109 protein-coding genes and 2 tRNA genes (2 of these 111 cut by a window edge) are annotated in these 115343 nt (G+C 60.9%); 46 read left to right on the top strand and 65 right to left on the bottom strand.

Annotation, left to right across the window (positions count from 1 at the left end; translation table 11 throughout):
* A protein-coding gene (locus U3654_RS00820) for a hypothetical protein (protein WP_324753476.1) crosses the window boundary here: on the top strand, window positions 1-905 show its 3' portion. 124 nt of this gene lie to the left of the window's left edge; the window shows 905 of its 1029 coding nt (coding positions 125-1029); its start codon lies beyond the left edge, outside the window; its stop codon occupies window positions 903-905.
* Window positions 906-949: 44 nt separating this feature from the next.
* Here U3654_RS00820 and U3654_RS00815 read toward each other — a convergent pair whose 3' ends face one another.
* Both U3654_RS00815 and upp read right to left on the bottom strand, forming a co-directional pair.
* Window positions 950-2218, bottom strand: coding sequence for an SPOR domain-containing protein (locus U3654_RS00815; RefSeq protein ID WP_324753475.1), 1269 nt, complete (start codon window positions 2216-2218; stop codon window positions 950-952).
* Window positions 2219-2296: 78 nt separating this feature from the next.
* On the bottom strand, window positions 2297-2929 hold the full coding sequence (gene upp, locus U3654_RS00810; protein WP_324753474.1) for a uracil phosphoribosyltransferase: 633 nt from the start codon (window positions 2927-2929) through the stop codon (window positions 2297-2299).
* Window positions 2930-3150: 221 nt separating this feature from the next.
* Here upp and U3654_RS00805 point away from each other — a divergent pair, with 221 nt between their 5' ends.
* Together U3654_RS00805 and U3654_RS00800 are read left to right on the top strand one after the other, a co-directional pair.
* The gene (locus tag U3654_RS00805) at window positions 3151-5427 is read left to right on the top strand and encodes an NADP-dependent malic enzyme (protein WP_324753473.1); all 2277 of its coding nucleotides are present in this window, start codon (window positions 3151-3153) and stop codon (window positions 5425-5427) included.
* A 143-nt stretch (window positions 5428-5570) separates the two neighbouring features.
* Window positions 5571-7460, top strand: coding sequence for a propionyl-CoA synthetase (locus U3654_RS00800; protein ID WP_324753472.1), 1890 nt, complete (start codon window positions 5571-5573; stop codon window positions 7458-7460).
* Window positions 7461-7665: 205 nt separating this feature from the next.
* On the opposite strand, the gene U3654_RS00795 is transcribed toward U3654_RS00800, so the two are convergent.
* The 3 genes from U3654_RS00795 to U3654_RS00785 all read right to left on the bottom strand — a co-directional run bounded on the left by U3654_RS00795 (window position 7666) and on the right by U3654_RS00785 (window position 10765).
* Window positions 7666-8490 (bottom strand): carbon-nitrogen hydrolase family protein, encoded by an 825-nt coding sequence (locus tag U3654_RS00795; protein ID WP_324753471.1) that lies wholly within the window; start codon window positions 8488-8490, stop codon window positions 7666-7668.
* A 74-nt stretch (window positions 8491-8564) separates the two neighbouring features.
* Window positions 8565-9761, bottom strand: coding sequence for a type III PLP-dependent enzyme (locus U3654_RS00790; protein ID WP_416384540.1), 1197 nt, complete (start codon window positions 9759-9761; stop codon window positions 8565-8567).
* Window positions 9762-9997: 236 nt separating this feature from the next.
* The gene (locus tag U3654_RS00785; protein ID WP_324753470.1) at window positions 9998-10765 is read right to left on the bottom strand and encodes a DUF1013 domain-containing protein; all 768 of its coding nucleotides are present in this window, start codon (window positions 10763-10765) and stop codon (window positions 9998-10000) included.
* Window positions 10766-10912: 147 nt separating this feature from the next.
* On the opposite strand from U3654_RS00785, the gene U3654_RS00780 reads away from it, so the two are divergent.
* Entirely contained in the window at window positions 10913-11542 is a 630-nt protein-coding gene (locus U3654_RS00780) for a ribonuclease T2 family protein (protein ID WP_324753469.1), read from the top strand.
* Window positions 11543-11612: 70 nt separating this feature from the next.
* Here the strand turns inward: U3654_RS00780 and U3654_RS00775 are convergent, their stop codons facing one another.
* Window positions 11613-12971 (bottom strand): formimidoylglutamate deiminase, encoded by a 1359-nt coding sequence (locus tag U3654_RS00775; RefSeq protein ID WP_324753468.1) that lies wholly within the window; start codon window positions 12969-12971, stop codon window positions 11613-11615.
* A gap of 87 nt (window positions 12972-13058) precedes the next feature.
* On the opposite strand from U3654_RS00775, the gene hutI reads away from it, so the two are divergent.
* The 4 genes from hutI to hutU are packed head-to-tail and all read left to right on the top strand — an operon-like array spanning window position 13059 to window position 18278.
* Window positions 13059-14270 (top strand): imidazolonepropionase, encoded by a 1212-nt coding sequence (gene hutI, locus U3654_RS00770; protein ID WP_324753467.1) that lies wholly within the window; start codon window positions 13059-13061, stop codon window positions 14268-14270.
* A complete protein-coding gene (gene hutH, locus U3654_RS00765) occupies window positions 14267-15805 on the top strand; it encodes a histidine ammonia-lyase (RefSeq protein ID WP_416384539.1) in 1539 nt (512 codons plus the stop codon). The genes hutI and hutH overlap by 4 nt, the downstream gene beginning before the upstream one ends.
* On the top strand, window positions 15802-16614 hold the full coding sequence (gene hutG / locus U3654_RS00760) for an N-formylglutamate deformylase (protein WP_324753466.1): 813 nt from the start codon (window positions 15802-15804) through the stop codon (window positions 16612-16614). Before hutH ends, hutG begins: the two co-directional genes overlap by 4 nt.
* Entirely contained in the window at window positions 16611-18278 is a 1668-nt protein-coding gene (gene hutU, locus U3654_RS00755; protein WP_324753465.1) for a urocanate hydratase, read from the top strand. Before hutG ends, hutU begins: the two co-directional genes overlap by 4 nt.
* A gap of 66 nt (window positions 18279-18344) precedes the next feature.
* Here hutU and U3654_RS00750 read toward each other — a convergent pair whose 3' ends face one another.
* Together U3654_RS00750 and U3654_RS00745 are read right to left on the bottom strand one after the other, a co-directional pair.
* Window positions 18345-19487, bottom strand: coding sequence for an alanine racemase (locus U3654_RS00750; protein WP_324753464.1), 1143 nt, complete (start codon window positions 19485-19487; stop codon window positions 18345-18347).
* Between the two features lie 41 nt (window positions 19488-19528).
* Complete coding sequence (locus tag U3654_RS00745) at window positions 19529-20218, bottom strand: UTRA domain-containing protein (RefSeq protein ID WP_324753463.1); 690 nt, start codon at window positions 20216-20218, stop codon at window positions 19529-19531.
* Between the two features lie 198 nt (window positions 20219-20416).
* On the opposite strand from U3654_RS00745, the gene U3654_RS00740 reads away from it, so the two are divergent.
* Genes U3654_RS00740 through U3654_RS00725 form a run of 4 tightly spaced genes read left to right on the top strand, consistent with a single transcriptional unit; the run spans window position 20417 to window position 24928 of the window.
* Entirely contained in the window at window positions 20417-21373 is a 957-nt protein-coding gene (locus U3654_RS00740; protein WP_324753462.1) for an ABC transporter permease, read from the top strand.
* Between the two features lie 4 nt (window positions 21374-21377).
* Window positions 21378-22235 carry an ABC transporter permease gene (locus U3654_RS00735; protein WP_324753461.1) on the top strand — a complete coding sequence of 286 codons (858 nt, stop codon included), beginning with the start codon at window positions 21378-21380 and terminating at the stop codon, window positions 22233-22235.
* Between the two features lie 3 nt (window positions 22236-22238).
* Entirely contained in the window at window positions 22239-23876 is a 1638-nt protein-coding gene (locus tag U3654_RS00730) for an ABC transporter ATP-binding protein (RefSeq protein ID WP_324753460.1), read from the top strand.
* On the top strand, window positions 23873-24928 hold the full coding sequence (locus U3654_RS00725) for a succinylglutamate desuccinylase/aspartoacylase domain-containing protein (RefSeq protein ID WP_324753459.1): 1056 nt from the start codon (window positions 23873-23875) through the stop codon (window positions 24926-24928). Before U3654_RS00730 ends, U3654_RS00725 begins: the two co-directional genes overlap by 4 nt.
* Before the next feature lie 2 nt (window positions 24929-24930).
* Here U3654_RS00725 and U3654_RS00720 read toward each other — a convergent pair whose 3' ends face one another.
* The 3 genes from U3654_RS00720 to U3654_RS00710 all read right to left on the bottom strand — a co-directional run bounded on the left by U3654_RS00720 (window position 24931) and on the right by U3654_RS00710 (window position 28207).
* Complete coding sequence (locus tag U3654_RS00720) at window positions 24931-26103, bottom strand: 2Fe-2S iron-sulfur cluster-binding protein (RefSeq protein ID WP_324753458.1); 1173 nt, start codon at window positions 26101-26103, stop codon at window positions 24931-24933.
* A 1-nt stretch (window position 26104) separates the two neighbouring features.
* The gene (locus U3654_RS00715) at window positions 26105-27145 is read right to left on the bottom strand and encodes an aromatic ring-hydroxylating dioxygenase subunit alpha (protein WP_324753457.1); all 1041 of its coding nucleotides are present in this window, start codon (window positions 27143-27145) and stop codon (window positions 26105-26107) included.
* 156 nt (window positions 27146-27301) lie between these two features.
* Window positions 27302-28207 (bottom strand): LysR family transcriptional regulator, encoded by a 906-nt coding sequence (locus U3654_RS00710; RefSeq protein ID WP_324753456.1) that lies wholly within the window; start codon window positions 28205-28207, stop codon window positions 27302-27304.
* Window positions 28208-28389: 182 nt separating this feature from the next.
* Here U3654_RS00710 and U3654_RS00705 point away from each other — a divergent pair, with 182 nt between their 5' ends.
* From U3654_RS00705 to U3654_RS00695, 3 genes are all read left to right on the top strand, one after another.
* Window positions 28390-29946, top strand: a complete 1557-nt coding sequence (locus U3654_RS00705; RefSeq protein ID WP_324753455.1) for an ABC transporter substrate-binding protein — start codon at window positions 28390-28392, stop codon at window positions 29944-29946.
* Between the two features lie 78 nt (window positions 29947-30024).
* Window positions 30025-31395: an FAD-binding oxidoreductase gene (locus tag U3654_RS00700; protein WP_324753454.1), complete on the top strand. Its 1371-nt coding sequence runs from the start codon at window positions 30025-30027 to the stop codon at window positions 31393-31395.
* 15 nt (window positions 31396-31410) lie between these two features.
* Window positions 31411-32535: an aminotransferase class I/II-fold pyridoxal phosphate-dependent enzyme gene (locus tag U3654_RS00695; RefSeq protein WP_324753453.1), complete on the top strand. Its 1125-nt coding sequence runs from the start codon at window positions 31411-31413 to the stop codon at window positions 32533-32535.
* 123 nt (window positions 32536-32658) lie between these two features.
* Here U3654_RS00695 and U3654_RS00690 read toward each other — a convergent pair whose 3' ends face one another.
* The 10 genes from U3654_RS00690 to U3654_RS00645 all read right to left on the bottom strand — a co-directional run bounded on the left by U3654_RS00690 (window position 32659) and on the right by U3654_RS00645 (window position 40005).
* Entirely contained in the window at window positions 32659-33723 is a 1065-nt protein-coding gene (locus U3654_RS00690) for a Hint domain-containing protein (protein ID WP_324753452.1), read from the bottom strand.
* A 256-nt stretch (window positions 33724-33979) separates the two neighbouring features.
* Window positions 33980-34588: a GNAT family N-acetyltransferase gene (locus U3654_RS00685; protein WP_324753451.1), complete on the bottom strand. Its 609-nt coding sequence runs from the start codon at window positions 34586-34588 to the stop codon at window positions 33980-33982.
* On the bottom strand, window positions 34588-34980 hold the full coding sequence (locus tag U3654_RS00680) for a ketosteroid isomerase-related protein (RefSeq protein ID WP_324753450.1): 393 nt from the start codon (window positions 34978-34980) through the stop codon (window positions 34588-34590). The genes U3654_RS00685 and U3654_RS00680 overlap by 1 nt, the downstream gene beginning before the upstream one ends.
* Window positions 34977-35441, bottom strand: a complete 465-nt coding sequence (locus U3654_RS00675; RefSeq protein WP_416384538.1) for a low molecular weight phosphatase family protein — start codon at window positions 35439-35441, stop codon at window positions 34977-34979. Before U3654_RS00675 ends, U3654_RS00680 begins: the two co-directional genes overlap by 4 nt.
* A 4-nt stretch (window positions 35442-35445) precedes the next feature.
* Complete coding sequence (locus U3654_RS00670; RefSeq protein ID WP_324753449.1) at window positions 35446-35925, bottom strand: UPF0262 family protein; 480 nt, start codon at window positions 35923-35925, stop codon at window positions 35446-35448.
* A gap of 67 nt (window positions 35926-35992) precedes the next feature.
* Window positions 35993-37294 carry a histidinol dehydrogenase gene (gene hisD / locus U3654_RS00665; protein WP_324753448.1) on the bottom strand — a complete coding sequence of 434 codons (1302 nt, stop codon included), beginning with the start codon at window positions 37292-37294 and terminating at the stop codon, window positions 35993-35995.
* Window positions 37295-37316: 22 nt separating this feature from the next.
* Entirely contained in the window at window positions 37317-38066 is a 750-nt protein-coding gene (locus U3654_RS00660; protein WP_324753447.1) for a hypothetical protein, read from the bottom strand.
* Window position 38067: 1 nt separating this feature from the next.
* Entirely contained in the window at window positions 38068-38556 is a 489-nt protein-coding gene (locus U3654_RS00655; protein ID WP_324753446.1) for a DUF2948 family protein, read from the bottom strand.
* Window positions 38553-39821: a UDP-N-acetylglucosamine 1-carboxyvinyltransferase gene (gene murA, locus U3654_RS00650; protein WP_324753445.1), complete on the bottom strand. Its 1269-nt coding sequence runs from the start codon at window positions 39819-39821 to the stop codon at window positions 38553-38555. The genes U3654_RS00655 and murA overlap by 4 nt, the downstream gene beginning before the upstream one ends.
* A gap of 7 nt (window positions 39822-39828) precedes the next feature.
* The gene (locus tag U3654_RS00645; RefSeq protein WP_324753444.1) at window positions 39829-40005 is read right to left on the bottom strand and encodes a hypothetical protein; all 177 of its coding nucleotides are present in this window, start codon (window positions 40003-40005) and stop codon (window positions 39829-39831) included.
* 82 nt (window positions 40006-40087) lie between these two features.
* On the opposite strand from U3654_RS00645, the gene U3654_RS00640 reads away from it, so the two are divergent.
* Window positions 40088-40162: transfer RNA gene (locus tag U3654_RS00640), tRNA-Thr, on the top strand.
* 205 nt (window positions 40163-40367) lie between these two features.
* Window positions 40368-40832 carry a GNAT family N-acetyltransferase gene (locus U3654_RS00635; protein ID WP_324753443.1) on the top strand — a complete coding sequence of 155 codons (465 nt, stop codon included), beginning with the start codon at window positions 40368-40370 and terminating at the stop codon, window positions 40830-40832.
* A 124-nt stretch (window positions 40833-40956) separates the two neighbouring features.
* Here U3654_RS00635 and U3654_RS00630 read toward each other — a convergent pair whose 3' ends face one another.
* A complete protein-coding gene (locus U3654_RS00630) occupies window positions 40957-41538 on the bottom strand; it encodes an HD domain-containing protein (RefSeq protein WP_324753442.1) in 582 nt (193 codons plus the stop codon).
* Entirely contained in the window at window positions 41535-42674 is a 1140-nt protein-coding gene (locus U3654_RS00625; RefSeq protein WP_324753441.1) for a TauD/TfdA family dioxygenase, read from the bottom strand. Before U3654_RS00625 ends, U3654_RS00630 begins: the two co-directional genes overlap by 4 nt.
* 100 nt (window positions 42675-42774) lie before the next feature.
* On the opposite strand from U3654_RS00625, the gene U3654_RS00620 reads away from it, so the two are divergent.
* On the top strand, window positions 42775-43611 hold the full coding sequence (locus tag U3654_RS00620) for a LysR family transcriptional regulator (RefSeq protein WP_324753440.1): 837 nt from the start codon (window positions 42775-42777) through the stop codon (window positions 43609-43611).
* Between the two features lie 5 nt (window positions 43612-43616).
* Here the strand turns inward: U3654_RS00620 and U3654_RS00615 are convergent, their stop codons facing one another.
* The 3 genes from U3654_RS00615 to U3654_RS00605 all read right to left on the bottom strand — a co-directional run bounded on the left by U3654_RS00615 (window position 43617) and on the right by U3654_RS00605 (window position 47632).
* A complete protein-coding gene (locus U3654_RS00615; RefSeq protein ID WP_416384611.1) occupies window positions 43617-45539 on the bottom strand; it encodes an ABC transporter permease in 1923 nt (640 codons plus the stop codon).
* A gap of 53 nt (window positions 45540-45592) precedes the next feature.
* The gene (locus U3654_RS00610; protein ID WP_324753438.1) at window positions 45593-46612 is read right to left on the bottom strand and encodes a betaine/proline/choline family ABC transporter ATP-binding protein; all 1020 of its coding nucleotides are present in this window, start codon (window positions 46610-46612) and stop codon (window positions 45593-45595) included.
* Window positions 46613-46690: 78 nt separating this feature from the next.
* Window positions 46691-47632: an ABC transporter substrate-binding protein gene (locus U3654_RS00605; protein WP_324753437.1), complete on the bottom strand. Its 942-nt coding sequence runs from the start codon at window positions 47630-47632 to the stop codon at window positions 46691-46693.
* A gap of 358 nt (window positions 47633-47990) precedes the next feature.
* Here U3654_RS00605 and U3654_RS00600 point away from each other — a divergent pair, with 358 nt between their 5' ends.
* A complete protein-coding gene (locus tag U3654_RS00600) occupies window positions 47991-48647 on the top strand; it encodes an XRE family transcriptional regulator (RefSeq protein ID WP_324753436.1) in 657 nt (218 codons plus the stop codon).
* An 81-nt stretch (window positions 48648-48728) separates the two neighbouring features.
* On the opposite strand, the gene U3654_RS00595 is transcribed toward U3654_RS00600, so the two are convergent.
* From U3654_RS00595 to U3654_RS00580, 4 genes are all read right to left on the bottom strand, one after another.
* Window positions 48729-49796, bottom strand: coding sequence for a DUF3445 domain-containing protein (locus U3654_RS00595; RefSeq protein WP_324753435.1), 1068 nt, complete (start codon window positions 49794-49796; stop codon window positions 48729-48731).
* Between the two features lie 66 nt (window positions 49797-49862).
* On the bottom strand, window positions 49863-50825 hold the full coding sequence (locus U3654_RS00590; protein WP_324753434.1) for a PDR/VanB family oxidoreductase: 963 nt from the start codon (window positions 50823-50825) through the stop codon (window positions 49863-49865).
* Complete coding sequence (locus tag U3654_RS00585; protein ID WP_324753433.1) at window positions 50822-51418, bottom strand: dimethylamine monooxygenase subunit DmmA family protein; 597 nt, start codon at window positions 51416-51418, stop codon at window positions 50822-50824. The genes U3654_RS00590 and U3654_RS00585 overlap by 4 nt, the downstream gene beginning before the upstream one ends.
* Window positions 51419-51516: 98 nt before the next feature.
* Window positions 51517-52665 (bottom strand): aminomethyltransferase family protein, encoded by a 1149-nt coding sequence (locus U3654_RS00580; protein WP_324753432.1) that lies wholly within the window; start codon window positions 52663-52665, stop codon window positions 51517-51519.
* Window positions 52666-53000: 335 nt separating this feature from the next.
* Here U3654_RS00580 and U3654_RS00575 point away from each other — a divergent pair, with 335 nt between their 5' ends.
* The 5 genes from U3654_RS00575 to glnT all read left to right on the top strand — a co-directional run bounded on the left by U3654_RS00575 (window position 53001) and on the right by glnT (window position 59262).
* Entirely contained in the window at window positions 53001-54605 is a 1605-nt protein-coding gene (locus tag U3654_RS00575; RefSeq protein ID WP_324753431.1) for an APC family permease, read from the top strand.
* Between the two features lie 250 nt (window positions 54606-54855).
* On the top strand, window positions 54856-55785 hold the full coding sequence (locus U3654_RS00570) for a glutamine amidotransferase family protein (protein ID WP_324753430.1): 930 nt from the start codon (window positions 54856-54858) through the stop codon (window positions 55783-55785).
* Complete coding sequence (locus U3654_RS00565) at window positions 55786-56463, top strand: GXGXG domain-containing protein (RefSeq protein WP_324753429.1); 678 nt, start codon at window positions 55786-55788, stop codon at window positions 56461-56463.
* A 9-nt stretch (window positions 56464-56472) separates the two neighbouring features.
* Complete coding sequence (locus U3654_RS00560) at window positions 56473-57816, top strand: FMN-binding glutamate synthase family protein (protein WP_324753428.1); 1344 nt, start codon at window positions 56473-56475, stop codon at window positions 57814-57816.
* Between the two features lie 90 nt (window positions 57817-57906).
* Window positions 57907-59262, top strand: coding sequence for a type III glutamate--ammonia ligase (gene glnT, locus U3654_RS00555; protein WP_324753427.1), 1356 nt, complete (start codon window positions 57907-57909; stop codon window positions 59260-59262).
* Between the two features lie 148 nt (window positions 59263-59410).
* Here glnT and U3654_RS00550 read toward each other — a convergent pair whose 3' ends face one another.
* A complete protein-coding gene (locus tag U3654_RS00550; RefSeq protein WP_324753426.1) occupies window positions 59411-59788 on the bottom strand; it encodes a rhodanese-like domain-containing protein in 378 nt (125 codons plus the stop codon).
* Window positions 59789-59891: 103 nt separating this feature from the next.
* Between U3654_RS00550 and U3654_RS00545 the strand changes: the two genes are divergently transcribed.
* From U3654_RS00545 to U3654_RS00535, 3 genes are all read left to right on the top strand, one after another.
* Window positions 59892-60614 carry a FadR/GntR family transcriptional regulator gene (locus tag U3654_RS00545; RefSeq protein WP_324753425.1) on the top strand — a complete coding sequence of 241 codons (723 nt, stop codon included), beginning with the start codon at window positions 59892-59894 and terminating at the stop codon, window positions 60612-60614.
* A gap of 123 nt (window positions 60615-60737) precedes the next feature.
* Window positions 60738-62072, top strand: coding sequence for an NAD(P)/FAD-dependent oxidoreductase (locus U3654_RS00540; RefSeq protein ID WP_324753424.1), 1335 nt, complete (start codon window positions 60738-60740; stop codon window positions 62070-62072).
* Window positions 62073-62366: 294 nt separating this feature from the next.
* Window positions 62367-63227, top strand: coding sequence for a sterol desaturase family protein (locus U3654_RS00535; protein ID WP_324753423.1), 861 nt, complete (start codon window positions 62367-62369; stop codon window positions 63225-63227).
* A 138-nt stretch (window positions 63228-63365) separates the two neighbouring features.
* Here U3654_RS00535 and U3654_RS00530 read toward each other — a convergent pair whose 3' ends face one another.
* Window positions 63366-63791, bottom strand: coding sequence for a cyanoglobin (locus U3654_RS00530; RefSeq protein ID WP_324753422.1), 426 nt, complete (start codon window positions 63789-63791; stop codon window positions 63366-63368).
* A complete protein-coding gene (locus U3654_RS00525) occupies window positions 63788-66157 on the bottom strand; it encodes a DUF1989 domain-containing protein (protein ID WP_324753421.1) in 2370 nt (789 codons plus the stop codon). Before U3654_RS00525 ends, U3654_RS00530 begins: the two co-directional genes overlap by 4 nt.
* Window positions 66158-66261: 104 nt before the next feature.
* Here U3654_RS00525 and U3654_RS00520 point away from each other — a divergent pair, with 104 nt between their 5' ends.
* Both U3654_RS00520 and U3654_RS00515 read left to right on the top strand, forming a co-directional pair.
* The gene (locus U3654_RS00520) at window positions 66262-66426 is read left to right on the top strand and encodes a cytochrome oxidase subunit III (RefSeq protein WP_324753420.1); all 165 of its coding nucleotides are present in this window, start codon (window positions 66262-66264) and stop codon (window positions 66424-66426) included.
* Complete coding sequence (locus U3654_RS00515) at window positions 66426-67268, top strand: EamA family transporter (RefSeq protein WP_324753419.1); 843 nt, start codon at window positions 66426-66428, stop codon at window positions 67266-67268. Before U3654_RS00520 ends, U3654_RS00515 begins: the two co-directional genes overlap by 1 nt.
* Window positions 67269-67381: 113 nt before the next feature.
* Here U3654_RS00515 and U3654_RS00510 read toward each other — a convergent pair whose 3' ends face one another.
* From U3654_RS00510 to U3654_RS00470, 9 genes are all read right to left on the bottom strand, one after another.
* On the bottom strand, window positions 67382-67789 hold the full coding sequence (locus U3654_RS00510) for a nuclear transport factor 2 family protein (RefSeq protein WP_324753418.1): 408 nt from the start codon (window positions 67787-67789) through the stop codon (window positions 67382-67384).
* 102 nt (window positions 67790-67891) lie between these two features.
* Window positions 67892-68590, bottom strand: a complete 699-nt coding sequence (locus tag U3654_RS00505; RefSeq protein WP_324753417.1) for a hypothetical protein — start codon at window positions 68588-68590, stop codon at window positions 67892-67894.
* 93 nt (window positions 68591-68683) lie between these two features.
* Window positions 68684-69544 (bottom strand): urease accessory protein UreD, encoded by an 861-nt coding sequence (locus U3654_RS00500; RefSeq protein WP_324753416.1) that lies wholly within the window; start codon window positions 69542-69544, stop codon window positions 68684-68686.
* An 11-nt stretch (window positions 69545-69555) separates the two neighbouring features.
* The gene (gene ureG / locus U3654_RS00495) at window positions 69556-70170 is read right to left on the bottom strand and encodes an urease accessory protein UreG (RefSeq protein ID WP_324753415.1); all 615 of its coding nucleotides are present in this window, start codon (window positions 70168-70170) and stop codon (window positions 69556-69558) included.
* A 19-nt stretch (window positions 70171-70189) separates the two neighbouring features.
* Window positions 70190-70924: an urease accessory protein UreF gene (locus U3654_RS00490; protein WP_324753414.1), complete on the bottom strand. Its 735-nt coding sequence runs from the start codon at window positions 70922-70924 to the stop codon at window positions 70190-70192.
* A complete protein-coding gene (locus U3654_RS00485; RefSeq protein WP_324753413.1) occupies window positions 70902-71432 on the bottom strand; it encodes an urease accessory protein UreE in 531 nt (176 codons plus the stop codon). The genes U3654_RS00490 and U3654_RS00485 overlap by 23 nt, the downstream gene beginning before the upstream one ends.
* A gap of 20 nt (window positions 71433-71452) precedes the next feature.
* Window positions 71453-73162: an urease subunit alpha gene (ureC, locus tag U3654_RS00480; protein ID WP_324753412.1), complete on the bottom strand. Its 1710-nt coding sequence runs from the start codon at window positions 73160-73162 to the stop codon at window positions 71453-71455.
* 143 nt (window positions 73163-73305) lie between these two features.
* Window positions 73306-73830: an urease subunit beta gene (ureB, locus tag U3654_RS00475; RefSeq protein WP_324753411.1), complete on the bottom strand. Its 525-nt coding sequence runs from the start codon at window positions 73828-73830 to the stop codon at window positions 73306-73308.
* A 24-nt stretch (window positions 73831-73854) separates the two neighbouring features.
* Window positions 73855-74166, bottom strand: a complete 312-nt coding sequence (locus U3654_RS00470; RefSeq protein ID WP_324753410.1) for an urease subunit gamma — start codon at window positions 74164-74166, stop codon at window positions 73855-73857.
* A gap of 374 nt (window positions 74167-74540) precedes the next feature.
* Here U3654_RS00470 and U3654_RS00465 point away from each other — a divergent pair, with 374 nt between their 5' ends.
* On the top strand, window positions 74541-75281 hold the full coding sequence (locus U3654_RS00465; protein ID WP_324753409.1) for a LuxR family transcriptional regulator: 741 nt from the start codon (window positions 74541-74543) through the stop codon (window positions 75279-75281).
* A gap of 17 nt (window positions 75282-75298) precedes the next feature.
* On the opposite strand, the gene U3654_RS00460 is transcribed toward U3654_RS00465, so the two are convergent.
* The 16 genes from U3654_RS00460 to ybgC form a co-directional block, all read right to left on the bottom strand.
* Window positions 75299-76012, bottom strand: coding sequence for an ABC transporter ATP-binding protein (locus tag U3654_RS00460; protein WP_324753408.1), 714 nt, complete (start codon window positions 76010-76012; stop codon window positions 75299-75301).
* Between the two features lie 4 nt (window positions 76013-76016).
* On the bottom strand, window positions 76017-76781 hold the full coding sequence (locus tag U3654_RS00455; RefSeq protein ID WP_324753407.1) for an ABC transporter ATP-binding protein: 765 nt from the start codon (window positions 76779-76781) through the stop codon (window positions 76017-76019).
* 2 nt (window positions 76782-76783) lie between these two features.
* Window positions 76784-77893, bottom strand: coding sequence for a branched-chain amino acid ABC transporter permease (locus U3654_RS00450; protein ID WP_324753406.1), 1110 nt, complete (start codon window positions 77891-77893; stop codon window positions 76784-76786).
* Between the two features lie 29 nt (window positions 77894-77922).
* Window positions 77923-78891 (bottom strand): ABC transporter permease subunit, encoded by a 969-nt coding sequence (locus tag U3654_RS00445; RefSeq protein WP_324753405.1) that lies wholly within the window; start codon window positions 78889-78891, stop codon window positions 77923-77925.
* A 194-nt stretch (window positions 78892-79085) separates the two neighbouring features.
* The gene (locus tag U3654_RS00440; protein ID WP_324753404.1) at window positions 79086-80369 is read right to left on the bottom strand and encodes an ABC transporter substrate-binding protein; all 1284 of its coding nucleotides are present in this window, start codon (window positions 80367-80369) and stop codon (window positions 79086-79088) included.
* A gap of 420 nt (window positions 80370-80789) precedes the next feature.
* Window positions 80790-81374, bottom strand: a complete 585-nt coding sequence (locus tag U3654_RS00435; RefSeq protein ID WP_324753403.1) for an MOSC domain-containing protein — start codon at window positions 81372-81374, stop codon at window positions 80790-80792.
* A 97-nt stretch (window positions 81375-81471) separates the two neighbouring features.
* Window positions 81472-82179 (bottom strand): methyltransferase domain-containing protein, encoded by a 708-nt coding sequence (locus U3654_RS00430; protein ID WP_324755346.1) that lies wholly within the window; start codon window positions 82177-82179, stop codon window positions 81472-81474.
* Between the two features lie 80 nt (window positions 82180-82259).
* The gene (ftsH, locus tag U3654_RS00425; protein ID WP_324753402.1) at window positions 82260-84179 is read right to left on the bottom strand and encodes an ATP-dependent zinc metalloprotease FtsH; all 1920 of its coding nucleotides are present in this window, start codon (window positions 84177-84179) and stop codon (window positions 82260-82262) included.
* A 79-nt stretch (window positions 84180-84258) separates the two neighbouring features.
* On the bottom strand, window positions 84259-85515 hold the full coding sequence (gene tilS / locus U3654_RS00420) for a tRNA lysidine(34) synthetase TilS (RefSeq protein ID WP_324753401.1): 1257 nt from the start codon (window positions 85513-85515) through the stop codon (window positions 84259-84261).
* Entirely contained in the window at window positions 85512-86357 is an 846-nt protein-coding gene (ybgF, locus tag U3654_RS00415) for a tol-pal system protein YbgF (RefSeq protein WP_324753400.1), read from the bottom strand. The genes tilS and ybgF overlap by 4 nt, the downstream gene beginning before the upstream one ends.
* Window positions 86358-86390: 33 nt before the next feature.
* On the bottom strand, window positions 86391-86909 hold the full coding sequence (gene pal / locus U3654_RS00410; RefSeq protein ID WP_324753399.1) for a peptidoglycan-associated lipoprotein Pal: 519 nt from the start codon (window positions 86907-86909) through the stop codon (window positions 86391-86393).
* Window positions 86910-87027: 118 nt separating this feature from the next.
* Window positions 87028-88350 carry a Tol-Pal system beta propeller repeat protein TolB gene (tolB, locus tag U3654_RS00405; RefSeq protein ID WP_324753398.1) on the bottom strand — a complete coding sequence of 441 codons (1323 nt, stop codon included), beginning with the start codon at window positions 88348-88350 and terminating at the stop codon, window positions 87028-87030.
* Entirely contained in the window at window positions 88347-89516 is a 1170-nt protein-coding gene (locus tag U3654_RS00400) for an energy transducer TonB (protein WP_324753397.1), read from the bottom strand. The genes tolB and U3654_RS00400 overlap by 4 nt, the downstream gene beginning before the upstream one ends.
* A 13-nt stretch (window positions 89517-89529) precedes the next feature.
* Window positions 89530-90003 (bottom strand): protein TolR, encoded by a 474-nt coding sequence (gene tolR / locus U3654_RS00395; RefSeq protein ID WP_324753396.1) that lies wholly within the window; start codon window positions 90001-90003, stop codon window positions 89530-89532.
* Window positions 90004-90057: 54 nt separating this feature from the next.
* On the bottom strand, window positions 90058-90753 hold the full coding sequence (gene tolQ / locus U3654_RS00390) for a protein TolQ (RefSeq protein ID WP_324753395.1): 696 nt from the start codon (window positions 90751-90753) through the stop codon (window positions 90058-90060).
* A gap of 114 nt (window positions 90754-90867) precedes the next feature.
* Window positions 90868-91302, bottom strand: coding sequence for a tol-pal system-associated acyl-CoA thioesterase (gene ybgC, locus U3654_RS00385; protein WP_324753394.1), 435 nt, complete (start codon window positions 91300-91302; stop codon window positions 90868-90870).
* 182 nt (window positions 91303-91484) lie between these two features.
* On the opposite strand from ybgC, the gene U3654_RS00380 reads away from it, so the two are divergent.
* Entirely contained in the window at window positions 91485-92720 is a 1236-nt protein-coding gene (locus tag U3654_RS00380; RefSeq protein ID WP_324753393.1) for an amidohydrolase family protein, read from the top strand.
* Window positions 92721-93121: 401 nt separating this feature from the next.
* Here the strand turns inward: U3654_RS00380 and U3654_RS00375 are convergent.
* A tRNA-Leu gene (locus U3654_RS00375) sits at window positions 93122-93207 on the bottom strand.
* A 136-nt stretch (window positions 93208-93343) separates the two neighbouring features.
* Here U3654_RS00375 and lipB point away from each other — a divergent pair.
* Window positions 93344-93994: a lipoyl(octanoyl) transferase LipB gene (lipB, locus tag U3654_RS00370; RefSeq protein ID WP_324753392.1), complete on the top strand. Its 651-nt coding sequence runs from the start codon at window positions 93344-93346 to the stop codon at window positions 93992-93994.
* A gap of 152 nt (window positions 93995-94146) precedes the next feature.
* Here lipB and U3654_RS00365 read toward each other — a convergent pair whose 3' ends face one another.
* A complete protein-coding gene (locus U3654_RS00365) occupies window positions 94147-94542 on the bottom strand; it encodes a hypothetical protein (protein ID WP_324753391.1) in 396 nt (131 codons plus the stop codon).
* A 395-nt stretch (window positions 94543-94937) separates the two neighbouring features.
* Between U3654_RS00365 and ctaD the strand changes: the two genes are divergently transcribed.
* Together ctaD and U3654_RS00355 are read left to right on the top strand one after the other, a co-directional pair.
* The gene (gene ctaD, locus U3654_RS00360; RefSeq protein ID WP_324753390.1) at window positions 94938-96611 is read left to right on the top strand and encodes a cytochrome c oxidase subunit I; all 1674 of its coding nucleotides are present in this window, start codon (window positions 94938-94940) and stop codon (window positions 96609-96611) included.
* A gap of 219 nt (window positions 96612-96830) precedes the next feature.
* The gene (locus U3654_RS00355; RefSeq protein ID WP_324753389.1) at window positions 96831-97934 is read left to right on the top strand and encodes a sensor histidine kinase; all 1104 of its coding nucleotides are present in this window, start codon (window positions 96831-96833) and stop codon (window positions 97932-97934) included.
* Window positions 97935-97979: 45 nt separating this feature from the next.
* On the opposite strand, the gene U3654_RS00350 is transcribed toward U3654_RS00355, so the two are convergent.
* Window positions 97980-98846 carry an urea carboxylase-associated family protein gene (locus tag U3654_RS00350; RefSeq protein ID WP_324753388.1) on the bottom strand — a complete coding sequence of 289 codons (867 nt, stop codon included), beginning with the start codon at window positions 98844-98846 and terminating at the stop codon, window positions 97980-97982.
* Between the two features lie 27 nt (window positions 98847-98873).
* Complete coding sequence (locus tag U3654_RS00345; protein WP_324753387.1) at window positions 98874-99080, bottom strand: hypothetical protein; 207 nt, start codon at window positions 99078-99080, stop codon at window positions 98874-98876.
* Window positions 99081-99291: 211 nt separating this feature from the next.
* Between U3654_RS00345 and U3654_RS00340 the strand changes: the two genes are divergently transcribed.
* From U3654_RS00340 to U3654_RS00315, 6 genes are all read left to right on the top strand, one after another.
* A complete protein-coding gene (locus U3654_RS00340) occupies window positions 99292-100338 on the top strand; it encodes a rod shape-determining protein (protein ID WP_324753386.1) in 1047 nt (348 codons plus the stop codon).
* Between the two features lie 79 nt (window positions 100339-100417).
* Complete coding sequence (mreC, locus tag U3654_RS00335; protein ID WP_324753385.1) at window positions 100418-101353, top strand: rod shape-determining protein MreC; 936 nt, start codon at window positions 100418-100420, stop codon at window positions 101351-101353.
* Window positions 101346-101882, top strand: coding sequence for a rod shape-determining protein MreD (locus U3654_RS00330; protein ID WP_324753384.1), 537 nt, complete (start codon window positions 101346-101348; stop codon window positions 101880-101882). Before mreC ends, U3654_RS00330 begins: the two co-directional genes overlap by 8 nt.
* A complete protein-coding gene (gene mrdA, locus U3654_RS00325) occupies window positions 101879-103819 on the top strand; it encodes a penicillin-binding protein 2 (RefSeq protein ID WP_324753383.1) in 1941 nt (646 codons plus the stop codon). The genes U3654_RS00330 and mrdA overlap by 4 nt, the downstream gene beginning before the upstream one ends.
* On the top strand, window positions 103816-104955 hold the full coding sequence (rodA, locus tag U3654_RS00320; protein ID WP_324753382.1) for a rod shape-determining protein RodA: 1140 nt from the start codon (window positions 103816-103818) through the stop codon (window positions 104953-104955). Before mrdA ends, rodA begins: the two co-directional genes overlap by 4 nt.
* 4 nt (window positions 104956-104959) lie before the next feature.
* Window positions 104960-105895 (top strand): glyoxylate/hydroxypyruvate reductase A, encoded by a 936-nt coding sequence (locus tag U3654_RS00315; RefSeq protein ID WP_324753381.1) that lies wholly within the window; start codon window positions 104960-104962, stop codon window positions 105893-105895.
* A 14-nt stretch (window positions 105896-105909) separates the two neighbouring features.
* Here the strand turns inward: U3654_RS00315 and U3654_RS00310 are convergent, their stop codons facing one another.
* Both U3654_RS00310 and U3654_RS00305 read right to left on the bottom strand, forming a co-directional pair.
* The gene (locus tag U3654_RS00310) at window positions 105910-106695 is read right to left on the bottom strand and encodes an SseB family protein (RefSeq protein WP_324753380.1); all 786 of its coding nucleotides are present in this window, start codon (window positions 106693-106695) and stop codon (window positions 105910-105912) included.
* Window positions 106688-107278, bottom strand: coding sequence for a uracil-DNA glycosylase family protein (locus U3654_RS00305; protein ID WP_324755345.1), 591 nt, complete (start codon window positions 107276-107278; stop codon window positions 106688-106690). Before U3654_RS00305 ends, U3654_RS00310 begins: the two co-directional genes overlap by 8 nt.
* 256 nt (window positions 107279-107534) lie before the next feature.
* On the opposite strand from U3654_RS00305, the gene U3654_RS00300 reads away from it, so the two are divergent.
* The 6 genes from U3654_RS00300 to U3654_RS00275 all read left to right on the top strand — a co-directional run bounded on the left by U3654_RS00300 (window position 107535) and on the right by U3654_RS00275 (window position 115100).
* Complete coding sequence (locus U3654_RS00300) at window positions 107535-108194, top strand: ABC transporter ATP-binding protein (RefSeq protein ID WP_324753379.1); 660 nt, start codon at window positions 107535-107537, stop codon at window positions 108192-108194.
* Window positions 108172-109836 (top strand): capsule biosynthesis protein, encoded by a 1665-nt coding sequence (locus U3654_RS00295; RefSeq protein WP_324753378.1) that lies wholly within the window; start codon window positions 108172-108174, stop codon window positions 109834-109836. Before U3654_RS00300 ends, U3654_RS00295 begins: the two co-directional genes overlap by 23 nt.
* Window positions 109837-109980: 144 nt before the next feature.
* Window positions 109981-111420, top strand: a complete 1440-nt coding sequence (locus U3654_RS00290) for a phosphomannomutase/phosphoglucomutase (protein WP_324755344.1) — start codon at window positions 109981-109983, stop codon at window positions 111418-111420.
* Between the two features lie 100 nt (window positions 111421-111520).
* Window positions 111521-113047 carry an ATP-dependent DNA helicase gene (locus tag U3654_RS00285; protein ID WP_324753377.1) on the top strand — a complete coding sequence of 509 codons (1527 nt, stop codon included), beginning with the start codon at window positions 111521-111523 and terminating at the stop codon, window positions 113045-113047.
* Window positions 113044-113757, top strand: a complete 714-nt coding sequence (locus U3654_RS00280; protein ID WP_324753376.1) for an SDR family oxidoreductase — start codon at window positions 113044-113046, stop codon at window positions 113755-113757. The genes U3654_RS00285 and U3654_RS00280 overlap by 4 nt, the downstream gene beginning before the upstream one ends.
* 344 nt (window positions 113758-114101) lie before the next feature.
* Complete coding sequence (locus U3654_RS00275) at window positions 114102-115100, top strand: PAS domain-containing protein (RefSeq protein WP_324753375.1); 999 nt, start codon at window positions 114102-114104, stop codon at window positions 115098-115100.
* A gap of 235 nt (window positions 115101-115335) precedes the next feature.
* Here U3654_RS00275 and U3654_RS00270 read toward each other — a convergent pair whose 3' ends face one another.
* Window positions 115336-115343, bottom strand: partial view of a DUF481 domain-containing protein gene (locus tag U3654_RS00270; RefSeq protein ID WP_324753374.1) — the final stretch only. 820 nt of this gene lie beyond the right edge of the window; only the last 8 of its 828 coding nucleotides appear in the window; its start codon lies beyond the right edge, outside the window — the gene reads right to left on this strand; the stop codon is at window positions 115336-115338.

Here is a 115343-nt window from a genome sequence, read left to right as displayed (position 1 = left end):
GCGACCGGGTGCTGACGCATTGGTCTATTCCCGCGGTCAACCGCGCCAATCCCGGTCAAAGGCCCGCCATCTATCACCCCGACGGAGACACCGGCGAGACACTGGAACTGGCCGAGTCAGAAGCGCAGATGATCGACGCGATCGAGAAGCTCCGCGCCGGGATCGCACGGCAACGGCCCCGGCCCGGACGTCTGCGCCTCGGCATGATGCTGGCCTCGGTGGCCGTGGTCGCAGCATTGGCGATCTTCTGGCTGCCGGGCGCGGTGCGCGATCATGCGCTGCGCGTCGTGCCGTCGGTCAAACGCATCCAGATTGGCGCGTCGCTTGAGCGCGAAATGCAGTCTGTAACCGGCTTGCCTTGTCGCGCACCCGCCGGCGTTGAGGCGCTGGCCAAGCTGGCGCAACGCCTGCCCCCGACACGCGGCACCGGCGCGCTGCGGGTGGTGCACGGTGGCGTCGCCACCACGGCCACGCTGCCCGGCGGCACAATCCTGATCGACCGCTCGCTAGTCGAGGACTATGAAGAGCCCGACGTCGTCGCAGGCTACATCGTGGCCGCGCGCCTGCGCGCTCGCGCCCACGACCCATTGGGACGCCTACTGGACCACGCGGGCCTGATCGCAGCGTTCCGCCTGCTGACCACCGGCGATCCGGGCGAGGACGCCTTGCGCGCCTATGCTGAATATCTGCTGGCCGACGCGCCCGCCGTGCCGCTGGCGAACGAGGTGCTGCTAGAGGGGTTCAAAGCATGGTCAGTACGCGCCGCGCCCTATGCCTATGCGCGCGACATCTCGGGCGAGAGCACGCTGGCGCTGATCGAGGCCGACCCCTTTGCTGACGAGGTTCCGCCGCCGATCCTCAGCGATGGCGACTGGCTGCGTCTTCAGGGCATCTGCGGCACGTAACCCTTTCAGACCCGACGCTTGCACCTTTTCGCTGCCATGCAACCTTAGCGTAGCCGCGCGTTGCCAAAGCCCGCGCCGCGCACCCGCGCCAGCGCGCCCTGCGCCGCCTGAGCATTGGCAAACGGGCCGCTCAGCAACACGCTGTAATGCTGGCCGCTGAGTGTCATGCTGCCCAGCCGCGCGGGCAGGCCCACCCCGGCAAGGCGACGCGACGCCCGCTGCGCCTGCGCGCGGCTGGTATAGACGCCCGCCTGAACGTAGTTCTGCCCGCCTGTCGATACCGCTGTCCTGCTCGCCTGCGCGGAGTGCCGCGGCGTTGTCGAGACGATCACGCGATGCGAGGGCGCCCCCATCGCTGCGCGCTGCTGTTCATAGCTGGTGTAGGGATAGATCAGGCCCGGATACTGCGCCGACATGTCGCGGCCCGTATCGGTCAGGATCAGGCGACGCGGCACGGTATTTGTCCACATCATCGCCATCTGTGCCTTGCCTGCGAAGGTCTGATGCCCGCGATGCGGATTGAGGCGGCCGTCCATCCAGACGCGTTTGTAGCCCTCGGGGATCACGACATCCTGCACGGCGCGCGCCTGCCTCAACGCAACATGACGCGGCGCGACGCGCGTGGTGTAGGGATCGACCCGCACCACCCGTCTGGCTCTCCGGGGTTGCGGCACGGCACGGGTGGCGTACGGCGCATAGGCCGGAATGGCCGTTGGGCGCGGTGCGTGGCGTGCGGCCTGCGTGCCGGGCACACGCGTCACATGCGCGGTCGCCTGCGGACCGCACCGCACGGCGTAGCCAGACGTAGTGCCGGTATAGCGTGACGACAGCGCACCGGCGCCCGCGCATCCGCGTACCGTGGTCGTGCGGCGCACGGTTCTGGAGACAGCTTTCACGGCTGGCTGCGCGACCGGTGCCAAAACGGGCGAGGCGCGCGGTGCCTGAACGACAATTTTGCGCGGCGGCGGCGCAGGCTGGGCGCGGACCACACGTTTGGGCGCAGGCTGGATCGCAGCGGCCGGTTTCGGCTGAGCCGCCGACGCTTTCTCGGGAACGCGCGCCGTAGGCAGCGTCGGCGGCTGGCCGCAGATCGTTTTGCGCGCGCGCGATACGCGCGGCACCCAAGTCACGTTGCCATCAATCCCGGCGCGCACAAACACGCAGCCCTTGCTGTCGACATATTGCCGCCCGGTGTAGGAACTGGGCGGAAACTCGGCCGGCTCGCCTGCGTCACGAAGGGCTTGCGCCTGAGCAACCCCCAGACCGCAGGACGCGGCGATGACCGCAAGCGCTATCAAGCGTGTAATTTTCATAGTGCCCCCACAAGATGTGCTATATTGTTGCCTCAATTCAGGCTCCGAGTAAACAGGCAAGCGGTCGGGGCAAGCGCGTTACTTTGTGCCGAACATGCGGTCCCCTGCATCACCAAGCCCCGGCAGGATATAGCCCTTGTGATCCAGCCCCTCGTCCAGCGCGGCAGTGACGACGGGCACGTCGGGATGTGCTTCCTTCATGCGCGCGACGCCCTCGGGCGCGGCCAGCAGGCACAGGAACCGGATGTCGGTCGCTCCGGCTTCTTTCAGCAGATTTACGGCGGCGGCGGACGAATTGCCGGTCGCCAGCATCGGGTCGACCACAATCACCAGCCGCTTGCCCAGTTGATCCGGCACCTTGAAATAATACTGCACCGGTTGCAGCGTTTCCTCGTCGCGGTAGAGGCCGACAAAGCCGACCCGCGCCGAGGGAATCAGCTCTAGCATCCCGTCAAGCAGGCCGTTTCCCGCCCGCAGGATCGAGATCAGCGCCAGTTTGCGCCCTGCCAGCACCGGTGCGTCCATCTCACGCATTGGCGTTTCGATCACGCGCGTGGTCATGGGCAACTCATCGGTAACCTCATAGGCCAGAAGCTGTGAGATTTCGCGCAATAACTGCCGGAAAACGGCGGTCGAGGTGTCTTTCTCGCGCATCAAGGTCAGCTTGTGCTGGACGAGCGGGTGTTTGACGATCGTTAGGTGCTGCCGCATGGAATCCTCCGACGATTGGCTGGGGTCCTTATTTTCAGATGCCAAGGCTGAGGGCAATGGACATGGTGTATCATAATCCGGGCGGCATGGCGCGCTGCGAACCCATGTTTCATTCCCGATTGCGCAAATATGTGCAAAGATGCACTCTCACACCGGCCCACGATGCCACCATGAGCAAACTAGTTTAATACTAAACCAATTTGGACAAGGAGCCGCAAAAAATGAGCGACCCAAGCGATACGTTACGCCAGGCGGCCCTGCACTATCACGAATTCCCCAAGCCCGGAAAACTGGAAATCCGCGCGACCAAACCGCTGGCCAATGGTCGCGATCTGGCCCGCGCCTATTCGCCCGGCGTCGCCGAGGCCTGCCTTGAAATCAAGGCTGATCCTGCCACTGCCAGCCGCTACACCAGCCGCGGTAATCTGGTGGCGGTGATCACCAATGGCACCGCCGTTCTGGGCCTTGGCAATATCGGCCCGCTGGCGTCCAAACCGGTGATGGAAGGCAAGGCGGTGCTGTTCAAGAAGTTCGCCGATATCGACTGTTTCGATCTGGAGGTGGATGAGTCGGACCCCGTAAAACTGGCCGAGATCGTCTGTGCCCTTGGCCCCACCTTCGGCGCGATCAACCTTGAGGATATCAAGGCGCCCGACTGTTTCATCGTCGAAAAGATCTGCCGCGAGCGCATGGGCATCCCCGTTTTCCACGACGACCAGCACGGCACCGCCATCGTTGTCGGCGCGGCGACGAAAAACGCGCTGCACGTCGCCGGAAAGAAATGGGAAGATATCAAGGTCGTTTCGACCGGGGGTGGCGCGGCAGGCATCGCCTGCCTCAACATGCTTGTGAAGCTAGGCGTGAGGCGTAGCAATATCTGGTTATGCGACATTAAGGGGCTGGTGTATGAGGGCCGCACCGAGGACATGAACCCGCAAAAGGCCGAATTCGCGCAAAAGACCGATCTGCGCAATCTGGCCGACGTGATCGAGGGTGCCGACCTCTTTCTTGGCCTCTCCGGGCCCGGCGTGCTGACCGCTGATCAGGTCAGGAAAATGGCCCCGCGCCCGATCATCTTTGCCCTCGCAAACCCGACGCCCGAGATCATGCCCGACCTCGCCCGCGAGGCCGCGCCGGATGCGATCATCGCAACGGGGCGCAGCGATTTTCCCAATCAGGTCAATAATGTGCTGTGCTTTCCGTTCATCTTTCGCGGGGCGCTGGATGTGGGCGCGACGCAGATCAACGACGAGATGCAGATCGCCTGCGTTGACGGCATCGCCGAGCTGGCCCGCGCTACGACGTCCGCCGAAGCGGCAGCAGCCTACCACGGTGAACCGATGACCTTCGGCGCCGAATATCTGATCCCCAAACCCTTCGATCCGCGCCTGTCGGGCATCGTGTCGACCGCCGTCGCCCGCGCCGCCATGGAGAGCGGCGTCGCCGCCCGCCCGCTGGAAAATCTGGACATCTACAAGGCCAAGCTGGACGCATCGGTATTCAAATCCGCACTGCTGATGCGCCCCGTCTTTGAGGCGTCGAAAAAGGACGCGCGTCGCATCGTATTTGCCGAGGGCGAGGACGAGCGCGTTCTGCGCGCGGCCCAAGCCGTTCTGGAGGAAACCAGCGAGCAGCCCATCCTGATCGGCCGCCCCTCGGTGATCGAGACGCGCTGCGAGCGGATGGGCCTCGACATCCGTCCGGGGCGGGATTTTCGACTGGTCAATCCCGAGGACGATCCGCGTTACCGCGACTATTGGACCAGCTATCACGACATCATGCAGCGACGCGGCGTCACACCTGATCTGGCCAAGGCCGTGATGCGCACCAACACCACCGCCATCGGTGCCGTCATGGTGCACCGCGACGAGGCCGACAGCATGATCTGCGGTACGTTCGGCGAATATCGCTGGCATCTGAAGTACGTCAATCAGGTGCTGGGCGATTCCGAGCATTACCCGCACGGAGCGCTGTCGATGATGATCCTCGAGGACGGCCCGCTGTTTATCGGCGACACACATGTGCGCGTCTTTCCCTCGCCCGAACAGCTGGCCGAGACCGCCATTGGCGCCGCGCGCCATGTGCGCCGGTTCGGCATCGAGCCGCGCATTGCCTTTTGCTCGCAATCGCAATTCGGCAATCAAGGCGAAGATTCAGGCAAGCGCCAGCGCGCCGCCATCGCCCTTCTTGACGCGAAGCCGCGCGATTTCTGTTACGAGGGCGAGATGAATGTCGATGCCGCCCTCGACGAGGAACTGCGCGAGCGCCTTCTGCCCGGCAACCGGATGAAGGGGGCGGCGAATGTGCTGATATTCTCGAACGCCGACGCGGCCTCGGGCGTGCGCAACATTCTAAAGATGAAGGGCGGCGGGCTGGAGGTTGGCCCTATCCTGATGGGCATGGGCAACCGCGCCCATATCGTATCGCCTTCAATCACGCCGCGCGGCCTGCTCAATATGGCGGCTATCGCAGGCACACCCGTGGCGCATTATGGCTGAGGCGCACGTCGCCGTCCCGTCTCAGGGGCGGCGACATTTCAATGGCGGGCCGATTATTTCTTATGCACCCTGCCCAACACGCACGGTCTTGCCGCGCGCCCCGCTCCCGCCTTACAAAGGAGATAGCAAGCAGGGAGGCCACTATGCGCTACGCCGATATCTACCAAAGCTGGCAGGACGATCCAGAGGCCTATTGGCTTAAACAGGCCGAGGCGATTGACTGGGCGACGCCGCCGACGCAGGCGCTTTTCGATCGCGGCGATCACATGTATGAATGGTTCGCCGACGCGCGGGTGAACACCTGCTACAATGCCGTCGACCGCCACGTCGCAGCCGGGCGCGGTGATCAGGTCGCGATCATCCATGACAGCCCCGTGACCGGCACGAAACAGCACATCACCTATAGCGAATTACAGACCCGCGTCGCCAGCCTCGCCGGTGCGCTATGCGCCAAGGGCGTGGAAAAGGGCGACCGCGTCATGATCTACATGCCCATGGTGCCTGAGGCGCTTGAGGCGATGCTGGCCTGCGGGCGCATCGGGGCGATCCACTCGGTCGTGTTCGGCGGCTTTTCCGCGACCGAACTGGCCGTGCGTATCGACGATTGCACCCCCAAGGCGATCATCGCCGCCTCCTGCGGGATCGAACCTTCGCGCATGGTCGCCTATAAACCCCTCGTCGATGGCGCTATAAACCAGGCGACACATCAACCCGAATTCTGCGTAATCCTTCAGCGCGAGCAGCAGACCGCCGAGCTGATCGAGGGCCGTGACGTGGACTGGCACGATTTTCAAGGTGGCGTAGAGCCTGCCGAATGCGTCCCGGTCGAGGGCAATCACCCGGCTTATATCCTCTATACCTCCGGCACCACCGGCGCGCCCAAGGGCGTGATCCGCCCGACAGCAGGTCACCTTGTCGCGCTCAACTGGACGATGAAAAATGTCTACAACGTCGATCCGGGCGACGTGTTCTGGGCCGCGTCAGATGTGGGCTGGGTCGTCGGCCACAGTTATATCTGCTACGCACCGCTGATCCACGGCAACACCACGGTGGTGTTCGAAGGCAAGCCGGTGGGCAACCCCGATGCAGGCACCTTCTGGCGCGTCATCTCCGAGCACAACGTGCGCAGTTTCTTTACCGCGCCCACGGCCATCCGCGCGGTCAAGCGCGAGGACCCGAATGGCGATCTGCTAAAGAAATACGACCTGTCCTGTCTGCGCGCCCTCTACCTCGCGGGCGAGCGGGCCGATCCCGACACGGTCCACTGGGCACGAAAGGTGCTGGACAAGCCGGTCTACGATCACTGGTGGCAGACAGAAACCGGCTGCGCCATCGCGGCCAACCCGGTAGGGATTGAGCCGCTTCCGGTCAAGGTGGGCTCGCCCACCGTCCCGATGCCCGGCTACGATATCCAGATCCTCGCGGATGATGGCACGCCCAAGCCGGTGGGTGAACTGGGCGCCGTCGCGATCAAACTGCCCCTACCCCCCGGCACCTTGCCGACGCTCTGGAATGCCGAAGGTCGGTTTCGCAAATCCTACCTCGAAACCTTCCCCGGCTATTATGAGACTGGCGATGCGGGCATGATCGACGAGGACGGATACCTCTACATCATGGCGCGCACCGACGACGTCATCAACGTGGCCGGCCACCGCCTCAGCACTGGCCTGATGGAAGAGGTTCTGGCAAGCCATCCCGACGTCGCCGAATGCGCGGTCCTTGGTGCCAAGGACGAGTTAAAGGGCCAGGTGCCTATTGGCTTCGTGTGCCTGACCAAGGGGGTGGACCGTCCAGCGGACGAAATCACCTCCGAATGCGTCGCCATCGTGCGCGACAAAATCGGCCCGGTTGCCGCCTTTAAACTGGCCGTGGTCGTCGACCGTCTGCCCAAGACCCGCTCGGGCAAGATCCTGCGCCGCACCATGGCCAGCATCGCCGATGGCGAGACGTTCAAGCCCCCCGCGACCATCGACGATCCGGCGGTTCTGGATGAAATCGCGGAGGCGCTTAAAACCATCGGCTATCCGAAATGACCTAATCGGGACCGCCTTAACAGACGGCGCCTATCCTTTCATCGTTCCCAAAGCGTTTCGTGTTCAAATTGAGATACAACTTGAGCTCGAAACGCGCGCAACGTTTATATGTCGTGGTCGTTTCGACATATTGTCATGATTCAAGAATATGTCGAAACGCTTTAAAATACTCTCGCCGAAGGCGTTGGGGCTTCCCGGAATTCTCTTAGGCACGCGCGAAATCCACGTCATTCATCAGGCTCGGAATCCGCGCCTCGGTCTGGCCGATCAGGTCCAGATCGATCTGTGCCGTGATCACGCCCGGCCCCTCGCTCGCATCCGCCAGAACCTCGCCCCAAGGGTCGACAATCAGCGAATGACCATAGGTCTCGCCACCTCCGGGGACCGGCCCCGTCATCCCGGCCGAGACGACAAAGCGTGTCGTTTCGATCGCGCGCGCGCGGTTCAGCACATGCCAATGCGCCGCGCCCGTTTTGGCGGTAAAGGCAGCGGGACAGGCCATTATCTCGGCCCCGCCCTGCGCCAGGCTGCGAAAGAGATGCGCAAAGCGCAGATCATAACAGATCGTGTGCCCCACCCGTGCCAGCGGCGTGTCATGAATCACGGCGCAGGTGCCGGGATCGACCCGATCGCTTTCGCGGTAGACCTCATCGCCGGACAGCTGAATGTCGAACAGATGGATCTTGTCATACCGTCCGGTAATTTCGCCATCCGGCGCCAGCATGAAACCACGGTTGATGATCCGCCCGTCCGGGCCATCGACGGCGATGGAGCCGAGGTTGATCCAGACGCTATTCTTCGCCGCGAATTCCCGCATCCTGCGTAAAAATGGATGGTCGTCCTCGGCGGCTGAGGGCGGCGCCACCGCAGGCCCGTCAGTGCGCAATCCGCCACAATACTCGGGCAGGAACAGTATCTGCGCGCCGCCTGCCACCGCCTTTTCGGCCAGTGGCAGCAGCTCGTCCAGCGCTGCCTCCATAGTCGGCATGGGCCTGAGTTGCAGGCAGGCAATATTGAGGGGGCGAGGCATCGGCAGGCTCCTGTACTAGCAGTCAGGGCCAGCCTAGGCCAGTGTCGCCATCTGTTGCAAGCGGGCGGGAACCGTCAGATCACCACCACATCCAGCGGCGGAAACCCATTAAAGCCAACCGACGAATAGCTGCTGGTATATGCACCGCAATGACGGATCACGACGCGATCGCCGCAGTTCAGCGCCAGTGGCAGCATGACGGGGCGCTGCTCATAAAGGATGTCGGCACTGTCGCAGGACGGCCCGGCCAGAATGCAGGCACCCGTCTCGCCACCGTCATGAGGCGTTTCAATGCGATATCGGATCGCCTCGCCCATCGTTTCGGCCAGACCCGAGAACATGCCGATATCAAGGTAGACCCAGCGGTGCATGTCATCCGCCGACTTGCGCGACACCAGCAGCACCTCGGCAACGATATGACCCGCCTCAGCGACCAAACCACGGCCCGGCTCGGCCATGATGTAGGGCACATCGCCGAACCGCTCAGCCACGGCGTCCATGACGGCGGCGGCATAGCTTTGCGCGCCCATCACATCCTCTTCGTAGGTGGCCGGAAAGCCGCCACCAAGGTTCAGCACGCGCAGGTCGTGACCAGCGGCGCGGCCGGCGATCCACAGCTCGGCGATCTGGTCCAGCACGGGGTTCCAGAATTCGGGGCGACGCGTCTGGCTGCCGACGTGGAACGACAGGCCCGCAACGTCGACACCGTGCTGCTGGGCATAGTCCATCAGGCCCGCCAGAGCAGAGCGCGCGCAGCCAAACTTGCGGCTAAGCGGCCAGTCGGCGGACGAATTCTCGACAATCACGCGCAGATAGACCTGCGCGCCGGGCGCATGGGCGCGCAGCTTGTCGATCTCGGCCTCGCTGTCGGCGGCGAACAGAGTCACGCCATGCGCGTGTGCATAGGCGATATCGGCAGGTTTCTTGATGGTGTTGCCGAATGAAATGTCAGCGCCTGATGCGCCCTGAGACAGGCACAGCTCGATCTCGCCCCGGCTGGCGGCGTCGAAACGCGCGCCTTTTTGCACCAGCAGGCGGATGATTTCGGGCGCCGGGTTCGCCTTGACGGCGTAGTGGATGCGGGCGTCGCCCAGACCGGCGACCAGCGCGTCATACTGTGCCGTCACGCGCGCACGGCTGACGACCAGCGTGGGGCGATCGAACGTGCGCGACGCGATGAAGGAGGCGGCAGGATCGGACAGGAAGTCCGCGCTGGACAGGGATACGGTGTCGGCACGCAGGGTGCCGGGGATCATAGCGGTCATGGTCATCTCCAAAAGGACAGCCCCGGTTTCATTCGGGGGGATCGGCAGTCAGAGACGTTACCGTCGCTACATAAACCGGAGGTCAACTCAGAATGGCTGACCGGCCAGAGGCGCGTGCGTTGGCGTCTTGAAATCGGCATTTATAGCGTTTCGCGATTCACGCAAGCGGTAATCGCATGGTTTGCATAAAAAAATCCGGCACGCGGGTGCGGGCCGGATTTCTGGTCACATATGGGCTCGGCTTAGCTGTCTTTGTCCTTGCTCTTGTCCTCGTCTTCACCCTCATCATCCGCGTCTTTGGGCTGCTTGAACAGGCTGTCAGCATCATATTGCTTTTCAGTGACCTCCGGCTCGGCCTCGCCCAGCGTGAAGGTTTCCAGACCCTCGATGGCGGTCGGCATCTTTTGCTCGTCGCCGCTGCTAAGGCTCTGCTCGGTGCTCAGCAGTTTGCGACGGTCATCGTCGCTCATCGACTCGCCTTCGCGGGCCTTCTTGGCCGAGGCCTTTTGCACGGCGGCGTCCAGCTCGGATTGCTTGCAAAGGCCCAGCGCGACGGGATCGATGGGCTGGAGGTTCGAGATGTTCCAATGCGTGCGCTCGCGGATCGCCTGAATGGTCGGCTTGGTCGTGCCCACCAGTTTGGAAATCTGGCTATCAGCCAGCTCGGGGTGGAACTTGACCAGCCACAGGATCGACGCGGGCCGGTCCTGACGCTTGCTGAGCGGAGTGTAACGCGGGCCACGGCGCTTTTCCTCGCCCTCGGCGGCGGCGTTATGCTTGAGCTTTAGCTTGTGAGCGGGGTTCTTTTCGGCGTCGTCGATCTCTTGCTGCGTCAGCTGATTGTTGGCAACTGGGTCGAACCCTTTGACGCCTGTCGCCACATCGCCGTCGGCAATGCCCTGCACCTCTAGCTCGTGCATCTCGGTAAAATCCGCGATCTGCTTGAAGCTGAGCGTCGTGTTGTCCACCAGCCAGACGGCGGTGGCCTTTGCCATGAGTGGTTTCGCCATATGAAATCTCCTAAACGTATCCGTTCCGCACATGCCTTCCTCGTCCCCTGTCTCCAGGAGGCTCCGAAATTGTCCGGAGCGGGTCGCCATTGTCGGGAAACTTGGCCGCTGTATAGTGCCGATTATGCGATTTGGAAAGACAGAAATATGCGCGCCCTCCTGATCCTGCTGATGAGCTGCACCATGGCAAGTGCAGATGGCGAAAAGGCGGGGGAGTTCGACTATTACGTGCTCAGCCTTAGCTGGACACCGACATGGTGTGCGTTAACGGGCGATGCGCGGGCCGCACCGGAATGTAGCAAAACCGCTGATGCGGGCTGGAGCCTGCATGGCCTATGGCCGCAATATCATCGCGGCTGGCCCACCTTTTGCCCCACCGCCCAGCGCCCACCATCGCGCAGCATGACCGAAGCGATGAGCGACATCATGGGCAGCGGCGGTCTGGCCTGGTATCAGTGGAAAAAACACGGACGTTGCACGGGGTTAAGCGCAGCCGCCTACTACGCGCTCGCCCGTGAGGCGTTTGAGCGCGTGAACCGGCCAGAGGTTTTTTCCAAGCTGACCCAGCCCGTCACCCTGCCCGCCAGCGTCGTCGAAGACGCCTTTCTAAGGGCGAACCCCGGCTGGGGCCCTGACATGCTGACGATCACCTGTCAGAACAGCCGCATCCAAGAAGCGCGCCTCTGCCTGTCACGCGCGCTCGATCCGGTGCCTTGCGGGCAGGACGTCGTGCGTGATTGTCGCCTGAAAGACGCGCTGCTTGATCCCATTCGTTGACGCGGCGGGCGAACCGAGGCGGACAGGGCGATGGCGCCGCCGTTCTGGAAATCTTCGTCCGGAATCGGGATCAGAGCGATGCCATCAGGCTTTGCATTGCCGAGCGATAACCGTCGACGATCTGGTCCCGCTGAACATGGCGGCCCCCTTTTACCGCATGGCGGCCGGCCGACCAGACATCCGTCACGATCCGGTCCTTGGCGGCAAAGACAAGCCCGTCCAGAAGCTGATGGGTCGGCAAGGCACAAAGGGCCGGGTCCGCGCTGTCGATGGCCACCAGATCGGCCAATTGACCCACGGCGATCTCTCCGCTTGCGCGCCCCAGTGCCTGCGCCCCTCCGCGTGCGGCACCGGTATATAGCACCTCACCGACGGACCCCTCACCGACGACCATCACGTTGCGGGCCACGTCGCGCAGGCGTTGGGAATATTCCAGCGTGCGCAACTCTTCCGTCAGCGAGATCAGCACGTTGGAGTCCGATCCGATGCCAAATGCGCCGCCCGCCTCTAGATAGGCCGGGCCGTTGAACGGACCATCGCCTAGGTTAGCCTCGGTAATCGGGCAAAGCCCCGCAACCGCACCTGACCTAGCCATATCGCGCGTCTCGCCTGTCGTCATGTGCGTTGCGTGGATCAGGCACCAGTCATTTGTGACGTCGACGTTGTCCAACAGCCACTCGACAGGACGCGCGCCAAGCCAAGCGGAAATATCCGCGACCTCCTTGGGTTGCTCGGCTATGTGAATATGGGTTGGGCCGGCGGGATGGGCGCGCAGAACCGCCGCCAGATCATCGGGCGACGTGGCGCGCAAGGAATGCGGCGCGATGCCGACACGGCAATCCGCTGGCAGTTTGCTGACGGCTCTCTGGGCGCACGCGACCAGCTCGTTAAAGCGATCCACCGAATTGCCAAACCGCGCCTGACCCGGCTCTAGCGCCACCTGCCCCGCACCGCCATAAGTATAAAGAACCGGCAGATGCGTCAGGCCGATGCCGGTGATCGCAGCAGCCGCAGCAATCCTCGACGACAGTTCGCCCAGATCATCGTAGGGCGTGCCGCCCGGCTGATGGTGGATATAGTGAAATTCGCCGACGCTGGCATAGCCGGCCTCTTGCATTTCAAGAAAGACAAAGGCGGCGATGGCCTCGATATGCTCGGGCGTCAGATGCGCGGTAAAGCGATACATCAGGTCACGCCATGTCCAGAAGCTGTCTTTGCCCGCCATGCGATATTCCGTCATCCCCGCCATCGCACGCTGAAAGCTGTGGCTGTGCAGATTGGCGAGCGCAGGCAGCAAGGTATCGACTATCACGTCGCCGGGCTGCGACGTCTGATCGGCGTCGACGGCAGTGATTACCCCGGAATTGACTGTCAGACGAACGTTCTGCGCCCATCCTGTCGATAGCATAGCTTGCTTTGCGAAAATCATTTGACGGCCTTTCGTATTTTTATGTATAGACATATAGAGTATTCATGCGCGCTAGAAAAGTGAAACCTAAGCCTTCGGTGACCAGATATGACTGACAACAGCAAGCTCTACGTTGATTTGACCGTCGCGACGATGACCCCCTCCGAGACTGCCTACGGCTTGATCGAGGATGCGGCGATCGTCACCAACGGCGCGCAGATCGAGTGGGTTGGACCACTGGTCGATCTGCCCGCGGAACACGCGGGCTTGACGCGCGATAGCCTTGGCGGGCGTCTGGTCACTCCGGGCCTGATCGATTGCCACACCCATGTCGTGCATGGCGGTGACCGCGCCGTGGAGTTCGAAATGCGTCTGAACGGGGCAAGCTACGAAGAGGTCGCGCGCGCTGGCGGCGGTATCGTGTCGACCGTGACGGCCACCCGCGCGGCCGACCTTGATGCGCTGATCGCCAGCGCACTGCCCCGCGTCGATGCGCTGCTGGCCGAAAGTGTCACGGTTTTAGAGGTCAAATCCGGCTACGGGCTGGACCGCGAGACTGAGTTGCGCATGCTCCGCGCCGCCCGCGCACTGGAGCAGCACCGTCCCGTGCGGGTCTTGACAACCTTCCTCGGCGCGCACGCTGTGCCGGTCGAGTATCTGGGCAGCCCGGACGCCTATATCGACGACATGTGCATCCCCACCTTGCGCGCGGCCCACAACGAAGGACTGGTCGACGCCGTCGACGGATTCTGCGAGGGGATCGCGTTTCTGCCGGACCAGATCGCGCGTGTCTTTGACGTCGCACAGGAATTGAACCTGCCGCTGAAACTGCATGCCGAGCAACTCTCGAACCTTGGTGGTGCCAAACTGGCTGCATCCTATGGCGCGATGTCGGCGGATCATATCGAATATCTGGACGAGGACGGCGTAATCGCGATGGCCAAGGCCGGGACAGTTGCCGTCGTTCTGCCGGGTGCCTTCTATACGCTGCGCGAAACGCAGGCACCGCCGATCGACGCCCTGCGCAAACATGGCGTGCCGATGGCGTTGGCCAGCGATTGCAACCCCGGTTCGTCGCCCATGACGTCGCTGCTGCTAACCATGAACATGGCCTGCACCCTATTTCGCATGACGCCCGAAGAGGCGCTGACCGGCGTCACGCGCCACGCCGCGGCGGCCCTTGGCCTGACCGATTGCGGGCAGGTCACGCCCGGACAGCGCGCTGATCTGGCAGTCTGGGACATCAAACACCCTGCTGAGTTGGCCTATCGCATCGGCTTTAACCCGCTTCACACCCGCATTTTCGGAGGCACCTCGTGACCACACTCACCCTGACGCCCGGCGCAGTCACTCTGGATCATCTGGCCGATGTCTACTGGACCGAGGCGTCGGTGCGCCTTGATCCTGCCTGCCGTCCCGATATTGAGCGGGCGCATGCCTGCATCGCCAAGGCGGTGGCCGGAACGGATGCCGTTTATGGTGTGAACACAGGCTTTGGTAAACTGGCCAGCGTTCAGATCGCGTCCAAGGATACCGCCACGCTACAGCGCAATCTGATCCTGTCACATTGCTGCGGCGTCGGTCCTGCGATCCCGCGCCGCCATGCGCGGCTTCTGATGGCGCTGAAACTGCTCAGCCTTGGGCGCGGTGCATCCGGCGTGCGTCTTGAGGTGGTCGATCTGATCGAGGCCATGCTGGACAAGGGCGTCACGCCCGTCATTCCGGCCCAAGGATCGGTCGGCGCGTCCGGCGATCTGGCCCCGCTGGCGCACATGGCCGCGGCGATGATGGGCCACGGCGAAGCCGAGTTCGACGGCAAGGTTATGAGCGGGGACAAGGCGCTTGCCGCCGCCGGACTGACGCCGGTGGAACTGGGCCCAAAAGAGGGCTTGGCCCTGATCAACGGCACTCAGTTCTCAACCGCCTTTGCCCTCGCCGGCCTTTTCGGCGCATGGCGTGCGGCGCATTCGGCGCTGGTGACGTCAGCGCTCTCGACCGATGCGATCATGGGCTCGACCGCCCCTCTCCAGCCCGAAATTCACGCGCTGCGCGGCCATCGCGGCCAGATCGAAGCGGGCGAGACCATGCGCGCCCTGCTGGCCGGGTCCGAGATCCGCGAGAGCCATGTCATCGACGATGCCCGCGTGCAGGATCCCTATTGCATCCGCTGCCAGCCGCAGGTGACGGGTGCCGCAATGGACGTTTTGCGCATGGCCGCCCGAACGCTCGAGATTGAGGCGAACGCCGCCACCGACAACCCACTGGTGCTGGTGGGTGCCGATCTGATCGTCTCGGGCGGGAACTTCCATGCCGAGCCGGTAGGTTTCGCCGCCGATATGATCGCGCTGGCGGTGGCCGAGATCGGCGCAATCGCGCAGCGCCGTGTGGCCCTGATCGTCGATCCGGTCCTCAGCTTTAACCTGCCGCCGTTCCTGACGCCCAACCCAGGCCTCAATTCCGGCTACATGATCGCCGAGGTCACGAGCGCCGCGCTGATGAGCGAGAATAAGCATCTGGCGAACCCCTGCGTCACCGACAGCACCCCCACCTCCGCCAATCAGGAGGACCATGTCAGCATGGCCGCGCATGGTGCGCGGCGTCTGGGGCCGATGCTGGAAAACCTGAACCGCATCGTTGGAATCGAATTGCTCTGCGGTGCGCAGGGCATTGATTTCCGCGCCCCTCTGGCCACCAGCGACGCCTTGCAGCGGGTTGTGAGCCGCCTGCGCCAGGATGTCAAAACGCTGGGCGACGACCGGTATCTTGCCCCTGACCTGGAGCGCGCAGCCGACCTGGTGACCAGCGGCGTCATTGCCGAAGTAGCCGGCGTTCAAATGCCGGAGCTATCGGCATGACCCCGGTCGAGGTGCATCGCGGCGACAGCCCCATCGTTCTGGGTCTGCCCCACACCGGCACTCATGTGCCAGAGGGTATCCTTGGGGATCTGAACCCGCGCGGGCGCGGTCTGGACGACACCGACTGGCATATTGACCGCCTATATGACGGCGTCCTGCCGGGTGCGTCGACGGTGCGGGCGACGTTTCACCGCTATGTCGTCGATGCCAACCGCGACCCGTCGGGCGCGTCGCTATATCCGGGGCAGAACACCACCGGCCTTGTCCCGCTGACGGATTTTGACGGCAACGACATCTGGAAAAATGCCCCGGACGCCGAAGCCGTTGAGGCGCGCCGTGCGGCATTTCACGCCCCTTATCACGCCGCCCTCAAGGCCGAGCTTGATCGGGTGCGCGACATTCATGGCATCGCGATCTTGTACGATTGCCACTCAATCCGGTCGAATATCCCCTATCTCTTTGACGGAATCCTGCCCGATTTCAACATCGGTACAAATGTTGGCACAACCTGCGATCCCGCTATCGAGGCAATCGTCGAAAAGATCTGTACCGCCGCCGAGGGCTATAGCAGCGTCACCAACGGTCGGTTCAAGGGCGGATGGACCACACGGCACTACGCGCAGCCCGACTCCGGCATCCATGCCATTCAGATGGAATTGGCCCAATCCACCTACCTCATCGCCGAGGCCGCGCCTTGGACCTATGACGACGCCAAGGCCGCAAGGCTGCGAGAGCATCTGACTGCAATATTGACCAATCTGGCCGATCTGGCCCTCACCTCAACTCTGGCCCCCGGAGGCAAACCATGAGCGATCCACGCAAGAACACCCGCGACGTCTATCCTGCGACTGGCAGTGAAATCACTGCCAAAAGCTGGATGACCGAGGCGCCGATGCGGATGCTGATGAATAACCTGCATCCAGATGTTGCCGAAAACCCGCATGAATTGGTTGTCTATGGCGGCATCGGCCGTGCGGCGCGCACATGGCAGGATTTCGACACCATTGTCGCTAGCCTCAAGGATCTGGAAGAGGATCAGACCCTGCTGGTGCAATCCGGCAAGCCGGTCGGCGTGTTCCAGACCCACAAGGACGCGCCGCGCGTCCTGATCGCCAACAGCAATCTGGTGCCGCATTGGGCGACATGGGATCACTTTAACGAGCTCGATAAAAAGGGCCTCGCGATGTACGGCCAGATGACCGCCGGGTCGTGGATCTACATCGGTTCCCAAGGCATCGTGCAAGGCACCTACGAGACATTTGTCGAGGCGGGTCGCCAGCATTATGACGGCGATCTGACCGGCAAGTGGATTCTGACCGGCGGTCTGGGTGGCATGGGCGGCGCACAGCCGCTGGCCGCCGTGATGGCCGGGGCGTGCTGTCTGGCGGTCGAGTGTAACCCCGACAGCATCGATTTCCGCCTGCGCACCAAATATGTGGATGAACGCGCCGAGACGCTGGACGAGGCGCTGGAGATGATCGAGCGCTGGACCAAGGCGGGCGAGGCTAAATCAGTCGGCCTTCTGGGCAATGCCGCCGACGTGTTCCCTGAACTGGTCAAGCGCGGCGTGCGCCCCGATATGGTGACCGATCAAACCTCGGCTCACGATCCGATCAACGGCTACCTACCGCAGGGCTGGACGATGGGCGAATGGAAGGAAAAGCGTGAAAGCAATCCCAAATCTGTGGAAAAGGCCGCGCGTGCATCTATGAAAGTGCAAGTCGCCGCGATGGTTGATTTCTGGAACGCTGGCGTGCCGACGCTGGATTACGGCAACAACATCCGGCAGATGGCGTTGGAAGAGGGGCTGGAAAACGCCTTCGCGTTCCCCGGTTTCGTTCCCGCCTACATCCGCCCGCTGTTCTGCCGGGGCATCGGCCCGTTCCGCTGGGCGGCCCTGTCGGGCGACCCCGAGGATATCTACAAGACCGACGCCAAGGTCAAAGAGATCCTGTCCGAAGATACGCACCTGCACAACTGGCTGGACATGGCGCGCGAGCGGATCGCGTTTCAGGGCCTGCCCGCCCGCATCTGCTGGGTTGGTCTGGGCGTGCGCGATAAGCTGGGTCTGGCCTTCAACGAAATGGTGCGCAATGGCGAACTCAGCGCGCCCATCGTCATTGGCCGCGATCATCTGGACTCTGGTTCGGTCGCGTCACCAAACCGCGAAACCGAAGCGATGAAAGACGGCTCGGACGCGGTGTCGGACTGGCCGCTGCTGAACGCGCTGCTCAACACTGCGTCGGGGGCGACATGGGTGTCGCTGCATCATGGCGGCGGCGTCGGCATGGGCTTTTCCCAGCATTCCGGCATGGTGATATGTTGCGACGGTAGCGAGGATGCGGACCGCCGCATTGCACGCGTGCTGTGGAATGACCCCGCGACCGGCGTCATGCGCCACGCGGACGCAGGGTACGACATCGCCAAGGAGTGCGCCCGCGAAAACGGGCTGAACCTGCCGGGCATTCTGTAATATCCGCGCCGTTTAAATTTCCGCCGCTGTCCTCGCAAGGTCAGCGGCGGTTTTCGTTTCAGAGGCCTACCAGCCGCCGAACCGCTCCCAAACCATCAAGGGCGCACCGGCCTGCTCGGGCAGCACATGATAGCGCTGATGCTGGGCTGCGGTCGCACAGGCATGATTGGGCAAAATGCGAAGGCGCATGCCGACCGGAATATCCGGCATCGCCGCACCCGAGCCGGGGCGCACCGCGATTGTCCCATGCTCCTGACTGGTCTGGATGACAATGAGGTCCTCCAACGGGTTCCCGGCCTCATCACATACTAGGCCATACCCCTGATCGACTGCTTGGCCTGCGGTGCCACGATCGCGCGACATGGCCATCCAGCCAGCATCGACCATCACCCAGCCCTGTTTTGCCTGATGGCCAATAACGGTCGTCAGAACCGACAGGGCAAGATCATCGACACGGCACACGTCGATCCCGGCCATGACCAGATCAAAGAACACATAGACGCCCGCGCGCAGTTCAGTCACGCCACTCAGATCCTTGGCGGCGTGGGCGGTCGGTGTCGATCCGACGCTGACAATCGGGCATGGCAGACCGGCCTCGCGCAATGCGGCGGCGGCGGTGACGACGGCCAGACGCTCAACCTCGGCGGATTCCGCCTGCGCCTCGCGCCCGACCGCGCCATAGCTTTGACCCGCGTGGCATAGAACGCCGCTTAGCTCGGCACCCTCTTCATGCAGAATGCGCCCGACTTCGATCAATTCGGGATCATTTGCGCTTAGCCCGCTGCGGTGCCCGTCGCTGTCGATTTCGATCATCGCCGGAATGGCGATGCCCGCCGCGCGCGAGGCCTCTGCCACGGCACGCGCCTGAGGGACCGAATCCAACAGCACCGTCAACCGACAGCCCGCGCGGTGCAGATCCAGCACACGCTCCAGCTTGCTGAGGCCGATCCCCACGGCATAAACGATGTCATTGATGCCCGCTGCCGCGAACACCTCGGCCTCGGCCAGTGTCGACACTGTTGCCGGCCCAGTGCCACCTGCCAGAACATGGCGCGCGACCTCGACGCATTTTGCGGTCTTCAGATGAGGCCGCATTGCCACGCCCAGTTGGGCCGCATGTTTGGCCAGCCGGTCAATGTTGCGCTTCATTTTGCCTTCGTCCAGCAAAAGGCATGGCGTCGTCAAAGGGGCAAGTCGGGGATCATTCATGGCGCTTGGTTCCTAGAAATCGGAGAGTTTTTGCGCGACGATCAGTAGCGCGTCGTCATGCGGTGGCCGGGTCGATAGGCCAATTTTACGTAGGTGATCGCCTGACCTTCCCACCAAGTGGACCGCTCAATGGTAAAAACCGGATCGCCAATTTTACCGGCCAGGTAGTCGGACAGTTCCCGATCTGCCAAACCCGCGGAAAAACTGATTTCGGCATCCGAAAACGGGATGGTCGCAACCAGCCATTCATTCGGTCCCACCTGCGAAAAATCAGCGTCTTCTGCCTGTGGCAGCGCCGCCAGATTGATCCATCTGTCTTCGTGCTGATAGGGATCGCCATCCGCGTAATGCATGCAGACAAGGTGCAGCGCCTTGCCACCTGCCGGTAGTTTGAGCCGCGCGCGTAGCCAGTCTGGGGCCTCCTCAACCGCGCGGTTGGCAAGGGAATAGCGGTATTCGGCACCCTTGTCCTCAATCTCGCGGCGCACCAGCGGAATGTCGAACCGTGCTTGCCGGATCGGACTGGCGCGCACACGTGTACCGGCCTTGCGGCGGCGCTCAATGATACCATCATCGGCCAGCTCGCGCATCGCGCGGTTAACCGTCGCACGGGCGCAGCCATAAATCCCGGCCAACTCAATCTCATTGGGGATCAAGCTACCGGGCCCCCAATCCCCTTTGGTAATTTTCGACAGGATGTCGGATTTTACATCCCTGTAGGTGGCCTTCATGGCACGCGCCTTCATTAAGCCTGCATATATATCAGTATACTCTATGCTTAATGTCGATCCAAGACCACTGCCGCACCCACCGGCACAGAAAATCTAAACATTCAGACAGACTACCTACGCTTGCCATCGTATACTTGAACACGGTCGGCGATTATAAATCTAGACATAACAGCCTTTATGTGGACAATAGTGACCTAGATGAATTCAATTCTGTTCATCATTCTCAAACGACTGATGGTCGGCTTTCTGACCTTGCTCGTCGTGACGGTCATCATCTTTGCGGCGATTGAATTGCTGCCCGGTGACATCGCGACCGAGATGTTGGGTCAGGCCGCCACCGAAGAAAGCCTCAACGCTTTTCGTGAGAAATACGACCTGAACCGCCCGCTGCATGTGCGCTACTTCGCTTGGCTGGGGGGTGCCCTCACAGGTGACTTCGGACTTTCGCTGGCCAACCAGCGCCCGATTTCGGAACTGATCGGCCAGCGAGCGGCGAATACGTTTTTCCTCGCGGGATATGCCGCCGCGATTGCCGTGCCGATCGCAGTTGTCTCGGGCATGTTGGCCGCACTTTATAACGGCTCGGTATTCGATCGGATGCTGTCCAGTTCGACGTTGGCCGCGATTTCGTTTCCCGAGTTCTTTATCGCCTACATCCTGATCCTGGTCTTCTCGGTCGGTCTGGGGTGGTTCCCCAGCCTCGCCAGCATTGATATTGGCGCAGGGTTCGCCGAGCGGCTCTATCGCACCTTCCTGCCCGCGATGACGCTGACGTTGATCGTTCTGGCCTACATGATGCGGATGACGCGCGCGGCCATTCTGAACCTTCTGGCGCTGCCCTATATTGAGATGGCGCATCTAAAGGGGATGAAGCGTTGGCGTGTCATCGCGGTCCATGCGCTGCCGAATGCCCTCGCCCCGATCATCAACGTGATCGCCCTCAACCTTGCCTATCTGATCGTCGGCGTCGTTCTGGTCGAAGTCGTGTTTGTCTATCCCGGTCTTGGACAGATCCTTGTGGATTCAGTTTCGAACCGGGATGTGACCGTGGTGCAGGCGGCCTGTCTGATCTTTGCGGCCACCTACATCCTGCTCAATCTGACGGCTGACATCCTGTCGATCATCGCGAACCCCCGCCTCATGCATCCGAGGTAACACCATGCACAGCTTGCTTCATAACCTGCGAGACGCGCCGGTTTCCGCATGGATCGGCATCGGGATCGTGGTCTTCTACGCGGTTCTCGCGATTGGCGCCCCGCTGTTTGCGCCTTTCCCCGAAAGCGCGTCGGTCGGTTCGCAATATAGCCCCTGGAGCGCGCCACACTACCTTGGCACCGATGCATTGGGCCGCGATGTGATGTCGCGCCTGATCTATGGCGCGCGCAACACCGTCGGGATCGCCCTGGCCACGACGGCGCTGGCGTTCTTTCTGGGTGCCACCTTCGGCCTGCTGGCGGCGACCATTGGCGGTTGGTTCGACGCGATTACCGCGCGGGTCGTCGATGTGCTGATGGCGATCCCACCGCTGATCTTTGCCCTGCTGATCCTCACGATTACCGGCACCTCGGTTCTGGCGCTGATCCTTGTGATCGCGGTATTGGACAGCACGCGCGTTTTCCGGCTGTCCCGCGCCGTCGCGCAGGGCATCCTGACGATGGACTATATCGAGGTCGCCCGGATGCGCGGCGAGGGCCTGCTCTGGTTGATCCGCAAGGAGGTGCTGCCGAACGCGGCCGCCCCGATGATCGCTGAGTTCGGATTGCGGTTCTGCTTTGTGTTCCTGTTCATCTCGGCACTGTCGTTCCTCGGCCTTGGCATCCAGCCACCAACCGCCGATTGGGGCGGCATGGTGCGCGAAAGCGCCAAGCTGATCTCATTCGCCAACTTTGCCACATGGCAATCCGCCACATTCGGGCTTGCCCCCTTGCTGCCCGCGGGGGCCATCGCCCTGCTGACAATCGGCGTCAACCTTGTGGTCGACTGGATTTTGCACATGTCCTCCGGGATAAGGGAGTAGCGCATGGCCGACCTGCTCTTAAAAATGACCGATATCCGGATCGAAGGATGGTCGGATCGCCAGTGGAAGCCGATCATCAATGGCGTCGACCTCACGCTGAATCGCGGCGAAATTCTGGGCCTGATCGGCGAAAGTGGCGCGGGAAAATCGACGCTCGGTCTGGCTGCGATGGGCTATACCAAGGGCGGTTGCCGGATCAGCAGCGGGTCGATCAACTTTGACGGCCAAGAGCTGCTTGGCGCATCAAACAAGACCCTGCGCCAATTGCGCGGCGCGCGCATCGCGTATGTCGCACAATCGGCGGCCGCCGCGTTCAACCCGGCCTACAAGCTGATCGACCAGTATTGCGAGGGTCCGGTCAAACACGGCGTCATGAGCCGCGCCGAAGCGCAATCGGATGCGGTCAATCTCTATCGCAAGATTCGGCTGCCCAACCCCGAAGAAATCGGCTTTCGCTATCCGCATCAGGTATCGGGCGGCCAATTGCAGCGCGCAATGACCGCGATGGCGATGGCCTGCCGTCCCGACCTGATCATCTTTGACGAACCCACGACTGCGCTGGACGTTACCACCCAGATCGAGGTTCTGGCCGCCATCCGCGACATTGTGCGCGAATACAATACCGCTGCAATCTACATCACCCACGATCTGGCCGTCGTGGCGCAGATGGCAGACCGGATAAAGGTTCTGCTGCGCGGTGATGAGGTCGAAGAGGCCCCGGCGCGTCAGATGCTGTCCGCCCCGCAAGAGGAATACACCAAATCCCTCTGGGCCGTCCGCGAGTTCCGCCGTGCCCCCATGCCGCCGCAAGAGGAGGGCACGAAGCCCCTGCTTGAGATCGCGAACGTCACTGCCGGATATGGGCCGGTTGCAGTTCTGAATGACATCAGCCTGACAATCGCACGCGGCAGCACCGTTGCCATCGTCGGCGAAAGCGGGTCGGGCAAATCGACCTTGGCGCGGGTGGTCATGGGGTTGCTGCCCCCGTCGGAGGGACAGATCAAATTCGACGGCACGCCGCTGCCGAAATCCAGCAGGCAACGCTCGCCCGACTTGCAACGCCACGTCCAGATGATCCACCAGTCGGCGGATACGGCACTGAACCCCAAGCACCGAATACGCGAGACCATCGGTCGCCCGCTGACATTTTTTCTGGGGCTGAAGGGCAAGGCCAAAGAGGCCCGCATTCGCGAACTGCTGACCCTGATCGAGCTTGACCCAGATGAGTTCATCGACCGCCTGCCGTCCGAGCTGTCGGGTGGTCAAAAGCAGCGGATCTGCATCGCGCGCGCCTTGGCCGCCGAGCCTGAATTCATCATCTGCGATGAGGTCACATCAGCGCTGGATCAGCTGGTCGCCGAAGGCATCCTTCGCCTGCTGGATCGGCTGCAACGGGAAATGAACCTGACCTATATGTTCATCACACATGATCTGGCGACAGTGCGCTCGATCGCGGATACGGTCGTCGTGATGCAAAACGGCGTCATCGTCGAGCAAGGGCCCAAGGACGAAATCTTTTCGCCGCCCCATGAACCCTACACCGAGTTGCTGCTGTCATCGGTTCCCGAAATGGACCCTGATTGGCTGACCGAACTGCTGGAAGAGCGCGGCGACATTCTGAATACCGAGGATCAGCCATGAGCTTGCGTTTCGGAACGGTGAAATCAGACCTTGATATGGCAACCCCCGGCAAACGCGCGGGCAGTTTCGGGCTGTCCCATTCCGACAATCAGATTGCCTTTTCGACCATCCAATCCCCCTTGGGCGTGATCCGGGGCGGCGATGGGCCGACAGCATTGGTGTGCGCCGGAAACCACGGTGACGAATACGAGGGCCAGATCATCGTGCGCCGCCTGTTCGAGAGGCTTGAGGAAAGCGACATGGCCGGACGTCTGATCCTTGCGCCCGCCCTCAACATGCCAGCGGTCCAAGGGGTCAGCCGGGTGTCACCGCTGGATGGCGGCAATCTGAACCGCTCGTTTCCCGGTCAGGCCTTTGGCGGGCCGACGCGCGAAATTGCGGGCTTTGTCGCGACACAGCTGATGCCGCTGGCGGATGTGGCCATCGACCTTCATTCTGGCGGCACCGGCACCAATTATCTGGATGCGGCCTATCTGTGCCTGTCGCCTGATCCTGCCCGTAACGTCCAGACCCGCGATCTGGCCACTGCGATGGGCCTGCCAAACGCGATGGTCGTGCCAGTCAGCGACACGCCCGGCGACTTCGACGAATCCGCCCATGCCGCAGGCTGCGCGATGCTGTCCTGCGAACTGGGCGGCGAAGGCAAGGTTTCGCTTTGCTCGCTGGAGGCGGGATGGCAAGGGGTGCTGCGCATTCTGGTTCATACCTGCGTCCTGCGCGCAGACGCCGCGCAGCGGCTGGGAATGATCCCAGCGTCGCAAACGCGGTTCCTTGACCTTGGAGAACAGGCCGATGCCGTAGTCGCACAAGACCACGGATTGGTCGAGCCTTTGGTCACGATCGGCGCACCGGTGCAAGCCGGTCAGCCGGTGGCACGATTGCGCAATCTCTACCGGCTGGACGCTGCGCCACACGATCTGTGCGCAACAACAGCCGGGATCATCGCAATTCTGCGCGCCGGGGCGATCGTGGCGCCGGGCGATCATCTCTGTGTAATCTGTCCCGAACTTTCGGCCGCGGCGCTGGACGCACTTTTGGCCCAAGCGCCGTAGCTTTAGATATCCAACACCACGGCGCCTTTGGGCCGTGCGCAACAGATCAGCACCTGACCGGCTTCGGGCGGAATCAGCGGGTCTTCGAAATATTCGACCTCGCCCGCGATTAGGCCGCATTTGCAGGTATTGCAGATCCCCGCGCGGCAACTGAAATCGGGGTTCAGCCCTGCATTTTCCGCCAATTCCAGCAACGATCCCGCCGAGCCATCCCACTCTGCCGAGGCACCCGATTTGCGGAATGTCACGTCGCCGTTGGGCGCGGTGGTGTTTTTCAGGGCAGTCTCCGCCACGGTCTCAGCGGCACTGTCGTCGGCAGCCCAAGCATCCGGGTCCGTGAGGAAGGTCAACGCCTGAATGGTCGGCGCCGCACGCGAGGCCGCTTTGGACGGCGCGACAGCAGCAGGTTTTTCGACCAGCGCCTCAAGCGTGGTTGCCTTGCCAAAGAATTCATAGGCGATTTGGCTTTTGCGCACGCCCAGCTCCAACAAAAGCTGATACATTGCCGCCATGAACGGCGTCGGCCCGCAGATGTAGGCGTCGTAGTCGCCGATTGGCACATGCGTTTGCAAAAAGGCCTTGTCGATCATCCCTTCGGCATGAAACAGGCCCGCGTCGCGGTCCGCACCGCTGGGCGCGCGATAGACGAATAGCGGACGGGTCCGGTCATTTTCACATGACAGAACTTCGTCGCGCAGCGCATGAACTTGCCCATTCTCGCAGGCATGCAGGAAATAGACGTCCCGGCCGCTGGCCTGCAATCGGTGCAGCATCGAAACCAGCGGCGTCAGCCCGACTCCGCCGGACAGCAGCAACACCGGGCGGCTGCTGTCCTCGTTCAGATAAAACGTGCCGCGCGGGGCAGCGATGTCGATCTCGTCGCCGATCTCGATGCGGTCATGCAGCCAGGATGACCCGATCCCATCGGGGGCACCATTCGTGCCTGCCTCACGCTTGACCGTGATACGGTGGTGGCGCGCCTCGGATGCATCGCACGAGACTGAGTAGGTCTTGAGAATGGTCCCTTCGGCGTTCGGAACACGCAGGGTCAGATACTGACCCGGCTTGACCGTCCAGACCGGCGCGCCATCTGTCGGTTCCAGATAGAAGGAGGTGATAATTTCGCTCTCGCGGACCTTGTCTGCGACGCGGAATACGCGAAAGCCCTGCGTCATCTCACTGGCTCATCTTTGCGTCGACCATCGCTTCTTCTGCGATCATCGCCTCCAGTTGGCGGCGGAATCGCAACTGGCCCGCATCGATGCCCAGATCGATATGCGGCGAGGTTTTCTCGGACATGCCGATCTGTACCTGATCCAGAACCGCGCGATCCTCTTCAAAGGCTCCGCGCACGTCCTCGCTCATCATCTTGGACAGTTCTTCGTCGTCGGGCCGGATGTTGCGAAGCTGGAACCAGTAATAGCGGGTTTCGGTCTCGGTCGTGGGCGTCATGAAGTTGTAGCTGTCCATTACGAACGTATTTTCATGCAGCGTCCCATCGACACCCCCCGTGCCCGCAGGGGTGAACACCGCACGGATCAGCGCGTGGCTGGGGTAGCGCACCTCGTAATGTTGTAGGCGGTCGCAATTGCCCTCGAACTCGACGACCTTCTTGTAAAACGGCGCCGGCTCGTGATCCATCATCCAGCGATGCACGATGACGCCAGTGTCAGTCTTGGTCACGCGTAGCGGAGCATCCTTGGTTTCGGCCGAGGCAAAGGACGTTTCATGGACCCAGGCCACATGCGTCGGATCGAGCAGGTTGTCGCACATCAGCAGATAGTTGCAGTTCAGCTCCATCGCGGCGCCGCGATTCATGCCCCATTCAGGGCTGTCGAAATTGGGGATGTCGATGATGTCTTCAGCATCGGCGATGGCGGCATTACCCATCCAGATCCAGACAAGCCCGTATTTCTCATGCACCGGATAGGGCCGCACGCGCGCCGCCGACGGGATGCGCCCTCCGCCCGGTGCCCAGACGCACTGCCCCGCGCAATCAAATGTCAGACCGTGATAACCGCATTCCACCGTGTCACCCTTGATCCGCCCCTTGGACAGGGGCAGCTTGCGATGGGGGCAGGCATCCTCCATCGCGATGACTTCGTTCTGCTGATTGCGGAACATGCAGATCTTTTCGCCCAGCACTTTGACTTGCTGCAATTCGCCCACGATCTCATCGCTCCAGGCGGCGACATACCATGCGTTTTTCAAGAACATCTGAATTCCTAGCTGACATTTTTACGTGGCTGAGATTGATGGTGTTATACAAAGGCCCAAGCCGGAAAAAAACGACCATTTGGTCGTCGGTTGTTTAGATTTCCTAAAGCGTTACAAGTTTAGACTGTGCCTCGGCTAAGCTTGAAACGCGTCACTCTATCCATCGCGCGCTTCGGACAGGATCCAGTTCAGAAAATTCCGCGACGTTTCGTTTTCCAGCATCACGGGCGCCCAGCAAATGAAATAGGGCTCGGGCATCTTTATGGAGTGGTCCGACAGCCGGACCAGTCGCCCTAGCTTCAGGTCCATCGACGCGAACGAGGATTGGGCCAGCGCGATCCCCTGCCCCCCGGCCACAGCCTCGAGTGCCGAGCCGGACAGCGAATGAACCGACACTGGTTTTGTGCTGGGCGGCGGCAATCCCTGGGTGGTCAGCCAGTCCCCCAGACGCGGGACGCTGGCATAGGCCGGGCCCCAGTCGATATCGATCCACGGCACGGACGACAAAGTGGCCGGGTCCGCCGCTGCGGGGTTTTTTTCTAGGAACTGAGGCGAGCAGACCGGAAAGCAAACGTCGTGAAATAATGCGCGCACGTGGGGGAACACCTCGGAAGCGGTCCCGTAGGTCAGCCGAAACATGTGATTCAAAAACTGCGGGTCCGGCTCGACATGCGTGGCCTCAAGGCGGATTGATGCCTGACCGTGAGAGGTTTCAAATCGGTGCAGCCGAGGGTTCAGCCATTTTAGCAGCAAGGTCGGCAACCCCGATATCTGAACATCCAGATCGGCCCTGTGTTGTGACAACAAGTGCTGCGCCTGATGCAGCTTGCCGAACCCCGCTGACAGCACTTCATGATAGGATAGTGCCGTGGGCGCCAGCGATGCCCGCCGCCCATCCTTTAAAATCAGCGGCATTTTCAACTGCGTCTCAAGGATCTTGATCTGCTGGCTGATAGCACCGGGGGTCACGCCCAACTCCTTGGCGGCGGCGGTCACTGATCCCAGCCGTCCAAAGCTCTCGAAAGCCTGAAGCGCACGAAGGGGGGGAAGGGTCGATTGCATAGCTTGCCTATATGGTTTGTACAGGGAGGCTCGATTTAGAAACCCTAAAGAGTGTTCCTGCAATTCTGATTTGTCATACGCTTATGTCATAATTTATCATAATAACATTAGACATAATGGCAAGCCACATGGCGATGCCACGTGTAGCGCTATCAAGCGGCTGCAGAACAAGGGGGAACTACATGGCATTTTCGACAAACAGACGCGGTCTTTTGCTGGGCGCGGGCGCGTTGGGGGCAACAGCGGTGCTGGGGCTTTCTGGTCAACCATTGCGCGCAGCGACGCCGTCGCAGGGCGGCACACTTCGCCTTGGCATCGGTAGCTTTGACTCCGGCGAAACGCTGGATCCGCAAGTCAATGAGACCAAGTTCATGCAAAACCTGCAATGGCAGCTGCGCAACAACCTGATCGAAATCGGCGCCGGCGGTGTTCTGGTGCCTGAACTGGCGACCAGTTGGGAATCGAACGACGATCTGACGGTCTGGACCTTCAAACTGCGTCAAGGCGTCGAATTCCACAACGGCAAGACGATGGATGCCGATGATGTGGTGTTCTCGATCAACCTGCACCGGGGCGAGCAGAGCATTTCGCAAACGAAAACCCTCGCGGCCGTGATGAAGGATGTGCAGGCCACTGCCCCCGATGAGGTCACAATCACCCTGCACGGACCGAATGCCGGATTCCCACCGGTTCTGGCCCTGACGACCATGACGATCGTCCCTGCGGACGACATGAATTTTGATGCCGGTATCGGCACTGGCGGTTACATTCTGGAAACCTATGAGCCGGGCATCAAATCCATCGTCACCAAGAACCCCAACTATTGGAAATCGGACCGCGCGCATTTCGACTCGATCCATATGCTGGCGATTCGGGACGTGAATGCCCGCACTACGGCGCTGCAAACCGGCGAGATTGACGTAATGAATTCAGTCGATCCCACGACCGCCAACCTGATGGCAGTCATGCCGGGCATCGATCTGGTCCAGACGCAGGGCAAGGTGCATTACTGCTTTAGCATGATGACGACCGACCCGTTGTTTTCGGATGTGCGCGTGCGCAAGGCGATGAAACTGGCGATCAACCGTCAGGACATGGTCGACAAGGTTCTGAACGGATACGGCTCGATCGCGAACGATCAGCCGATCTCCGCTGCATACCAGTACCACAATCCCGACATCGCGCAGCACAGCTATGACCCCGAACAGGCGAAATCGCTGTTGAAGGAGGCGGGCGCAGAAGGCCTGACAACCACGCTTCATGCGTCGAACACACCGTTTACCGGGGCCGTCGATGCCGCACAGCTATTTAGCGAACATGCGGCAGCCGCAGGCGTCACAATCAACGTCTCGCGCGAGCCGGAAGACGGGTATTGGTCCAACATCTGGGGCAAGAAGCCGTTCTTTGCATCGCGCTGGTCGGGACGTGCCAATGAGGACCTGATGCTGTCGCTGGCATACTCCCGCGAGTCTCTGGGCGGCTACAACGCCACCAATTGGGATAATGAGGCGTTCAACGTCGCCTTGATCGCAGCCCGCTCGGAAAAGGACGATGCGAAACGGCGCGAGCTATACTATGAATGCCAGTCCATTTTGTCCGAAGAGGGCGGCATGATCGCTCCGGTCTGGGCTGACTTTCTGGACGCGAAATCCACCAAGGTCTCGGCCCCCGACGAAATCTCGGGCGATTGGGATCTGGACGGCAATCGTTGCGGCGAACGTTGGTGGTTCAACGCCTGATCCAAGGCACGCAAAATTTGACGGGCCGCTGGCGACGGCGGCCCGTTCTGGTGTCAGACCCTTGGAAAACGGCCCCATATGACCGACAGCCTAAACGCCCTTCTTGACGCTTTGCGCCCGCACTTCGCCGACCGGCTATTGACGTCGGATGCCGCGCGCGAGCACCACGGTAGCGGCGAAAGCCACCTAGCGCCCCAATGGCCGGACGCCGTCGTGATGGTGCAATCCACACAAGAAGTATCGGACGTACTGCGCATCTGCACCAAGCATTGCGTGCCGGTCATCCCCTTTGGCGCGGGATCGTCCATCGAAGGACAGATCCACGCGCCACACGGCGGCATCAGCATTGATCTGTCTGCGATGGACGCGATCCTGTCGGTCAAGGGCGAAGACATGGATTGCACCGTTCAATGCGGCGTGACCCGGCAGGCTCTCAACGAACATCTGCGCGCAACGGGTCTGTTTTTTCCCGTGGACCTTGGCGCTCATGCGACCTTAGGCGGCATGGCGGCCACGCGCGCGTCAGGAACGACCACCGTGCGCTACGGCTCCATGCGCGATCTGGTGCTGGGGCTGACTGTGGTGATGCCGGATGGCGCAATCATCAAGACCGGCGGCCGTGCGCGCAAATCGTCAGCGGGATACGATCTGACCCGGCTCATGATCGGCTCAGAAGGTACGCTGGGTATCATTACCGAGCTGACATTGCGCCTCTTTGGCATCCCCGAGGCGTCGCAGACCGCGATGTGCAGCTTTGTTTCCATCGAGGACGCCACCCAGACCGTTGTCATGGCCCTTCAATGCGGCCTTTGCCTGAACCGGATTGAGCTGGCCGATGGCCTGCAAATGAAGGCCATCAACAGCTATTCCAAATCTGACCTGCCAGAGCATCCGACGCTGTGGATTGAGCTTACAGGCTCAAACGCGGCGGTCGAACATGACATGGCAGTTCTCAAGGATCTCGCGGGGGATGCAAGCCGCTTTGACTGTGCCGAGACTGCCGAGGCCGCCTCGCGGCTTTGGCGTATCCGCCACGATGCGCTCTATGCGGCGCGCGCCTTGCGGCCCGGAATCAAGGGCATCTCGACGGATGTCTGCGTGCCCATCTCGCAACTGCCCGCCTGCATCAGCGCCATTCTGAAGGTGATCGCCACGACTTCGATCTTGGCCCCCCTAGTCGGTCATGTGGGTGACGGGAATTTTCATCTGGTGCTGCTCTATGATCCTGCCGACGAAAGTGAGACGCGCGAGGCGCAGCATATCAACAAAAGCCTTGTCGAGATGGCCATCGAGATGGGCGGCACCTGCACCGGCGAACACGGTGTCGGTCTGGGTAAAAAGGCCTATCTGCCCGCCGAGCATGGCCCGGCGCTGGATGTGATGGCCCGTATCAAACGCGCGCTCGATCCCGAGAACATAATGAACCCCGGCAAGATTTTTGATCTTTAGCTTCAAGGATACCCCATGCCCGCACCTTTCCCTCACGGCCTGATCCGCAAGGAGGTCCGCGACCTACCCGACTACAACGCAGGCCTTGCGCTGGATCGGTTCAAGGCCACTTACGGCATCGACTGCCTGGCCAAGCTGGACAGTAATGAGAGCCCCCTTGGCCCCTCACCGCGCGCAATCAAGGCGATGCAGGAGGCCGCAACAGGCGTGGCGCGCTATCCCGATGCCGCGAACAGCGCCCTCCGGGGGACGATCGCCAGCGCGCTTGGCACAGACACAAGCCGCGTCATCATCGGCAACGGGTCCGAGGATCTGATCGGCGCGCTGTTTCGCGCCATTATCCGCCCGCAGGATCATGTGGTGACGATCTGCCCCAGCTTTGGCCTGCATGAATTCGGCGCGCTGACATTCGGTGCAACCGTCACCAAGGTGCCTTTCAACGCCGACTGGACCTTTCCGATTGACGGACTGTGCGAGGCTCTGCGCAGCAAACCGCGCGTCCTGATTTTCTCGTCCCCCAGCAACCCCGCCGGGCCGGCCATATCGGAACAGGAGTTCCGGGCAGTCATTGCACAGACCGATCCCGCCACGTTGATCTGCTTTGACGAGGCCTATGTCGAGTTCATCGAACCGGGCGAGCGTTTTGACGCGCTCGGAATACTGGCCGAAACCGGGCAGCCATCCATCGTTCTAAGGACATTCTCCAAGGCCTATGGCCTTGCGGGCGCGCGGATCGGCTACGGGATCGCCAGCGATCCGTTATTGATCAAGGCGTTGATGAAAACGCGCAATCCTTTCGGGGTCAACGCGATGGCCGCTGCTGCCGCTGCCGAGGCGCTTAAGGACCACGCCCATCTGGCCCGTGTCGTCGATCTGGCGACGACCGAACGCAAAAGGGTGTCTGCCGCGCTTGAGGCAAAAGGCTACCCCTGCGCGCCCACCCAGACCAATTTCGTCTTCTTTGACACGCACGCCCCGGCACGTGACCTCGCCGAACACCTGCGCGGCAAGGGGGTTTTGATCAAGGGCTGGCAAGAAGCGCCGTTCGAACATTGGGCCCGTGTCACTATCGGAAGTCGCGCTGAGAATGATATTTTTCTGGATGCTCTGCCCGACAGCGTGACCAAAGCACAGGTGTGATTTGGCTAGCCCCGGCTTTTGGAAAGGGTCTGGCGCTCTTTTGAGCTGCGCATGGCCCGGCCATGCCCGGCCAATGGCGGCAGGCGTAGGATTAGCTCAATACGCACAGACACTTACTTGCGTTCAGGCCGCCTCACGCGCAAGGATCGCCGCCTCGGGGCCGCTCAGACTGCGGCGGGCAAAGCCGCCATAGATATGCGGCTCAAGCTCCCGCGCCGGATAGCGGGCTAGCAGGCGTAGGCGGTCAGCCTCGTCCAGCGTCGAAAGGGCGACGCTGGCGGGGTGAAAGCTCTCTGTTTCCACGCCATTGGCCCACAGGATCTGATGGCTGGGCAGCAGCAGGTGGATATATGTCACCTCGCGCACGGCCAGATCAACCTTGATCGTGTCGGAGTTCACCAGATCCTTGGCCGAGATCAGCACTTCGGGCGTGTTGAAAAGAGTGCGCGCAACGTCACCTTGGACCAGCATCCGATGCTCGGGCGAAACCAGCAGTTCCTCGTCCGGTCGTTTGCCGCCCAACGCGCCTGCGCGGATGCGGATCGGGCGCAGCTTGGGCATCGCAAAGAGGCGCGCGCCGGTCATGCGGCGGCTGCCGATCCACTGAATTTCCTCGGCGCCGCTGTCCTTGGTCTGAACGTGGTCGCCCTCGCGTAGTTCCTCGACCAGCTTTGGGCCGTCCGGCGTGTCGATCCGCGTGCCGGGCGTAAAGCAGATGACGCCGCCCGTCGCCGGGCCAGTCGATGCGGTCTGCGGGCCTTCCAACGTGTGGTGAACCACCCACATTTCGGTATCTTGCGGCGGCAGAACGTCGATGAACATTAGCAGCGGCGGCGCGCCCGTACCCAATTCGATTACACTGACAGTGTAGCTTTGCGTCCCGTTGGTCACGACAAAGCTGCTGTCAGGCAGCGCGTTGTCCAGCTCGACCGCGCTCAAATCGCCCGTTTCGTTGACGGTCGCGCCAGCAAAGCGGCGCACTATGCGCGCCGCATCCTTGCGACTAATCCCATATCCGTCCGTATTTTCCAGTCGCAGCATTTCCGATGGCCCGTCGACGCGCACGGGCTGCCCGTGCCAACGCCATGTTGCGCCGACTGCTATCTGCTCGACCGCGTCCGGCTGAAAGCCGTCCACTTTCGTCTGCGATAAAGGAATAAAACGCGTGCCCCGAAAGCCCGTTCCCATACTTGTATATCCTGCCTCGATCTTCTTTTTATTATTAACGAGACGTTAACAAGCGAAGCTCACCCTTGGAAAGTCGCGTCAAGAAAAAGCTGTCAGAATTCAGGATATAGTCGCTTAGAACACACAATCCGATCAGTTTTCGGCCTTTGGGCGGGTGATTCAGGGAATATCAGGCCTTAAAGGGCACATTAATCAGCCCTAACGGCCTAAAATCTGTGATCCGGCGCGCATTTGTCGGCACCTCCGGCATTTGGCGTTAAATTTCGGCCCCAAGGTCGCGCATCCATAATTGCAGATCGTGATCCGTCTCACCCGGCTGGTCCAGATCCTTCCAGCGAAACCGCGCTATGGCGCCCAGCAGCGGCGCGTAGCCCCGCGCCCGCCAGAAGGCGTCCAACGAGCGATAGCTCTCGGGGCGCAACGAATGGCCCTTGGGCCGCACCACGCTGCAAAACACCGACGCGTCGCGCCCCAACGCGCGCGCATGAGCTTCGCGGCGGTCAAAGAAGGCGTGGCCAATTCCGTGCCCGCGATAGGCAGGTAGCAACACCGATTCCGCACAATAGAAAATCCGCGCGGGGTCTAGCCCCTGCCCGTTCAGTGCGGCAGCGAAATCATCCGCGTGATCCTCCATCGGCGTCCCGGTGGACGCGCCGACCAGGCGCGCGCCGTCAAACGCACCGATCAGGATTGCGCCGGGGCTGTCACGATAGGTTTGGAGATACTGCGTTTCATACGCCAGATCCCCGTCGTAGAGGTAGGGATAGCTGCGAAACACCTCGATCCGTAGGCGCGCGACATCCTCCAACGCGTCCTCCAGTGTCGGACCAGACAGCGTGCGCAGGTCTATGGCCGCCTCGGGCATCACGACACCTGATTGCGCCAATCGGACAGGTTGTAATAGGTCGTGATCCGCGTGATCTGCCCCTCTTTGAGCGTAAAGAAGGTTCCGGCGGGTAGTTTGTAGGTCTGCCCATCGGCGTCCGGCAGGCCGTCGTCGGTTTTTATGTACGTTCCGTTCACTACATATTCGGCGGCTGCGCGGGTGCCATCTTCGGTCTCGAAGAAGGTAATGTTGGTCAGCTCTTCGCGGTAGCATTCGGTCATATGCTCGCAAAAATCGCGGAACATGTCCTTGCCGTGGCGCACGCCGCCTTCGTTGACGTGGTGCGCGATGTCGTCAGAAAGACAGGCCAGCATCCCTTCGGAATCACCGATGTTGAAAGCGTCGAAATAGCGCTTGATAGTCTCGATCATGTGTCGTCTCCCCTTGGGTCGCCCCAGCGTTCAGTCATATGCGCCAATATCTGGTCGCGTGATTGTCGATATGCTTCCATCTTGGCCTCGCGCGTTTCGCCGAGGCCCGTTGGATCCATGATCGGCCAGTATAGCACGTCGAGGTGAAAGACGCGCGTCAGGTCCAGTGCCCGGCGCTGGCTGGCGGGGCTGAGTGCCACGACCAGATCGAACGATCCCAGATCATCGCCCCACTGCGCCATTTCGTCAAAGCTGCGCGCGCGATGGCGTGACAATTCGACCCCGATTTCCTCGCAGACGGCGATGGAAAAGCCGTCGATATCCTGTTCGCTTTTCACCCCTGCCGACTGGACATAGGTGCCAGTACCATAGAGCTTTTTCATGATGCCTTCGGCCATGGGCGAGCGTACGGCATTGTAGTCGCAGCAAAATAGTATCGACTGGGGAAGCGCTGCCACCATCGCCTTACCCGCCGAAATGCAGCACGCAGATCAGCGTGAAAAGGCGCCGCGCGGTGTCGGTGTCGACATCGGCTTTGCCCTCCAGTCGCTCTTCCAGAATGCGCGCGCCCTCGTTGTGGATGCCGCGTCGGGCCATGTCGATCGTCTCGATCTGGCTGGGAGGCATGTTTTTCACGGCATCGAAATAGCTTTCGCAGATGGTATAGTAATCCTTGACCACCTGACGGAACGGGCTGAGCGAGAGATGGAATTCGGCTGCCGGGGCCTCGGCCTCGGTGGTGATGGTGAATACCAGACGTTTCTCGCGGATCGACAGGCCGACGCGGTAAGGGCCGTTCGGCACATCGCGCCCGTCGCGGACGGGCAGCGCAAAGGTGTTGTCCTCCATCAGGTCGAACATGGCGACTTTGCGCTCTTGTTCGATCTCGGGCGTGGGGGCGGGCAGATTGGCGTCGTCAAGTTCGATATGGCTGATGCGGCTCATGGGTGGTCTTTCGCGCGGCTGTTGTCGGGATCAGCAGTAACGCGCGCGCACCGACGGGGCAATGCCCCTAGCCATTCAGCTTGCTGATGCGCGCGCGCACCGACAGGCCATGCGCCTCAAGGCTTTCGGATTTCGCCAGCGTTTCCGCCGCAGGGCCGATGGCGCGCAGCGCCTCGGGTGTCATGCGGGCCAGCGTCGTGCGCTTGAGGAAGTCGAGCACACCCAGACCGGACGAGAACCGCGCAGAGCGGGCGGTGGGCAGCACATGGTTCGGCCCACCGACATAGTCGCCAATCGCCTCGGGCGTCCATTGGCCAAGGAAAATAGCGCCCGCATGATTGATCTTGGCGCTGAGGGCATTGGCATCGGCCACGCACAGTTCCAGATGCTCAGGCGCGATGCGGTCCGATAGCTGCGCGGCGGTGTCGAGGTCCGGCACAGTGATGATCGCGCCGAAGTCGCGCCAACTGGCCCCGGCAATCGCGCGCCTCTCCAGCGTTTGCAGGCGAGCGTCGATGGCGTTCGCCACCTTTTGACCAAAACCGGCGTCGGTGGTGATCAGGATCGACTGAGCGCTTTCGTCATGTTCGGCCTGACTGAGCATATCGAGGGCGATCCAGTCCGGATCATTTTCGGCGTCGGCGATGACCAAAATCTCGGACGGCCCGGCGATCATGTCGATGCCGACTTTGCCGAAAACGCGGCGCTTGGCGGCCGCAACATAGGCGTTGCCGGGGCCGGTGATCTTGTCCACGGGCGCAATCGTTTCGGTGCCATAGGCCAGCGCCGCGACGGCCTGCGCGCCGCCGATGCGGTAGATTTCATCGACGCCGGCGATTTGCGCGGCAGCCAGCACAGCGGGGTTCAGCGCGCCGTCCGGCGTCGGCACGACCATCGCAAGGCGCGAAACGCCTGCGACCTTGGCCGGGATTGCGTTCATCAGCACCGAGCTGGGATAGGTCGCGATCCCCCCCGGCACATAGAGGCCAGCGGCATCCACCGGCGTCCAGCGCCAGCCTAGGGTCGCGCCGGTGTCGTCCACCCAACTGTCATCACTCGGCATTTGGCGCGCGTGGTAAGCCCGGATGCGGGCGGCGGCCAGTTCCAGCGCGGCGCGCACATCCGGCGTCACCTGATCGGCTGCTTGCGCGATCTCTGCCGCGCTCAGGCGCATGGTTTCGGGTGTCAAAGCGATGCGGTCGAACCGCTCGGTCAACTCAATCACCGCGGCGTCGCCGCGCGCACGCACGTCCGCGATGATGGCAGCAACGGTGTCGTCCACATCGGGGCTATCCTCACGCTTGGCATTCAGCAGCGCAGTAAACTCGGCCTCGAACTCAGGTGCGGCATGATCGAGGAAACGGGGCATCAGGTGATCCTTGGCTAGGGCGTTACTGCGCGGCCATGGCGGTTGAAACGTCCACCATGACCCTGTCAACGGCGGGTGTTTTCGTCTCGACCAAATAGTCCTGAAACTGCGTGGCTATCGTGCAAAACCGGGGGTCGGAAATGCGGTTCTGAAAGACCACCTCAGCCGCCTCGGCGTCCAGTTGGTTGGCGTCCATCCAGCCTTCGATCAGCTCGGCGCGGTCTGCATCGCTGGGCGGAGTGTGCTGAGCGGGTGTATCGCGCCCCGCCGCCATCGCACGCATCGACGCGGCCAGAAGCTTGGACAGCAGATCACTGTCCAGCCGCAAGGCCTGCCCCTGAGTGAACCCCTCTAACCCAGCCCCGGCATAGAGCGCGCAAAGCTCCGGATCAGCCGCCAGAAAATGCAACATCTGCCCGTTGAGAGCCTGGACTTCGCGCAGGGCATCCACGGGGGCCGCCCCGATATAATGCGCGTTGTCACGGCGCAACTGGCTGGTGAAGGCGCGCGATGCATCGAACATGCGCGCGCTCAGGTTCGGGTCGTCCTTACCCGCGTTTGCCATATCAGCGGTGTTTTGCAGAAACACGTCGTATTCGCCCGGAAACGCCTCTTGGATAGCGGCGAGGCCGGTGGCAAAATCGGTCTTGGCCATCATCGCCTCGACCTGCGCAGGCGACACGCTGCCCCGGCCCAGCCAGCTAGGACGGACCAGCAGAATACCAACGAGGATCAGCACCAGAACACCGGCGCTCAGTAGGGTTTTCTTCATATCAGCTTACCTCAGGGTGCTGGGGCGTCTTGCCCGAGGGGGCAACATAGGGGCGGGTCACGTCCTTGAGCGTGGCATCCAGCGCCTCGACCTGCAGCCGGATTGCGCCGTCGCCCGCAAGGGTCAGCAGGACATGGCCCGTGCCATCCTCGCCCGGCTCAAACGTGACGCTGAGCAGCGACAGGATCAGATCCTTGTCGGCGCGGTCGATGCCTTGGCTGGCGACATGCAGAACGTTATCGACAATCAGCAGCGATTGCACCCGCTCGGGCGCATGGCGGGCGGCGCTGTCATCCTCCCAGCGGAAACGATTGATCAGCAGCGCAAAGCGGCGCGCACCTTTTTGCCATTTCATCTCGGCAATCGGGAAAACAGCATCCTGCGCCAACCCCGAGATCACCTGTAAATCGTCCATATCCAGCGCGCCGAGGTTCAACGAAGTCTCGCGCGCGTCCTCAAATCTGGCGTCATCGCTCACTGGCTTGTTCATTGACCTGACACCCGCTCGATTTTCGCGCCGACAGCGCTCAGCTTGTCCTCGACATGCTCATAGCCGCGATCCAAATGGTACACACGGTTCACTATCGTCTCGCCCTCAGCCGCGAGGCCCGCAAGGATCAGCGAGACCGACGCACGCAGATCGGTCGCCATGACCGGCGCGCCCTTGAGCGATTTGACGCCCTTGACCGTTGCATGACCACCATGCACGTCGATATCGGCGCCCATGCGGATCAATTCGGGCGCGTGCATGAAACGGTTCTCAAAAATCGTCTCCTCCAGCACAGAAGTGCCGTTGGCGGTGCACATCAGCGCCATGAACTGCGCCTGCAAATCAGTGGGAAAGCCGGGGAACGGCTGGGTCGCCACGTCAACTGCGCGGATATCGCCATTCTTTCGCGCGACCTTCAGGCCCTTGTCTGTCTCGGTCACCGAGATCCCCGCAGCATCCAGCTTTTCACAGAACGCCGCCAGCAGATCGATCCGCCCGCCGAGGCATTCCACCTCGCCGCCGCAGATAGCGGGGGCCAGCATGTACGTGCCCAGCTCGATCCGGTCGGTGACGACCGGATGCGTCGCGCCGTGCAGGCAATCGACGCCCTGAATGGTGATCGTGCCGGTGCCGTCGCCCTCGATCTGCGCGCCCATCTTGCGCAAGCAATCAGCCAGATCGACAATCTCGGGCTCGCGCGCGGCGCATTTCAGGACCGTTGTCCCCTTGGCCAATGTCGCGGCCATCAAAGCGTTTTCCGTCGCGCCGACCGACACAAAAGGAAATTCGACGATGCCGCCCTTTAGCCCGCCGGGGGCCGATGCGTGCACGTAACCTTCTTTCAGTTCCAGCTCCGCGCCCATCGCCTCAAGCGCTTTCAGATGCAGATCGACAGGACGCGCGCCGATGGCGCAACCACCGGGTAGCGACACCTCGGCATGACCGAACCGCGCCAGCAAAGGCCCAAGGACAAGGATCGACGCACGCATCTTGCGCACGATGTCATAGTCCGCTCGCTGACTGGTCAGCGCATGGCTGGACATGGCGATCACCTGCCCGCCCTGCAACGTCGACACCTCGGCGCCCAGCGACGTCAGCAGCTCCGACATCGTGCGGATATCGCTGAGGCGCGGCGCATTGGTCAGCGTCAGCGGCTCGTCGCTGAGCAGGGTCGCGGGCATCAGCGTCAGGCACGCATTCTTTGCCCCCGCGATGGGAATCGTGCCGCTGAGCGGGCCGTTGCCCGTCACGATGATGCTGTCCATATACCTTCTAGCCCTTTTGCTCGCCGCCCGTATCGGGGCCGCCTTCATTGCCTGTCTTGCCGTCCCCGCGCACACGCGCCTGCGCCTTGCGTCGTGCCAGATTGGCCTTCAGCGCCTGCTTTAGTCGATCTGCGCGAATGTCCGCCTCGCTGCGGGGCTGTTTCGGGGGGTGCTTGCCACTCATGCGCCGTCTTTACATGACGCATCCGGGCGGGTCCAGATTAGGCTTGCGCCAAGGGGCATAAGCGTCTAATCAGCGCCCGATTGCTGTGGTAGCTCAGTGGCAGAGCACACCCTTGGTAAGGGTGAGGTCGAGAGTTCAATCCTCTCTCACAGCACCATTCCTCATGCCGATCATCCCGCGCCTTGTTTTGCAAATGCTTGATCTCGACTAACGTCGGTGAACGCTGCCGATGCGCAAAAATAGAAGACGTACGCAAAGTGTGGAGGTCGGCCTCGCGGATTTTGCTGTCACCCACTGGCTGCGATACGAGGCCTGTTGTGATATGACATGAGTGGATAGCAGTCGAAGAGGCGTGAACATCCGTGGACGTGACAATCCGACCAGCACGAAAAGATGATGCCGAAGCTCTGACGACACTGGCAATGATGTCCAAGCAGTCAAACGGTTATGACGATACTTTCATGGTGGCCTGTGCTGACGAACTGCGTGTCACCGCCGACCTATTGAAGGCAGACAAATATTGGGTCGCGGAAAGTCACATCCCCTGCGGGTTTGTATGTCTGAAAATTAACGAGGATGAACAGGTTGGCGAGGTCGCGGCACTGTTCGTTCACCCTGATTGGCAAAGGCGTGGCGTAGGGCGATTGCTATGGGCCACAGTGAAGAGATTGGCGCGAGAGAAGAACTTGACGGCGCTCCATCTCGACGCTGACCCTGAGGCAGAAGCATTTTACCGCAAGCTTGGCTTCTCTACGATCGGTCGCGTGCCATCAGCTTCGATTCCTGGCCGGACGCTTCCACATATGCGGATCGACTTGCCCGCGTAGCAGCAGACACTCAGGCGCGACGCAGCAATGTCGAAATGGGCTCAAAGCAGCCCAACACCCTTTGCGGACATGCTCAAACCCAACTGTCGCCCTCCAAATATCCAGCGGCGTCGCCCCAACTGGCCTAATGCACCCCGCAATGCGCATCCACGACGCGCTGGACCATCGGCGCGAAATGCGAGAAGCCCGGCGTTTCCATGTCGGCGTGCTTGCCCGCGTCGTCCAGATAGCGGACCTGCACGATCTCTTCGAGGTTTGGATTGCGCTCGAACTCAGCCACTTCTCCGGCGCTCATCGGTCCGCCCTGAAGGTTCAGAGAATGGACCGAGGCGGTCGACAGGCGCTTGAAATACTCTGGTTTCGTTGCGCAGAGATATCGCTTGGCGGCGACATGATAGCGCACGCAATCGGTGACGACGGTGGGGAAAAACTCTTCCAGCACCTCGGCGCCCGCCTCTTCGTGGTGGCGGTCATGTGTGTCGTCGGGATGATACGTGCCGAACTCGGACGTGAAATGGCCGATGTCGTGCAGCAATGCGGCGACGATGATCCGCTCGGACATTCCCCCGCGCTCGGCCAAGGCCGCGCCCTGCAGCATGTGTTCGGCCATGGTCACAGGCTCGCCCAGATATTCCTCTCCTCCGCGCCGCTCAAAGATATCGGCGAGGAAGGGGACGATGGTCTGAGGTGTCAGTTTGTTGCTCATTCCGCTGCCTCCTTGCGCGGTTTTTGCAGTGCAGCAAGGGTGGAGCGCACGCCATCCATATCGGCATAGCAGCCCTGAAACCAGCGGGTGCCGGTGCCGGAATACCCCTTGCGCGCGTGCAGGACGCGGGTGTTGTCGACAAGGAAACTTTCACCCGGCTCAAGGCGGAAACTGACCTCCATGCTTGGGTCGTCGATGATCTCACCAAGGCGGCGATACGCGGCGTAGTACGCAGGCATGACGTCGAACGGCACGTCGGTAATCGCAGCGGCCGAGCGGTTGTTGAAGCGCACCGCGCGCAGGGCGCCATCGGGGTCCAGTTCGATCATCGGGCGGCGCGATTGCAGGCGCACACCTGTTCCTGCATACTCGAACCGCGCGCAATGCTGGCTCAGCACGTCGAACCATTCGGGGTTTTCCTCCCGTAGGCGACGGGCGGCGGCAAAGCCATCGACCACCATATTTTCGCCGCCCTCAGCCGTGGATTCGAGGCAATAGAGCACTTGAACAGTCGGCATTGGGTCACGGTAGGGATTGTCGGTGTGGGCCTGTAACCCAAGGCCGGTATAGGCGAGGTTGGTCGGATTGATCTCGGTGCGGACCTCGAATTTGCTGCCATAGTTCGTTTCGCGGACATGGCCAAAGAGGTCGACCACCTTGAACAGCGCGCCATCCTCGACCGGGCCGTCTTGCAGCTTGGCAAAGCCATAGCGCGCGATCTGCGCCAGCCATGCGGCGCGCGCACTGGGATCACCCAGAACGGCAGCGAAATCACCCGTCGGCACATTGTCCATCAGGCGCGCATCCCACGCCTCGGCGCTGTCCGCCAGCCAACCGGGGGCGCGATTCTGCGCACGATCATAGCTGTGCTCCATCAGCCATGCGAGGTCATAGGCGATGCTGCGGCCCTCGGGGGCGAAGGTCAGATGCAACTGGCCGCCCTCCATGCGCGCTGCGGTGACATGCACGCCCGCATCAATATCGCGTAGCGCGATCAGGCGCTGGCCATTGCCGGGCGCGCGCGTATCCTCGTCCCACGCATTGTCGCGCAGCCAGATGGCGTGAAAACGAGCGATGTCATTTCCGTGCGTGAGGGTGACGACATCGCCATCCGTTGAAAGCTGGACTTGGAACATGAGGATACTCCGGGCTGTATGTTTCCATTCGCTTGCCAATGTGACAGAGGCAGGCATAATCACAACGGTGTTTATCTGGGACTGAGAGGTTGATTTGCTTATGCCAAGCAAGACTCTGGACGGTATCCCGCTGGACTGGGTGCGTGCGTTTGAGGCGGCAGGACGGCTGGGCAGCTTTACCGCCGCCGCGCGGGAAACCAGACTGACGCAGGCAGCGATCAGTCAGCGCATCGCCAATCTGGAAGGTCGGCTGGGCGCGCGCCTGTTCGTGCGTGGTGCGCGCGGTGTCACCTTGACTGTCGAGGCCGAGGCGTGGCTACCCCATGCCAGCGAAGCGCTGACGCTGCTGCATCAAAGCGCGCAGGACATCTTTAGCAGCCGCACACAACAGCTGACGATCTGCGCCAGCGCGACCATGACGCGAGGCTGGTTGATGCCGCGCCTGCCAAGGCTGGAAGGGCGCGCGCGGCTGCACCTGTCCTTTGTCACGCTGATGATCGAGGCCGAGCAGGCACCGGATCGCGGCAACGTCGTGGTGCGCTACGGTGTGGGCGACTGGCCCGATCTGCGCGCTGCGCGCCTGTTCGCCGAGGAACTGGCCCCGGTCGCCGCACCGCACATTCTGACCGGTGACTGGACCGCCCTGCCCCGCATCGCTGTTACCGGCCCGCGAGCGGGCTGGTCCGATTGGGATGGCACAACCGCGACGCAGCTGCGCACCGATAGCATGGGCGCGGCGCTGGCCGCCGCCGAGGCGGGAGCAGGCGTGGTTCTCGGCTCGCTCCCGCTTTGCCGCGATGCTCTGGACGCGGGGCGGCTGGCCCGCACAGACGCGCGCAGCCTGACACCTAGCTCAAGCTATTGGCTGACCGCCCGCGCGCAGGACGTCTCGCAGCGTCGCTGGGACGCGCTGATCGCGGCGTTTTGCGAGCGTTGAGGTATTTACTCGGCCAGCCCCAGCGTCTTTTTCTGATCGTTCGCCCATTTCAGGATCGTCAGATCAAAGGTCAGCGCCATCAGCGACACACAGATACCAAGGACAAAGTTCTTGCCCATATCGGTGCCCGCCAGTGTGCGCTGCAACTCCTGTCCCAGATCCTGCGTGCCGATAAAGGCTGCAATGATGACCATGAAGAACGCGAACATGATCGCCTGATTGAACCCGACAGCCATCGTCGGCAGCGCCAGCGGCAATTGCACCTTCCACAGCTTTTGCCGCCTTGTGGCGCCGGACATGTCAGCGGCCTCCAGCATTTCCTCTGGCACGGTGCGCAATCCCTCGATCGTGTAGCGTGTCAGCGGCACCATGGCGAATATCAGGATCGAAAAGATCACAGCGACGTCGGTGATGCCGAACAGCATGATTGCCGGGATGAGGTAGATAAAGCTGGGAAACGTCTGTGCCGTGTCGCAGGCCAGCAAAACCCGGCGCGACCACTTGTCACTACGCGCTGCCACGATGCCCAGCGGAAGGCCGAAGAGCATGGCAAGCAAAACCGCCGAAATCACGGAATACAGTGTGATGACAGACCGGTCCCACCATCCCGACCACGCAACGAGGCCAAAGAACAGCGCCGCTAGCAACGCCTGTTTGCGCCCTCCCAGCCACAGCGCAAAGGCCGAAACGAGCAGGATCAGCGCGGGCGTCGGGATGCTAAGCAGGAAGTTGCGGAAGGGGATCAGCACCTTGACGTTCAGGAAATAACGGATGCCGCCGGTGATGGCATTGACCCAGTCCAGCGCCAGGAAATTCTTCATCAGGTCGTCGATTTCCTTGCCTTGGCTGAAGTTCTGCTTGCGCCCAATATCGGTGGCGACCTCGACGAACTGACCGAGGATGCAGAAAAACACGAATGCGCCGATGCCGGTCAGCAGCAGGATGTGCCGCTTCCACCACGGCGTGCCGCGCTCGAAATGCTCCGGCTGCTTCATCGCCCATGCCTTGGACATGCGGTCCAGCATGACGGCGAGCAACACGATAGTCACACCGATCTCAAACGAACGGCCAAGTTTAAAACTGCCCATCATCGCCAGCAATTTCGCGCCAAGGCCCGGCATGCCGATGAATGCAGTCAGAACGACCATGGCAAGGCTCAGCATGATGACTTGGTTCACGCCGACCAGAATTTCGGTCCGCGCCGAGGGCAGATAGACGTGACGCAATAGCTGAAAGCGGGTGCAACCGCTCATGTGGCCCGCCTCGACGACCTCGTGGGGCACCTTTTGCAAGCCCAGCGTCGTCATCAGAACCATCGGCGGAATGGCATAGACCGTGGTGGCGACCGCGCCGGCCGTTGGGCCTACCTTAAAGAAGATGACGGCTGGCAGCAGGTAGGTGAAGAAGGGCAGCGTTTGCAGCACCGACAGCACCGGCTTGATCGCGCGGCTCACCCACGCGTATTTCCACGCGGCAATACCAAGGCCGAGGCCGATTACAAAGGCAAGCGGTGCCGCGACGACCAGCACCGAGGCTGTCTGCATCGCGATCTTCCACTGGCCGATAAGGGCGGTCCAGACGAACACACCCCCGCCCAGCAGCGCCATACGCCAGCCGCCCAGATAATAGCCGATCACAGCAGCGACGGCGGCGATGGCCGTCCACGGAATCGGCCCGATATGAGGCCAGCGTCGCTGCCCGAACAAGAGGTTTGCAGTCACATCCAGCAGCCATTCGAGGCCTTCGGTCAGAAACCGGGTCAAGGTCAGCAATCCCAGATCGTCCTTGACGAAATTGAACGCCGCATCCAGCCACGGTGCAAAGGGCGGTATCCACGCTTCGGGCAGACGGTGCAGCGCGGCGGGCAAGAGGCCTGAATATTGCAGCAACGTCAGCAAGATCGCGATGCCAATAAGGACCAGCACCATGCGCGGGCGCGTAAAAGTAGGGCCGGCTTGCGTGTCAGCGGTCGTTGCCACCATCAGTTCGACCCCACGAGGATTTCCAGCGCATCGGTCCGTTTGAATGCGCCGATGACCTTGCCGGCACGCGTTACCGGGATAGCCTCGCGTGTGTCCTGCACCAGCAACTGCGCCATGTTGTGCACGGTCAATCCGGCGTCAACAGGTTCGCCAGTGCCGGTGACGTCTGTCTGGGCCAGCACGCTGGCATGAACGACACGGGACTTGTCGATGTCTTCGGTAAACTTGCGAACATATTCGGTGGCGGGGTGCAGCACGATCTGATCGGGTGTATCGCATTGCTCAACCGCGCCGTCCTTCATGATGGCGATGCGATCGGCGAGGCGCAGCGCCTCGTCGAAATCATGGGTGATAAAAACGATGGTTTTGGATAGCATCTCCTGAAGCCGCAGGAATTCGTCCTGCATCTCGCGCCGGATCAGCGGATCGAGCGCGCTAAAGGGTTCGTCCAGAAACCAGATATCGGGTTCGATGGCGAGGCTACGGGCGATGCCGACGCGCTGCTGCTGGCCACCGGACATCTCACGCGGGAAATAATCCTCGCGGCCTTCCAGCCCGACCAGCTTGATAACTTCCATCGCGCGCTCGCGGCGCTGATGGCGATCCTGGCCACGCATTTCCAGCGGGAAGGCGACGTTTTCCAACACCGTCCTATGCGGAAGCAGGCCAAAGGACTGAAACACCATGCCCATTTTCGAGCGGCGCAGTTCGATCAGCTCTTTTTCGCTGAGCTTCATCACGTCCTGCCCCTCGACGGTGATGGTGCCGCCGGTGATGTCGTGAAGGCGGCTAAAGCAACGCACCAGCGTTGATTTTCCCGACCCAGAGAGGCCCATGATTACCAGCATTTCGCCGCGATTAACCTCAATGCTGACATCCTTGACGCCCGCAATATAGCCATCGGCACGAATTTCCTCAAAGCCGCGCCCGGCGGGCAGGGTGGCAAGGTATGTTTCGGGGTCCTTACCGAAAAGCTTCCAAACGTTTTGGCAAGTGATCACGGGCGTTTGCTGATTCATGGTCCATCCTGAGGCAAAGCGACCCCGTCCGATTGGCTCAGGCGGGGTCGCGTTAAAGGGGTCAGTCGAGGGAGTGGATCAGTTGATCCAGCCCTGCCAGACGTCCTTGTTGGCTTCCAGCCACTCGGCTGCGGCCTCTTCCGGCTCCATCTCTTCGACGTCGACCAGCTTGGCCATTTCGGCGATCTGCGGGTTGGTGAACGAGATTTTGCCCAGCGTCTCATATGCCGCCGGCCACTTCTCTTCCATGCCGTCCCATGCCGCCTTTTTCAGATAACCGTCGGCAGGGTTGCCACAGTCATAGAGCGCGTCGGGATTGGGGCCAACTGCAGGATCCTTGTCACAGCCGTCCTCCCACTCGGGGAATTCGACGAATTCGCCCGGCCAGACAGCCTCGGCAAAGTTGGGCGTCCAGTTAAACACGACGATCGGCTTCTTGTCGGCCTCTGCAGCGCCAATTTCAGCCCAGAGGGCGGCAGCCGATCCGGCATTGATCACGGTAAAGTTCATGTCCAGCGCCTCAACCCGCTCCTTGCCGTGCTTGAGCCAGTCGACGGGGCCGTCCAGATAGCGACCCTTGTCGCCGGTTTCGACCGTGGCGAAAACCTCGGCGCAGTCGTTCAGCGCCTCCCATGCGGGCAGTCCCGGACAGGCCTCTTTTGTCCACATCGGGTACCACCAGTCCTCGCGCGTGACGGCGTCATGATCGCCCACGTCGACGATGCCGCCCTTTTCCTGCGCCGCGCGGAAGGATGCGCCGAACGCGCCTTCCCAGACTTCCATTTCCAGCGTGACATCGCCGAGGCGGATCGATTCGTAGACGGCTTGGCTGTCCGTGGTGACATATTCGACGTTCGCGCCCTGCTCGCTCAGGATCTGGCCGACGACGTTCGACATCACGATCTGCGATGACCAGTTGTGGATCGGAATCACTATCGGATCGGCGCTGTCTTCGGCCAATGCGGCCATGGGGGCAAATGCAGTAAGAGCGGCCAACATGGCCGTTTGGGTTTTCTTCATGGATATCTCCCGGTTGTCGCGGTCTCAATTCGCCGCTTGTTTAGGCCTGGCTATGCCGGTCCTATCGTTTTTCATTTGAGCGCCCCTATCGCGACATGGTGCCGCAGGGCGTATCGGCATCCTCGCATGACATTCCTGCTGGTCAAGTTTTTTTCTTGCCCCAAAAGTCGCGCAAATCGGGCCCGATGGGCCTATTATCCTACGCGCGCCCCTTTAAAATAGGCGTATTAAGAAAGGCCACCGCCACTTTACCTATGCATCAAACGCTTGAAAGGAATCTGTAAATCTTGTCCCGTGAGCAAAAAATGGGCATGATTGACGAATATAAGCCGGCGACGACGCCAAGGCAGGAAAAGTTATGACAATTCAGAAAATTACGACGAGCGAGGCCGCACGGCTGACCCAAGATCCCCATCGTTGTCCCCGCGAAGAGCGAGAGAACGTGCTGGAGATCGCCATCGGCCGCGAGCTGCGCTCGCACCGCCGCAAGCAGGAGATCACGGTGGCCGAACTGGCGGCCAAGACTGGTCTCAGCATCGGGATGCTGTCCAAGATCGAGAACGGCAATACGTCGCCTTCGCTGACCACGCTGCAGACGCTGGCGAATGCACTGCGCGTGCCGATTACCGGATTTTTCCGCCGTTTTGAAGAGACCCGCGAATTCGTGCATACCAAGAGCGGCGAAGGCGTGGAGCTGGAGCGCGCGGGTACGCGCGCGGGCCATCAGTATAATTTGCTGGGCCACATCGGATCAAACGGCTCGGGCGTCATCGTCGAGCCGTATCTGATCACGCTCAGCGACATGTCGGACGTGTTTCCGACGTTCCAGCATGGCGGGATCGAGACGATCTATATGCTGGAGGGTGCCGTCGATTATCGTCACGGAGAGTCAGTCGTATCGCTGCTTCCCGGCGACACGCTGTTCTTTGACGCGGATGCGCCGCATGGTCCCGAGCGGCTGGTGACGCTGCCCTGCAAGTACCTGTCGATCATCTGCTATCCGCAAAATACCTAAAGCCGGGCGTGCCATAAGCCGGGCGCAGATATGAAAAGAGCGGCCCGGATGGACCGCTCTTTATGATTTCTCAGCCATCGCTCACTTTTGCAGAGGCGGCTCGCTATCCAACTCGGGCCAGATGCCGGGGGATGTCGGCAGGCCATCGTCGAACTTTTCCAGATAGTCCAGCATCATGGGCCGGTTATCGGCAAATCCTTTGTATTCTGCCAGTTCATCAGGCAGATCGCGGATTACGCGGTGCAGCCGGCGGCCCCATTTCGGGACCGTCATCAGATCCTGAAACGAGCAGAGATAGCACCGGATCGGGAATACCATCCCGTTCGAACGCGGCAGCCGAAAGAACGTCTGCAATTCGACTCGCAGATGCTGTTTCGACCCCAAATTCTCTGGCGTCAACTCGGTCTTTTGCACGCCCCATTTGTGGTAGTTCTCGGGGCTGGTATCCAACAGCGGATTGACCGTCATGGTCCAGTTCAGCCGCCGCGCAGGCATGCCCTGCTGGATATTCAGCAGAAATTTCAGCGCGCGCACAAAGATACCCATTTCGGCGGCCAGCGGCACGGGCGCGTGCCACTCAAAAAAGTTCATGCCGATGTCGAAATCGAGGCTCCAGTCCGCCTGCGTCGTGACCATTCCCGCGTCCATCCACAGGTTATCGTCGCGCTGGTCCAGCAAGGCGAAATCGCCCTGCGTCTGACGGGTGATATACTCCATCGGGCCATAGGGCAGCGTCGACTCGTCGAGAAAGGTGAACGTGTCGTCAATCCCCAGCGGTTTGTTGATCCAGCGCCACTTGTTGCCGTCGCGGTGTAGCTCGAACAGGTCCGGATAGTCCTCGGACTTGGACACCATGATCAGCTCCAACAGGTCCCAACCTGCCAGCGTCATATGCGGCAGCGACTGGCAGCGCAGCGGGTCCTGATCCAGCACCAGCGCGCGGTCGCGCATCTCGCTGACGTAATGCTCGTCCACGTCAAAACGGTTGGCAAAGATCGACCCCTTACGCCCCGTGCCATGCGGCTCCATGTTCACCGAATACATGTAGTCGTCTTTGTCGAACGGGAACGGGAACCGTTTGATCGCCCACGGTGAATTGTGAAACGAATAATCGTCGCGGAACGTCTCATCGTTGAATTGGATTGTCATGTCAGTTCTCCCTTGGGCGTCGCCCTATCCAAAAGCCCTCCCGCTTTCGGATGGTCGCGCATAAATCTAGCGGTCCAGAACCAGCGTCTTGCCTTCAAAACGGCTGACGCAGGGCATGATCTTTTCGCCCGAGGCGTGCTCGTCCGGCTCCAGCCAGTGGTCGCGATGCAGGATCTTGCCGTCGCATTCCAGCACGTCCGTCTCGCATTGGCCGCAGGCACCGCCGCGGCAGAGATACGGCGCGTCGACCCCTGCCCGCTCGATCGCTTCCAGCAGGCTTTCGTGTTCGCCTACTTCGATGACCTTGTTCGATACGGCCAGCTTGACCTCAAACGGCTTGCCGGGTTTCGGTGCGAGGAATTCCTCAAAATGCACGGCCTCTCGCGGCCAGCCCAATTCCTTGGCGGTTTCACGCACCCAGTTGATCATGCCCTTGGGGCCGCAGATATAGATATGCGTGCCTAGCGGCTGACCGTCCAGCAGACGCTCAAGGTCGATCGCATCATCGTTGACGTCGTAATAGACATGCACGTCGTTGGGATGCTCGGACGTGAGTTCGCGCGCGTAGCTGGCCATATCCTCGCTGCGGGCGGCATAATGCAGCTCCCAATTGCCATGCGTGCGGTCCAACTGCTTGATCTGGGCCATGAACGGCGTGATACCGATGCCGCCGGCGATCAACAGGTGCTTTTTCGCCCGCAGATCGAGGCTAAAGAGGTTGACGGGGTTCGAGATGACCATCTCGTCGCCGATCTTGACATTCTTGTGCATAAACAGCGAACCGCCTCGCCCTTCGTCGTCGCGGCGCACCGAAATGGTATAGGCGTCGCGGTCGGCCGGGTCGGACATCAGCGAATAGGGGTTGAGGCGGGTGCGTTCGCCATCCTTCATCTCGACGACAGTATGCGCACCGCCCGAAAACGTGGGCAGCAGGTTGCCGTCGACCGGCTCGAATTTGAACCGCGTAACCAGATCGTTCAGCGGGACGATGTCGGTGACGCGCACGGTGATCTTGGTGGCTCCGCTCATTCGTAAATCCCCTTTTGCTCGGGCACGTTGCCCGGATCCTCGGCATCGACACAAACGCCCTGATAGGCGGCGTGGCGCCGCGAATAGTGATCGCGCACAAACAGGTTCAAACCGCAATGCGAGCAGACGAACGGATCGACCTCGACATCCTCAGTGATCCCCTTGCAATGCACGCATTGCATCCGCCGTGCGGTGGAACCGCGATGCTCGGTCTGGATGCCCGTGTGCGGAATGCCAGCCAGAACGGCCTCTTGCATGGCCTGCCCCATCAGGCTCTCGGTGCCGGCGAGGTAGACTTGCAGGCCCATATGGGCGCCTTCCAGCACGCGGCGAATACGCGGAAGCGATGCCGAATAGCTGGGCCCCTCGTAAAATTGTGCAGGCTTGAGATCGCGCAGCTTGTCGGCGAAATCGGTGCCCTTGGGAATGTAAATAACGTGGCTACTGGCCATCAGTTCGGGCGTTGCGATGTCCAGGATCGCCTCCGCGCCTTCGGCATCGGCGATCATCAGGTGATGTTTGCCCGCGCGTGCCTCGAGGCTGCCCCATACCGGGCGGCTCGTGATCGAGGGAGGGAATTCAAACTTCGACATTTGCGCCTTCGTCTCCTGTTGGGAAATTTCGTGAGTCGACTTTTTGTCGTTGGCGTGCGGCAGGATAAACCCGCCGCACGCATTTGCCTAGATCAAGCTCAGCCTTTGGCGGTGCGGATCTTCTTGTCTTTGTCGTAAAACGGCATTTCCGCAGCGACGGCTGCGATCTCGGTGCCGTCTTCGTTGCGCACGGTCAGCTTGGTGCCGGGCTTGGCTGCCTTGACAGGCATACGGGCGATGCCGACGTTGTGGTTATTGACCTTAGAGACCATGCCGAACGTGACGTTGCCGACCTTCTTACCATCCTGAAGCAACTCAGCGCCCTCGTCGGCAGGGGTATCACCCTCCAGCTTGACGCCGTAGATCTTGAACCGCTCGCGGCCCTCCAGCGCATAATGGTTTTCCGCGCCGATAAAGCCGGTCTTGCCCGGCGAGACGACAAATTCGAGGCCCAGTTCCCACAGGGTGTCACCCGCCGGATCGCCGTTCTCGTGCGGATAGGTTTCCGAGTTGTCGCCCGGAAAGAACAGCAGGTAGGATTCGGTGCGCAGGCGGTCCAGCGTGCTGAACTGCACGGGACGAATGCCCATGCCCTCGCCATCCTTTAGGATCTGATCCCACAGCTGCACGACATGCTTCTTCTGGCAGAAGATTTCATAGCCGCGCTCGCCGGTATAGCCGGTGCGCGAGATCATAACCGGGCAGCCAAACAGCTTGGTCTGAAGGATGCCGAAATAGGCGAGGTCCCGAATGCCGGGGATATGATCGGCCAGAAAATCGACCGCGACGGGGCCTTGCAGCGAGATGTCGTGCAGGTCGTCGTCAGTGGTGATGGCCACGTGTTTGCCAGCCGCCACAGATGTCATCAATTCCATGCCCGCGCCCGTGCCGTGGACGACCATCCACGAGTTGACCGAAAGGCGGTAGATCACGCAATCGTCGATGAACATGCCCGCGTCGTTCAGCATCGCGGCATAGACCGCGCGGCCCGGCATCAGCTTTTCGACGTTGCGGGTGGTGGTGCGGTCGATGACATGTGCCGCATCGGGGCCGGTCAGGTGGACCTTCTTCAGGCCCGATACATCCATCAGGCCCGCCTTGGTGCGAACCGTCTCGTAGTCGGCGTTCGCGCGCTCTTCGGTATGGTCATAGAACCAGGCGGTCCCCATCCCATTCCAATCCTCCAGCTCGGCGCCGATTTCGGCGTGGCGTGGTGCCAGCGCGGAATGTCTCCAGATAATTGCCATGTCATGTTCCCTGTTCTTAGTGTCAGAATTCATCGAGTCATTGAGCATCAGGCGCATTCAAAAAGCAAGAATGCCATGCAAAAAATTTTCCTCTCAGGTAATCCCGGCAGGACCACGCCCACCGGCCCGGCCCGCGGCCACCAAGATTTGTCGCCCCGGCACGTCCCGGCGAATGTGCCAGCCTCGCATTTTGCCCGCTCGAAGGTCAGAGCCTGCCTGCCTCGGATACAATTGACAAGAGGCTGAAAAAACGGCCCTAGTAGTCAGATAATAAAATATTCCTGTCAGGCAAAACGCCAAAACGAACAGGACAAATCAACAAGGAGACACGAGGGATGACAACAACGAATAGTGGCGGCGGAGGCAGCCTACAAAGGACGATCGGCTGGAAAGACGCCTTTTGGATGGCGTCCGGAGTTCCGGCTTTGGTCCTTTTCTCGATCGGCGGAATCGCCGCGACGATCGGCAATCCGTCATGGATCATCTGGATCCTGTCGGTGACGTTCGGCTTCTTTCAGGCCTTCGTCTACGCCGAGATCGCGGGCCTCTTTCCCAACAAATCCGGCGGCGCGTCGATTTATGGCGCGGCCGCGTGGGTGCGCTATTCCAAGATCATCGCGCCTCTATCTGTCTGGTGTAACTGGCTGGCGTGGACGCCCGTTCTGGCCATCGGCGGCGGTTTGGCCGCCGGGTATGTGCTGACTTCGTTCTTTGGCGCCGAATCGGCGATCAACAGCTGGGAGATCACGCTACTGAACCTCGATTTCCTGAATGCGGGCCTGACGCTGCGCATTAACGCGGTGTCCATCGTCGGCTCTGCCATCCTGCTCTGCGTGTTCATCGCGCAGCACAAGGGCATATCGGCTGCCGCGAAATTGCAGACGATCATCGGCCTTGCCGTGCTGATCCCGCTGCTGATCGTGGGCATCGTGCCGCTGCTGACCGGCGATGTGCTGTCGGAAAACTTGCTGCCGCTGGTGCCGCTAGCCTACGACGATGCGGGTAACGTGGTCGAAGGAACGTGGAACATCGAGGGCACTACGCTGTTCCTCGGCGGTCTGTTCATCGCCGCGTGGTCTGCCTACGCGTTCGAAACGGCGATCTGCTACACGTCCGAGTTCCGTGATCCGCAGCGTGACACTGTGCGCGCCATCATCGCCGCCGGCGTTGTCTGCGTTGTGGTCTATACGCTGGTTCCCCTCAGCTTTCAGGGTGTTCTGGGCGTCGAAGGCATGCTGGAGCCGGGCATCGTCGACGGTTCTGCCGTCGCGGGTGCAATGGCTGGTATGGTCGGGGGCGGCTCAATCATCGCCAAGATCATGGTCGTGATGCTGTTCCTCGCACTGGTGCTGGCGATCATGACCTCGATGGCGGGCTCTTCGCGCACGCTTTATCAGGGTTCGGTCGATGGCTGGCTGCCCAAGTACCTGTCGCGCACGAATGAGCATGGCGCGCCGGTCTCGGGCATGTGGACGGATCTGGGCTTTAACCTGATCCTGCTGATGATGTCGGACTACCTCTTTGTTCTGGCCGTATCGAACTGCTGCTATCTGGTGTTCAACTTCCTCAACCTGCACTCGGGCTGGCTGCACCGGATCGACAATGCCGGTGCGAATCGCCCGTGGAAGGCACCCAACATCCTGCTGTGGATCGGTGGCGGCCTCTCGTTCGTGAACGCCATGCTTCTGGGCGCTGGCGCGAATGTCTGGGGTGAAGGCACGCTGCGCTCGGCGATCATCGCCATCGCGCTGATCCTGCCGGTTTTCTGGTATCGCCACTACGTCACCGACAAAGGTCAATTCCCGGCCAAGATGCTGGACGACCTGTCCGTCGGCGGCAATACCGACCTGTCGGTGCGCAAGGCGGGCATGTTGCCCTATATCACGCTGGCTGCAGGCGTGATCGTGGTTATCATCTCGAATCAGGTGTTCCACCTCTGATCGACGCAGGCCCGGCACGCGCCGGGCCTGCCACCTGCCGCCTTACACGGCAGGATCTGTAACAATGACGCGCGCCGCATCACGATCTGCTTAGGCGATGTCCGGCGCGACAAACGCGGTAAATGCCCAACAATAGGGCGCACACGACTGCATACAAAGTTGCCTTAAATGAAAATTTGTTTCGTGGCAGTTGAGTGGATGTAGCTTTGGTGCTATTCTTAGAATCGACATCATGAAAGGATCTTTAAAGATGTGCGGGATCGTAGGACTTTTTCTCAAGGACAAGTCGCTTGAGCCGAAACTCGGCGACATGCTGACGAACATGCTGATCACCATGACTGACCGAGGCCCCGACAGTGCGGGCATCGCGATTTATGGCACCGAACATCGCGGCAAGGTCAAGCTGACGGTGCAGTCGGACCACCCGGATCGCGACTTTGAAGGTCTTGCAAAAGACATGAAGCAGGCACTGGGCGGCGACGTCACAATGCGCGTCAACGACACGCATGCCGTGATCGAGATCGACGCAGCATGGGCCGCTGCCGGGCGCACCGTTCTGGCCGAAATCCGTCCCGACGTGCGCATCATGAGCACCGGCGAGTCGCTGGAAATCTACAAGGAAGTCGGACTGCCCAAAAACGTCGCGGCACGCTTTGACATTTCGTCCATGTCGGGCAGCCACGGTATTGGCCACACGCGCATGGCGACCGAATCGGCTGTGACCACGATGGGCGCGCACCCGTTCAACACCGGCCGCGACCAGTGCCTGGTTCACAACGGCTCGCTCAGCAACCATGCCAGCCTGCGCCGCAAGCTGCGCAAAGCAGGTATGCACATCGAGACCGAGAACGACACCGAAGTTGGCGCAGCCTACATCTCTTGGAAGATGCAGAACGGCTCCACCTTGGGCGAAGCTCTGGCATCTACCATTGACGACCTTGATGGTTTCTTCAACTTCGTCGTCGGCACCAAAGACGGCTTTGGCGTCGTGCGCGATCCTATCGCGTGCAAGCCTGCGGTCATGGCCGAAACGGATCAGTTCGTCGCGTTCGCCAGCGAATATCGCGCCTTTGTTAGCTTGCCCGGCATCGACCACGCCCGCGTGTGGGAACCCGAGCCTGCAACCGTCTATTTCTGGAGCCACAACGCTGCTCCGACCGCTACTGAGAAGGCCGCATAAATGCAAACTTTTGATTTAGAAGCGCAGGGCCTGCGCAACCTCAACGCTGCGCTTCAAGCGCAGTCGGCAGAAACCAACCAGACCAAGTGGGAGGTCGTGAACGCCAAGGGCAGCCACGCCATCGCCGTCGGTCTGGACGCGCCTATCGAGGTCAATGTCATGGGCTCTACCGGCTATTACTGCGCCGGTATGAACAAGCAGGCGACCGTGCATGTGCACGGCTCCGCCGGGCCCGGTGTCGCTGAAAACATGATGAGCGGCACTGTCATCATCAACGGCGACGCCAGCCAGTATGCTGGCGCCACCGCAAATGGCGGAACGCTGATCGTCAAGGGTAACGCAAGCTCGCGTTGCGGCATCTCGATGAAAGGTGTCGACATTATTGTGCACGGCAATGTCGGTCACATGAGCGCCTTCATGGCGCAGTCGGGCAATCTGGTCGTTTGCGGCGATGCAGGCGACGCGCTGGGTGACAGCATCTACGAGGCGCGCCTGTTCGTGCGTGGCTCGGTCAAGTCGCTGGGTGCGGATTGCATCGAAAAGGAAATGCGCCCCGAGCATATCGAGATCCTCACGGATCTGCTGGAGCGCGGCGAATGCGACGCCAAACCCGAAGAGTTCAAGCGCTACGGGTCGGCCCGCAAGCTGTATAATTTCGACATCGACAACGCATATTGAGGGGCTGACATGAAAGACGATACACATAGCGTTCCGCGCACCGTTCCGATCCAGTCGGCCACTTTCTCGAACCCGACAAACGCAGAAATCCGCCGCGCAGCGGCCACCGGCATCTACGACATTCGTGGCGGTGGCTCCAAGCGTAAGCTGCCGCATTTCGACGATCTGCTGTTCCTTGGTGCCTCCATCTCGCGCTACGCATTGGAAGGCTACCGTGAGAAGTGCGACACCAAGGTCGTGCTGGGCACCCGATTTGCCAAGAAGCCGATTGAGCTGGATATTCCGGTAACGATCGCTGGCATGTCCTTTGGCGCGCTGTCGGGCCCTGCCAAAGAGGCACTGGGTCGCGGCGCGACCATGGCCGGCACCTCGACAACCACCGGCGATGGCGGCATGACCGAGGAAGAGCGCGGCCATTCCACCAAGCTGGTCTATCAGGTCCTGCCCTCGCGTTATGGCATGAACCCCGATGACCTGCGTCGTTGCGACGCGATCGAAGTCGTGGTTGGCCAAGGCGCCAAGCCAGGCGGCGGCGGTATGCTGCTGGGTCAAAAGATCAGCGACCGTGTGGCCCAGATGCGCAACCTGCCCAAGGGCATTGACCAGCGTAGTGCCTGCCGTCACCCCGACTGGACAGGTCCCGACGATCTGGAAATCAAGATCATGGAACTGCGCGAAATCACCGCGTGGGAAAAGCCGATCTACGTCAAGATCGGTGGCACACGCCCCTATTTCGACACGATGCTGGCGATCAAGGCCGGTGCGGACGTTGTCGTTCTGGACGGCATGCAGGGCGGCACCGCCGCCACGCAGGACGTGTTCATCGAGCATGTCGGCCTGCCCATCATCGCCTGCATCGGCGAGGCGGTTCGCGCGCTTCAGGACATGGACCTGCACCGCGAAGTGCAGCTGATCGTCTCGGGCGGTATACGTGGCGGCGCTGACGTGGCAAAGGCACTTGCCATGGGCGCCGACGCGGTTGCAATCGGCACGGCTGCGATGATCGCACTGGGCGACAATGACCCCCGCTGGGAGGACGAGTATAACGCGCTCGGCACCACTGCGGGCGCCTATGACGACTGGCACGAAGGCAAGGACCCGGCAGGTATCACCACGCAGGATGCTGAGCTGATGAAGCGGTTCGACCCCATTGCGGGCGGCCGTCACCTGAACAACTTCCTCAAGGTGATGACGCTGGAGGCGCAGACAATCGCGCGGGCCTGCGGCCACAACCATCTGCACAACCTCGAACCCGAGGATCTGGTGTCGCTGACGATGGAAGCCGCTGCGATGACCAAGATCCCGCTAGCAGGGACCCAGTGGTACCCCGGCAAGCCCGGCACCAGCTACTGACCGGAACCTGAACAGGGGCGCGCACATTGTGTCGCGCCCCTTTTTGCTTTTTAAATCTCCCAAGAAACGAAACAACAGGGACACCCGAACATGACCAAAAAACAACTCGTTCAAGAATCTCAGATCAATCTCGAAGACTGGGGCAAAGAGCGCGGCATCAAATACTTCATGGTTAACTTCACCGACATTCTCGGCATGCAGCGCACCAAGCTGGTGCCGATTCGTGCGATCGGAAGAATGCAGGAAGGCGGCGCTGGATTCGCTGGTTTTGCAGGCGGTATGGATTACACCCCCGCCCATCCCGACATGCTGGTGATGCCCGATGCCGATATGGCGGTCCAGATTCCGTGGCAGCCCGATATGGCATGGGTTCCCGGCAATCCGGTCATGAAGAACGAGTATTCCGCGCAGGCACCGCGCAACGTGCTGCGCAAGCAGATCGCTGATGCTGCCGAACTGGGCCTGCACTTTAAAATTGGCGTAGAACCAGAGTTTTCGCTGCTCAATCAGGATGGCACGGCCGTCGCGGACACCCTCGATACGCGGGCCAAGCCCTGCTACGACCAGCAGTCGATGATGCGCAACTATCACGTCATCCGCGAAACCAGCGACTACATGCACGAGATGGGCTGGGGCTGCTATCAAAACGACCACGAAGACGCCAATGGCCAGTGGGAGATGAACTGGGACTTCGACGACGTTCTGAAGATGGCCGATCAACTCAGCTTCTTCAAATTCATGATAAAACATGTCGCGGAAAAGCACGGGATGCGCGCAAGCTTCATGCCCAAGCCCCTCCCGACCCTCACAGGGAACGGTCTGCACGCGCACATATCCGCTTGGGATGGGACAGGCAAAGATGCCAAGACCAACCTTTTTGCCGGCTCGGATGATACTCCGGCGGGGCGGCACGGCCTGTCGGAAACCGGCGCGCATTTCCTTGGCGGTATTCTCAAGCACGGCAGTGGCATGACGGTCATCTGCTGCCCGACAGTCAACAGCTACAAGCGGATCGGTGCCCCCAGCACTGCGTCCGGCTCGAGCTGGGCACCCAACAGCATCACCTGGGCGGGCGACAACCGCACCCATCTGGTACGCGTTCCAGGCGGGGGCCGTATGGAGCTGCGTTTGCCCGATGGCGCGACGAACCCTTACCTGATGCCGGCCGTTATCATGGCTGCGGGCCTTAGCGGCATCCGCGACAAGATCGACCCGGGCGAGACCCATGACGTCGACATGTATATCGACGCTGACAAGGTCAAAGATGCAGCAAAACTGCCGCAGAACATGCTGGACGGCCTTCGCACCTACGAGGCGGATACCGAACTGACCGAGTCAATGGGCGGGGAATTCTCGAAAGCGTTTCTCAAGCTCAAGCACAAGGAATGGAACGACTACGCGGCCCATTTCACCCAGTGGGAGCGCGACCACACACTGGATATCTGATCTGGATTTTTCCAAGCGTCAAATTGCAAAAGAGCGGGCCGATGGGTCCGCTCTTTTTGTATTTTGCAGGGTGCCCACGCGCGCTTGTCGTGGGCGTTTCGATATCGTGTCGTGACAGTGCATCAATTCGAAACGCTTTGGGCTGAACTCAGCTGTCTTTCTTCATCACCTTGGGTGCGCCCGTGGCCACATCGGTTCCGATATACTCCTGCCCCGCAGCCTTCCACGCGGCCAACCCACCCTCCAAATGGGCGATGCGCTCAATACCGGCGGCAAGGCACAGCGCCGCCGCCTTGCCCGAGCGAACGCCCGAGCCGCAATGCAGCACGATTCGCTTGGCGTCCTGCCCCGGCAGGCTCTGGGGTTGGAATTCCTGCAAGGCCATCAGCAGCGCGCCGCCGATCCGCTCAAATCCATGTTCTTGCGGGGTGCGCACATCGATCAGCACGATGTCGCCGCGCGCCTCACTCACCTCTTTGGCAGTCCATAGATCGACTGTTCCGTTTTCCGTCTGTTCGCTCTTCATGTTGCGTTCCTTTTCATACCTTGCCGCGCGTGCGCAAAATTCGCGATGTGCGCGGACGTGGCTTTGTGTAAACTGAAACACGACACCTGCGAAAGGACCGCCCATGTCGATGGCCCAGATCACCGCTGCCCTAACCGTCCAGACGCAGATGAGTGCGACGGTCCAGACCGTCGTCGACACCATCTTTGGCCGAATCCGCAGCGGCGAATATGTCGTGGACGAACGTCTGCCGTCCGAACGCACGCTCTCTTCGGACCTTGGCGTTGCGCGCAATACGGTGCGCGAGGCGCTGGAGGTGCTAGAGACGAACGGCCTGATCCGCCGCCGCGCGGGCAGCGGCAGTTTCGTCAATCCGCAGACCACCGGCGCGCCCGCTGCCTCGCACAGCGAAATCGCCGCCTCGTCCAGTCCGCTGGATTTGCAGGTAATCCGCGGCATATTAGAACCGGACATGGTGCGCCTCGCCGTGGTCAACATGCCCCCCCGCGACATCGAAGCACTGGGCGAGATCCTCAGCGATATTGAGGCGGTCCATACCGATGCAGCCGCCTTCGTGCGCCACGAAGAAGCGTTTTACCGCAAGATCGCCACAGGCACCGGCAACCCGCTGATCGCGGGCTGCTATGATCTGGTGATCGATGCCTGCCGCCAAAGCTTTCGCAGTGCGCAACTGCGCCGCCACCTGACGCCAGCGCGCATCGAGGCCTACCAAAAGCGGTATAACAGCCTCTTTAATGCTATCGCCGCGCGCGATACCGACGCAGCGGTCGAATTCATCAAGCTGCACCTCATCGAAGAGCAGCGCCAGTTGCTACAAGAGGGCTAAATCAGGGGCATAAAACATGCCTTTGCGGGTCAAAATTCTTGACTCCTCGGCACACCGCCGGTTCAATTGGTCCATACCAAATGAACCAGACACAAAACCGGTCTGAACCAACGGGAGAACTTAATGAAAAAACGTATCGCAATCCTCGGTGCCGGCCCCTCGGGCCTCGCGCAACTGCGCGCTTTCCACTCCGCCAAGGAGAACGGTGAAGAGATCCCCGAAATCGTCTGTTTTGAAAAACAGGACGACTGGGGCGGCCTCTGGAATTACACGTGGCGCACCGGCGTCGATCAGTATGGCGAGCCTGTCCATGGTTCAATGTATCGCTATCTGTGGTCGAACGGCCCCAAGGAGGGTCTGGAATTCGCCGACTATTCCTTTGAAGAGCATTTCGGCAAGCAGATCGCCAGCTATCCGCCCCGCGAAGTCCTGTTCGACTATATCAAGGGGCGCGTCGAAAAGACCGACGTGCGCGATCTGATCCGCTTTGAGACGGTCGTGCGTCATGTCAAAAAGGTGGACGGCAAATTTCAGGTCACCGTCTGCGATCTACCCAAAGACCACGTATACACCGAGGAATTCGATCACGTCATCTGTGCGACCGGCCACTTCTCTACGCCGAACGTTCCGGAGTTCGAAGGCTTTGACAAATTTCCGGGCCGCATTCTGCATGCCCATGATTTCCGCGACGCGATGGAATTCCAGGATCAGGACCTTCTCATCATCGGCACGTCCTATTCCGCCGAGGATATCGGTAGCCAATGCTGGAAATATGGCTGCAAGTCGATCACCGTCAGCCACCGCACCGCACCGATGGGTTTCAAATGGCCGGATAACTGGCAGGAAGTGCCGCTGCTGACGCATGTCGACGGCAACACCGCACATTTCAAGGATGGCTCTAGCAAGGACGTGGATGCGATCCTGCTCTGCACCGGCTATCAGCACAACTTCCCGTTCTTGGTGGACGGGCTGTGTCTGAGCACCGCGAACCGCTTGGCGACTGCCGACCTCTACAAGGGTGTCGCATGGGTGCATGATCCGGACATGTTCTATCTGGGCATGCAGGACCAGTGGTTCACCTTCAACATGTTCGACGCACAGGCCTGGTGGGTCCGCGACGCGATCATGGGCAAGATCAAGATCCCGAGTAAGGCCGAAATGGAAAAGGACGTCGCCGACCGTATCGCTCGCGAGGACGCAGGCGAGGATGATTACGACGCGATCCGGTATCAGGCTGAGTACATCAAAGAGTTGATTGCCGAGACCGATTATCCCAGCTTCGATGTCGACGGCGCCCGCGATGCGTTCTTTGCGTGGAAAGGTCACAAGAAGGAAGACATCATGACCTTCCGCAACAACAGCTATAAGTCCGTCATCACTGGCACCATGGCGCCCAAGCACCATACCCCGTGGAAAGACGCTATGGATGACAGTCTGGAAGCGTACTTGCAGAACTGATTGGCTTTGATTTTGGCAAGACGGAAAAGCGCGGTGGATACCCACCGCGCTTTTTGTTTAGCTTGGATGATTAACGGGCTGCGAAGGCCTCATTGATTCCGACAGCCGCCCTTTAGTCTCAGCGAGATTGCAGCCGAACTGATGCTGCGGTTCCAAGTTGGAAATGTCCGGCTCAAGCCCCGTGGCAGATCAATACCGTTGCTTCGCCGCTATTGTTTCCGCATCTGATCTAAGTTTTGTCACATTCCGATGCCAAACAGCCGGATAAGCGTTTGAAAACGATAGGTGGCAAACATGGATTGGCTGACTAATTTCCTTTTGATGTCTTGGGATGCTGTTTTGACGGCTGGCTTCGGGATCCTGCTCCCGGCGATATTCTTCCTGTGCTTGGGCTATATGGTAAAACGCAAAGCGCTGTTTGGCGACATCCGCCGCGCCCTGCCAGAAACAGGACTGAACATCCAGATCATGCTGTTCAACCTTGTCTTTACCGTGCCGGTCATTGTGCTTGCCGCGACGTTCCTTTCGAGCTTCTGGCACTCTACCGGGTTGGTCCTGTATTCGCCCGAGGAATGGAAGGGCTGGCCGGTTCTCGGGGTAGTTCTTGTGGCAATCGTAGTGGGCGATTTCGTTGGTTACTGGCGCCATCGCTTCGAGCACAACTCGTTCCTGTGGCCGTCCCACGCGATACATCATTCCGATACTGAGATGACATGGTTGTCGCTAGAGCGTTTTCATCCAATCAACCGCATGACCACCTTCGCCATCGATTCCAGCGCGCTTCTGATCCTTGGCCTACCGCCCTACGCAATCGTCGCCAACACGCTCGTGCGCCATTACTACGGATTCTTCATCCACGCCGATCTGCCCTGGACCTATGGCAAATGGAACATCCTGTTCGTCTCGCCCGCCATGCACCGGTGGCACCATTCTGCGGACAAGGTGGCCTATGGCCGCAACTTCGCAACCGTCTTTGGCCTGTGGGACTGGGCATTCGGCACCCATTATGTCCCCGGCCCATGCGACAGCCCCCTTGGCGTGACGGATGAGATCGATCGCACCCTTTGGTCGCAGTTCAGCTACGCGTTCCGACCCAAGGCCTATGAGCATCTGTTCCGCCGCAAATCCGGCAGGGACGTGACGCCGGCCGATTAACGCCGTTTAGGGTTGATTGAAATCTCATCAACGAAACGCAAGGGTCGAGAGCAGCTCTCTTGCCTGTTGCCGCGACTCGTTGAAACCGCACAGCACAGTAGGCATTCACGGCCACACCAGACTAACCACAAGCCACCCTCAGAGTCTCGCCAGACGCTTGCTATCGGCCCCCACGACCTCACCGTTATTGACCAGCACCAGCGCTACGCGGCGCAGCGTGGCGCGGACGCGCTCAACATGCTCGCCGCTATGGCCTAGATCGGCAAGTGCGCGGTCCCACAGGTTCAGCCAATCCTCGGCATCCTCGGCCATGATCGGGATATGTTCGTGGATGAGCTTCACGTTCATATGACCGTGCAGTTCCTTGAAATACTGCCGCCCGCCAAAGAACCCACACAGGAATTCAAACTGCCCTATTCGCGTCGCTGCGATTCCGTGCCCCTCCATGTGAAGGCGCACGATCTGCGCGCCTTCGGGTCGGGATTCGATGAGATCATAGAAATGCTCGACAAGTTCCTTGAGCGCGGCTTCGCCGCCAAGTTTGTCGAGGATCGTCTGTGTCATGACCGCGGGCGTTCCTTTTTGGGATCATATGCCGCAAAGGGTACGATAGTTGCGGGCAAACGTTTTTGATGTCCATCAAGTTTGCCGACTTCTACCTCGGTCCCGAACTCGGCATGGGTGACGTCCACCCGCGCCAGTGCAATGTTCTTGCCCAGCAGCGGCGAGATCATCGACGACGTCACCTCACCAATCTGCGCGCGTCCGATATGGATGCAATCGCCATGGGAAACCTGCACTTTACTGTCGATTTCCAGACCGACCATCTTGCGCACCGGATTCTCCTTGCGGCGGATCAGGGCGTCGCGCCCGATGAAATCATCCTCTTTGGATTTCAGCGGAACGGTAAAGCCGACGCCAGCCTCGAACGGATCGGTCTGGTCGCTGAAATCGTAGCCGGCAAAGATCAGACCCGCCTCGATGCGCACCATATCCAGCGCCTCCAGACCCATCGGTTTGATCCCAAACTCCTGCCCGGTTTCCCAGATGGCATTGAAAATCTCGGCGCAATCCTTGGGGTGACACATGACCTCATATCCCAGTTCGCCGGTATAGCCTGTGCGCGACACGACAAACGCTGTGCCTGTCTCGTTGTGCAGGCGTGCAGGTGTAAAGCGGAACCAGCCCAGTTGGTCAAACTCGGGGTTGTGCGGCGCGGTCCAGACCAGCTTGCGCAGCAGATCACGGCTGTTGGGGCCTTGCACGGCGACGTTATGCAGCTGGTCGGTGGACGAGCGGATCAGCACCTTCAGCTCCAGCTTTTCAGCAATTTCGCGGATCCACTCTCCGCCGTAATCCGTCCCGCCGATCCAGCGGAAATTATCCTGACCGAGGCGGAACACCGTGCCGTCGTCGATCATGCCACCATGTTCATAGCACATCGCAGTATAAACAACGCCGCCCACGGCCAGCGTCTTCATGTTGCGGGTAAAGATGTACTGGCACAGCTTTTCAGCATCGGGGCCAAGAATTTCGAACTTGCGCAACGGGCTGAGATCCATAATCGCGCACGCTTTGCGGCAGGCCCAGTATTCCTCAATCGGGCCCGTCTCGCCAAAGCCGCTGGGCAGCCAATAGCCGTTATATTCGACGAAATTGCGCGTCAGTTTTGAAAAGCTCTCGTGAAATCCGGTCTCTTTGGTCATCATGGCCTCTGAATTTGGTGTCGGGCGGAATGCTATCGCCCGCGAGAATTTTTCTTCGCCGCTATACGTGCGAATGTGAATGTCGGTCGGATTCCAACCATTGGCTACAGTCGTGTCGTCCGGACAGGCGGAACTGACACAAACGATGTCGGTCAGCGCACGCAGTAGGACATAGTCGCCCGGCCGCGACCACGGCTCGTCCGTATAGAGAACGCCGTGATCGTCGATACTGGTGTTGAAGAAAAAGTTGATCGCCATCCAGCCATGCCGTGCGGCGACGTTATAATCCTTCAACGCGTTGTTGAAATTGGTCGAGCAGTTCACGTGACCCGGATAGCCGATATCATTGTAATACTTCTCCGAGCAGGCCATCGCGAACGCGTCGTGACGCCCACAAGTGTCCTGAACAACCTCGACCAGCGGCAGCATTTCCTGATCGTAGTACTTCGCGTGCAGCCCCGGCATTGGATAAGCGTGGTGCATCAAGGTGCGCGTGGTAGTGACGTCCAGCGCATGTTCGATCCCCTTGTCCAATTTGGAGGCCGAAAAGCATTCGAAATCCGTACATTGGCGGCCATCGACATCCTGAATCTGGATGTAATCGCCGGCCTTGACGAAGTAAGATTCGGCGGTGGCGCTATGGACACGAATGCTTTGCAACGGATCGGCCAACGGATCGGGCAACTCGAACTTGGCAAGGCGCTTGATAACGGCGCGCGTCACCATGACCACCAGCGGCGTCAAAGTATTCTGCACCTCGAAATCCATCGGGCCGCCGGGCGCCGAGACGATCAGAACGCCATCACGCTCGACGGCAAAGCTCTGTTCGGCCTTGGCAAGCGTATCTCCATCCCAAAAGCGATGCGCGCGCGCCTTGAACAGATCGAGCCCACGTGCCTCCAGCCCCATGCGCAACCCGCGCAGCGACTGATTGCTGCCCGCCAAAAGGCCCTTCAGCCCGCTCGCGTCGCTGTTCGGTGCGCCGCCAATCATGCCGGGGTCGATCAGCCCGGTCTCATCGGCTGCGACCACCTCGCAGGGCTGGCCGCCCTCGTCGTTGGTGATGGTAAACCGATCACCGGCCTCGATGCGAATTAGGATCGCGCCGCCGCCCTCAACGACGTATCGCTCAACGCCGGGCGGCATGGAAAAGACCCTGGGTTCAATGATCGTGCTGGGGCGCGGCGGCCCCGGCTGGACCTTTGCGTAAACATTGTCGAGCATCGTCGAACCTCCGGCATAGATACACTGATTGCATCTGTGGAATAATTATTTAATCCTGAGAATATCGCCAAAGGCAACCCCAAACAACAAGAGCTCGCAATAACATGAGTGACCATCAAATCAATTTTGCCGGATGGGTCCTTTTCCTGATCTCGGCTGTCGCGTTCTGCATCGCCAGTATCGGGCATTTCTGGGCGATGCTCGGCTCGGGCTTCTTCCTGATCGCGTGCATTGTCTTTATGATTCCCTTCTTTCGCGATCCGCGCTGATGGGGTCGCTGGTCTTCGGATTAGTCGCAGCAATTTGCTGGGGCATCCACGATATCTGTGTGCGCTATGTATCGCAGCGGGGCGGCATCCTGCCGGCGCTGACGACGGTGGTGGTCGTGGGTACGATCATCACGGCGCCAATAGCGCTTTTGGTCGGCGACTGGTCGGCGATGGGTCTGCGGGCCACGGGGCTGGGCGTAGCCAGCGGAGTGGCCTTTACCCTCGCCTATGTCGGCCTCTACAAGGCGTTCGAAATCGGGCCCGTGCGCCTCGTTGCGCCAATCATCGGGGCCTATCCGGTCCTGTCGGTGGGTTGGGCGGCGCTATCGGGGCAACCGGTGCCTTGGGATCAATGGCTGGCCGTCGCGGCGGTCATCGCAGGCGTCGCAATCGTCGGCCTGCTGTCCAGCGACGGCGAAAGCAGCGGCGACAAACGCACGGCGATCGTTGCAGCCATGCTGGGTGGCGCGGCCTTTGCCGCCACGTTTGCGCTGGGTCAGGCGGCCGCCCATGCGGGCAGCGAAGTGCCGGTGATCCTTGTCACACGCATTGCCGCGGTGCTCACGGCACTCTTGCTGCTGGCGGCGACGGGTGGCATCCGGCTACCCTCGCGCAGCGCAATGCCGCTGCTTGGCTTCATGGGTTTGCTCGACTGCATCGCTCTTGGAACCGTGATCGCGGCGGCGGGCATGGCAAGGCCCGAATTCGCGGCGGTCGCCGCCTCGACCTTTGGCATGATCACCGTAATTCTTGCCTGGGCCATACTGCGCGAGCGGATGACGCCCGGCCAATGGTCCGGCGTCCTGCTGACCTTCGCCGCCATCGGATACCTGGCCCTCTAAGCGCGTGGTCAAAACCAGTCAGCGCCGGGCAAACCCGGCGCGTTCTGGCGCGTGGTGCCCCGGTAATACGTGAGCGTCTGTCATGGTCATCGGGGCTGCGTAATGTAGTGCCGTCAGTATTGTGGCACTTCGTGATTCAGCGCGTCGGACACGATCGCGGTGTCGCAATAATGCTTGTACGTGGTCAGCATTCCATCCCGAGCGGTCCACAGATGAACAGTCTCCATCTCAAAGGACTTGCCGGTCGCCGACGCCTGCGAGCGGTATTTGCCCGTCACGATGACATTCTCGGCGTCAATTTCGATGAAGCGGTCCGTGTCCACGGCCCAAAACTCGAAATGCGCGCCGAAATCCTCAAAGAACTTCTTGGTGGCGTCCAGCCCGGCATGATCGCCGCCATAGGGGAACCCCTTCATGATCGCCAAGTGGAAATCCTTGGTAAAGATTTCGTCGAAATCACCATCGGCCCCGTTCACGATGTCATAGAATCGGTCCACAAGCTCGCGGATATTGCGTGTCATCTTTTGTCCTCCTTTAAAAATGCTATTGGCAGTTCAGACCCCCGAAGCCGGATTGCACTGCGCAAGGTTGCCGGTTGTCCGGTCTTGTCGTCTGATTGGTCGTCATGCGAGACCGTTGAGAATAAACATCGCCCCTACCGAAATGGCAGCGATCGCCGCAACGTGTTGAAGCGCGGGGAACACCCAGGCCTTGCCCATTTTGGCCAGTTTCAGCGGGATCACGATGATCTGCGACACCAGCGCCATACCCAGAACCGAGCCAAAGCCAAAGAACAGCACGAGGGGAACGACCATCCATTTGACCGGGGCGGCGTCCGTCACATAGAGCAGCAGCGCCGCCGACCCGGCGACACCGTGAACCAGCCCGACCAGCATGGACTGCCAGGAAACAGCGCTCTTGTGACGGTGCGCGTGGTCGGACAGCGCGTGCGCGCGGGGCTCGTCCTTGTGCGAATGGACATGGACGTGCTGCACGCCATCGTCGTGAGTATGCACATGGACATGGACCCGGTCCTTCCACAGCCGCCAGATCAGCCGCAGTCCCAGAAAGACCAACACCGCACCGACAAACGCCTCGAGCCGCGCCTCGACCGTCTCGCTGATCACCATGCCCAGCAGGAACAGTGGCACGACCGTCAGGAACAACGTGATCGTGTGCCCCAGCCCCCAACTAACGCCCAGCTTCAATATCTCGCGCGCGGATTTACCCCGCACCGAAAAACTGGCCACCGCTGCCAGATGATCAGCCTCAAGGGCGTGCGCCATGCCCAGCACAAATCCAACCATCAATATCGTAATCATACCCTTGCCCCCGCTATTGTGCCCTGAATGGACGTCTTTGCCCTTTTTGCCCAGTGCCTTGCCCGCCTCGGACGGCGTGCCGCTTCATTGCGCTCAGCATTTCATGATCGGGCGCGCCTCTTTTCCGGCAATGGCCGGGCGCAGAGTCTGCCAGCATTTGTAAATCGCCTCATGCGCCTGCCATGTTTCGTTCGACAGGATACGTATGGAGATCAGATCACCGATGCGGCTGACGCCGATTTGCGTCTGCTCTACATCACCCGCAGTCATGCGGACATGCTCTTCGATATCGTGGGGCAGGTCCGGCGCGTAGGCAAAGGCCACAACAGAATGACGCGCGCCTTTCCAGAGGCGCTCCAGATCGCCCACCTCTTCCGGCGTCTTTACGATCACCTTGTCCTGCGCCAGTCGCTTGCCCTCAAGCATGACCTCAAAGCTGGATCGCAAAGCATCAAACTTGAAAACCTCTTTGCCGTAATGGACCCTGCCCGCCGAAACCATGTCGGTCGCGAACAGCCGCGATGATTTTTGCAAGTTGATCTTGATCGACCGGCGCGAACGGCTGGAGGCAAAGGGGATCGCCTCGTCCGGCATGTATTCAAGCAACGCGTTTTCGCCGACGTTGAATTCGACCACCTCGGTGCTCTCAAGGCCGTTCAGGCATTTGTAGAACTTGCCAGACGCCGTGGTCGTGAACAGCGCGCGCGTGTCCTTCTCAAGATGCCCAAAGAAATACGAGCCGTCCCCCTCGACATAGCCGCCGCCGGAATTGACCATCAGCATGTAGGGCTGATCGTCCTGATTTTGGTAGTGATAGCCCTGCCACTGAAACGGGATGCGCCATGATGATGGCTGGATGATCGTCTTGCCGCCCACGATATGCGCGCGCACGTTCATCAGCGCCGTCTTGCCGACAATCCAATCGGGATCGGGGTAGATATTGGTATGGATCATGGTTTTCCCCTTCAAACCGTTTCGACCAGCAGAACGTCGCTTTCTATCCAAGCCGTCACGTCCTCGACGCCATCGCCCTTCTTCATGTTAGTGAAGAAATAGGCTTTGCCCTTGCGCTGCGCGCTGGTGTCGCTGTCCATCTGGTCCAGATCAACCTCGACATAGGGGGCGAGGTCGGTCTTGTTGATGATCAGCAACGGTGATTTTTCGATGCCGGGACCACCCTTGCGCGGGATATCCCCACCTTGGGCCACCGAGATCACGTAAATATGGCTGTCGACCAATTCCGGGCTGAACGTGGCGGCGAGGTTGTCACCGCCGCTTTCGACGAAAATGATATCCAGATCGTCATAGCGCGACTGAAGCTGGCGGATCGCGTGGGCGTTCATCGACACATCCTCGCGGATCGCCGTGTGCGGGCAGCCGCCGGTTTCGACACCGATAACACGGCCCTCTTCCAGCGCGCCGGATTTCACGACGAATTGCGCGTCCTCTTTGGTAAAGATGTCGTTGGTCACGACCCCGATCGAGTATTTGCTTCCCAAAGCACGGCACAGCGCGACAAGCGTCGAAGTCTTGCCTGATCCCACCGGGCCACCGATGCCGATTCTGACTGGCTTGCGCATGATTACCCTCTTGTTTTTTCTACGAAATACATAGTCGCGTTCTCAGAGTCTCATGCTGCATACTGGCCATATCCAACGAAAACGTAGCGGCATTCATGTCATCGACATCCGCCTCTACGGCGCTCAGGCTTGCCTGCTGAATAAGCGGCCAGGCATGGGTGATAATGCGCTGCGTTTCGACCTGCCCCAGCGGGATCAACCGCGAGGCGACGCCTGCCAGCCCCGACACTGCAGTTTGTAGGAATGTCAGCACGGCATCAGTGCCGCTGATGCCGTAAGAGCCGCAGATCGCGCCAAAGATCACCGAATGATGCCCCTCGGCGTCACCCGCCTGCACGGCGGCGGCGTAACCCTCCAGCCCCGGCGTGTCGAAGATATCCAGATAGGCATTGAGTAACGCCTGCCCGGTCATCGACGACGCCTCGCGGGACTCCCTGCTTAGCTTCAGCGCCGCAACCCGGTTGTCGAGGTCCAGCAATCCGGCGTCATCCCCTAGCCGGGCCATTTCGCAGGCCCGCGCCACGGCGATCCCTTCGGAGCGGGCCATGCAATAGACCAGCCAATCGCGACAGGCGATCTCGAAACTGGGGCCGTCCGACACCGTGCCGTCGCTGAACCATGTCTCGAACCCGTAGGAGTGATTGAACGCACCCGTGGGGAATGAGGAATTCGCGACCTGCAACAAAAACAGCGTCTTTTGCTGCGCGTCGGTGTCCAGATTGCTGAGCGGGTTAGTGGCTGTGATCATGTTCATGACTGTGATCGTGCCCCTGTCCCTGCGCGTGTGAGTGATCGTGGCTGTGGTCATGGTCATGATCGTGCCCCGCATAAGAGCCGTATCGCACCCCGACAAACGCTGCCTCGCTCGTCTCGAACGTGATGCCCGATCCGCGCAGCACGTCGGCGACCTTGGCGTCGGCCGGCGTCAGCATCGCGTCATCGCGAAACCGGACGGGACGGTGCAGATTGCCCAGATGAAAGGCCGCGATCCCCCACTCAAGTGCGGTGTCGGGGGCAACGACAAACAGTCGCTCCTTGGCCGCCCGCGCCACGATCATCGTATCGCCTTCGACGGCGAGCACGTCACCGTCGTTCAACTCGGTCCCGCGCGGCAGTGAGATTTTGACGGCGCGTCCACCTTCGGTCACGGCGGCCATATGGGCGCTTGCGCGCTCCTCGGAGGTAAGGAACAGCGCGTCCTCACCTCCGGCGGTTGCCGCCATCTCAGATACCGTGCCCATCACGGCTGTAATAACCGGCATTTACGTGCCCTCCAATTGCGTCAGCGAAAGTAGAACATCTGCGAAAGCGGCAATGTCTTGGCCGGTTTCACGGTAATCCGCTCGCCGTCGACGTAGACATTGTAGCTCTCTGGATCGATCTCGATGTTGGGCATGTAGGCATTATGCACCATGTCGCGTTTTGAGATGGTCCGCGTGCGCATCACCGGCATAAGCGTCTGATGCGAGCGTAGCTTGCCCTCCAGCCCGTCCGCAATCGCGGCCTTGGTCACAAAGGAATAGGACAGGCGTGACGGGTTCGCCCCATGCGAGCCATATTGCGGGCGATACTTGAGCGGCTGGCAAGTCATCAGCGATCCAGCCGGATCACCCATCACCGCATGCGAGATAAAGCCGCCTTTCAGCGTCACCTCAGGCTTGGCGATGAACTGCTCGGGACGCCAAAAGATCAGGTCAGCCAGCTTGCCCGCCGTGATCGAGCCGACATAGCTATCGACGCCAAAGGTAACCGCAGGATTGATGGTGACCTTGGCCAGATAGCGTTTGACCCGGAAGTTGTCGTTGCCCGGTGCATCCTCGGGCAGCGGCCCATAACGCACCTTGTTGACGGCAGCCAACTGGAACGCCCGCTGTGCGGATTCCGCAGCGCGACCCACGCCCTGACTGTCCGAGCCGATCATCGAAATTGCGCCCATATCGTGCAGAACGTCCTCGGCACGCATCGTCTCGGCCCGCGCACGGCCCTGAATAAACGCGATGTCCGTAGGCACCGACTTGTTCAGGTTGTGACAGGTGATCAGCATGTCGATTTCTTCGTCATACGTGTTGATCGAGAAAGGGTTTGTCGGGTTGGTCGAGGACGGCATCAGGTTCGGCTCGCCCACGATCTGCATCATGTCGGGGGCGTTGCCGCCACCCGCACCTTCGCAGTGATAGATGTGCATGACGCGACCGTTGATCGCGGCAATCGTATCCTCGTAATAGCCGGTCTCGTTCAGCGTGTCGGCGTGGATCTGGACTTGAAAATCATACTCATCCGCCAGATCCATCGTGGTTTCGATGGCAGCGGGCGAAGAGGACCAGTCCTCGTGGATTTTCAGGCCCGTAGCGCCGGCAAGGATCTGCTCGATCAATGCGCCCTTGGTGGCCGCGTTGCCTTTGCCGAAGTTGCCGTAGTTCAGCGGGAAATCGGCCATCGCCTCAAGCATCCGGTGCAGGTTGAAAACGCCGGGGCATTCGATACCCACGGTCTTCGGCCCCGAGCCGCCGCCGATCACAGTGGTAAAGCCCGCGTTCTGATATTCCGAGAGCTGCTGGACGGAATCGAAATGTGGGTGAATGTCGATCAGGCCCGGCGTCACGATCATCCCCTCAACCGACAGGATGTCGGTGTTGGGCGAAACAATCAGGCCCGGCGTGATATTCATGGTGTCGGGATTACCGGCCTTGCCGATGCCCACGATCATGCCTTCGCGCACGCCGATATCAGCCTTGATGACGCCTAGGATCGGGTCGATGATCACCGCATTGGTGATGACCATGTCCAGCGCACCGTCAGACTGCTTCCACTTGGACGCCTGACCCATGCCGTCGCGGATCGTCTTGCCGCCGCCAAAGACCATTTCGTCACCGTAAGTGGTCAGATCTTTCTCGATCTCGACCACCAGTCCGGTATCGGCAAGGTGGATCTTGTCGCCCGTGGTCGGCCCATATTGAGCGGCGTAATCCGCCCGGTTGATCTTGATGCTCATCGTGTTCCCTCCTGATGCATTTCGCGCGATGTTGGGTCGCTGCGAGACGCGGACCCCGTGTAACTGCTGCGGCTGGGCCGCCTGCAATCGGGGGATTGAGTTACTGCACATGATACCGGCCCGATCAGGGCTGGCGCGTCATGTCACTTCTTGTCGGATTTCTTGTCCGACTTTTTCGCATACTTGCTGTCCGGCGATGGTTTGACCGGATAGGCGTCGCCCTCGAAACAAAAGCCTGCATCGCGCAAACGCTTCACGGTCTGAGCCTTGATGATGTCCGAGCGCAGCGACCCGTTGGTCATGTTGTTCATGCCGTAGGCCACTTCGCGTCCGACATATGTCGTGATCTGAACCTTGCGGCTCTGACCCGGCTCGAACCGGATGGCCGATCCGCTGGCGATATCCAGCCGGAAACCAAAGGCGGCCTCGCGATCAAAGGCCATCGCCTTGTTGCACTCGGCCAGATGGTAGTGCGCGCCGATCTGAACCGGACGGTCGCCGGTGTTGATCAGCACGAGTTTTTTGGTGGGACGCCCCACGTTGATTTCAATGTCGCCCTCGGCGAATTCGATATGACCACAGCGCGCACGGTCGCCCACATCGAACGCCTCGTCCGGGATAATCGATTTCGGCAGCGGCGGCCGGTTCCAATACTTGTTCTCAGCCATGATGTTCTCCTGAAAATGTCTTGATCAATCGCGGACGGGGTTCATGACGGTGACTAGTTTGGTCCCGTCGGGAAACTGCGCTTCGACCTGAAGGATTTTCATCATGTCGGCGACGCCGTCCATGACGTGCTCTTTCTTGAGGATGGTTGCGCCGTATTCCATCATGTCGGTCAGCATCGGGATGCTGCCCTCACGCGCCCGTTCGAGGATTTCGTCGGAAATCACCGCGATCGCCTCGGGGTAGTTCAGCTTCATTCCGCGCTCCAGCCGGCGCCGCGACATCTCGGCGGCTGTCCATAATTGCAGTCGCTCTTCTTCTCTCAGCGTCATGTGCATTGTGCGAGTACTCCTCTGTTTCAGGGTCCGCCGGACGCTGCGCGACACAGGAATTGACCATTGCGCGCACGCACTGCCCCCCGCGAAACGTCCACGAAAAAGAAAACGGTTTGGGCTGGTTAGCGTGTAATGCGGCATCTAGCGCAGTTCACATTCAGCTCTGGACCGGTGTCTTGACCCGCTCAGTTCAGCAAAACTGGCGCGCAGCGTATACTGCCCGAAAGTGGCTACCCGTTTGGGTAGGCGCGCGCGAAAATTTGCACTGGTCCCTAAATTTTTGGGGTGAAATGAAGTTTCTCTGCTACTCTTTCACCTTGTCGAAGTGCGAATCTGTGGAGTGAACGACGATCGAAACGTCCGAAATCAGCAAGACCTTGCGAGGCAAGCTTCGCGATTGTCAGGACTTTCAGCAGTGCCTCGACGCATTGCACGAAAGTGCTTCGGACCTCGGCTTCACACAGGTTCTCTATGCGCGTCAGGTGCTGAAACCTCAAATCGACAATGAACGATGGGCGCCCTTGCGCCTCAATGTGCGCAATTTTCCACAGGGCTGGGAGAACATTTGGCGCGAGTACGAGTGCCACGATCCCTATTATCATGCCTGCTTTGAGGGCACGCTTCCGTTTGACTGGGCCAAGGTCCAATCGAACGAACGCCTAAACGACAAAGAGCGCGCAGCGTGGAAGTACCTCGCGGATTTCGGGCTGGCGCGCGGCATGACAATCCCCATTCATCTGCCCAAGGGCAAATTCGCTGTCGTCAGCGCAATAGTGGACAAAAGCAACGCGAACTGGTCAAGCATCTATGACGACAATCGCGAAAACATGTTCCATATGGCACATATCTTTCACAACACGATTACGACGCAGGGGTATGCGGATCAGGTCGAGGTGGCCCTACCGAACATCCTTAGCCCGCGCGAACACGAATGCCTTGGCTGGGCCGCCATGGGCAAGACGTCGCCCGAAATCGCCATAATTCTTGATCGGTCTGTGGAAACGGTGCGACTGCATATCAAGAACGCCATGCTCAAGCTGGATGCCAGCACGCGCACCCATGCGGTGGCCAAGGCGGTGCATCTGGGCGTTCTGGAGGGCGACCGCCTCTTTGCGTAACATTCAGCGGCTTGCGATCAGATCGCCAGATATTTCTTTGCAACCTTGGGATCGGCCAATGCCTCGGGCGAAATTTCGTCGACGATCACGCCCTTGTCGATCACGATGCAACGGTCGGCGCTGGCCTGGATCAGATCGAGGTTCTGTTCCACGATGATAACGGTCAGCCCTTCTTCGTCGCGAATACGGCGAATGATCTGGCCTATCGCCTGCACGATATTGGGCTGGATGCCTTCCGAGGGTTCGTCCAACAGGATGATTTTCGGGTTCCCGATCAGTATCCGCCCTATGGCCAATTGCTGTTGCTGCCCGCCGCTCATCGTGCCGGCGATCTGACTCAGACGTTCCTTGAGAACCGGAAAAAACTCGTAAACCCGCTCGTAATTGGTCTGCTTTGGTTTGCCGCCCACCAGGTTGCCCAACCGCAGATTTTCGCCCACGGTCAACGAATTGAACAGGCCCCGCCCCTGCGGCACATAGCCGATGCCCTTTTGCGCGCGCGTTGCCTCCGGCAGCTTTTGAATATGCTCACCATTGAGGGTGATCTTGCCGCCGAATGTGGAAACCTCGCCGATGATCGTCTTCATGAGCGTTGATTTTCCGACGCCGTTACGCCCGATCACCGCGACGATCTCGCCTTGCTTGACGTCGAAACTGACGCCATTCACTATGTCGACACGGCCATAACCCGATCGCAGATCCGTTATACTGAGCAGTGTTTTGTCTGTCATTTTGTCATGCCTTGCCGAGGTAAATTCTGAGAACGTCCTCGTTCTGCTCGATTTCTTCAAAACTTCCCTGTGCGAATAGCGTGCCCAGATGCAGCACTGACGTGCGCGAATGAAGGCTTCGGATGAATTCCATGTCGTGCTCGATCACGATGACAGTCATCCCGTCTGCGTTTAGTGCATTCAGTATCTCGGCGGTCGATGCTGTCTCCTCCGGTCCCATGCCTGCGGCTGGCTCATCCAGCAGCAAAACTCTGGGTTCCAGCGCGATCGCCTGACCGATAGCCAGCCATTGCTGCTGGCCGTGACTGAGGTTCTTGACCACCTCATCCTCGAGTCCGGTCAGGTGTATCCGGCGCAGCAGACGATCCACCAGTTCGGGCATCTCTCGCGGCTTGTAGTTGCGGCGCAGCGGCACAAAGAAGTTCTGGAACACCGTCAGTTCCTGATAGACCTGCATGTTCTGAAACTTGATCCCCAACCCTTTGCGCGCCCGCTGGTGCGGCTCTAACCGGGTGATGTCCTGACCATTGAAATGGATCGTGCCCGAGGTCGGGCGGATTGTGCCCATCAGCAGTTTGAAAAAGGTGCTCTTGCCCGCGCCGTTGGGGCCGATCATGCAGTGCAATTCGCCCGGCTGGATCGCGAGGCTCAGGTTATCTGTCGCCCGCACGCCGCCAAAATCCTTTATGACATTGCGCGTCTCGATAATCGGTACGCCGGTCGGGGCAGGCGCCGCTTGGCGGCTCTGGGGTGTGTGGGTGGTGGTCATGGTCAGTCCCCCTCCTGCCGGCTGACGAGGGCGGCCGAGCGCGCGTAGAGCCTGCCCAGCCTGTTGCCCAAAAAGATGAAGATGCCCTCGGGTGCGATCAGCATCACCAGTATCAGGATGCCACCCATCACGATTTGCGCGTATTCGGGGTTGCCCGAGGTCGTCAGCCACAGGAACATCCATTCCAGCGTTATCGCGCCCAGAATGGCGGCGGTCAGGTCCTTGCGTCCGCCGACTGCAACCCAGATCACGACCATGATGTTGGCCGACACGCCAAAGACCAGCTCTGGGTCCACCCGATTTATTCGCGCGGTGTCCAGCGATCCGGCCAGCCCGGCAAGGGCGGCGGCAATGCAGAACACAGCCAGTTGGATCAGGCGCACGTCATAGCCGAAGGTTGCCGTGCGGTCAGGATCTTCGCGGATGGCCACCAAAAGGTAGCCGAACGAAGAGTTGAGCAGGCAGCGCAGCCCCAGATAGACGGCAATCAGCAGCGTCAGCACAAAATAATAAAAGCCGACGCGCCGCCCGTTGAACTCGGCCACCGCATCGCCCCAGCCGAACGCCGCGCTGGGAATGTCCGAGGCGGGCCGCAGCCCGTTAGAGCCGCCCAGCATCGCCTTGCCGATGGAATAGACATCCGGGTCTGCGGTTTGCAACATGAACGTCTCAAACAGCAGCGACAGGACCAGCATCAAAATGGCGATGTAGACCCCCTTGAGTCGTGCGAAAAACATGATCGCGCCTATGAAGGCGGCAAAGATGGTGGGGACGAGGATACCGCCCAGAAACGCCAAATGGGTGTTGCCGGTCACGTCCCACAGGTTGATCCCCATGACGCCAAACGTGTAGCCGCCGATCCCAAAGAACGCCGCCTGCCCGAGGCTGAGGATGCCGCCATAGCCCCAAAGGATCGACAGGCTGGCCGCAAGGAAACCCGACACCAGAAATTCGTTGACCTTGTAAGGCTTGATCCCCAGATGCGTGGGCGCAATGTAGGCCAGAAAGACCACGACCACGAAGCTGCCCCAGAACAACCAGCCACGGCCCATCGTCTGCGGTCCGTTCAGCAAGCCGACGAACCCCAGGAGTCCGGCTTTTTGTTGTCTCATTGATTTTGATCCCATTGAACTGCGCCGCATCATTTCGAGCGCGCCTTTATACGCTCGATAAAGCCCGATATCCCGGTCGGCATCAGCAGCAGGATCAGGAACGCCGCAGCGATCATGCCGACAAAGCCGATGTAGACGCTGAACATGTTGGTAAAGATGGTTTGCACTGCGCCCAGCGTCAGGACACTGCCAATCAAACCGGTGATAAAGTTGGCGCTGCCGCCCACGACGACGGTGATGAATGCCTTGGCTGTATAAGCCGCACCAAAGAACGGCGTGATCGACGCGGTCAGCGCGAACATGCCCCCCGCGATGCCAGCCAGTGCCGACCCCAGCCCAAAGGTGTAGGCATAAATGCGCGAAGTGTTGATGCCCAATGCGTTCGCCATTTTCGGGTTGTCCATCGTCGCACGTGCGCGTCCGCCAAATTCTGTGTAGCGCATCAGCGCCCAGATTGCTGCGATCAGCAGGACCGCCATCACAAACATGATGATCCGGTAGATGCCAAAGCTCTCGACTCCCGGCGGCAACCGCCCGCTGGCACCGGCCAGCGCCGAAAAGCTTTCGGGCCCAAGAATGGCAAAGCCGATATCGCCACCGATCAGGATTCTGACGGTGGAAAACGGGGTTCTCAGACTCTCCATCGTGGGACCGAACAGCACCAGAAACAGCTGCGAGATGACCATGCTGATGCCCCATGTGACCACCAGCGAGGATAGCAATTGCTTGTAAAAATGCCGGATGATGAGGCGTTCCATTATGACCCCCGCAATCCCGGCGCCGATCCCCGCAAAGAGGATCGCGATGGGGACCGGCACGCCATTGTGGATCGAATAGGCGGTGACATAGGCACCGATCATCATCAACTCACCGTGCGCCATGTTGATAACGCCCATCATGCCGAAAATAATGGATAACCCGATCGCGGATAGGATCAGAAAGGCGATGCTGTCGATGTATTGAAAGGCGAACCCAAAAAGTTCCGTGCCTAGGTTCATCTGTGTAATCCCTGCTGCTCTCTAACTTGTGCATCCCGGTCCAGTTCGCCCGCCTTCATGTGACCCTGCTTGGGGCAGGCAAGCGGCGCGTCTGGGGGGGATTCAGGCACGAGAGACCCCTCCCGTGCCTGACTGTTTTCTTGCGGTCCTTCGCAGGTTCGCCACCGCGTGACGGACCCACAAAAGCGCGGCGCTTACTCGAAGAATTGCGCCCATGCAGGGTTGTCCGGCGGCAGATAGGAATGACCATCGCCCGCTTCGACTTCGCGTACATCCACGCCGATATCCTTAAGGAAACTTGGCTCGGTTACGCCCAGATCCTCAATCAGAGTCAGCGAATGGTCGTCATTCACCTTGAACAGATATGTGGGCATGGCGGCATGGTGCTGCTCGCCGTTTAGCTTCCATGATCCACCGGGGGCCTCATCAACCGTGATATCGCCTGTTTCCAGCGCGTCGATAACGGCCTCGGCATCGGTGGTCCCGGCGATTTCCCACGCCTTGGCCATCGCCTTGACCGCGACATAGCCAAAGGCGGCATGCTCGTTCACATAGGCTGCATCGGGATGACGCTCACGAATTTTGGCAGCAAAGGCTTCGCTGTTTTCGCCCGGCACATCCTCGATATAGCCCGGCGGAACGTGCATGTTCGACAGTTGTGGCGCCGGGAAAATCTTGTGCTCATAGCCGTCTGAAATGGTGACATTCGAGAACACAGGTGTCTTTAGCCCCGATGCCTGCGCCTGCGGGTAGAACTGCACCTGATCGCCGCCCACCAGACAATGCACCTGAAAATCCGGGCCAACAGCCTGAATGTCGCCGATGGTTTTCTGCCATTGGTTCACGTCGAAGGGGAAATACTCCTCCATTTCCAGATTGCCGCCATAGAGGCCGGCAGCGGTCCGTGTCCACGCGCCGATGGCCCGACAGAAGTTATAGTCGGCACCAATGAAGGTCATCTTTGGGCCGATATTCTCGATCATCCATTTCAGGGCCGGTAGAACCTGCTGCTCGGGCGTGGGGCCCGAAAAGAACGAGTAGTGGTCAGCAATGCCGCCCTCACCCTGATTGTTGTGCCAGAAAATAGTTTCGTTGCGCACTGCCTCGGAGCGGGCGGCCTCACGCTCGGCGCCGGTATATCCGGCCATGAGCACGTCGGCCTCGTCCTCAAAGATGCACTGCTGCGTCAACTGGCTGTAACGGCCAACATCGGACTGGCCGTCATATTGCACATGCTTGATGGTCTTCTTCTTGCCGTCGACCTCTATGCCACCCTCGGCATTGATCTCTTCGACGGCCAGTTGATATCCCCATGTTTTCGGCGTCGCCATCGTCGCAAACGGGCCCGAGGTGTCGTCGATCGTGCACAGCACGATCTCGCTATCGGTGGCAGCGCTGGCGGTCGTGGCAGAAAATCCAAACGTCGCAGCGGCCGTCATGGCAACGACAATTGTACCTGCCGTCCTTGAACTGGTCATATCCATTCTACTCCTCTGTTGGTTAAGCAGGACTTATTTGTTTTTTGTATTTGTCCCGCATCCGGGCGACACCCCCGTGACGCACCGCTTTTTCGCCCGCATACGAGCTGCAAAACATGCTTGGCAAATCGCCGATCGCACATGCGCAGCCCACTGCAAGTTCAGTTATCAGCGTATTGGCAGCCCGGCGAAAGTCATCCCCCCTTTCATGCTCCCCCTTTTGGGTAGGGTGCTGAGGGTAAGTGATCTTTGCGTTGGAAAGATGACGGCGAGTTGAGGGTATTGAGGGCCGCCGAAGGTTTAACCGCTTCTGACACGAGTACACGCTATCGTCTTGGAAACTTAGCAAACTTTTCGGGCCTCAGGGGGTGCAGGCATCGTAGCGGTCGGGAAGGTGTCTCACTCAGATCGTAGTGACGCCTATCCGGTTAGCGCCCAGGCCCGCTGAGCCGGCACAAACAGGCGCAGGTCATCGCCAATCGCCATCCGCCCCTCCCGCTCGACCCACGCTGTAACGCCACGCCGCTGCTTGGCGGCCGTTTTAAACTTGGGGCCATGGCCCGGATGATCCTTGTCGATCTCGCGCGCGGGGTAGATGCAGGGGAGGTTTTGCATATCGATCACCAGCGCGGCACCGTCCGGTCCTTGCAGGCGCGATGAGGGCGGCACATGGCTGAAATCGGGAATACCCTCGATCACCATCGACGCGCCCAGCCACGCCGGGTCTATCGCATTCAGGTCCATGTGCGCGGCAATTGCAGCCAGCTCTTCGGCCGAGACGATGCTCAGCTGCCGGGTATTGGCGATCTCAGTGCCTGCGCGATACTGCTCTTTGACGCGCACACAAGAAGGGCGGGTCAGGCCGGAATGCATTTCACCCGCCATGCCTGCATAGCTTAGCTCGACCGCCTCGCGCGGGGCCGAGCGGATGTTCTCTCGCGCCTCGGGAACGGTGCCGAGCCACGTGATACGGGCCTTATGGGCGGTCAATTTCAGGGCGGGCATGATCAGGCTCCGGCAGGGGGCGATATGCAGTCAGTTTTCGCGGGCCTTACGCCCCCGTCAAACGCCGAATGGTGATGGGCATCATTCAGGGCGGGCATCACACGGTCAGGGTAAAGAAGAGTCGCCGGAACGGGAACAGGACAGAGCCATCGGCGCGCACAGGGTAGGCGCTGTTCATGACCTCTTCATAGCGGGTGATCAGCGCCGCGCGCTCATCCGCGTCCAGCGCGTCCAGCACCGGGCGGGCATAGGTGCTTTCGGTGTAGCGCCTGACCGGGTGACTCTCGGCATCAGCGCCGAGACGTTGGTAATACTCCGTCTCCCACATCCGAAAGCGGCCTTTGGGCGACAGCAGCGTGTCGTATTCGACAGGGGTCAGAATGCCCGGCCCTGCGCCAGTATCGATTCGGCCAGGAAACAGATCATCAGCCACCGTCAGCCAGACCCGGTGCGACGGCGCGTTGTTCTGGTGTGGCAGTTGCACGGCCAGCGTCCCGCCCTTGCCCAGCATCGCGGCAATGCGTGGCATCAGCGTCTTGTGATCATCCAGCCAGTGCAGCACCGCGTTGGAATAGATCAGCCCCGGCGCGCGGCGTGGATGCCATTCGCGGATATCGGCCTGTTGCAGGCTGTTGTAACCGCGCGACTGGCGCGCCTTTTCCAGCATGGCGGGTGAGGCATCGACACCGACGACATCGCGCCCCATCGCCCTCTCGGCCAGTGACGCGCCCATTTGACCTGCGCCGCAACCCAGGTCGATCACATCGCCCGCGCCCATCTGGCCGACCGCATTCAGCAGGTCCATCGCGGGACGCAGGCGCAAGTCCTGAAATCGCGCATAGGCGCGCGGATTCCAGTCCGCTTTTGGAGAGGCGGCGCTGGTTGTCACGCTGTAGGTTCGGGCTCCATCCCGCCGCCGCCACCGCGGGGCGCCTTTGGCTTGGTCTTCGGGATGGCCGTAAGTGAAGGCGCGTCGCCCTCGTCCGAGCCACCATCATCGTCATCCGACTGCGGCGGCTCGCCGCGCGCGACGCGCTGGATTTCCTCGCCGGTCAGCGTCTCGTATTCCAGCAGACCCTCGGCCAGCCGCTGCCATTCATCCTTTTTCTCGGTCAGGATGCGGTGCGCGGTCTCATAAGCCTCGTCGATCATGCGCTTGACCTCTTCCTCGATCAGCTCCTTGGTGCTGGCCGAGATCGAGAAGCTGCCGGCGCCGTTGCCCATATAGCCCTCATGCGCCTGCTGGTAGTCAATGTTGCCAACCTTGTCGGACATACCCCAGCGCAGCACCATCGCGCGGGCCAGACCGCTGGCCTGCTGAATATCACCCGCTGGGCCGTTCGACACATCTCCTTCGCCATACTTGATGATCTCCGCTGCCTTGCCGGCCATGGTCATCGCCAGCTTTTGCTCGCATTCCGACTTGTGCCAGTTCAGCCGGTCGATCTCAGGCAATGACACAACCATACCCAACGCGCCACCGCGTGGGATGATCGTGGCTTTGTATACCGGGTCGCATTTCGGCAGGGCCATTCCGACGATGGCGTGACCCGCCTCGTGATAGGCAGTCTTTTCCTTCTGATCCTGGGTCAGCACCATGCTGCGACGCTCAGCGCCCATCATGACCTTGTCCTTGGCCGTCTCAAAATCGTCCATCGCGACAAATCGGCGACCGATGCGCGCGGCCATCAAAGCCGCCTCATTCACAAGGTTGGCGAGGTCCGCACCGGAAAAGCCGGGCGTCCCGCGCGCGATAATACGAAGGTCCACGTCAGGCCCCAGCGGCGTCTTGCGCGCATGAACGCCAAGGATCTTTTCGCGGCCCTTGATATCGGGAATCGGAACGGTGACTTGACGGTCAAAGCGGCCCGGACGCAGCAATGCAGGGTCCAGCACGTCCTTTCGGTTCGTGGCCGCGACGATGATTACGCCCTCATTGGCCTCAAAGCCATCCATTTCGACCAAGAGCTGGTTCAGCGTCTGCTCACGCTCATCATTGCCGCCGCCATAACCGGCGCCACGATGGCGACCGACTGCGTCAATCTCGTCGATAAAGACGATGCAAGGGGCGTTCTTCTTGGCCTGCTCAAACATGTCGCGCACACGGGATGCACCTACACCAACGAACATCTCGACAAAGTCAGAGCCTGAGATGGTAAAGAACGGAACGCCCGCCTCGCCTGCAATCGCGCGTGCCAGCAGCGTCTTACCGGTGCCCGGAGGACCCACAAGCAGCGCACCCTTGGGAATCTGACCACCGAGACGCGAAAATTTCTGGGGGTTGCGCAGGAATTCGACGATCTCTTCCAGCTCTTCCTTGGCCTCGTCGATGCCTGCGACGTCGTCAAACGTCACGCGACCGCTCTTTTCGGTCAGCATCTTGGCCTTCGATTTGCCAAAGCCCATCGCGCCACCTTTTCCGCCGCCCTGCATCCGGTTCATGAAATAGATCCAGACGCCGATCAGCAGCAGGAATGGCAGCAGCGACAGCAGGAAGGTCTGGAAACCCGATTCTTCCTGCGATTTGGCGGTAACGGGAACGCCCTTTTCGATCAGGGTCTGAGTGATATCGGCGTCGTCGGGTTTGACCGCGACGTAATCCTTTCCGTCGCTCTTGCGGAACTGGATGCTTTCACCGTCGAGGGTAACGTTGGTGACAGCGTTGTCGTTCACAGCTGCGACGAACTCGGAATATTTCACCGTTTGGCTCTGAAGCGCGCCGCCAGAACCACTGAATAGATTGAACAGCGCCAGTACCAGCAGGAACAGAACCAGCCAGAATGCGATATTGCGTGCGTTGCCCAAATGAATTCTCCTAATCCTCGCTTGCCCCGGCGCATAGCACGAGAGCCATGCACCTTAAATAGAGATCATCACTCTATCTTCAATGCGATAATAGCATAGCGTGAAAATCATCCGGGCGGCGGCACGGTTGCGCAGACCAGCCATTGGGGTATCCGGCCAGCGGCGCGGATAACAGGATCGCCCCCTGCCAGAGCGCCGGGGACGCCTCGATGGAATGTGCCGGAAGGCCTGCATCGCGCCAATCCGGGCAGGCCGCGCGCCCCTTTGGGCCGAGCGGCGCGACATGCGCACCGGCCACTTCTGGGCCGGTCAGTTGCCAGCGATTGTCCCAAGCTGCGCCAAGCTCGGCGGTGCAATCCTGAACCGCGGCAAATTCGCGCGCCAGCCGGATGCGCCCTGCCTCGTGGGTAATGCGGCAGCCCGCCAAAGTGCCGCCCTGCCCCGCGTTCAGGCGCAACAGAAGGCGTGTCAGGTCAGGCCCGCGCGCGCCATACCCTGCTCCGGTGATCCAACTAAGGCCCGCCGATAGGATCCGGCGCGCGATATCAGCCCGCAACGCGGCGAATGGCGCGGCGTCCAATAGCAGATCGCCATGTTGGAAATGCGTCAGCGCGCGCGCCTCCTGCGCGGCGTAATACCTTAGTGTATCGCGCGCTTCGGCAAGATGTTCTGCGACATCGGCCAGCGCGTCTGCCGTGACACCCACAGGCGCGAGCGCCTCAAGCGCGCGGCGGGCCTGCGTGCGGCGATAACGCCCATCGGTGTTGCTGGGATCGTCGATCCAAGGGATGCCCCGCGCCACCAGATATCGCCGCAGATCGGCGCGGCGGGCCTTTAACAGCGGACGGTGCAAGGTCACCGCCCCCTCCGCCCGGCGGCTTTGCATCGCCGCCAGACCATCCACCCCCGCGCGTCGGGCGAGGCGCATCAGAAGTGTTTCGGCTGCATCATCCGCCGTGTGGCCTAGCACAATCCCTGCCAGCCCATGCGCCTGCGCCCACTGGGCCATAAGCGCATATCGCGCACGGCGGGCGGCCGATGACAGGTTGCCCTGCCCGTCCCAGCTATCCCAGACCAGCGTGTCATGTGGCAAACCCAGCCCCGCGCACATGGCAGCGACATGCGCCGCCTCATCCATCGATTCCGCGCGCAGACGATGATCGACAGTGACGCAGCGCAGAGGTGCACCGGACCATTCGACCATCAGGTGAAGCAGAGCCAGCGAATCGCTACCGCCCGACACGGCAATGCCGAGCGGGCGGGTGTCCCTGCCGAAATGGGTGGAAATTAGCGCGCGCAGATCATCCGCCTGCGCGCCACCCGCCCCCTGCGTCACTGGCAGGCAAGTGTCTGCATCTCGCTGCGCGCCTCATTCGCTGGGGCGCTTCCGGCAAAGCGCGTCTCGACCTCGCTGAGCGTCTGGCAGGCCGCCTCGCGCTGCCCCAGTTGGCCCAGCGCGCGACCAAGGCGAAAGAGCGCCTCGGGTGCCTCGGGCCCGGCTTTGTCGGCTGAAAAACCGTCGAGATAGGATTTCGCCGCCTGCTTCATGTCGCCGCCTGCCTCCAACGCCTTGCCGCGGGCGAGGTAGGCGCGTGCGGCCAGCGGGCTGCCGGGATAGGTTGCGACAAAGCTCGCGTATTTCTGCGCGGCATCCGCATTGTCGCCTGCGGTCATCGCCGCCTCAGCCGCGTCGAAATCGGCCTTTTCGCCGACGGCCAGCGGCTCGGACGGGGCGGCGGTGGTGTCGGTGGTGTCAGTGGGCTGGATCATAGACGCGCCGTTGCTTTGCGGCATGTCGCCGCCGCCCAGCGTTGATGTCTCGCCCAGCTTCGAGGTGTCGCCACCCTCAAGCTCGACCAGACGGAATTCGAGATCGCCGACGCGGTTGGTGCCATCTGTGACGACGCGGTCGATGCGCAATTGCATTTCCTCGCTCCGGGCGGTCAGCCGTTGCAGTTCGCTCTCGATCGAGCCGACCCGGTCAAGGACCGACCCGGAGATGTTCAACTGGCCCGCGCTGCCTGTCGTGCTCAGCTCGCGCTTGAGCTTTTGCAGTTCGACATAGAGCACCGACAACTCCTGGCGGATGTCGGCCAGCGTCTCGGTCTTGTCCTGCGCGTGCGCAGGCGCACTGAGCGCGAGGGTTGCAGTCAGGATCAGGACGGCGATGCGATGCATGGCAGGCTCCGGTTTGAAATATATTTCAGTGGCTTAGCTGTAGGGCGAGGCTGAGATGACCGTGACCGCGCGGCGGTTCTGGGCATAGCAGGCCTCGGCGCTGCAAATCTCGATCGGGCGCTCTTTGCCGTAGCTGACGGTTTTCAGACGGGCAGCGGGAACGCCTTGGCTGAGCAGGTATTCCTGCACCGAATTGGCGCGGCGCGCGCCCAGTGCGAGGTTGTATTCGCGTGTGCCCTGCTCGTCCGCGTGGCCTTCGATGACAGCGTTGTAATCGCGGTTCGTCAGTAGCCACTGCGCCTGCCCGTCAAGAGTGCGCTGAGCGTCGGGCGTGAGGGTATAAGTGTCGATGACAAACAGGATGCGGTCGCCGACCGTCTGCTGGAAATACGCGGGCGAGGCAGGATCACTGGCCGAACCGGCCATGCCAGCCGCGTTTCCACCCATGCCGTTCATTCCAGCGGAATCGGCGTCGCCAAAGCGGTCCGGATTGGTACATGCGGCCAGCGACAGGCCGGCGCAAAGAAGGGTCATCGTCTTGAGAAAAGTCATACTGGTGCCTCGCGGTATGATGTGGTGCGCGCGCTTTGCGCCTCGTTTGCGTTTCTGTATCACAGCGCGCGGCCCAAGGGAAACGCCGCGCACTGGTTTTGCACTGCCTGCGCGCCGCTTATTGCAGCGGCGACCAGGACGGATCGCTCGCGCCCCCGGTTGTTGTCACGCTGCGCAGGTTACGCCCGGTGATGTCGACCGAATAGAGCCCCGCCTGCCCCTGCGCGCCTTGCGTCTCACGCGTGAACATGATGACTCGGCCATTGGGGGCCCATGTCGGTCCCTCATCAAGGAACGACGCGGTAAGCAAGCGTTCCTCGCTGCCGTCGGTACGCATGACGCCGATGTGAAAGCGGCTTTTGCTTTGCTTGGTAAAGGCGATCAGATCACCGCGCGGCGACCAGACCGGCGTGCCGTAATTGCCATCGCCGCCCGAGACGCGACGCGCCTCGCCGCCCCCCGCGCTCATGATATAGAGTTGGTTGCTGCCCGATCGGTCGCTCTCAAAAACGATCTGGCTGCCATCGGGGCTAAAGCTGGGCGCGGTTTCGATCGACGGCGCGCTGGTCAGGCGCTGACTGGCGCCCGAACCAATGTTCATCGTGTAGATGTCGGTGTTGCCGCCAGCCTCAAGCGAATAAACGACCGTCTGCCCGTTGGGGGCAAAGCGGGGAGCAAAGCTCATCGAGGCGTCCTGCGTGGGCAATTGGCGGCGGTTCACGTTGGCGACGTCCAGCACGTAGATCTTGGGAAAACCGCTCTCGTAGCTGGTATAGAGGATACGATCCCCGGTGGGCGAAAAGCGCGGCGCCAGCACTAGCGACGCGCTGTCGGTGAGGTAGGTCACGTTCGCGCCGTCGTAATCCATGATGGCCAACCGCTTGGATCGCTGATCCTTGGGGCCGGCTTCGGCAACAAAGGCAACGCGGCTGTCGAAATACCCGCCCTCGCCGGTGATGCGGCTATAGACCTGATCGGCGATCTTGTGCGCAATGCGCCGCCAGCCGTCCTGAGTGCCGACGAATTGCTGACCACTGCCCAACTCTTGGCCCGCGAACACATCCCAGACGCGGAACTGCACAGTCAGGCGACCCGAGGCATCGACGTCGACCGCGCCGGTCACGAGGGCCTGCGCGTTGACGGCCTTCCAGTCGGCGAATTGCACCGGGCTGGAAAAACTGGTGATGCTGCTGATATGCGCGCTGGCCGGGATTTCGCGGAAGAGGCCCGTGCCGCTAAGATCAGCCGCGACAAGGGCCGAAATATCCTGCGCCGCCTGCCCGCCCGCGCCCGAACCAACAAAGGCCGGCACTGCGAAGGGCAGCGGTTCGATCACGCCTTCGGTGATTTCCAGTCGCAGCGGCCCGGACTGCGCAAGCGCAGGCAGGGCGGTGAGCGTCGTCAAAAGAAGGGCCAGCAGGGCCGTGAATCGCGCCATCATTTGATCCTCATGTTCTCGGGGTTGAATACCAGTTCCACGTTGCGCCAGGACGCATATTTTTCCGCAGGCAGGCCAAAGCCGCGGGCGCCGCAGCGGATGATCGCCCGGCGGGCCGCCTCGTAGGCCTGTTTTGCCGAGCCTGCAGTCCCACCTGTCGAGTCCAGCATCCGGATGCTGCTGTCGATAGGTTTGGAATCCTCGGACATCTCGAAGGCGACCGTGACGACCGTGTTCAGCGCATCCGAGCTGAGCGAGCCGGTGTTCCAGCAATTTTGCACGGCGACGCGCAGTCCGTCCTTTTCGCCCGGCGACAGCGGCGGGCCTGCCGAGATTGAGGGCTCAGGCGTTTCAGCCGCACCAGCAAGCGCGAGGGCCAAAGCGTCCTCAACGCCAGCGCTGTCAGTCGCAGTGGCGGGCGCCGGTTCCGGGTCCGGATCGGGCTGAGCCTCGGGCTGCTCGGGCGCGGCCTCGGCTGTCTGCGTCTCGGGCTGGGCTGCGGGCTGCGGGGTGGGTCGCAACTGGTCCGGGCGGGGTTTTGGGCGAATCGCATTCAGCGGGGCGGTCTCTTCGACCTCATCGGCTTCGGTCACGATCTCGGTCGCGGCGGCCTCGGGGGCGGTCGCTTCGGCCTCTTCGCGCGGGGTCTCGGCGGCTTCGTCCGGCACGGCCTCTTCGCGCACGACGTCATCGACGGCAGTGTCGGGCGCGGGCGGCTCGACCTGCTGAGGCGCGACACGCTCGGCCGGTCGCTGCTGGGGGCGCGGCGACGTATCAGGCAAAAGGGCGGCCATGTCCTGCGCGGGTGGCTCGATTGCGGGCGGCTCGTCACTCACCTCGGCTTGAGGGGCCTCGGCGGGTGGCTGGGGCGCTGGATCGGGGGCCGCCTCGGGCGCTGGATCAGGCTGGGGCGCCTCGGGCGCGGCGTCGGCCTGACTGTTCAGGTCGGGCGAATCCTGCGGCACATCCGGTGCCTCGGGCGCAGCAATCTCATTGGTTTCCTTTGCCAACGCGCTGCGGGTGACAATGGCCGCGTATTCCTCGGAGCTGACAGCGGTCACTTGGGTCACATCGAACGGCAATGGATCGGACCGGATGGCCCCACCAAACAAGATCCAGCCGATCAGGCCGATATGGCCTGCGCCCGATATGATTTGACCTGTGTTCACTGGCCCGCGCGCCTCAGCCGTCCGGCGCGTCCAGCGCCGGGCCGCCCATGTCCGTCACTAGGCCGATATTGTCAAAACCGCCGCGATTGAGCGCGCCCATAACCTGCACCACGTCCGCATAAGGCACAGCGCCGTCAGCCCGCAGAAACACGCGGTTGCTGTCGCGCTCGGCGGCAATGGCGCGCAGGCGACCGATCAGGTCTGCACGGTCGACCTCGGTTGTCTGGATCGACACGATGCCCTCAGCGGTGATGGTGATAGTCAGCGGCTCTTCCTGCTCGCCCGGCAGGGAGTTAGCCGCCGTTTTCGGCAGCTCGACCGGCACACCGACGGTCATCAGCGGGGCCGCAACCATAAAGATAATCAGCAGCACCAGCATCACGTCGACAAAAGGCGTGACGTTGATCTCGGACATGGGGCGCGAGCGTCCGCGCCCACGCCGCCGCCTGCCGCCGCCACCGGTTTTCTGAACCACACCGCCGGCCATTTAAGCCGTGCCCCGCGTGGCATTGAAAAGGGGTTTGATCGCGCCGGTCATCACTTAGCTGTCCAACTGGCGGCTGAGGATAGTGGCGAACTCATCGGCGAAGGCCTCGTAGCCTGCGACGATGCGGTCGCTGTCGGCGCTCAACTTGTTGTAAAAGATGACCGCCGGGATGGCTGCCAGCAGGCCCAGCGCGGTCGCCAGAAGTGCCTCGGCGATGCCGGGCGCAACGACGGCGAGGCTGGTATTCTGCGACGCCGCGATGCCGATGAAAGCGTGCATGATGCCCCAGACCGTGCCGAACAGGCCGACAAATGGCGCGGTGCTGCCCACGGTCGCCAGCACGGGCAGACCCGATTGCAACGCCTCGGATTCCTTGGCGATGGCGACGTCCATGCTGCGGTCAATCCGCGCGGTTGCGCCTGCGATCATGCCGCCGTCGTTGCGATGACTGCGCCGCCATTCCATCATTCCAGAGGCAAAGATGCGCTGCGACTGCCCGTCCGGTTCGGTGCCGATCTGCTCGAACAATTCATCCAGCGGCTCCCCAGACCAGAACTGGCGGTCAAACGCCTCGGCCTCGGTCCGCGCCTTGCGATACATGATCAGATTTTGCACGATGATCGCCCACGCCCAAAAGGACGCAATGATGAGCATCAGCATCACCAGTTTTACGACGAATGTGGCCTGCGCGAACATTCCCCACATGGAGAAATCGATATCCTGCGCGAGTGCGAGGGTTTCTGCTTCCATCTGCCTGCTCTTTTTTATGCGGCCACTGCCGGGCCTGCCTTGTTTGCGGGGAAACTACCCGATCATTTGCGCAAATGCCAATGACATCGCAGCAATGCGTGCATTTTTTGGTCCTCAGTGCAAAATCCGGCGGATATTCGCCGGAAGGCGCGCGGGGTGGCCGGTATCAGTCACGCAGACGATGGTGGCAATGGCGGCAAAGACCGCTTCGCCGTCGCGCACCACCTGCTGGCGCAGCACAAGCCGCGCGCCAGTCACTGATTGCACGTCCGTCAGAACCTCAAGCCGGTCATCGAAACGTGCGGCCAGCAGATAGTCGCACTCGACCCGGCGCACGGCAAAGACGAGGCCGTCCTTTTCCTTCATCGCGCGCTGGTCGACGCCCATGCCAGCCACCCAATCGCTGCGCGCGCGCTCAATGAACTTGAGATAGTTGGCGTGATAAACGATGCCGCCCATATCGGTATCCTCGTAGTAGACGCGGATATCAAAGCGGTGCGAAGGCGTCGTGCGGACGCTGGCGTCAGGGCGAGGCGTGCTTTGGGCCATGGGGGCGGACCTTTCATCATCGGTGCGTCTGGTTAAAGCAGATTTTCGCGCGACGTCCAGTGCCGGGCAGTCTTTACCCTTGGGCGCGTCTGTGCTGTTATCCAACTTACCGACAGACCTGCCTGCAAATGCGCGACCATCCGGCCAATGCCGATCCGCGACCCACAAGAGGAAAACCAATCATGACCTCATTGCTGCTGCGAAACGCCCGTATCGTCGATGGCACGGCGCCCCGGCCCGGCGACCCGGTCGATATCGCCATCGAGGATGGCCGTTTCGTCGAGGTTGGCGCGGGCGTTTCATTCAGTGCCGAGGAAACGCTGGACCTAAAGGGCCAGATCGTGATGCCGGGGCTGATCGATTGCCATGTGCATGTCATCGCAACCACCGCCGACCTCAGCACAAATGCCGAATTGCCCAATTCCTGGATCGCGCTGCGATCGGCCCAGATGATGAAGGCGATGCTGATGCGCGGCTTTACCACTGTGCGCGATCTGGGCGGAGCCGACCGGGGCCTGCAAAAGGCGCAGGAGGACGGGCTGATGGACGCGCCGCGCCTCGTGATATGCGGCAAGGCACTGTCGCAGACCGGCGGACACACCGACTACCGCGGCCCTTATCACAGCCGCGACGTGCGCTACTACGAGGGCAAGCTGGGCGCGATGGGCCGCGTGTTGGACGGCGTTCCAGCCATGCAGATCGCAGTGCGCGAAGAGCTTAAGGGCGGCGCGCAATTCATCAAGATCATGGCGGATGGCGGGATTTCGTCACCCTCCGATCCAGTCGGATACTTGGTGTTTTCGGTCGATGAGTTGAAGGCGGCGGTCGAGATCGCCAAAGGCTTTGGCACCTATGTCTCAGGCCATCTTTATGACGATCGGGCCATCGTGCGCGCGCTGGATTGCGGGATCGAATGCGTCGAGCACGGTAACCTGATGAGCGATGCAACAATCGAACGCATCGCCCGCGAGGGGCAAGTCGTCGTGCCGACCAACATCACCTATGACAGGCTGGCAAAAACCGGCGCAGATTACGGCCTGCCGCCCGAGTCGGTGGCCAAGATCGCCGACGTGCGCGAGGCCGGGTTGGAGCGGCTGGCAAAAATGCACAAGGCGGGCGTGACGGTCGGCTACGGCTCGGACCTCTTGGGCGGGATGCAGCCGCACCAGTCGGGCGAATTCCCGCTGCGCGGGCAGTATATCCCTGCGGACGCCGTCATCCGTTCGGCCACAGTGGACGCGGCCAAGGTGCTGCGGATGGAGGGCGAACTGGGCGTGATCGCGCCGGGCGCGCATGCGGATCTGATCGTGGTGGATGGCAATCCGCTGGACGACCTGAACCTGTTGACGGAACAGGGCGCGCATATGCCGCTGATCATGCAAGGCGGCGTCGCCAAAAAGAAGACGGCGAATTTGTGATCTAACGGGAGGGTTTAGGCCCGCCCTTTGCATGATGTGTCGCGACCCATTGCGAGAGAGCCTTCCGGTTGGACCGAAATTGACCGTGCGCTTGCGGGTTTCAGCGACGGCGCCGAAAGATGCTGTTGAAAAGTGCGCTGGACCTGCTGACCCACCGCTAATTCACCCATGTTGAGAGTGCCAATATTGAAACAGAAACTTTAGTGCGAGCATCCTTGCAGCGGGCGATACCCGCCGCCTATGCCCTACTTCGTCTCATTGCGTTGAGCAGGCCGCCTCTACGAAGCCGGGGGCGAACTTGCTGACATCATATCGTGCCAGTCGTGCGCCTCGGCAAGCCTGGCGTCTGGCAAGGCTTAGGCACTGTGTTTGTGATGTTCTTACTTTTTAAGGGAGCAAGTTGGTGCGGTCGAGAAGACTCGAACTTCCACGGGTTTAACCCCACAGCGACCTCAACGCTGCGCGTCTACCATTCCGCCACGACCGCACTGCCATGGTGTGCCACGGCGTTTAGCGCCTTGAGATCAGTTTGTGAAGTGCAAATTCCAGCGCTGTGCGAGCTTGGGCAAAAACTGGGGCAGAGCGCGCTTTTCTCACCCGCAGCGCCAGTGTATCACGCGCCCATGGTAGAATGGAAGATATCGCCCGGCCTGACCGGCTATGAGGAGGCCCTCGCCACGATGGAGGCACGCGTCGGCGCCATAGCCAGCGGGGATTTGCCCGAACTGGTCTGGCTGCTGGAGCATCCGCCGCTCTATACGGCTGGCACGTCATCGCGGCGTGAAGATCTGATCGATCCAGACCGATTCCCGGTTCATGAGGCGCGACGCGGCGGGCAGTACACCTATCACGGACCGGGCCAGCGCGTCGTCTATGTCCTGCTGGACGTCGGTGCGCGCGGGCGCGACGTGCGCGCTTTTGTCCGCCAACTCGAGGATTGGGTGATCGCCGTTCTCGGCGAATTCAACGTCAGGGGCGAACTACGCGATGGCCGTGTCGGCGTCTGGGTGACCCGTGACGACAAGCCACTGACCGCCAGCGGAGAGCCGCCCGACGAAAAGATCGCCGCTATAGGCGTGCGCCTGCGCAAGTGGATCAGCTTTCACGGGATTTCGATCAACGTCGAGCCGGATCTGGAGCATTTCAGCGGCATCGTGCCGTGCGGCATCACGCAGCACGGGGTCACCAGTCTGGTCGATCTGGGCCTGCCTGTGACGATGGAAGATGTCGATGTCGCGCTGCGCCGATGCTTTGACGGCATCTTTTCAGGCTGAACGCACGCCACGGCCAACTAATTAAAACGGACTACGCAAAAAAATGCCCGCAACCCAGACAGGGTTGCGGGCGTCAACGCTGTGTCGTGCTCATCGCCAGTCAAAATGGACGGGACCGGCAATTGTGCGCGACGTCGCGGCGTTACATAGTGTTACTCGGCGACGGCGTCCTCAGACGGATGACGCACGTCTTTCAGGTCCAGATCGTCTCCGCCTTTGCAGTACTCGACCATTGCGGCCATCATTTCGTCATCGCCGCGCGCCATGTCGTGCTGACCTTCTTGGCCGGCGTCGTCATTTGCTTCGTCACCGTCGCTGGTGCTGCTGGACATCGAAGCGCCTTCTTCAACGCCGTCGTCGCCGGTCGCCTCATCGCGGGCTGCTTCGCGTCCGCCATCGGGGCCTTGCATTTCCATCATGGCTGCCGACTGGCCGTCAGCGTCCATCGCGTTGAATTCTCCGCACGTCATCGCGAAAGCGCCAGTCGAAAGAAAGGTGCCGACTGTCAGGGCTGCAGCTGCGGTGCTCAGTTTACGAAAGTTAGTCATAGTATCCTCCAGGTTGGTCGAACAACACGCTCCTGCGGTGTGCAGGTCTATCGCGTCGCTTGGGTCCACAACACAGCCCGCGCCCAATGGGTTCCATGATCCAAACGTTTTTCCTGGTCGTTCGGAGGGTTTTCCATCGGGATTTTGGATATGCTTGCGATCGACTGGGACAGCGCCGGGTATCAACCGCAGCGCGATGCGTATTGTCAGCGTAGGGTCCGCCAAACAGGCCGTGATGACGCAAGCGTGGACAGGGGTGCGACAATTTTATTCGCCACACACCGCACTCGGGCGTTGCCCGGACCAGTTTGGCGCACTAAAACCCATAAACAGACACTCGCGCGCAACGCGATCCAGCTATCCGCGTTCGAAACCATACCAGCAGGAGGCGCCCAATGGCAGATGCAGCCATTCATGGCCAAGACCACCACGACGAACGAGGGTTCTTTACCCGGTGGTTCATGTCCACGAACCATAAGGATATTGGTATCCTTTACCTCGTCGTGTCGGCATTCGTCGGCCTGATTTCAGTTCTTTTCACCGTCTACATGCGCCTCGAGCTGATGGAGCCGGGTGTTCAATACATGTGCCTCGAAGGCGCGCGTTTTATCGCCGATTCTGCGGCGGCCTGTACGCCTAACGGGCATCTGTGGAATGTGATGGTCACTTATCACGGCATCCTGATGATGTTCTTTGTGGTGATTCCCGCACTTTTCGGCGGTTTCGGCAACTATTTCATGCCCCTCCAGATCGGCGCGCCCGACATGGCGTTTCCGCGGATGAACAACCTTAGCTTCTGGCTATATGTGGCGGGTACATCTCTGGGTGTTGCGTCGCTGCTGTCGCCGGGCGGCAACGGTCAGCTGGGCTCGGGGGTTGGCTGGGTGCTGTATCCACCGCTGTCGACCTCCGAAACCGGGATGTCGATGGACCTCGCGATCTTTGCCGTGCACGTATCGGGCGCCAGCTCGATCCTGGGCTCGATCAACATGATCACGACGTTCCTCAACATGCGCGCACCGGGGATGACCCTGTTCAAGGTGCCGCTGTTCTCGTGGTCGATCTTTGTTACCGCTTGGATGATCCTGCTGTGCCTGCCGGTTCTGGCGGGGGCGATCACCATGCTTCTGACCGACCGTAACTTCGGGACGACCTTCTTTGATCCCGCAGGTGGGGGCGATCCCATCCTCTATCAGCACATCCTGTGGTTCTTTGGCCACCCGGAGGTGTATATCATCATCATGCCGGGCTTTGGCATCATCAGCCACGTTATCGCGACCTTCGCGCGCAAGCCTATCTTTGGGTATCTGCCGATGGTCTGGGCGTTGATCGCTATTGGCGCGCTGGGCTTTATCGTCTGGGCGCATCACATGTATACCGTCGGCTTGTCGCTGACCCAGCAGAGCTATTTCATGCTGGCCACGATGGTTATCGCGGTTCCGACAGGCGTGAAGGTGTTCAGTTGGATCGCAACGATGTGGAGCGGCTCGATCGAGTTCAAGACGCCGATGCTTTGGGCGTTCGGGTTCCTGTTTCTGTTCACCGTGGGTGGTGTGACCGGCGTGGTGCTGGCGCAGGCCGGCCTCGACCGGGCCTATCATGACACCTACTATGTCGTGGCGCATTTCCACTACGTGATGAGCCTTGGCGCCATCTTTGCCATTTTTGCGGGGGTCTACTTCTACTTCCCCAAAATGACCGGCAGGATGTATCCAGAATGGGCGGGCAAGGTGCACTTCTTTGCGATGTTCATCGGTGCGAACCTCACGTTCTTTCCGCAGCACTTCCTTGGCCGTCAGGGCATGCCGCGCCGCTACATCGACTACCCCGAGGCGTTCGCGCCGTGGAACTGGTGGTCGTCGATGGGTGCGTTCCTGTCCTTTGCGAGCTTTGTGTTCTTCTTCGGCGTGATTTTCTACTCGCTGTTCCGTGGCAAGCGGGTGACGGAAAATAACCCGTGGAACGAATACGCGGATACGCTGGAATGGACCCTGCCTTGCCCCCCGCCCGAGCACACGTTCGAGCAACTTCCCAAGCGCGAAGACTGGGACAAGGGCCACGCGCACTAAGGCGCTGGGTGATGTGAAGTGAAGAAAGGCCCCGGAGAGCATCCGGGGCCATTTTTCTTTGAATGCCAGTCTAAAATGCCGATGCGCGCGCCGCGTCGTACATCCCCCGATTGAAAACGATGCACCCTTCGCATACGGGACAACATGATTGACCTGTTCCCGGAATCCTGAAAAACTGCACTTTACCGCGCCAAATGGGCGCAAATTCAAGGTCGTAATGTGGAAGCTCTCGCACACCCCAGACAAACGGAACGGTTGGAGTTGCTGCACAGCTTCGAAATTCTCGATACGGACCGCGAGGCGGATTTTGACGATATCGCTCAGTTGGCATCGCAGATCTGCGGCACCTCTATTTCGGTCGTCAACCTCATCGACGCCGACCGCCAGTGGTTCAAGGCCGAAGTTGGCCTTGGCCTGCGCGAGACGCCGCTTTCGACCTCGATCTGCGCGCATGTCATCCTTCAAGATGATTTTGTCGAAATCCCCGATACGCTGAACGATCCAAGGATGAAGGACAATCCACTCTGTCAGGCCAATCCGGGGCTCAGATTTTATGCCGGCGCGCTGCTCAAATCCGACGATGGTCTGCCGCTTGGAACATTGTGCGTTTTGGACCATGAGCCGCGTACCCTGACGCCGCTTCAGCGGGACACTTTGCGCGTTCTGGCGCGTCAGGTCGTGGCACAATTGGAGATGCGCAAGGCTCTGAAGGGCAACAAGTTGCTGCGCCAAGAGATCGACCACCGCGTGAAGAACTCGTTGCAATCGCTGTCATCGCTCGTGGGCATCCAGCAGCGGACCGCCGTTAGCGACGAGACGATTTCTGCGCTGGGGACTATCCATTCGCGGATTCAGGCGGTGGCCCAGCTGCATGAACAACTCTATCGCACCGATGGCGGCCCGATCATCAATCTCAAGACCTATGTCGAGCAGTTGATTCAACATTTCGCGGTCATGGCGCCATCGAGGGTCCGCCTGATTCTGGAGGCAGAAGATTGCATGATACCATCGGCTCAGGCCGTTGCAGTGGGAACACTGGTGAATGAATTCGTCGCCAATTCGTTCAAGCATGCCTTTCCGGATGAACGCGGCGGCAAGGTCTTTATACAGATCACGCGCGGATCTGCCCCGAATACCGTCCGCTTCACCTGCCGCGACACCGGCGTGGGCCTGCCGCCCGAAGCCGAGGCAGTCCAAGGCGGGCTGGGAATGCTGATCGCACAGGTGATTTCGGCCGAATTACAGTCTGATCTACAGGTCGATACATTGCCATCCGGTCTATCGGTCAGCCTGGAGTTCGCCATTGCCGCAAGCGACGCCTGATACCAGCGGCCAGCGCGCCGACATCGTCGCCGGGGGCATACCCGATCATCCTGCGCGCGCCGCGACGGGGCCGCGCCCGTGGGTGCCGTCATAGCCATTCAGCGTCGGGCTGCTCCAGCCCTCCAATGCGCCATCTGCGGGCGCAAACACCTCGACCAGCAGGGGATAGCACACCGCCGCATCGCTGGAATGCTGGGTCGAGCAGTCTCCGCCGGGGCAGGCGCTTAGCGCGCCCAGCAGGTCGATTTCGGCAAAGAACTCGATGTAATCGCCGGGGCGCACCGGGCTGGCCTTCATGAAATATTGGCCGGTGTCGCGGGTGAACCCAGTGCACATAAAGACATTCAAAACGTCATGCACATGCCTCTCGGCCTCGTGAAGGGGCAGGCCTGTCTCGTCACTCAGCGCGCGGGTGAGGTTGGAGTGACAGCACTGGTGATACTGCCCGCCGCCCAGCAGATTGCCGGTATAGGGATCGCAGCGCGTGCCGATCACGTCATGGACCGACCCACCATAGCCGTCGATGCCATACCATTCCAGCGTGTCCTCAACGATCGTCGCCATAGGCCGCAGATGCGGCAGGTTGGACCACATGCACTGGCCTCGCGTGATGTGCGTTCCGTGCAGTGCGCGCGTCTTGCCGGAATAGAATCGTTCGAACAGATCAGCAGCGTTCCACAGGTTCAGATCGCCCACTTGGGGACCATCAACCGACGTGATACGGAAAAACTGGCCCGCACCTACGCGGAAGCATTCGGCATCGCGCGCGCCCACCAAAACTTCGCCCGTTTTGATCGCCCCCGACCGCGCCGCTGCATAGAGCGCCAGATCGGGCTGCGGCAGCGTGTCATTGGGATAGCAGATCACCGGGGCCACGGCGCGGCGGGCGGCGGCATCGTCTGGTTCGCTCATATCGGTCCTCGGATCCATGTCGTTACCTCACGCCTCCGGCGCGTCAGCGAGGCAGAGCTTTGGCGGTTTGCCATCCATTGTAAAGGTCTCGGCGCCGCAAGCCATGCAGTGATAATACCGTGCACCGTCCGCATCACGCGTGCGATCCTCGCGCCAACGGCAGCGACGTGTCTTACCATTGGAAAAGACCAGCAGCAGGACAAAAGCGATCGCGAATCCGGCAACGACGATCATGCAGAACCTCCCTTTGCGGCGCTCATCGCGATTTAGCGCAGTGGTGCGCGGCCCTCATCCCCGTCGCATTGCGCGAAATACAAGCGATTTGGCGCTTAGAAGGCTAAAACAGCCCCTTTAACCGCGTCCGGCCCCTCTCTATAAGGGCAACAAACCGGCGACCCAGAGTCGCCTCGTCGCGTTTAAACCCAAAGACAGGACACCGCCCACAATGTCCATACTGAGTAGAATCCCGGGGATGTTCACCTCGGACATGGCCATCGACCTCGGAACCGCCAATACGTTGGTCTACGTCAAAGGCCGGGGCATCATCCTGTCCGAGCCATCAGTCGTGGCCTACCACGTCAAGGACGGCGTGCGAAAGGTGTTGGCCGTGGGCGAGGATGCCAAGCTGATGCTGGGGCGCACGCCCGGCAGCATCGAGGCGATCCGCCCGATGCGCGAGGGTGTCATCGCCGATTTCGACACCGCCGAGGCGATGATCAAGCATTTCATCCGCAAGGTGCACAAACGCACGACATTCTCCAAGCCCAAGATCATCGTCTGCGTCCCCCACGGCGCGACACCCGTTGAAAAACGCGCGATCCGTCAGTCGGTCCTCAGCGCGGGCGCACGCCGCGCCGGCCTGATCGCCGAGCCGATCGCAGCGGCCATCGGCGCAGGCATGCCCATCACCGATCCGACCGGCAACATGGTCGTCGATATCGGCGGCGGCACGACCGAAGTGGCCGTTCTGTCACTGGGCGATATCGTCTATGCCCGCTCGGTCCGCGTCGGCGGTGACCGGATGGACGAGGCGATCATCAACTATCTGCGCCGCCAGCAGAACCTGCTGATCGGCGACGCGACAGCCGAGCGGATCAAGACCTCCATCGGCACCGCCCGCATGCCCGATGACGGACGCGGCGAAACGATGAAGATTCGCGGCCGCGACCTGCTGAACGGCGTGCCGAAGGAAACCGAGATCAGTCAGGCACAGATCGCCGAGGCGTTGACCGAGCCGGTGCAGCAAATCTGCGAGGCGGTAATGACCGCGCTTGAGGCGACCCCGCCGGACCTTGCCGCCGACATCGTCGACCGGGGCGTCATGCTGACCGGGGGCGGCGCCCTATTGGGTGATCTGGACCTTGCGCTGCGCGAGCAGACCGGGCTGGCCGTCAGCATCGCGGACGAGTGTCTGAATTGTGTGGCCCTCGGAACCGGCAAAGCGCTGGAATTTGAAAAACAGCTGCGCCACGCCATCGACTACGACAGCTGACGCGCGATTGAGGCACGGCGCGCGCCGCCGTAGCCTTGGCGTCGGGGCGTGGCTCCGCTTCACCTGAGGGATCCCCCGTTTGGCCAAGGATCGCAGACAGTCCGAAGACTATACCGGCCCGCTCAAACGGCTGCTGCTGGGCGTCCTGTTGATGTGTCTGCTGGGCCTGTTCCTGCTGTGGCGCATCGACAGTCCGCGCGTCGAACGGTTTCGCGCCTCCGTGGTTGACCGGGTCGTGCCCAATCTGGACTGGGCCATGGCGCCGGTGACCGGCACCGTGAACCTTCTCCGCGATTTCCAGAGCTATCAGCGTATCTATCGCCAGAACCAAGAGCTGCGCCGCGAGCTGCAGCAAATGCAGGCGTGGAAAGAGGCGGCCCTCCAACTGGAGCAGGAGAACGCGCGCCTTCTGGATCTGAACAACGTGCGCCTGGACCCGCGCCTGACCTATGTCACCGGCGTCGTCACTGCCGACAGCGGATCGCCCTTTCGCCAGTCAGTGCTGCTGAACGTGGGCGCGCGCGACGGCATCGTGGATGGCTGGGCGGCGATGGATGGCCTCGGGCTGGTCGGGCGGATTTCAGGCGTCGGCGCCAATTCCGCGCGCGTGATCCTGCTGACCGATACCTCCAGCCGCATCCCCGTCACCGTCCAGCCGTCGGGCCAGCGCGCGCTGATTCAGGGTGATAATACGGCGGCGCCGCCAGTCGACTTTCTCGACGATGCGGGCAGCGTACGGCCCGGTGACCGGGTCATCACCTCGGGCGATGGCGGTGTGTTTCCTGCCGGCCTACTGGTGGGGCGGATCGCTCAGGATCCCGGCGGACGCCTGCGTCTGCGCCTCGCAGCCGACTACGAGAGGCTGGAATTCCTGCGAGTGTTGCGCGACCACGCTGGTGTACGCATCGACGATACTGGCGATCTGATCGCACCCGAAACCGCGCCGACTGCGCCGACAGAACCCGAGACACCTGCCGAGGCGGCGATATCCACCGAGGATGCGACCGATGGCTGAGGACGCGCGCGCACATCTCTGGACCATGCGCGCGCTCTTTGCTGCGCTGTGCGCCGCGGTGATCTTCTGGCGGATTCTGCCGCTCAGCACGCTGCCTGCGGGTTGGGCGGGGCCGGATCTGATTACCGCGCTTGCCTTTGCGTGGGTGCTGCGGCGTCCCCAATACGCGCCGCCCCTGCTTATTGCGGCTGTCGTTCTGCTGACAGATCTGATGTTCCAGCGCCCTCCGGGCCTATGGGCCGCGCTGGTCGTACTGGGTTGCGAGGCGCTGAAATCGCGCGCGCCGGGCCTGCGCGATCTGAGCTTTGCCGCAGAATGGCTGGTGGTGGCCAGCGTCACAGTGGCGGTAATGCTGGCCTATCGGCTGACTTTGGCCATCCTGCTGGTGCCGCAGGCGCCGCTGGGCCTGAGCCTGATGCAAATGGCGATGACGGTGCTATGTTATCCCTTGGTGGTCATGGTCTCGTCCCTCCTGCTGGGGGTGCGCAAGGCCAAGCCCAGCGAAACCAGCAGACGGGGGCGCATATGAAACGTCAGACGCGCGACACGGCGATCAGCCAGCGACGCATCACGCGGCGCGGCCTGATGCTGGGCGCGGGGCAGGCAGGATTCCTTGGCCTTTTGGCGTGGCGGATGCGGCATCTTCAGGTCGATCAGGCCGACCAGTTCCGCCTGCTGGCCGATGAAAACCGCATTAAAATCCGTCTGATTCCGCCCGCGCGCGGCCAGATTTTTGACCGCAACGGGCTGGTCGTGGCCGAAAACGTGCCCAGCTACCGCATCATGCTGGAACGCGAAGAAGCGGGCGATGTCGAGGATACGATTGCGCGGCTGGGCCGTTTGATCCATCTAGACCCAGAAGAGCTGGAGCGCGCCCACGAGGAAATGCGCCGCTCGCGCGTGCATCCCGTGACCATCGCCGACCGCATATCCTGGGAAGAGTTGAGCCGCGTCGCCGTCAACGCCCCTGCCCTGCCCGGCGTGCGTCCTGAGGTTGGCCTGTCGCGCCGCTATCCAATGGAAAGTGAATACGCCCATGTTCTGGGCTATGTCGGCCCTGTCAGCGACTATGATCTGGACAAGATCGAAGCACCGGACCAATTATTGCTGATCCCGCGATTTCAGATCGGCAAGATCGGCCTTGAGGCAATGCGCGAGGACATGCTGCGCGGCAAGGCGGGCACCAAGCGGGTTGAGCAGAACGCCGCTGGCCGCGTCATGCGCGAGCTGGACCGCCGCGTCGGCGAGCCGGGCAAGGACGTGCAGATCACCACCGATAGCAATCTGCAATCCTACATCCACGCACGCCTTGCCGGGGAAAGCGCCGCTGCCGTGGTGATGGACTGCGAAAGCGGCGATATTTTGGCCACCGTGTCGACCCCCGGCTTTGACAGCAATCTCTTTGTACGCGGAATTTCAGTCAGCGATTACAAAGCTTTGCTAGAAAACAAGTATCGCCCCCTGCCGAACAAGGCGGTGCAGGGCATCTATCCGCCCGGCTCGACCTTCAAGATGGTGACGGCGCTCGCCGCGCTCGAAGGGGGGCAGGCCAACACCGAGGATACAGTTTATTGCCCCGGCCATCTGGAAGTCGCCGGGCGCAGATTCCACTGCTGGAAACGCGCCGGCCACGGCAATGTCGACCTGAACCGCGCCCTACGCGAAAGCTGCGACGTCTACTTTTACGAAATGGCCCTACGCACTGGTATTGAAAATATCAGTGCCATGGCCCGCCGCCTTGGTCTGGGCGTTGCGCATGACCTGCCGATGACCAGCGTCGCCGAAGGGCTGATCCCCACCAAGGCGTGGAAGCGCGAATCGCGCGGCGCCAACTGGGTGATCGGTGACAGCGTGAACTCGGCAATCGGGCAAGGTTTTGTGCTGACCTCGCCCTTGCAGCTGGCGGTAATGACCGCGCGCCTCGCCACGGGGCGTTCGGTGACACCACGCCTGATCAAGTCCGTCGGCGGCGTCGAGACGCCGACCGGCCATGGCGACGACCTGGGCCTCAATGAAAACAATCTGCGCAGCGTGCGCCGCGCCATGTACGACGTGTCGAACAACAAGCGCGGGACCGGCTATCGCAGTCGCATCGTCGCCGACGGGATGCGCATGGCAGGCAAGACCGGCACCAGTCAGGTGCGCAACATCACCGCCGCCGAACGCGCGCAGGGCGTGCGCAGCAACGCTGATCTGCCATGGGAGCGGCGCGATCACGCGCTGTTTGTCGACTATGCGCCCTATGAGAATCCAAAGGTCGCCGTCGCCGTGCTGGTCGAGCATGGCGGGGGCGGTGCGTCCACGGCGGCACCCATCGCGCGCGACATCACGCTTCAGGCGCTTTATCAGGGCGATCCACCCCTCGATGCCTACCCCACTGCAGATCAGGACCGCATCCGCATACAACAAGAACAGCTGCGCGAAGCGCGCCCCCATCACGGCCCGAAACCGAGCGATCGCGCATGAGCTATCTTGAATACACCGTCAAAAGCGTGCCGACGGGCCTGCGCAAGATCCTCTATATCAACTGGCCCATCGCGGTGTTGTTGACGGCGGTGGCCTGCATCGGGTTCCTCATGCTCTATTCCGTCGCGGGCGGCTCGGCCGAGCCCTGGATGGACCCGCAGCTGAAGCGTTTCGCCGTCGGTTTTGGCGCCATGCTGGCCGTCGCGATGGTACCGATCTGGTTCTGGCGCAACATCGCCGGACTGGCCTACGGCATATCGCTGGCGCTGCTGGTCGCGGTCGAACTCTTTGGCAGCATCGGCGGAGGCTCGCAGCGCTGGATCGAAATGGGGTTCATGCGTCTGCAACCCTCGGAGCTGATGAAAATCACGATGATCATGCTGCTGGCCGCCTATTACGATTGGTTGCCCCTCAGCAAGACGTCGCGCCCAATATGGGTGCTGTTTCCCGTCGTGCTAATTCTAGTCCCGGTCTATCTGGTGTTGACGCAACCCGATCTGGGGACAGCGATCCTGCTGATCGCTGCGGGCGGTGGCATGATGTTCCTCGCGGGGGTCCATTGGGCCTATTTTGCCGCCGTGATCGCCGCAGGGATCGGCCTTGTCACCACGGTGTTCAAGAGCCGGGGCACCGACTGGCAGCTGCTGGCCGACTACCAGTTTCGCCGGATCGACACGTTTCTGGACCCATCGACCGACCCGCTGGGCGCGGGCTATCACATTACCCAGTCCAAGATCGCGCTGGGATCGGGCGGCTGGACCGGGCGCGGGTTCATGCAAGGCACGCAATCGCGGCTAAACTTCCTGCCCGAAAAGCATACGGATTTCATCTTTACCACGCTGGCCGAGGAATTCGGCTTTATCGGGGCGATTTCGCTGCTGGGCCTCTATTCGTTGATCATCGTCTTTTGCATCAGTACGGCTATGACGAACCGTGACCGGTTTTCGTCGCTTTTGACGCTGGGAATCGCGGCGACGTTCTTTCTGTTTTTCGCGGTGAATATGTCGATGGTCATGGGCCTCGCGCCGGTCGTTGGTGTGCCATTACCGCTGGTCAGCTATGGGGGGTCGGCTATGTTGATCCTCATGCTGGGTTTCGGCATCGTACAGAGCGCGCATGTCCACAAGCCGAGGTAAGTAAATGACGATTCAGATCCTGTTTTCCGCCAAGGATGACCGCTGGCCGCAATACAATGGCCCACTGACACATGCGCTGCAGCAAGCGGGGATCACGGATTTCAACCTGTCACGCGATATTGCGCCAGAGGCTGTCGACTATATCGTCATGGCGCCCAATGGCCCGGTGCAGGATTTTTCGCCCTATACGAACTGCAAGGCGGTGCTGAACCTCTGGGCCGGTGTCGAAAATATCGTTGGCAATCCGACCCTCACGCAGCCTCTGACACGCATGGTTGATCATGGGCTGACGCGCGGTATGGTCGAATGGGTGACGGGGCATGTGCTGCGCCATCATCTGGGGATGGATGCGCATATCCTCGGGCAGGACGGCATTTGGCGCAGCGATATTCCACCACTGGCCGAGCAGCGCCCCGTCACTATTCTGGGAATGGGTGAACTTGGCACAGCCTGCGCCGAAGCACTGGTGATGTTGGGCTTTGACGTCACGGGCTGGAGCCGCTCGCCCAAGGATATTCCCGGTGTGCGCTGCCTGAATGGTGAGGGCGGCCTGCGCAAGGCGCTGAGCACCGCGCAGATCCTCGTGCTGTTACTGCCGAAAACGCCTGAAACCGAAAATGTGCTGAACGTCCAGCACATCGCCTTGATGCCGCAGGGCGCGATGGTGATCAATCCGGGACGCGGCCCGCTGATCGACGATCAAGCGATGATTGCGGCGCTGGATTCCGGGCAGATCGCGCATGCAACGCTGGACGTTTTCCGCGTCGAACCACTACCACCCGAGCATCCCTACTGGGCGCATCCATCGGTAACGGTGACGCCCCACATCGCGTCCGAAACGCGCGATGATACCGCCAGTCAGGTGATTGCCGAAAATGTCCGGCGCGGCGAAGCAGGTGAGCCATTTCTGCATCTGGTGGACCCCAAACTGGGGTATTGAGCGAAGACGCGCGATTACTTCAACCTCGGCGGCCGATCAGGATCAGACCCCGGTGCAGCGCGCTGCGTTGGCGCCGCAGTTTGCGGCAAGTCAAAGCGCAGCCCGACCCGTTCTAGCCGCTGCGCCAACGCACTCCCCGCCTCGGCAAAGCCGACATCCAGCGCGCCCGCCTCTATGCCTGAAAACGTCAGCGCCTCGGACACTGCGCGTGTTAGCGCCATCTCAGCCCCCGGCGCCGCGCCGATGAAAAACAGCGCATGCCCCGCCGCGCCGCCCGCATAACGCGCCCCGGCAAGGCAGGCGTGGTTGGCCAGACCACCCGCGCGCGCCAGCTTGGCGTCCAGCGCATTCAACAGCGCCTGCGGCACGCCCTCGGGCGCGCTGACGCTCTCGGGGCGGGTGCTGGCCTCATTGCCTCCGCCCTGCCCCAGCGTCTGGACCAACCAATCAAGCGCATCAGGTGGCAGCAAGATCGACGATGGTGCGACCTCAAGGTTCAGGCCAAGACCCGCCCCCGCCCCCGCCAGCATCCCGGCCAGCGTGCGGCCCAGCAGCGCGGCATAGGGCGCGGGCCCGTCGGTGAACCCCGCCAACCGCTCTTCGCCATCGAAGGCCAGCGCATAGGATGTGCCCTCGATATCGAACGTGCGCGGGCTGATATGATCGCCCTCCGGCTCTTCGGTCAGCAGCACGAACAGCTGTGTGTCGGCAAGGCAGTGATAAAAGGCAAGGCGCGGCGCGCCATCCTCTGGCGCGGCCTCCATCACCGCATGGGCGCGGTCCAGAGCGGTCTCAGCCATCTTGCATTACCTCTGCTACACGGGCGCGAAGGGCGGGCAGAACCTCGGCCTCGAACCACGGGTTTTTCTTTAGCCAGCCCGTATTGCGCCACGATGGATGGGGCAATGCAAAAACGCCGGGCGCGTGGCTGCGCCAGTCAGCAACGGTTTGCGTCACGGGACCGCGCGCGCCCAAATGGTAGCGCTGCGCATGGGCACCCACCAACACGCGCAAAGGAATAGGGCCAAGCACCTGCATGACGGCATCATGCCAGGTCTCATGGCAGATCGCAGGCGGCGGCAAATCCGCCCCGCGCGCATCATACCCCGGAAAGCAGAACGCCATGGGCACGATCGCCACACGGGTGCGATCGTAGAAATCGGCGCGCTCCAGCCCCAGCCAGTCACGCAGTCGGTCGCCAGAGGGGTCGTCGAACGGCACGCCCGATGCATGCACCCGCGCGCCGGGTGCCTGCCCGGCGATCAGCAGACGCGCGCCGGGCGCGAACCATGGCACGGGACGCGGCGCATGGCCGGTGGCGCTTGCGGCGAAACGCGCGGCGCAAAGACGGCATCGGGCGATCCGGGTGACGAGAGTATTCATTCCCATGCAGATATGGCCCACGGTCCTTGAATTCCAGCGCCATCAACTGAGGCGCCGCAGTGACGCGCCTGCGATTGTTTCCAAAACGCGCAAAAAAGGCCATTATCTGAAGAACATTTTTACCTTTAAGGCATAATTTTGCCTTGAATGCCTGTTTAAAAAGGACGCCAACCCGCATACTGGACTGAGGTCAGGGGACCGAGGCCCGAAAAGCCCCATCACAAGAGGGCGCCCTAGCAGTTTTTCGGAGCGTTTGATGCTCGAGTTCGACAACGTCAGCAAGTCCTTCTGGACTGGCACTCAGCGCAAGGTGATCTTGGAAAAGGTCAGCTTTCGCGTCGAGTTGGGTCGTTCGATGGGCATCCTTGCGCCTAATGGCACGGGCAAGACGACGGTGATCAACATGATGGCCGGCCTCGAGAAACCCGACGAAGGCGAGATAAGGCGCGACTGCCGCATCAGCTTTCCGCTTGGATTCATGGGCGGGGTCATCGGCAAAATCTCGGCGATGGAGAACAGTCGCTATATCGCCCGGCTTTACGGCCTCGATCCCGATTATGTTGAGGCATTCTGTCGCTGGATGTGCAATCTGGGCGAGTATTTCGACCAGCCGCTAGGCACTTACAGCGCCGGGATGAAGTCACGTTTTACCTTTGCGCTGATGCTGGCGCTGGATTTCGACATCTACCTGATCGACGAAGGCATGCCCAGTTCGACCGATGTCGAATTCAACCGCAAGGCAGGCGAAATCCTGCGTGAGAGGCTGGCGACCACGACGGTCGTCATTGTGTCGCATCAGGCCGCCGTGCTGGAGAAGTTCGCGACCTCCGCAGCTGTCCTGATGGGCGGCCAGCTATATATGTTCGATACCTTGGAAGAGGCCAAACAGCTTTATGACTACGAAACCCAAGGCTAGAAAATTCCGCATCCGACGCACCCAAGGTGCGGGGGGCGAGGCCGATCAATCGCAAGTTGGTCATTCGCAGGGCGCGGCCCAAGCGACCGAAACCACTGCGCCGGAGCAGCCATCTGCGATGCCCGAGTCCGAGGCAAAGGATGCACCGCGCACCGGCGAGGTTGTAAGCGCGAGTGAAATGGGTACGTCCCACCACATCGACGACATCCGCAAGGAGGGGCTGACCGGCCGCCAATTGCGCATGGCGCGGCGCGTCGCACAAAAGCACGGGCTGGCGCCCATATCGGATTTCGACGCCGTGCGCCTGTTGCGTGAGCGCGGCATTGATCCGTTTCAACGCTCCAGCATTCTAGAACTGATCACGAACGACCAAGGTCGGGGCGACATCGACGATCCAGCGACCGGGCCCGGCCACGATGTCGACACCCCGCGCGTTCAACTGCCCCAGACGATTCCGGTGCAAGCGACCTTGCCCGCAACCCATCTGAGCCCTGCCGACCGGCGCAGCGCAGAGATCATGCGCATCCAGCGCGATATCGGCAAACGCCGCCGGCGCAAGCTGCTGCTGCTGCTGACGCGGCTGGCAGCATTCGTATTCCTGCCCACTTTGCTGGCCGGATATTATTATTACGGCGTCGCCACCCCGATGTATTCGACCAAGTCCGAATTCCTGATCCTGTCCAATGACGGCGGCGGCGGCGGCATGGGGGGCTTTAAGCTGCCCAGTCAGTTCGCCACCGGGCAGGACGCGATCGCGACACAATCCTATCTTCTGTCCAAGGATGCGATGCTGCGACTCGACCGCGATGTTGGTTTTCGCGATCATTTCAGCCAGCCTTGGATCGATCCGCTCCAGCGGTTAGATCCAGATGCGAGCAACGAAAAGGCCTATAAGCTCTACAAGAAATACATGAAAATCGGCTACGATCCGACCGAAGGCGTGCTGCGGATGGAGATATCGACTGCCGATCCCCAGGTCAGCACCGATTTCTCAAACAAGCTGATCACCTACGCCGAAGAGCGGGTCGACGATCTGTCCAAGCGCAAGCGCGAGGATGCGTTGGAATCCTCGACCGAAAGCCTGGAAACGGCCAAGGAGGAACGCCGCGAGGCGCAGCGCCAGATGGTCGCGTTGCAGGAAGGGAGCCTGCTGGACCCCGAGGGCGAGATTGGCAATATCCGTCAGCTGATCGGCAACGTCGAATTGCAATTGCAGGAAAAACAGCTGGCGCTGAACACGCAGATGAACAACGCCCGTCCGAATAGCGCCAGAGTCGAAGCGCTGGCCAGCGAGATCGAGGTGCTCAAGCGCGAGCAGGCCAAGCAGCGTGCGCGCCTGACCGACGCGACCGATGAAAACACATCGCTTGCCTCGCAAACCGCCGATATCCAGATGGCTCAGGCCGACCTTCTGACCGCCGACATGGTCTTGCAAGCGGCGCTGGAATCACAGCGCATGAGTGCCAGCGAGGCGAACAAGCAGGTGCGCTATCTGACCGTAAGCGTGCGCCCCGTGGCCTCGCAGGACGCGTCCTATCCCCGCTCGTTCGAAAACACGGTCCTGGCGTTTCTGGTCTTTGCCGGCATCTACCTGATGATTTCGCTAACCGCGTCGATCCTGCGCGAACAAGTGTCGTCTTGATTTGAACTTTCCCCCGATATCTGGCATCGCGAGCGGTGCGAACAGCGGGGATGGCCCTGCGCATTTAGAAAAAGTGAGAACACCTCCGTGAACAAGCCCGCCCAGACCGTCACACCCAACACGTGGGAATTCCTGCGCGACGCCATGATCACGCCTACGGGATTTCGCGAGTACGACGCGCGCTGGAAATACCCCGAGGAAATCAACCTGCCCGGTATCACCGCCCTCGGCCTTGGCCTAGGCACGCAGATGTTTGCGCGCGGGATCGACCCGGTGATCGCGGTCGGCAACGACTATCGGGACTACTCTCTCACCATCAAGAACGCGCTGATGCTGGGCCTGATGCAGGCCGGGATCAAGGTGCTGGATATCGGTCCCGCCGTCAGCCCGATGGCCTATTTCGCGCAGTTCCATCTGGACGCGCCTGCCGTCGCGATGGTCACTGCCTCGCACAATCCGAACGGCTGGACCGGGGTCAAAATGGGCTTTGAACGCCCCCTGACCCATGGCCCGGACGAGATGGACGAACTAAAGGCAATCGTGCTGGAGGGGCGCGGTCAGCCGCGTCCCGGCGGCGCCTATGAATACGTGTCTGGCGTGCGCGAGGCCTACCTTGATGATCTCGTCGGCGATTTCCGCATGACCCGCCCGCTCAAGGTGGTTTGTGCCACCGGTAACGGAACCGCATCGGCCTTTGCGCCCGAATTGTTCGCGCGCATGGGCGTCGAGGTGGTCCCGTCGCACAATGATCTCGACTACACCTTTCCCCACTACAATCCCAACCCCGAAGCGATGGAAATGCTGCACGACATGTCCGCCAGCGTGCGCGCGTCGGGCGCTGATTTCGCATTGGGCTTCGACGGTGACGGCGATCGCTGTGGCGTAGTGGACGATGAGGGGACCGAGATTTTCGCCGACAAGATGGGCGTCATCATGGCCCGCGATTTTGCCCGCCTTTACCCCGGCAGCACCTTTGTTGCCGACGTCAAATCCACCGGGCTGTTCGCGTCCGATCCAGAGCTGCTGGCGCATGGTGCCAAGGCCGATTACTGGAAAACCGGACACAGCCACATGAAGCGCCGGGTCAAGGAAATCGGCGCACTGGCAGGGTTTGAGAAATCCGGCCATTACTTTTTGGCCGAACCGGTGGGCCGTGGCTATGATTGCGGGATGCGCGTCGCAGTCGAGATCTGCAAACTGATGGAGCGTAACCCTGACAAATCCATGTCAGACCTGCGTCGCGCGCTGCCCGTAACCTACTCGACACCAACAATGTCGCCCTACTGTGCCGACCTTGAGAAATACGATGTGCTGGAGCGACTGGTGGCCAAGCTGGTCGCCCATCACGATGCTGGATTACCGTTGGCAGGCCGCAAGATCGCGCAGGTCGTCACGGTCAACGGCGCGCGCGTGATCCTGGATAACGGCAGTTGGGGATTGGTGCGCGCGTCATCCAACACGCCCAATCTGGTGGTGGTCTGCGAAAGCAGTGAGAGCGACGCAGAGATGCGTGCGATTTTCGCGGATATCGACGCGGTAATCCGCACAGAGCCATCAGTCGGGGAATACGACCAGATGATCTGAGGATCACCAGCGCAATCCTTGCGTCGTCTGGAGCCGCCCAAAGGCGGGCGAGCGCCTGCTTTCGCTGGCACACCTCGCCCACCACATATAATGTCCCGCAATGACCGAGACCGCCCTCACATACTCGCCCGATCAGGCCGAAGCGCATGACCGCATCAGCGAGGCGCTGCGCGCTGCCGGCGTTGATCTGGAAAATGGCACCACCACGCCCCCACGTGAGGGCAAGGACAGCGTCATGGCCGTCATCGGCAAGGCCGGATCGGGTAAAACGCTGCTCCTCGCCGCGCTCTACCGCGCGCTGGAGGAGGCGGGCGTCGATATCGTTTCGGGCGATTACGAGGGCAAGAAGCGCCGCGATCGCCGCACCCTTGCCATTCTCGCCCCCACGAACAAGGCCGCCTTTGTCCTGCGCATGCACGGCGTCCCGGCCACCACAATTCACCGCATTCTGTACACGCCCGTCTATGACCCCGAGTATGAGAAGATTGCCGAATGGCTGGCTGGCAATGGCGAGCGCCCCGAGATCGAAGCGCTCACCGAAACCGCGCTTGACCGGGCGTTCGCCTTTTACCAGACGAACAAATCCATTCCCGGCGCGCTGGCTGCGGCGGGCCTGAAAGGCAGCGATTTCATAACTGGCTGGAAGCGGCGCGAGGAACCACTGGACATCGGGTTCGTCGATGAGGCCAGCATGCTCGACACCCGCCAGATGGACGATCTCAAGGAGATTTTCCCGACCCTCTTTCTCTTTGGCGATCCTGCGCAGTTGGCCCCGGTCAACAGCTCGGGCGCGATGGTGTTTGAAACCTTACCCGAACGCTCCAAGCTGGAGCTGCACCGCATTCACCGGCAGGACGCCGACAATCCGATCCTCGATCTCGCGCACGCGCTGGCCGATCCGGCGCTGGAATTCCACGACTTTGAGCAGATGATCGAAGATGCCGCGAAACGCGACGACCGTGTTCAATGGGCGCAGCGTGTGCAGGTCGATCTGATGGCGCGCAGCCCCGTGCTGGTCTGGCGCAACGCCACGCGCATCCGCCTGATCAACGCCTTCCGCGCCGTCCACGGAGCGCCCGAAGACGCCTTGCTGGAAGGCGAGCCCCTGATCTGCGACGGCATCGAACTACCGCTCAAGCATCGCAAGAAGCGCCTCGATCTGGAGGCGCGCGGCCTGATCAAAGGCGCGCAGGTGATCTATCTGGGACCGGGCCGCAAACCCGGCTTTTCGCGCCTGCACGTCATGGGGGCCGAAGATCCGCAAATCAGCGCCGCCAGCATCGTCAAAATCGAAAAACCGGGCGAGGAAGAACCGTTCATCCCCTTCGCCGCCAATATGGGGGCCACATTCCTGCACGGCGCCGCCGTCACGATCCACAAGGCGCAAGGTTCGCAGTGGAAGGACGTGCAGGTCTTTGCGCCCGACCTCTACGCCGCGGCCCGGATGGGGCGCAGCGAGGCGGGTCAGCCGCTGTGGAAACGCCTTGCCTATGTCGCGATCACCCGCGCCGAAGAACGCCTGCACTGGGTCGTGCGCAACCGCCTGTCCAAGCCCGAATATGCCTTGCGCGTCGACGATCTGCGCACGAAACCGGTGCCACTGACATTGGAAGTGAGCGAAGAATGAAATCCATCCTCATCACCGGCGCCAGCTCTGGTATCGGGCGTGCGACGGCGCTGGAATTCCTTAACGAAGGCTGGCGCGTTGGCCTGCTCGCGCGCCGCAAGGACCGGCTGAGCGAAATTGCAGACGCGCATGAAAACGCCACCTCCCTGCCCTGCGATGTGACCGACCCCGACGCAATGCAGCGCGCCTTTGGGCAGTTCATCGATACCGCTGGCCGCCTCGACGCTCTCTTTAATAACGCCGGCACGTTCGGCCCCTCTGCCCCGATCGACGAAGTCTCGCTGGACGAGTTCGATCGCGTGGTGAACGTCAATCTGCGCGGGATGTTCATCGCCGCCCGCCTCGCCTTTGCGCAGATGCGCGGACAATCGCCACAAGGCGGGCGGATCATTAATAACGGTTCGCTCTCGGCGCATGTCCCGCGTCCCGGCTCAATCTGCTACACTACGACCAAGCACGCGATCACCGGCATGACACGCACCCTGTCGCTGGATGGTCGCCCCTACGATATCGCCTGCGGACAGATCGACATCGGCAACGCAACCAGCGAAATGGTGTCCGACCTCAAGGCGGCTCAACCCGAAATGCAGGTAATGGATACTAGGCACGCCGCGCGCTCGGTCCTGCACATGGCCCAGCTTCCTTTGGATGCCAACGTCCAGTTCATGACAGTCATGGCGACGAAAATGCCCTATATCGGACGCGGCTGACGCGGCCTAAGCATCGTCTGACTGTGAAAATCCGGTATCGAAGCGTTTCGCGAAAGACCGGAGATACCGATTTTCGCGAAACACGCGCACCGCTCATTTGTTTCGCTGCGTTTCTGATCATTTCGCGTTCACGAAGGCATAGGCCGTGTGTCTGACAGACCTGTCCTGTGGCCACCCGGAAAATCTACAATCTCAATTTCGTCCTGCGCCGGCTGCCCGCCTAAAACGTGTTAAGCTAGGACTGCCCCTTCATGTCCTGCTCGGCTAACTTTATAACATCATGTTATAAACATCTGATAGACAGATCAGCGACACAGACATTGTCGGCGAAGTTAGGGTGTAAATTGAACATTGCGAAAAACCGCGCCCGTTGGGATCTAAAAAACGACATGGCGATGGCTCAGGCCGTTCTGCACGCTCGAATCCCTCTTTGCATCTCGGACCCATGCCGCCCAGATAATCCCATTGTTTTTGTCAATTCCGCGTTTCTCGATTTGACGGGTTACTCCGAAGACGAGATCATTGGCGAAAACTGCAGAATCCTACAGGGCCAAGACACGACAAAAGAGAGCGTTGATTCAGTGCGATCCGCCATCCAAGCCCAAAGGGTCGAAACTGTCGAAATACTTAACTATCGCAAAGATGGCTCCAGCTTTGTAAATGCCCTCCAGATCGGCCCGATTCTGGACGACGATGGGAAGCTGGTGTTTTATTTCGGATCACAGCTGGACGTCACGGCAAAGCGGGATGCAGAGCGTCGATCACGCCAGCTTGCCGACGACGAACTGGTTCATAGACTGCGAAACATCGTCAATGTGATGAACGTCGTCATCAGGATGACAGCGCGCGAAGAAAAGGATGCTACGGTTCTGGGGTCCATCCTAGCTGAACGGCTCCGGACATTGAGTGATGCACATTTTCAAACAATTAACCGGCCACATGACCAGAATTTGAGCTTGAGAGAACTCGCGCAGACGATATTGCTCGCTTACTCTCCCAAGAGTGCGCAGCAGTTCAATCTTGACGGACCTGACGTCATGCTCCCGACGTATCTGCTTTCGTGCATTTCCCTCAGCCTGCACGAGTTGGCGACAAACTCTGTGAAATACGGTGCGCTCGGTGTTGAAGAGGGAAAGGTCAATGTCGATTGGGTGGTTCAAACCGCAGGTGAGAACAGCACGCTTGAGTTCAGATGGTGTGAAACAAATGGTCCGAGCGTCGCAAAGCCTGAACGGCAAAGCGGCTCAAAAATCGTCAATGATCTGATTGCGGCTGTGGGCGGCTCAATTGAGTTGCACTGGAAAGAGACCGGATTGATCGTCGAGGCTGAATTTCCTCTATAGCTGCCAGACGGAACAGCCGGTTTGCCATGCATGTCCATCGTTCACGGCAATATTTGCCAAGCGCCGCCAGCACAGCGGCAAACAACGTCGGTATACGAGGCCAGTTTAATCTAGTTTTGACATCCAGACATCGCGCGCCATTCAACAATGTGCATCGCGCAGCCCCATCACCTTAGCGCACAGGAAAACGGGGCGGATTTCTCCGCCCCGTTTCGTTGTAGCAGTCGGCTGCGGATCAGAAGC

This window comes from Roseovarius sp. Pro17 (assembly GCF_035599575.1).
In the GTDB taxonomy this organism is placed as follows: domain Bacteria; phylum Pseudomonadota; class Alphaproteobacteria; order Rhodobacterales; family Rhodobacteraceae; genus Roseovarius.
Note: the sequence above shows the minus strand (reverse complement) of the source record. Positions and strands in the feature narration are given on the sequence as shown.

Bases quoted from the DNA above. Each gene is read 5' to 3' on its own strand.
- U3654_RS00565 (WP_324753429.1), top strand. From the start codon at position 55,786: ATGCAAACTTTTGATTTAGAAGCGCAGGGCCTGCGCAACCTCAACGCT.
- U3654_RS00615 (WP_416384611.1), bottom strand. From the start codon at position 45,539: ATGGTGCTGGTCCTTATTGGCATCGCGATCTTGCTGACGTTGCTGCAA.
- U3654_RS00735 (WP_324753461.1), top strand. From the start codon at position 21,378: ATGCACAGCTTGCTTCATAACCTGCGAGACGCGCCGGTTTCCGCATGG.
- upp (WP_324753474.1), bottom strand. From the start codon at position 2,929: ATGCGGCAGCACCTAACGATCGTCAAACACCCGCTCGTCCAGCACAAG.
- hisD (WP_324753448.1), bottom strand. From the start codon at position 37,294: ATGCCCCGTTTCCTCGATCATGCCGCACCTGAGTTCGAGGCCGAGTTT.
- U3654_RS00730 (WP_324753460.1), top strand. From the start codon at position 22,239: ATGGCCGACCTGCTCTTAAAAATGACCGATATCCGGATCGAAGGATGG.
- ybgC (WP_324753394.1), bottom strand. From the start codon at position 91,302: ATGGCCCAAAGCACGCCTCGCCCTGACGCCAGCGTCCGCACGACGCCT.
- U3654_RS00340 (WP_324753386.1), top strand. From the start codon at position 99,292: ATGTCCATACTGAGTAGAATCCCGGGGATGTTCACCTCGGACATGGCC.
- U3654_RS00290 (WP_324755344.1), top strand. From the start codon at position 109,981: ATGATCACGCCTACGGGATTTCGCGAGTACGACGCGCGCTGGAAATAC.
- glnT (WP_324753427.1), top strand. From the start codon at position 57,907: ATGACCAAAAAACAACTCGTTCAAGAATCTCAGATCAATCTCGAAGAC.
- U3654_RS00630 (WP_324753442.1), bottom strand. From the start codon at position 41,538: ATGAGCAACAAACTGACACCTCAGACCATCGTCCCCTTCCTCGCCGAT.
- U3654_RS00455 (WP_324753407.1), bottom strand. From the start codon at position 76,781: ATGACCACCACCCACACACCCCAGAGCCGCCAAGCGGCGCCTGCCCCG.
- ureB (WP_324753411.1), bottom strand. From the start codon at position 73,830: ATGGCTGAGAACAAGTATTGGAACCGGCCGCCGCTGCCGAAATCGATT.
- U3654_RS00720 (WP_324753458.1), bottom strand. From the start codon at position 26,103: ATGACGCAGGGCTTTCGCGTATTCCGCGTCGCAGACAAGGTCCGCGAG.
- U3654_RS00805 (WP_324753473.1), top strand. From the start codon at position 3,151: ATGAGCGACCCAAGCGATACGTTACGCCAGGCGGCCCTGCACTATCAC.
- U3654_RS00365 (WP_324753391.1), bottom strand. From the start codon at position 94,542: ATGACTAACTTTCGTAAACTGAGCACCGCAGCTGCAGCCCTGACAGTC.
- U3654_RS00795 (WP_324753471.1), bottom strand. From the start codon at position 8,490: ATGCCTCGCCCCCTCAATATTGCCTGCCTGCAACTCAGGCCCATGCCG.
- U3654_RS00690 (WP_324753452.1), bottom strand. From the start codon at position 33,723: ATGGGAACGGGCTTTCGGGGCACGCGTTTTATTCCTTTATCGCAGACG.
- U3654_RS00655 (WP_324753446.1), bottom strand. From the start codon at position 38,556: ATGAACAAGCCAGTGAGCGATGACGCCAGATTTGAGGACGCGCGCGAG.
- U3654_RS00545 (WP_324753425.1), top strand. From the start codon at position 59,892: ATGTCGATGGCCCAGATCACCGCTGCCCTAACCGTCCAGACGCAGATG.
- murA (WP_324753445.1), bottom strand. From the start codon at position 39,821: ATGGACAGCATCATCGTGACGGGCAACGGCCCGCTCAGCGGCACGATT.
- U3654_RS00700 (WP_324753454.1), top strand. From the start codon at position 30,025: ATGACCGACAGCCTAAACGCCCTTCTTGACGCTTTGCGCCCGCACTTC.
- tolQ (WP_324753395.1), bottom strand. From the start codon at position 90,753: ATGGAAGCAGAAACCCTCGCACTCGCGCAGGATATCGATTTCTCCATG.
- ybgF (WP_324753400.1), bottom strand. From the start codon at position 86,357: ATGCATCGCATCGCCGTCCTGATCCTGACTGCAACCCTCGCGCTCAGT.
- U3654_RS00510 (WP_324753418.1), bottom strand. From the start codon at position 67,789: ATGACACGCAATATCCGCGAGCTTGTGGACCGATTCTATGACATCGTG.
- U3654_RS00785 (WP_324753470.1), bottom strand. From the start codon at position 10,765: ATGGCGAAACCACTCATGGCAAAGGCCACCGCCGTCTGGCTGGTGGAC.
- U3654_RS00520 (WP_324753420.1), top strand. From the start codon at position 66,262: ATGAGTGACCATCAAATCAATTTTGCCGGATGGGTCCTTTTCCTGATC.
- U3654_RS00570 (WP_324753430.1), top strand. From the start codon at position 54,856: ATGTGCGGGATCGTAGGACTTTTTCTCAAGGACAAGTCGCTTGAGCCG.
- U3654_RS00645 (WP_324753444.1), bottom strand. From the start codon at position 40,005: ATGAGTGGCAAGCACCCCCCGAAACAGCCCCGCAGCGAGGCGGACATT.
- U3654_RS00310 (WP_324753380.1), bottom strand. From the start codon at position 106,695: ATGGCTGAGACCGCTCTGGACCGCGCCCATGCGGTGATGGAGGCCGCG.
- U3654_RS00670 (WP_324753449.1), bottom strand. From the start codon at position 35,925: ATGAGCCGCATCAGCCATATCGAACTTGACGACGCCAATCTGCCCGCC.
- U3654_RS00790 (WP_416384540.1), bottom strand. From the start codon at position 9,761: ATGACCATGACCGCTATGATCCCCGGCACCCTGCGTGCCGACACCGTA.
- U3654_RS00280 (WP_324753376.1), top strand. From the start codon at position 113,044: ATGAAATCCATCCTCATCACCGGCGCCAGCTCTGGTATCGGGCGTGCG.
- mrdA (WP_324753383.1), top strand. From the start codon at position 101,879: ATGAAACGTCAGACGCGCGACACGGCGATCAGCCAGCGACGCATCACG.
- U3654_RS00750 (WP_324753464.1), bottom strand. From the start codon at position 19,487: ATGAATGATCCCCGACTTGCCCCTTTGACGACGCCATGCCTTTTGCTG.
- hutG (WP_324753466.1), top strand. From the start codon at position 15,802: ATGACCCCGGTCGAGGTGCATCGCGGCGACAGCCCCATCGTTCTGGGT.
- U3654_RS00490 (WP_324753414.1), bottom strand. From the start codon at position 70,924: ATGAACATGATCACAGCCACTAACCCGCTCAGCAATCTGGACACCGAC.
- hutI (WP_324753467.1), top strand. From the start codon at position 13,059: ATGACTGACAACAGCAAGCTCTACGTTGATTTGACCGTCGCGACGATG.
- U3654_RS00695 (WP_324753453.1), top strand. From the start codon at position 31,411: ATGCCCGCACCTTTCCCTCACGGCCTGATCCGCAAGGAGGTCCGCGAC.
- U3654_RS00515 (WP_324753419.1), top strand. From the start codon at position 66,426: ATGGGGTCGCTGGTCTTCGGATTAGTCGCAGCAATTTGCTGGGGCATC.
- U3654_RS00440 (WP_324753404.1), bottom strand. From the start codon at position 80,369: ATGACCAGTTCAAGGACGGCAGGTACAATTGTCGTTGCCATGACGGCC.
- U3654_RS00550 (WP_324753426.1), bottom strand. From the start codon at position 59,788: ATGAAGAGCGAACAGACGGAAAACGGAACAGTCGATCTATGGACTGCC.
- U3654_RS00460 (WP_324753408.1), bottom strand. From the start codon at position 76,012: ATGACAGACAAAACACTGCTCAGTATAACGGATCTGCGATCGGGTTAT.
- U3654_RS00605 (WP_324753437.1), bottom strand. From the start codon at position 47,632: ATGAAGAAAACCCAAACGGCCATGTTGGCCGCTCTTACTGCATTTGCC.
- U3654_RS00445 (WP_324753405.1), bottom strand. From the start codon at position 78,891: ATGAACCTAGGCACGGAACTTTTTGGGTTCGCCTTTCAATACATCGAC.
- U3654_RS00540 (WP_324753424.1), top strand. From the start codon at position 60,738: ATGAAAAAACGTATCGCAATCCTCGGTGCCGGCCCCTCGGGCCTCGCG.
- U3654_RS00595 (WP_324753435.1), bottom strand. From the start codon at position 49,796: ATGACAATCCAATTCAACGATGAGACGTTCCGCGACGATTATTCGTTT.
- U3654_RS00610 (WP_324753438.1), bottom strand. From the start codon at position 46,612: ATGAATCAGCAAACGCCCGTGATCACTTGCCAAAACGTTTGGAAGCTT.
- tolR (WP_324753396.1), bottom strand. From the start codon at position 90,003: ATGGCCGGCGGTGTGGTTCAGAAAACCGGTGGCGGCGGCAGGCGGCGG.
- U3654_RS00295 (WP_324753378.1), top strand. From the start codon at position 108,172: ATGACTACGAAACCCAAGGCTAGAAAATTCCGCATCCGACGCACCCAA.
- U3654_RS00600 (WP_324753436.1), top strand. From the start codon at position 47,991: ATGACAATTCAGAAAATTACGACGAGCGAGGCCGCACGGCTGACCCAA.
- lipB (WP_324753392.1), top strand. From the start codon at position 93,344: ATGGTAGAATGGAAGATATCGCCCGGCCTGACCGGCTATGAGGAGGCC.
- U3654_RS00345 (WP_324753387.1), bottom strand. From the start codon at position 99,080: ATGATCGTCGTTGCCGGATTCGCGATCGCTTTTGTCCTGCTGCTGGTC.
- U3654_RS00450 (WP_324753406.1), bottom strand. From the start codon at position 77,893: ATGAGACAACAAAAAGCCGGACTCCTGGGGTTCGTCGGCTTGCTGAAC.
- U3654_RS00775 (WP_324753468.1), bottom strand. From the start codon at position 12,971: ATGATTTTCGCAAAGCAAGCTATGCTATCGACAGGATGGGCGCAGAAC.
- rodA (WP_324753382.1), top strand. From the start codon at position 103,816: ATGAGCTATCTTGAATACACCGTCAAAAGCGTGCCGACGGGCCTGCGC.
- tolB (WP_324753398.1), bottom strand. From the start codon at position 88,350: ATGATGGCGCGATTCACGGCCCTGCTGGCCCTTCTTTTGACGACGCTC.
- U3654_RS00430 (WP_324755346.1), bottom strand. From the start codon at position 82,179: ATGGACCTGCTGAATGCGGTCGGCCAGATGGGCGCGGGCGATGTGATC.
- U3654_RS00745 (WP_324753463.1), bottom strand. From the start codon at position 20,218: ATGAAGGCCACCTACAGGGATGTAAAATCCGACATCCTGTCGAAAATT.
- U3654_RS00620 (WP_324753440.1), top strand. From the start codon at position 42,775: ATGCCAAGCAAGACTCTGGACGGTATCCCGCTGGACTGGGTGCGTGCG.
- U3654_RS00525 (WP_324753421.1), bottom strand. From the start codon at position 66,157: ATGCTCGACAATGTTTACGCAAAGGTCCAGCCGGGGCCGCCGCGCCCC.
- hutU (WP_324753465.1), top strand. From the start codon at position 16,611: ATGAGCGATCCACGCAAGAACACCCGCGACGTCTATCCTGCGACTGGC.
- U3654_RS00580 (WP_324753432.1), bottom strand. From the start codon at position 52,665: ATGGCAATTATCTGGAGACATTCCGCGCTGGCACCACGCCACGCCGAA.
- U3654_RS00800 (WP_324753472.1), top strand. From the start codon at position 5,571: ATGCGCTACGCCGATATCTACCAAAGCTGGCAGGACGATCCAGAGGCC.
- U3654_RS00315 (WP_324753381.1), top strand. From the start codon at position 104,960: ATGACGATTCAGATCCTGTTTTCCGCCAAGGATGACCGCTGGCCGCAA.
- U3654_RS00500 (WP_324753416.1), bottom strand. From the start codon at position 69,544: ATGATCCATACCAATATCTACCCCGATCCCGATTGGATTGTCGGCAAG.
- U3654_RS00300 (WP_324753379.1), top strand. From the start codon at position 107,535: ATGCTCGAGTTCGACAACGTCAGCAAGTCCTTCTGGACTGGCACTCAG.
- U3654_RS00710 (WP_324753456.1), bottom strand. From the start codon at position 28,207: ATGCAATCGACCCTTCCCCCCCTTCGTGCGCTTCAGGCTTTCGAGAGC.
- U3654_RS00715 (WP_324753457.1), bottom strand. From the start codon at position 27,145: ATGTTCTTGAAAAACGCATGGTATGTCGCCGCCTGGAGCGATGAGATC.
- U3654_RS00530 (WP_324753422.1), bottom strand. From the start codon at position 63,791: ATGACACAGACGATCCTCGACAAACTTGGCGGCGAAGCCGCGCTCAAG.
- ureC (WP_324753412.1), bottom strand. From the start codon at position 73,162: ATGAGCATCAAGATCAACCGGGCGGATTACGCCGCTCAATATGGGCCG.
- U3654_RS00625 (WP_324753441.1), bottom strand. From the start codon at position 42,674: ATGTTCCAAGTCCAGCTTTCAACGGATGGCGATGTCGTCACCCTCACG.
- U3654_RS00725 (WP_324753459.1), top strand. From the start codon at position 23,873: ATGAGCTTGCGTTTCGGAACGGTGAAATCAGACCTTGATATGGCAACC.
- U3654_RS00685 (WP_324753451.1), bottom strand. From the start codon at position 34,588: ATGCCCGAGGCGGCCATAGACCTGCGCACGCTGTCTGGTCCGACACTG.
- ureG (WP_324753415.1), bottom strand. From the start codon at position 70,170: ATGCGCAAGCCAGTCAGAATCGGCATCGGTGGCCCGGTGGGATCAGGC.
- U3654_RS00740 (WP_324753462.1), top strand. From the start codon at position 20,417: ATGAATTCAATTCTGTTCATCATTCTCAAACGACTGATGGTCGGCTTT.
- U3654_RS00780 (WP_324753469.1), top strand. From the start codon at position 10,913: ATGCGCGCCCTCCTGATCCTGCTGATGAGCTGCACCATGGCAAGTGCA.
- U3654_RS00535 (WP_324753423.1), top strand. From the start codon at position 62,367: ATGGATTGGCTGACTAATTTCCTTTTGATGTCTTGGGATGCTGTTTTG.
- U3654_RS00350 (WP_324753388.1), bottom strand. From the start codon at position 98,846: ATGAGCGAACCAGACGATGCCGCCGCCCGCCGCGCCGTGGCCCCGGTG.
- U3654_RS00435 (WP_324753403.1), bottom strand. From the start codon at position 81,374: ATGCCCGCCCTGAAATTGACCGCCCATAAGGCCCGTATCACGTGGCTC.
- U3654_RS00575 (WP_324753431.1), top strand. From the start codon at position 53,001: ATGACAACAACGAATAGTGGCGGCGGAGGCAGCCTACAAAGGACGATC.
- ctaD (WP_324753390.1), top strand. From the start codon at position 94,938: ATGGCAGATGCAGCCATTCATGGCCAAGACCACCACGACGAACGAGGG.
- U3654_RS00305 (WP_324755345.1), bottom strand. From the start codon at position 107,278: ATGAATACTCTCGTCACCCGGATCGCCCGATGCCGTCTTTGCGCCGCG.
- U3654_RS00330 (WP_324753384.1), top strand. From the start codon at position 101,346: ATGGCTGAGGACGCGCGCGCACATCTCTGGACCATGCGCGCGCTCTTT.
- U3654_RS00680 (WP_324753450.1), bottom strand. From the start codon at position 34,980: ATGATCGAGACTATCAAGCGCTATTTCGACGCTTTCAACATCGGTGAT.
- U3654_RS00815 (WP_324753475.1), bottom strand. From the start codon at position 2,218: ATGAAAATTACACGCTTGATAGCGCTTGCGGTCATCGCCGCGTCCTGC.
- U3654_RS00585 (WP_324753433.1), bottom strand. From the start codon at position 51,418: ATGTCGAAGTTTGAATTCCCTCCCTCGATCACGAGCCGCCCGGTATGG.
- U3654_RS00660 (WP_324753447.1), bottom strand. From the start codon at position 38,066: ATGAAGAAAACCCTACTGAGCGCCGGTGTTCTGGTGCTGATCCTCGTT.
- U3654_RS00705 (WP_324753455.1), top strand. From the start codon at position 28,390: ATGGCATTTTCGACAAACAGACGCGGTCTTTTGCTGGGCGCGGGCGCG.
- U3654_RS00560 (WP_324753428.1), top strand. From the start codon at position 56,473: ATGAAAGACGATACACATAGCGTTCCGCGCACCGTTCCGATCCAGTCG.
- U3654_RS00380 (WP_324753393.1), top strand. From the start codon at position 91,485: ATGACCTCATTGCTGCTGCGAAACGCCCGTATCGTCGATGGCACGGCG.
- U3654_RS00505 (WP_324753417.1), bottom strand. From the start codon at position 68,590: ATGATTACGATATTGATGGTTGGATTTGTGCTGGGCATGGCGCACGCC.
- U3654_RS00675 (WP_416384538.1), bottom strand. From the start codon at position 35,441: ATGGTGGCAGCGCTTCCCCAGTCGATACTATTTTGCTGCGACTACAAT.
- U3654_RS00590 (WP_324753434.1), bottom strand. From the start codon at position 50,825: ATGAGCGGAGCCACCAAGATCACCGTGCGCGTCACCGACATCGTCCCG.
- U3654_RS00285 (WP_324753377.1), top strand. From the start codon at position 111,521: ATGACCGAGACCGCCCTCACATACTCGCCCGATCAGGCCGAAGCGCAT.
- pal (WP_324753399.1), bottom strand. From the start codon at position 86,909: ATGACTTTTCTCAAGACGATGACCCTTCTTTGCGCCGGCCTGTCGCTG.
- U3654_RS00470 (WP_324753410.1), bottom strand. From the start codon at position 74,166: ATGCACATGACGCTGAGAGAAGAAGAGCGACTGCAATTATGGACAGCC.
- U3654_RS00485 (WP_324753413.1), bottom strand. From the start codon at position 71,432: ATGCCGGTTATTACAGCCGTGATGGGCACGGTATCTGAGATGGCGGCA.